The following is a 111,423-nucleotide window of genomic DNA, read 5'->3' as shown; positions in this document are numbered from 1 at the left end:
CTGGAGCCCAAGCAGGTCAAGAAAGACCGGGCACGCAACAATGCCACCGTTATCGGTGGACTCCTCTGCCTTCGGTTCGGGTACGCCGACGTCGTCCATCAGCCGGAGCGCATGGTGGCCCAGGTACTGGCCGTGCTGGAGCAGAGCCGGCGGGGAGCCTTCAATCCCTGCTGAGTGCCGCCGTCGTGGGGCACTTTGGCAGGCACAAACGGGGAACCAGGCCCGGAGCACGGCGTGTCCGTGTCAAAGTGCCCCAGCATCGCCGCGGGGAGTGGGCGCCAAAAGAGTTGAAAGCCCTAGTCCTCGTGCTCGTCGTCCTCGAAGGCCCACTCGAACATGTCGAACACGAACTCCGAGAACGTGCCCTCTTCGGACTTCCACTGGCCGCGGGCATTGTTCCGGCGGTAGACGATGGGATCCGGGACGCTGAGGTCGCCCACGCGGAAGCCCCAGGTGTACTCCTCGTCCTCATCCTCGAGGAACATGAGGAATCCCTCGTCGTCCACTTCGAGCTCGTCCGGGTCCCAGAAGTAGTGGTAGGCCTCCATGAGGTCCTCGCAGCCGCCCAGCGCCAGGTAGAACTCGCGCAGCACCAGCGGGATCTGGAACTGGTGCTCGGCCAGGGCCTTGTCCAGCTCCTCCTCGGACAGCCCGTCCGCTTCCTGCCATTCATCCTCGAGATACTTCGGAACAAGCGCGCGGAACTTCTCGAGGAACATGTCAGTCATGCTCATATCCTAGCTAATCGCCGCCCCGTGATTCGCCGCCGTCGGAGCCGTTGCGGTGCCACCCCCGGACAGCCAGCGGAACATACCAGTACCGGCGCCACGCCACCACCCGGAAGGCAAAAACCACAGCCGCCACAAGGACGGCGGTCCCCGTGTTGAACAAGCCCGAGACCCACAGCAGGGAGGTCAGGGCCGCCCCGCTGAACGCCGGCAGCGCGTACAGTTCCCGGGCGTTGAACAGCTGGGGCACCTCGTTCGCGGTGATGTCCCGCAGCAGCCCGCCGCCCACAGCGGTGGCCACGCCAAGCAGGACTGCCGCGTACGGGTTCATGCCGAAGGAGAGCGCCTTCAGCGTCCCCGTGATGCAGAACAGCGCCAGTCCACCGGCGTCGAACAGGACCAGCAGCGAGGTGAAGCGCTGGACGCTGGAGAAGAGGAAATACACCAGGACCGTGGCCAGCAGCGGCGGGACCAGGTAGGCGGGGTTGGTGAAGGCCGCCGGAACGGTGTTGAGGATGATGTCGCGGATGACGCCGCCGCCCAGGGCCACGAGTGAGGCCAGGAGGAGCGAGCCCAGGATGTCGAACCGCTTCCGCGCCGCCAGCAGGGACCCCGAGACCGCAAAGAAAAAGACACCCGCCAGGTCCAGCCAGACCAGGGCGATGTCAAAAGCGAATGTCATGGAGCGTCCCGGCAATTCAAAGAGGTTCGGACAGGGCGGCTCCAACGTTACGCTAGCCCCTATGAACAGCCCCATCATGATCGCCTGCGCCCATGGGACGTCCAACGCACAGGGAGCAGCCGAGGTCAACGCGCTGCGTGCCGCCATCGCCGAACTCCGCCCCGGCCTGGACGTTCGGGAAGCGTATGTGGACGTCCAGCAGCCCGACCTGGTGGATGTGGTGGCGGGACTGCCGGCGGGGGAGTCCGCCGTCGTGGTGCCCCTGCTGCTCAGCGTGGGCTACCACGTGAAGGTGGACATTGCGCGGGCCGTAAAGAGCCGGCCCGGAAGTGCGGCCGCCGCACCCCTGGGGCCGGATCCGCGCCTCGCCGCGCTGCTTGACCAGCGGCTGCGCGAGGCCGGCGTCACGGACAACGACGTGGTGGTCCTCGCCGCTGCCGGCTCGTCCAACCCGAACGCGGCCAAGAGCGTGGAAGAGCTGCTGGGGCAGTTGCGGCAGCTGCGGTCCAACCGCATGGTGGCCGCCTATGGTGCCTCCGCCAAGCCGTCCGTGCCCGACGCCGTCGCCATGCTTCGCGAGGAGCTGGCAGGAGGTGCCGGGGCGGGGGAGTCCGCGGGAGGAGTCGACGTCGGCGGGCGGGTGGTGATTGCCTCCTACCTCCTGGCACCCGGCTTCTTCCACGACCAGCTGGCCAAGGCCGGGGCCGACCTGGTGACCGAGCCGCTGCTGCCGTCCCCCGCGCTCGCCGAGATCGCCCTGGAACGGTACGACGCCGCCGTCGCGAAAGCCCTGGAAGCAGCCGCCGCGGCACCTGCCGGCGTGCCCGCGGAAGAGCCCGTTGACCGCCAGGAAACGGCGCCGGCCGATGCACAGCAGGATGGCTTCTTCAAGGCCGTCCGGCGTTTCGTGACGAAATATTTCCCTAGGTGACTTAGCGTTTCCGGGCCTTTGTGACGCCATTCCGGCGGGACCTACAGTCGATGCATGACTGATACAGCTCTAGCCGGAGCGTCCGCGGACTCCGCTGCCACCAAGCGCCCCGCCCGCCCTGCCCGTCCCGCTGCAAAGCCGCACGGGCAGTGGAAAGTTGACGGCAAAACGCCCCTGAACGCCAACGAAACCTGGAAACAGGAAGACGACGGCCTCAACGTGCGCGAGCGTATCGAGACCATCTACGCCAAGGAAGGCTTCGACGCCATCCCCGGCCAGGACCTGCACGGCCGCTTCCGCTGGTGGGGCCTCTACACCCAGCGCAAGCCCGGGATCGACGGCGGCAAGACCGCAACCCTTGAACCGCACGAGCTTGAAGACAAGTACTTCATGCTCCGTGTGAGGATCGACGGCGGCGCGCTCACCACCGAGCAGCTCCGCGTCATCGGCCAGATCTCCGTGGACTTCGCCCGCGATTCCGCCGACCTCACCGACCGCCAGAACATCCAGCTGCACTGGATCCGCGTGGAGGACATCCCCGAGATCTGGAACCGGCTGGAGGCTGTTGGCCTGTCCACCACCGAGGCCTGCGGCGACGTTCCCCGCGTCATCCTGGGTTCGCCCGTGGCCGGCATCGCCAAGGACGAGATCATCGACCCCACCCCGCTGATCGAGGAGCTGGGGGAGCGGTTCATCGGCAACCCGCTGCTGTCCAACCTGCCGCGCAAGTACAAGTCCGCCATCACGGGCCACCCCAGCCAGGACGTGGTCCACGAGATCAACGACTTCGCGCTGGTGGGCGTCCGCCACCCCGAGCTGGGCGTCGGCTACGACCTGTGGGCCGGCGGCGCGCTGTCCACCAACCCGATGCTCGGCAAGCGCCTGGGTGCCTTCGTGAAGCCCGAGCAGGCCGCCGACGTGTGGCTCGGCGTCACGAGCATCTTCCGTGACTACGGCTACCGGCGCATGCGCACCAAGGCCCGCTTGAAGTTCCTGATGGCCGACTGGGGTCCGGAGAAGTTCCGCCAGATCCTGGAGGACGAATACCTCGGCTACAAGCTGGCCGACGGCCCGGCCGCGCCCAAGCCCACAACCCCCGGCGACCACGTGGGCGTGCACGAGCAGAAGGACGGCAAGTTCTTCATTGGCGCCACCCCGGTGGCCGGCCGCCTGTCCGGCGCTGCGCTGGTCAAGCTCGCGGACACCCTTGAGGCCCGCGGTTCCTACCGGCTGCGCACCACCCCGCACCAGAAGCTCGTTGTCCTGGACGTCGAGAAGGACCACGTGGAGCCGCTGGTGGCCGAGCTGGACGCCCTGGGCCTGTCCGCCCGCCCGTCCGTGTTCCGCCGCGGCACCATCGCCTGCACCGGCATCGAGTACTGCAAGCTGGCCATCGTGGAGACCAAGCACACCGCCGCCACCGCGGTTGCCGAGCTGGAACGCCGCCTCGCGGACCTCGCCGAGTCCGGTGAACTGCCGCAGGCACTGTCCCTGCACATCAACGGCTGCCCCAACTCCTGCGCCCGCATCCAGACGGCGGACATCGGCCTCAAGGGCATGATGCTTCCCACGCCCGACGGCGATCCCTCCCCGGGCTTCCAGGTCCACCTGGGCGGCGGGCTGGCCAACAACAACCGCGAGGAAGCCGGCCTGGGCCGGACCGTCCGCGGCCTGAAGGTGTACGTCGACGACCTGCCGGACTACGTGGAGCGCGTTGTCCGCACGTTCGTGGCCCAGCGCTCCGAAGGACAGACCTTCGCAGAGTGGGCCCACGCAGCAGACGAGGAGGCACTGCAGTGAGCAAGCATGCACTTGGCGTGGACCCGGTGGCCGCGCCTGCCGAAGCGGAAGCGGCGGTGGTTGAGCTTGTCGAAACCAAGGCCGCCGAAACCCCGAAACTCCGTTCCAAGGAAGAGCTGAAGGCCCTCGCCGAAGCCGGCGCTGCCGAGCTCGGCTGGGACGCCCCCGCCCGCGACGTGATCGCCTGGGTGGAGCGGAACTTCGACCTGCCCGCCGTGGCCGTCGCCTGCTCCATGGCCGACGCCGTCCTGCCCGCCCTCGTCGCGGACCAGATGCCCGGCGTCGACGTCCTGTTCCTGGAAACCGGCTACCACTTCCCGGAAACCTACGCCACGCGCGACGAGGTGGCAGCGAACCTCCGCGTCAACGTGGTGGACGTCCTCCCGGAGAACACCGTGGAGCAGCAGGACCGCCTCCTGGGCAAGGACCTGTTCGCCCGCGACGCGGCCCAGTGCTGCGCTCTCCGCAAGGTGGCCCCGCTGCAGCGCACCCTGGCCAAGTACGAGCTCTGGTTCACCGGCGTCCGCCGCGACGAGGCCCCCACCCGCACCAACACCCCGCTGGTGACCTGGGATGAGAAGAACGGCCTGGTCAAGGTCAACCCGATGGCCGCCTGGACGTTCGACCAGCTGGTCCAGTACTCCGACGACAACCTCCTGCCCGTCAACCCGCTCCTGTCCCAGGGCTACCCGTCCATCGGATGCCAGCCCTGCACCCGCAAGGTGGCTCCCGGCGAGGACCCCCGCGCCGGCCGCTGGGCAGGAACCAACAAGACAGAATGCGGACTACACGTATGAGCACTTCTAATGACACTTTGGTTTCGACAGGCTCAACCGACGCTCCGGTGATTGAGCCTGTCGAAATCCCCACGCGCCTCTCCAGCCTGGACACCCTCGAATCCGAGGCCATCCACATCATCCGCGAGGTTGTTGCCGAGTTCGAGAAGCCCGCGCTGCTGTTCTCCGGCGGCAAGGACTCCGTGGTGATGCTGCACCTGGCCACCAAGGCATTCTGGCCCGGCAAGGTTCCGTTCCCCGTGCTGCACGTGGATACCGGGCACAACTTCCCCGAGGTCATCGATTTCCGCGACCGCACCGTGGAGCGCCTGGGCCTGAAGCTCGTGGTGGGTTCCGTGCAGGAGTTCATTGACCGCGGCGAACTGGCGGAGCGCGCCGACGGCACCCGCAACCCGCTGCAGACCGTTCCGCTGCTGGACGCGATCCAGCAGAACAAGTTCGACGCCGTCTTCGGCGGCGGCCGCCGTGACGAGGACAAGGCCCGCGCCAAGGAGCGCATCCTGAGCCTCCGTGATGAGTTCGGCCAGTGGGACCCGCGCAACCAGCGCCCCGAACTGTGGAACCTGTACAACGGCCGCCACACCGTAGGCCAGCACGTCCGTGCGTTCCCCATCAGCAACTGGACCGAGCTGGACATCTGGCGCTACATCGAGCGTGAGAACATCGAGCTTCCCGGCCTGTACTACGCCCACGAGCGCGAGGTCTTCGCCCGCGACGGCATGTGGCGCGCAGTGGGCGAGGTGTCCCAGCCGCTGCCGCACGAGGAAGTCATCACCAAGACCGTCCGCTACCGCACGGTGGGCGACATGTCCTGCACCGGAGCCGTCGAGTCCAACGCCTTCACTGTGGGCGACGTCGTGGTCGAAGTCGCCGCATCCACCCTGACCGAACGTGGCGCCACCCGCGCAGATGACCGCATCTCCGAGGCAGCCATGGAAGACCGCAAGAAGGACGGGTACTTCTAAATGAGCACCGACACCCTGGCTGCCGACCTCGAAACGGCCCTGCCCACCACGCTCTTCCGGTTCGCCACCGCGGGATCGGTCGACGACGGCAAGTCCACCCTGGTGGGCCGCCTCCTGCACGATTCCAAGGCCATCCTGGCTGACCAGCTCGACGCCGTTGCCCGCACCTCCGCGGACCGCGGCTTCGGCGGGGATAAGGGCGGCATCGATCTGGCGCTGCTGACCGACGGCCTGCGCGCCGAGCGCGAGCAGGGCATCACCATCGACGTGGCATACCGCTACTTCGCCACCGACCGCCGCAGCTTCATCCTGGCCGACTGCCCCGGGCACGTGCAGTACACCAAGAACACGGTGACCGGTGCGTCCACCGCGGATGCCGTCGTCGTACTTATTGACGCCCGGAAGGGCGTCCTGGAGCAGACCCGCCGGCACCTGTCCGTGCTGCAGCTGCTGCGCGTGGCACACGTGATCGTGGCCGTGAACAAGATCGACCTGGTGGACTTCAGCGAGTCCGTGTTCCGCGACATTGAAGCGGACGTGCAGCAGGTTGGCCGCGAACTCGGCCTCGGCTCCGACGGAATCAGCGACCTGCTGGTCATCCCCGTGTCCGCCCTCGACGGCGACAACGTGGTGGACCGGTCCGAGCGGACCCCCTGGTACACCGGTCCGGCGCTGCTGGAGGTCCTGGAGACCCTGCCCGCTGCGGACGAACTCGAAAGCCACCTGGAGAGTTTCCGCTTCCCGGTGCAGCTGGTCATCCGGCCGCAGGGCGCCCTGGCTCCCGACGCCGTTGCCGCCGGCCTGGACGTCGAGGCTTACCGCGACTACCGCGCTTACGCGGGCCAGATCACCGAGGGTTCAGTCAAGGTGGGGGACAAGGTTTCCGTGCTGACTCCCGGCCAGGACCCGCGCACCACCACCGTGGTGGGCATCGATTTCGCCGGCTCCTCGCTGGAGGAAGCCGCCGCCCCGCAGTCCGTCGCCATCCGCCTGGCGGAGGAGTTCGACGTCGCCCGCGGTGACACCATCGCTGCCGCAGGAACGGTCCGCGAAGCGTCCGCAGACCTCTACGCAGCGCTGTGCTGGCTGTCCCCGAAGCCGCTCCGCGAGGGTCAGAAGGTGCTGGTCAAGCACGGCACCCGCACGGTCCAGGCACTGGTCCGCAACGTCTCCGGAAAGCTGGATCTCGCGTCCTTCAAGCTGGAGCCGGCATCCACCCTGGAACTGAACGACATCGGCCACGCCCAGCTCCGGCTCGCCGCGCCGTTGCCGCTCGAGAACTACCTGCACCACCGCCGCACCGGTGCGTTCCTGGTGATCGACCCGCTGGACGGCAATACACTGGCCGCCGGCCTGGTCAAGGACCACCCGGGCGACCACGAGGACGAGCGCTACAGCATCTAATGACGCATAACCGGCCACTGCCCGCATAACCGGTGTTGCCCGGCAACTGTTATGCGGTGCCAGGCCGGTTATGCGGATTGCCCTTCGAGGATCGACTTGAGCCGTTCCAGGTCCTTCCGGGTCTCGCGGCGGATCATCGGCTCCATGACCAGCCCGGCCAGCTTGGAGAAGCCGGACGGCTTGCCGGTGTTGCCTAGGGTCATCCGGGTCCCGCCGCCGTGGTCCGTCCATGTGTAGGTGGTCTGCATCGGGAAGGGCCCCTGCGCGGTCCGCATCACCAGCTTCTCGCCGGGGACGTACTCCACGAACTCGTAGGTGTAGTTCAGCTCCCGCCCCAGGAACTTGGCGGTGAACGCCACCCTGGAGCCCGTGCTGATGGGGCCCGCGGTCAGCCGCTGCGACTTATGGATGTTCACGTACCAGCGCGGCGCGTTGTCCGGGTTGGCCGTGTATTCGGCAACTTCGGCGCGCGGCCGGTTGATGACAATCTCGGTCTGGACGTCCACCATGCTGCATCTCCTTCTAACGTGCGGGTTAGCCTAGGACTTACGTTAGTCCTGGGCCGTGCAGTGGGAGGCGGAGCATGGAAACCATCAGCCCGAAGCTTCTGAACTGGGCCTCCATCCTGGACAGCCAAACCCGCGAGCAGGCCGTGAAGACAGCCGGCCTGCCGTTCATCTACCCGCACCTGGCGCTGATGCCCGACGCGCACCTGGGCAAGGGTGCCACCGTTGGTTCGGTCATTCCCACGCTGCGCGCGATCATTCCGGCTGCGGTAGGGGTGGATATCGGCTGCGGCATGATTGCCGTCCGCACCCAGTACTCGGTCAAGGAACTTCCGAAGGACCTCAAACGCATCCGGGAGGACATCGAGGGCGTCATCCCGCTCTCCGCCGGGCACAACAACAAGAAGGTGCTTCCCACTGCGGAACCCCGGATTGCCGAGCTCAAGGGACTGGCTGCGAAGGCCGGCTTCAACCCGGCGCAGTACGTCGAGAAGTGGGAGCTGCAGCTGGGTTCCCTGGGCTCCGGGAACCACTTCATCGAAATCTGTGCCGATGAAAACCAGGACGTCTGGCTGTTCCTTCACTCTGGTTCCCGCGGCATCGGCAACAAGATCGCCCAGCACCACATCGGCGTGGCACAGCATGTCAGCCGGAAGAAGCAGGTCTACCTGCCGGACCCGGACCTCGCGTACCTTGACGAAGGGACACCCCAGTTCGACAGGTACATAGCCGAACTGCGCTGGGCCCAGCACTTCGCGCTCCTGAACCGGGAGGAAATGATGGACCGCGTGAGTGTGCAGTTCGGCCACTGGGTGGGCGGCCGGGTGCAGGAGCGCGAGCGGATCAACTGCCACCACAACTTCACCCGGCAGGAGACGCATTACGGCAAGCCGGTCTGGGTCTCCCGGAAGGGAGCCATCAAGGCCGAGCCCGGCGATCCCGGACTCATTCCCGGATCCATGGGTACGGCGTCGTACGTGGTCGAAGGCCTGGGCAACCCGGCGTCCCTGAACTCGTCCCCGCACGGGGCGGGCCGGGAGTACTCGCGCAACGCCGCCCGCAAGGCATTCACCCTGGCGGAACTCAAGCGGGCCATGCGCGGCATCGAATTCCGCGCGTCGGAGGCATTCATCGATGAAATTCCCGCCGCGTACAAGCCGATTGACCAAGTGATGCAGGACGCCGCGGACCTCGTGACGGTGCGGCACAAGCTGCGGCAGCTGGTCAACGTGAAGGGCAACTGAACCGCGCAATCCCGGTGCCACCGCGTCCGAATGTGACGCTAGATGAACGTGCGTGACCCCCCGTTTAGGCTTCATTGAACGCGAATATGTCACTCCCTATGGTGAAACAATGACTAGTTCCAAGCCCGGGATGACCCGCATCGTGGCAGGCGAAAGCGCGGTACCCAAGCGCAAGCGTGCCATCGAGGCCGCCCTGGCCATCGGACTGGTCCTGCTCATCGCCGTCGGAGCCGTGGTCGCGTCCACCGTTTCGCGCAACACCGAGGCGCAAGCCGTTGCCCCCACCCCCGCAGCCGAACTGAAGCTCGGGTACTTCGGCAACGTCACCCACGCCCCGGCGCTGGTGGGGATCAAAGAAGGCTTCCTCGCCGACTCGCTGGGCAGCACCACCCTGAACACCGAGACTTTCAACGCGGGCCCGGCGGCCATCGAGGCGCTGAACGCCGGTGCCATCGACGCCGCCTACATCGGCCCCAACCCCGCCATCAACTCGTTCGTCAAGAGCCAGGGCGAATCCGTCCGGGTCATCGCCGGGGCCGCGGCAGGCGGCGCCCAGCTGGTGGTCAAGCCGGAGATCACCTCGGCCACCGACCTCAAGGGCAGGACCATCGCGTCCCCGCAGCTTGGCGGCACCCAGGACGTGGCCCTCCGCGCCTGGCTCACCTCCCAAGGCTACAAGACCAACGTGGACGGCAGCGGCGACGTGGCCATCAACCCCACGGACAACGCCCAGACGCTCAAGCTGTTCCAGGACGGAAAGCTCGACGGCGCGTGGCTGCCCGAGCCGTGGGCGTCACGCCTGGTGCTCCAGGCCGGAGCCAAGGTGCTGGTGGACGAGAAGGACCTGTGGGACGGCACCGGGACCGGCAAACCGGGCGAGTTCCCCACCACCATCCTGATCGTGAACCAGAAGTTCGCGGCCGAGCACCCGGACACCGTGAAGGCCCTCCTCGCAGGCCACGCGAAGTCGGTGGCGTGGCTGAACGAAGCCCCCGCGGACCAGAAAGCAGCGGTTATCAACTCAGCGCTGGAGGAATCCGCCGGCGCCGCGCTGGCCGACGACGTCCTGGCCCGGTCCCTGGCCAACATCACCTTCACGCTTGACCCGCTGGCGGGTGCCTACCCCCGGCTCCTGCAGGACGGCGTGGACGCCGGCACCACCAGACAGGCAGAGATCAGCGGGCTTTTCGACCTCCAGGCACTCAATGAAGTCGCCGGCACCAGCAAGATTTCCGCGGCCGGCCTCGGCCAGGACTGACCAACCCACTACCTAAGGACGGCACCATGCCAGTCGTACTGGAACACCTGGGCAAGCGCTTCGGCGACGGCGCCCCGGTACTGGACGACGTCAACGCCAACATCGAAAAGGGCGAGTTCGTTGCCCTCCTCGGTGCCTCCGGCTGCGGCAAGTCCACCCTGCTGAACATCATCGCGGGACTGGAGGCGCCGTCGTCGGGAGCCCTGGAAGTACCCAGCGACGGTGCCGCCTTCATGTTCCAGGACGCAGCACTCTTTCCCTGGCTCACGGCCCGGGAGAACATCGAGCTGGCGCTGAAGCTGCGCGGCGTAGGCAAGGCCGAGCGGCGTGCCAAGGCCCAGGAACTCCTGGAGCTGGTGCACCTCGGCGCCGCGGGCGACAAGCGCCCGCACGAACTGTCCGGCGGCATGCGCCAGCGCGTGTCCCTGGCCCGCTCGCTCGCCCAGGACCGGCAGTTGCTGCTCATGGATGAGCCGTTCGCCGCCCTCGATGCGATCACCCGCGACCTCCTCCATGACGAACTGGAACGCATCTGGAAGGAAACCGGGCGGACCATCGTCTTCGTCACCCACAACGTCCGTGAAGCCGTGCGGCTGGGCCAGCGCGTACTGCTGCTGTCCTCCCGCCCCGGCCGCGTGGTCCAGGAATGGGCCGTCACCGAGGAACACCGAACCGACGCCGGGCTCGCCGGCCAGCTGACCGGGGTCATCACCGCCCGGCTGCGGGAGGAGATTCGCCGCCATGCCAAGTAACCCCACGCCTCTTGCTGAGTCAGAACCGGTGGTTGAGCCTGTCGAAACCCGCGAGCACGTGCATGCCGCTTTGACCCGGACTTCCACCGGGAATGAGGACCTGCGGGAGCTTGAGTCCGGGCTGGACTCGCTGCAGTCCGACGCCGAGCGCAAGCACCGGATCGACTGGAGCCGGATCCTGCTGCCCGTCGCTGCCCTGGTGGTCCTGGTGCTCATCTGGCAGTTCTATGTGTCCCTTGGGGTCAAGCGCCGCGACCTGGTCCCCGGGCCGCTGGACGTTATGGGGCAGATGGGCCTTCTGTGGAATGAAGGCAAGCTGCAGGAGGCCATGTGGACCTCGCTGCAGCGCGGCGTGGTGGGCTTCATCATCTCCGTCGCCATTGCCACACCAGTGGGCCTGCTGCTGGCCCAGGTCGCTCCGCTGCGCCGGGCTTTCGGTCCGCTGATCTCCGGCCTGCAGGTGCTGCCGTCCGTGGCCTGGGTGCCTGCGGCCATCATCTGGTTCGGCCTGACGGACGCCACCGTCTACTTCGTGGTGTTCATGGGCGCCATCCCGTCCATCATCAACGGTCTCATCTCCGGGGTGGACCAGATCCCGCCGCAGTACCGCCGCGTCGGCACCGTCCTGGGAGCGTCACGGCTGCAGATGGCACTGCAGGTCATCCTCCCGGCCGCCCTTCCCGGATACCTCGGCGGGCTGAAACAGGGCTGGGCCTTCTCGTGGCGATCACTCATGGCCGCTGAAATCATCGCCGTGGGCGGCACCATCGGCTTCGGCCTGGGCTCGCTGCTGGACCAGGGCCGCGTGCTGTCCGACATGTCAGTGGTGATGTCCGCGATCCTGCTGATCCTCGGCGTCGGAATCCTCATCGAACTGCTGGTGTTCGCCCCCATCGAGAAGCGGCTCCTGCGCAGCCGCGGCCTCCTCGCCGGCAGCACCCGCTAGTTCTTCCACGCTCCCGCGCGGGGTCAGGTCCTATCCCATTACCGGGGAGGGACCTGACCCCGCATTTTTTATAAGGGGGCAGCCGGGGGACCTTAGTCACTTCTTTATGCAGTGGCCGGGTACCAGCCTGTAGATGTGGGCAGGAACTCCAAGAGCGTGGACCAGGCGACAGCCGCCACTTCGGCCGGCCACGTCATCGCCGTCGTGATCAACGCTGCCCTGCTGTGGGCCATCCACATGTGGCCGGGCTGGCAGACCGTGCCGTTCCTGACTCCCGACACGTCCCGCGTCCTCAGTGCGGTGACCCTGGTGCTGGTCGCAACCATGCTGGCGCACCTGGTCTTCCTCCTGGTCCCGTCCCGCATGGTCAACGCCCTGGGCAACCTGGCCGTCCTGGCCCTCGGCGTGCCCGCGATGGTCCAGCTGTGGGAAGTCTTTCCCTTCGACTTCAGCGGCACCTGGTCCGGCTGGCCCGTCGTCGTACGGACCCTGCTGGTGCTGGGCATCGTGGGCCAGGTCATCGGCTTCATCGTCGGGCTGGTGGCCCTGTTCCGGGCCGTGGCCGGCTTTGGTGCCGAACGCCGCGCGGACTGACCGGTGTCAAGGGTCAAACAGGGGCACTTTGACACGGACACGCCCGGGATTGAGCTGCGGACAAGGGCGGGTGCGTGCCAATGTGCCCCACGGCCGTCGAGGGGAGGCCGACGGCGGCCGGCCGGGTTTGTGACGCAGCGTTACCTTGCGTGAACTGGTGTTGCTCGGCCTTTGTGGGCGATTGTGACGTGGCCCTACCGTTGATTCATGGCAATTCAGGATATCTACCCCACAGCGCTGCGGCTCCTCGGCCGTCCCGTGCTGGTGGTGGGCGGCGGCCCCGTTGCTGCCCGCCGCGCCAAGGGCCTGCTCGACGCCGGCGCCGTGGTCACGGTGGTGGCTCCCGTTGCCTCACCCGCGCTCCAGGACATGGCCGACGCCGGCCTGCTCACCTGGGCGGCGCGCCCGTATGACTCCAAAGACGTCGACGGCGCCTGGTTCGTCCAGACGGCGACCGGCGATTCCGCCGTGGACGCCTTGGTATCTGCCGACGCCGAGGCGCAGCGCATCTGGTGCGTCAACGCCTCCGACCATGAAGCTTCCGCCGCCTGGACGCCCGCCGTAGCCGAAGTGGATGACGTCAAGATCGCCGTGAACGCCGGGGGAGACCCGCGCCGGGCCATGGCCGTCCGCGACGCCGTGGCCACGGCCCTTGAAACCGGTGACCTTCCGCTGCGCCGCCGCCGTCCCGCCGCCACCGGCTCGGTAGCCCTCGTGGGCGGCGGCCCCGGCGACACCGGCCTCATCACCGTCCGCGGCCGCCGGCTCCTGGGCCAGGCCGATGTAGTGGTTGCCGACCGCCTCGGCCCCCGCGAATTCCTCAACGAACTGGCCCCCGACGTCCGCGTCATCGAGGTCGGCAAGACGCCCGGCCACCACCCTGTGCCGCAGGCCGAGATCAACCGGATCCTCGTGGACGAGGCCCTGCAGGGCCACCGCGTGGTCCGGCTCAAGGGCGGTGACCCGTACGTCCTGGGCCGCGGCGGCGAGGAAGCCGAGTACTGCCGGCAGCACGGCGTCGAGGTGGAGGTCGTTTCCGGCGTCACCTCCGCGATCTCGGTTCCGGCTGCCGCAGGCATCCCGGTCACGCACCGGGGCCTCGCCAAGGGCTTCAGCGTGGTCACCGGCCACGAGGAACTGTCAGAGGTTCCGGCCCGCGCAGACCACACCATCGTCCTGCTCATGGGCGTCGGCCAGCTCCGCGAATCGGCGTCCGCGCTGGGCGAAGCCGGCCTGCCCGCCGGCACCCCGGTTGGTATTGTGGAGAACGGATACCTGCCGGACCAGCGCGTGACGATTGGCACGCTTGGTTCCATCGCTGACCAGGCCGAGGCCGCCGGCGTCGCGAATCCCGCAGTGATTGTCATCGGTGACGTGGTGCGCGTGAGCCCGTTCGCGCCGTCGCACTTCAAAACCGCTGACTACAGCACCACCACCCCGAACAAGCCCCGAGTCCTCACCTCCTAGCCGAACAAAAGGAACACAGCCGTGTCATCAAGCACCTCCGTAGGTTCTGCCGAACGTCCGCTGCGCGTTGCCGTCGTGGGCTCCGGCCCCGCCGGCGTCTACGCCGCGGACATCCTCACCAAGAGCGAAGCCGTCAAGAGCGGCGAGCTGACCGTGAGCATCGACCTCTTTGACCGCTACCCGGCACCCTACGGCCTGATCCGCTACGGCGTTGCCCCGGACCACCCCCGCATCAAGGGCATCGTCAACGCCCTGCACAAGGTCCTGGACCGCGGCGACATCCGCTTCTTCGGCAACGTGGACTACGGCACGGACCTCACCATCGAGGACCTGCGCACCCACTACGACGCCGTCATCTTCGCCACCGGCGCCATCAAGGACGCGGACCTGAACATCCCCGGCATCGAGCTGGACGGCTCCTACGGCGGCGCCGACTTCGTCTCCTGGTACGACGGCCACCCGGACGTCCCGCGCGAATGGCCGCTGGACGCCAAGGAGATCGCCGTCATCGGCAACGGCAACGTGGCCCTGGACGTTGCACGAGTCCTGTCCAAGCACGCTGACGACCTGCTCAGCACCGAGATCCCGGACAACGTCTACGCCGGCCTGAAGTCCTCGCCCGTCACCGACGTGCACGTCTTCGGCCGCCGCGGCCCCGCCCAAGTCAAGTTCACCCCGCTGGAGCTGCGCGAGCTGTCCCACTCCAAGGACGTGGACATCATCCTGTACCCGGAGGACTTCGAGTTCGACGAGGAATCGGACCGCCAGATCCAGACCAACAACCAGACCAAGACCATGGTGGGCACGCTCACCAACTGGATCGCCGAGCAGCCCGAGGACCTCTCCGAGCTCAAGGCCTCCCGCCGCCTGCACCTGCACTTCCTGCACAGCCCGGTGGAGATCTACGACGACCCCGAGACGCCGGGCAAGGTTGCCGGCATCAAGTTCGAGCGCACCGAATTGGACGGCAGGGGCAACGCCCGCGGCACCGGCGAGTTCGTCGACTACCCGGTCCAGGCCGTGTACCGCGCCATCGGCTACTTCGGTTCCGCCCTGCCGGAGATCGAGTTCGACCACAAGAAGGGCGTCATCCCGAACGACGGCGGCCGCGTCCTGGACGCCTCCGGCAGCCACGTGCCCGGCGTCTACGCCACCGGCTGGATCAAGCGCGGCCCGGTGGGCCTTATCGGCCACACCAAGGGCGATGCCCTGGAGACCGTGACCTACCTGCTCGAGGACCGCGAGAACCTTCCGGTTGCCAGCGTTCCCGCCGAGGACGCCGTCGTGGACCTCCTGGACGCCCGCGGCGTGAAGTTCACCAGCTGGGAAGGCTGGCTGGCGCTCGACGCCCACGAGCTCGCCCTGGGCGCCGCTGCCACCGAGACCGGCGGCTCGCACGGCGTCGAGGTCAAGCGTGAGCGCATCAAGGTGGTGCCGCGCGAGGACATGGTGGACATCTCCCGCGACGGCGTTGCCGCCCAGGTCTGACACACCACTGAAGCGGGGTCATCCCGCGCCCGGCCCGGAAGGGTTCCGGGCGCGGGATGACCCCGTTTGTTTAAGCCCTTACCGCCCGGCGCCGCCGGCCGCCATCAGCTCAAGGCGGCGGAGGGTTTCGCGGTTCCGGACGCCGATCATGGCATCCCGCAGGAACTTGGGCATCAGCTTGCCGGGTCCCTTGATGGCGTCTTCGACGATAGTCACCTGGCACTGCGCACCCCGGTCCTCGAGGGTGATCACCACCTTGGCCTCACCCATCGGCCAGCCGCGGGCCACCAGTTCCAGCAGCCGGCTGGGCTCGGAGTTCACCACCTTGCTGCTGTCGTTGATCACGAACGGCCAGGCGCCCACTGAGTGGTGGAGCCGCGCGCCGGTCCGGGGCCACGCGTCATCCACGGCCCGGATCCTGGACGCTCCCACCACCCAGCCGGAATACAGCCAGCCGTCGGAGAGGACGCGCCACACGTCGGCTGCGGGGGAGTTAAACAGCTGGGACACGGTGGACATGGTCTTCCTTCCGTAGCGGAGCCGGGTTCGGGGGCGTCCGACGGCGGCCGGCGCCTTCCGCTGGGCGGCGCGGTAGGAATGCTCCCGCAGCCGTCTGGTCCAGGCGTAGGTCTGCGCCCCGGGCGGCACGTTTTCCAGCGGGTTGAAGCGCAGTCCGGTGTCGCCGGGCCGGGTCCCCGCATGGAGCCGGAGCTCGCCGCACTGGCGCCAGCGGCCCAGGGGCCGAGCCCAGAACAGGCCAAGCACCCATTCGCCCGAGGACAGCGACCCCGGCGGAAGGCTGATGGTCCGCAGACCGAGCAGCACCGGCCCTTTCCGTCCCCGGTACGGCATAAGCGTGGTCATGGTGGCGCCGTCAACATCCAGCCGGGGCTGCAGGAAGAACCGGCCTGGGACGCGCCAGCCGGTGGAGGCGAACAGGACATCAGCACTGGCGCTGTCCGGCAACCCGCCAGGCCCTCCACCAGCTGAATGCCTGGCCCGAACCGCCAGCCCCAGGATGTCCGGCAGTGCCTGGGGAAGGCCGACTGACCGGGAGAACCTCGCCTCCACGGTGTCCGTACCCGGCGAATCCAGCCAGTCCAGGCCGCTGGGTTCGATGGGATTCCCGGTCCGGGTCAGCTCCCCGGTGAGGCTCAGCCCCTTCGGGTGGATCGGGCGGTCCGGGCGGACCACCTTGAGCAGCCGGAACAGGCCGGCGAAGGACTGGCCGGCCACATCGGTGACGGCGCCGCCCGGGCCGCGGGCGCCGTCGTCGGCCGTCTGGTCCGTTGTCAGGTGCGTCATGCTTCCTTCCTACCCAAAACCGGGGAAACTACATGCGTCCAAAGCGGGAGCGGATCAGCGCGAAGATGCCGTAGGCGATGAAGCCGGCCCCGATGGCAACCAGGAGGGACGGTCCGAAAGGGTGGTCGCGGAGGGCCTTCAGGCCGCCGTCCAACCCGGTGGATTCCTCGGGACGGTGCTTGGCGGCGGCAATGACGAACAGGAGCCCGGTGAGGTTCAGGGCGATGCCTTTGGCGATGTGCCCCACCACGCCAAGGCTGTCGATCAGCCGGCCGCGGCGCGTCCCGTCAAAGTGGAAGAGCTCCTCCTTGAACCCGCGCCGCGCGCCCTTGAACACGAAGTAGATGCCGATCCCGATGATTGTCAGGCCCAGGGCAACCAGTACCCAAAGGCCCAGCGGATTTGCCATCAGGGAGGCGCTGAAGTCCCTGGCGCTGTCCCCGGAATCACCGCGCATGCCCACGGCGAAGCCGGCAAAGCTCAGCCCCACGCTGCCGTAGGCGATGGCCAGGAAGCCGGAGGAGATCAATTTGGCAAGCCGTTCCTTGCGCGGCTTGCCCCGCATCCGCAGCGTGGCCTCGCTGGCCTGCCACAGGGACAGGCCCGCGCAGGCGGCAACGCAGGCCCACATCACCGCCGGGCCCCAGGGGTTCGCGGCGAGCTGCTCGATGGCGCCGGTGGCGTCCGGCTCGCCCGGCTGCCCGAAGGCCACGGCGACGGCGATGGCCCCGACAATGACATGGAGCACCGCCATGACAGCGAACCCGGCGCGCGCCAGGACATCCAGGGCTTTGTGGTTGGAAGCCTCCTCGACGGCGTCCGCCGCCTGGCTCAGCGTGGATTCCCCGTCCGACATGGGTCAGCCGTTCATGGGCCCTTCGGCACGCAGCTTCTCCGCACCCGGTCCCTCCACGTGGATGGTGCAGCGGACCACCAGCCGGCCGGGGGCGTTGTCCAGCTCCACCAGCGAATCGTCGCCGCTCAACACAGTGAACACTTCCGAACCTGCCACGGCGCTGACGCCCTTGGCTTCCGCCGTCTCGCGGGCGTTGCGCAGCGCCTCGCGCTGGAGCCCGTCCACGTAGGTGCCGTCGTCTTCCCGCGCCGGGTCCCCGAAGGCCCAGCCGAACAATGTTCCTGTGATTCCCATGGCCACGATATTACGCGTTCCTCCGGCTGAAAGACGGGCTTTCGTAACATTAGTAAGTGTGCTTACCATAGGCGGACCATGACCTTGAGGGGACACGGAAATCGAAGTCCGCAACAGCGGCATCCCGAAGCCAGTTCTACGTTAGGAATGCACATCATGGCAGGAAATCTCATTGCCCGTTCGGTACACGATCTGACGGCAGCGGCGTGGTTCGGCGGTTCCCTGATGGGCGCCATCGGCCTGAACGGAGCAGCGGCGGAAGCCAGGGACCCCTCGGAGCGCACCCGGCTCTCCAGCGCCGGCTGGATGAAGTGGGCGCCCATCCAGACGGCGGCGTTCGCCTCGCACCTGGTGGCTGACCTTGCCATCGCCTGGGAGAACAAGGGCCGGATCGCCAAGCAGGAAGGCGTTGCACGGGACACCGTCATCAAGACTGCCGTGACCCTTGTGGGCGCGGCCGTGACCCTGTACTCGGGCATGCTGGGCAAGAAAGTTGAGAAGCTCGCGGACGAGGGGTCAGAGGGTGCAACGGAGCCCCGCCCGGGTGCCTCGGATGAACTGAAGGCGGCCCAGCAGCAGCTCAAGGCGCTCCAGTGGGTCATCCCCGCTTTCGCCGGCCTGGTGGTGGTCCTCGGCGCCAAGCACGGCGAGATGCAGCGTCCCAAGAACGTGTTCGCGGGTCTTCGCTCCTAGCCCGCTTTGGCCGCCCGGGCGGCGGCAAGGCGGCACGTACGACGGCGGTCCGGCACCTGGCGGTTTCAAGGGGTCGTTGCAACACCTGCTGGTTAGGTGGTTAGTAGTAAATCACGTAAACGCTCGGCTGGAGTTTTCCAGCCGAGCGTTTTGCGTGGGCGGCCGTTGAGTTCCTGGGCGACGTGTTCGAGGTCCTCGGGTCCGAAGACAGACAGATCGGTGCCTTTGGGGAAGTACTGGCGCAGCAGGCCGTTGGTGTTCTCGTTCGAGCCGCGTTGCCACGGGCTTGCGGGGTCGCAGAAGTAGACCTGCATGTCGGTGGCGAGAGTGAAGGATTTGTGGGCAGCCATTTCCGATCCCTGGTCCCAGGTCAGGGATCCCCGAAGGTGCGCCGGAAGGGTGGCCATGGTTTTGATGAGGCCGTCACGGACGGTTGAGGCAGAGTGGTCCTTTGGCAGGTGGACGAGCATTAGGTAACGGGTGGTGCGCTCGACCAGGGTCGCGATCGCGGACTGGTTGTGGGCGCCAGTGATGAGGTCCCCCTCCCAATGCCCCGGTATGGCGCGGTCCTCGATCTCGGGCGGACGTTCGGAAATCATGATCATGGGGTCGGTGAACCTGGGAGTGCGCTGATCAGCGGTGGCATGGGGTTTTCGCCGGGTCCGGCCGGTCCGCAGAGCTGCTTGCACCTCACGTTTAAGTCCGCCTCTGGCTTGGAGGTAGAGGGCCTGGTAAATCGTCTCTGGGCTCACGCGCATCTCCGGGTTGTCGGGGAACTCTTCGACCAGCGTGTGGCTGATCTGTTCCGGAGACCAGCGTAGGAGCAGCTTGTCCTTCACGTACTTACGCAGGTCCGACTCGCCCGCGAGTTTGGCTGTCTTGGGCCGGGCCCGCCGGGCAGTTGCCTTCCGATGTGCACCGTGGGGAAGGTAGCCCATCCGCGGATCGGTGTTTCGGGCCAACTCGCGGCTGACTGTTGAGGGCGATCTGCCGAGGGCGTGGGCGATCGCCCGCACCGAGGATCCGGCGGCCTGCAGGTCCCGGATAAGTTCCCGTTCCTTGACGTTGAGGTACCGCGGGTGGATAGGTTTCTCCAGCGCGGCCACCGGGACCTGGACCGTTTCTGTTGTGCCGGCGGCAGAGGTCATAGTGATCACACCACGTTTGTAGTCGACCACCCGGCCATCCGGATAAATGCGTCGTCCGCCGGACTTCCGGATTCCCTGGTCCCACTCCTCAGCGGTCCGTAAATGAATACCAACTGCCGCGGCAGCTTTCCGTCGGCTCACGCCGGCGTTGCGCAGCCGGGAGAACTCGTCCCTTCCAGGGTGTGGACCTGTCCCCGGCTTTCCCTGACCCTTCAGCCCGGCTTTCCGCACCCACGCGGCGCACGTATTGGGATTCAGCCCGAGTTCCTTTGCAGCCTCCGTGGTGCTCTTAAGACGGTCGAACACGGCGAAGAACTGCTCTTTCTGCCTAGCCGTGTACTTCCGGTGCACCGACTGCTTCCGTACTTTGCCCCGGGGCAAACCAGCCTTGCGGATCCATTGGTGACAGGTCATCACATTGAAACCGAGTTCCCTCGCGGCGGCACTGACATTTTGAACCCGATCGAGGGCCGCAAAGAACTGATCCTTCTGCTCCTGCGAATATCTCCGCCGCCCAGCGGGCTTCTCCCTTAAAGACGACACGGTCGTTGCAACTCCCAAAAATTCTGGGTGTTGCAACGACCGCTAGAACCCGCCCCTGGGTGCCGGACCGCCGTCGTGCGTCTGCCTGCGAGGGTTGCTAGATCGGTTTGGTGCCCGCCGCCGGCAGGTCGGGGTTCATGTCCTGCAGGTTCGGGTCCTCGGCCGTCCACACCTGGATGATGGCCCAGATGACGGCGGCCAGCGGGACGGACAGCACTGCACCGACGATGCCGGCGAGGATGGTTCCGGCGGTCAGTGCCATCAGGATGACCAGCGCGTGCAGCTGCAGCGCGTTGCCCATGACGATGGGCTGCAGCAGGTCGCCCTCCAGCTGGTTGACCGCGACCACCACTGCCACCACAATCAGCGCCACCACGGGCCCGTTCGCCACGAGGGCCACCAGGGCGGCCAGGATCCCGGCCACCGTTGCGCCCACCAGGGGAATGAACGCGGTGATGAACACGATGATGGCCAGCGGGAAGGCCAGCGGAACCTGCAGGATCAGCAGTGCGGCGCCGATGGCCACGGCGTCCACGAGGGCCACGATGGCGGTGCCCCGGACGTAGCCGCCCAGGACCTCGAGGGTGCGGCTGCCCACCCGGCGCAGCTTGGCTTCGCGCTGGCCGGTGAAGGGGCGGAGCAGGAAGTTCCAGATCTTGGCGCCGTCCTTGAGGAAGAAGAACAGGATAACCACCATCAGGAGGGTGCCGGCGATGAATTCCGTGACCACGGAAAGCCCGGTGATCGCTCCGGAGCGGACCTGGCTGCTGGTGGCAAACTCGATGAGCCCCTGCCGCGCCTGCTCCAGCTGCTCCTGGTCGATGGGGATGGGGCCGGTGCGGAGGAAGTTCTCCAGTTCGTCCAGCCCGGAGGAAGCCTGGGCTGCCAGTTCACCCCACTGGTTCCGTATTGAGAAGTAGATCACGGTGAAGACCCCGCCCAGCACCAGGAGGAGCCCGATGAAGGCGATGCCGGTGGCCAGCCCGCCCCGCATACCACGGCGCCGGAGCATGTTGACGAACGGGCCGATGGCCGCGGCCAGGATCAGTGCGATCAGCACCGGAATCACCAGGAGCTTGATCTGCATGAGTGCGTAGACGGACACCACTGCCACGGTCAGGATCAGCAGGATCTGGGCGGAGCGGATGCCCACCCGTCCCAGGCCGTCAGCCCAGAGGGCGCCCGCCGGCTTGGTTTCGCGCTGTTTCGCACCGCGCTGCAGGGCTGCTTTTCCAAGGGCCTGGCCCTGCCGCGGTGCACCTTCGGCTGCGGGCACGGGCTCCGTGCCCGGTTTCTGCTCCGGGGGCTCGTTGCCCAGCTCATGTTCGGTCAGGCGTGTTGATCGCGCCATGGGAACTCCTCATCATCGGCGGCGCCCGCCCGCGGGTGCAGGGCAGGGCTTACTACCTACGTCAGATAGTAAGCCTACTGACCGACTAGGCGCCGAGCCACTCTGCGCAGGAGTTCAGGTTTCTGTTGACGGTTGCGACGGCGGCCTCTTCGTCGTGCCGCTCGATGGCCTGCAGCAGGACTTCGTGGCCCTCCAGCGGCAGCCCCTCGAATCCGGGCCGGCCCTGCTGGGTCAGGAGGTCCTGGTGGAGCGCGGGTCCGAAACTGATGTAGAGCTCATGCAGCAGGGGATTGCCGGAGGCCTGCGCCACCCGTTCATGGAAGCCCCAGTCGGCCCGCGCCCAGGTGTCATAGTCTCCGGCGTGCCAGGCCTGGTCCCGGGTGGTGAGCAGCCCGCGCAGGGCCGTGACGTCTTCGGCGGTGGCGTTCCGGGCCGCGAGCCGCGCCGCCTGGGTGTCCAGCCCCAGCCGGACCTCCAGGATGTGCTGCTCGGTGTGGTCCTGGTACATCCGGCGCGCGGCACCGGAGATCTCGCTGGTGGCGCGGACGTAGGTGCCGTCGCCGCGGCGCACTTCCAGCATGCCGCTGTGGGCCAGGGCCTTGATGGCCTCGCGCAGCGTCCCGCGGGAAACCCCCAGCCCGGCGATCAGCTCGGTTTCGGACGGGATGCGCTGGTTCAGCGGCCACTCGCCGGAGTGCACCATGGACCGCAGTTTGGCGGTCACTTCATCGGCCAGCGGCGCGCGGGTGGAGGGGCTCAGTGCCATGGCGTCCTACTTTATCCTTTGCTTGCCGGTCATTGCCGGACCGGTGATGAGGTGCGCCACCACAACCTGGACCAGCGCCAGGGCCAGGAGCAGTGTGAGGGGCAAGGTCCAGCTGCCGGTGGCGCCGTGCAGCAGCCCCATGCCGAAGGGGCCCACGGTCGCCAGCAGGTAGCCGGTGGACTGGGCCAGGGTGGACAGGGCGGTGGTCTCGGCAGTGCTCGAGCCGCTGCGGCTGATCATCACCATCACAAGCGGGAAGATCCCCAGGCCGAAGCCGACCAGGATGGCTGAGACGAAGGCAAGCTGCACTGGCAGCGCGAGGAGGGCCACCAGGCCCAGGACCATGACGATGCTGACCAGGTAGAACGCCGGGCGCAGCATCCTGGGCCGGGATCCGATGGCGATCAGGACCATGCCCGCCGGCACCGAGACGAGCTGCATCAGCCCGAACATCAGGCCGCTGTCCGAGGCGCTGAGGCCCAGCGTGGTGAGCATGTACGGGTACCAGCTCATCAGGGCGTAGGCGAGCAGGGCCTGGAGGGTGAAGATTGCCGTCAGGAGCAGGCCCTTGCGGGTGCGCAGCAGCGGCCACGGTGCCACCCGTCCGCCGGTGGCGCGCCGGTTGTTGCGGTGGGCGTGCAGCGCCACCGGCAGGAAGCCCAGGAAAGCGGCGACGGCGGTGAACCCGATTGCTCCGACGGCGGCGGACGGTGAACCGAGGGACTGGGCCAGCGGGACCACCGCCACGGAGGTCACGGTTGCCCCGGTGGTCATGGTCACCGTGTACAGGCCGGTCATCAGTGAGGTCCGGGAAGCGAAGTGTTCCCGTATGAAGGACGGCATGGCCACGTTGCAGACCGCCAGCCCGGACATGCCGAGCACGCTGCCGGCCAGCAGCATCCCGGTGGCCGGAATGCCCCGCAACAGGAGTCCGCCGGCGAGCATGGCCAGGGCCAGGAGGATGGCCTTCTCCACCCCCAGCCGCCCGGTCAGCCAGGACGTCCCGGCGCCGGCCAGGGCAAAACAGAGCGTGGGGATGGAGGGGATGACGGCCGCCACCAGTGCCCCATATCCGAGTACTGCCTGCAGGTCGTGGAGCAGTGCCGACGCCCCGGTGATGCCCGCACGCAGGTTCAGTCCGATCAGCACCAGCGCGATGACACCGAAGACGACGGCGGAGCGGGGCCGGCCCTGTTCCGCTGGCGCCGGCGATGCCACGGCTGCCGCGGAAACCGCCGTGACCCCCGTGGAAGCAGCAGGCCGGGCAGGGGATTGCGGGGCGGGAGTGGGGCAGGGGGTGGAGGCAAGGGCGGAAGCGGGTGGAGTGGCGGACATATACCCAGCCTAAAGGTTAGACGTTTGATGTCTAGGGTTTTGTGGGCAAGCTCTCCCGGGCTTCCGCCGGCAGGCCATAGACTGCCTAAGCCGGGTGCGGAACCACCCGGACTACGCAATGCAGCGGACGTGGAAGGACGGCTGTGGAGGCTTCCCAGGGACTCGAGGTCGAGAAGAAATACGACGTCGGCAGCGACGCCACGGTGCCGCCGCTGGATGGCCTGCCGGGTGTCGCACGCGTGGGCGAGCCGCAGACGGCCAAGCTGGAAGCCGTGTATTTCGATACCGCAGACCATGCGCTCGCCGCCCGCCGCATCACCCTCCGCCGGCGGACCGGCGGCGGCGATGCGGGCTGGCACCTGAAGCTGCCGCCCGAAGAAGCGGCCGGGACCGGGGATGCCGAACCCCAGCAGCGCCGCGAGGTGCACGCCCCGTTGGGCCAGGCCGGCGTGGTGCCGGACGCCCTCCTTGCCCGTGTCCAGGCATACCTGCGCGGAGCGGAGGTGGTCCCGGTGGCCAGGCTGCGCACCAGGCGGACAACCCACGCCCTCTATGGCGGGGACGGTGTCCATCTTGCCGACCTTGCGGACGACCGGGTCACGGCGGAACGTCTGCCAGGCCCGGACGGCGGCGGGGGCGGGAACAAACAGCAGTGGCGGGAATGGGAGCTGGAACTCGTCAACGGCGACGCCAGCCTTTTCGCCCCCGCCGGGCAGCTGCTTGTGGGGGCCGGAGCCCGCCCGGCGGGCCACGCCTCGAAGCTGGCCAAGGCGCTTGGCGCGCCGGCGCTTGGCACACCGGACAGGGACCAGGACGCCGATGCCGCCCCCGACGAAGCCATCCCCGCCCTGCCGGCCGGCAAGAAGTCGCCGGCTGCCGCCGTCGTCACCGTTTATGCCGCCGCCCAGATCAAGGAACTCCTGGACCAGGACGCTGCCATCAGGCTCGAAGAGCCGGAGGCAGTCCATGACATGCGCTCGGCTACCCGCCGGCTCCGCTCCGTCCTGGCCGCCTACCGCAAGCTGTACAGGGCCGTGCCGGTGCGCCGGTTGCGGGATGAGCTCAAATGGCTGGGCCAGCTCCTCGGCGAGCCGCGGGACGCCGAGGTACTGCTGGCCCGGCTCCGCGGACACCTTGACGACCTGGGGCAGGGGCCGGGCCCGGACGCCGCCCGGGACCGGTTGGAGCGCCAGGCCGGCGCCACGTACGACGCCGGCTACCGGCGGCTCCAGGAAGCCATGCGCACCGAGCGCTACTTCCGGCTGCTGGACAGCCTGGAGGAGTTCCGCGACAACCCGCCCGTCCGCACGGAAACCGTGCCGCCGGGACGCCGCGTGGCGGCCAAGGCGGTGGACAAGGCGGCGAAAAGGCTCCGGCGCTCGCACCGCGCGGCCTCCCACGCCCGCCGCGGCATTGACCATGAAAACGCCCTCCACCGGGTGCGCAAGGATGCCAAGAAGCTCCGGCACGTGGCGGAGTCGGCCGCCCTCATCAAAGGGAAGCGGGCCAACAAGGTGGCGAAGGCGGCCCACCGGCAACAGAAGATCCTGGGCGATTACCACGACGCCGTGATGGCCCGCGACCTGCTGGCGGGCATGGCCTCGGACCGGGACCGGGCAGCCGTCAGCGAGGCGTACGCAGCCCTGCTGCAGCGGCAGGAGGAACTCATGTCCGCCGCCCAGGCCAAGTACCGGAAGGCCCGCAAGAAGTCCCGGGACCTGCTCCGCCGCGGGGTCATCTGAGGGTCGGGGCGGGGGCTACTTGCCCTGCCGCGCGGACAGCCGGGCCACCGCCAGCGCCAGCCACAGCTGCACCCGGTCCGGGGTCACCGCGGGGTCGTATCCGGTCAGCTCGGTGATCTGCGCCAGCCGGTACCGGACCGTGTTGCGGTGCAGCGTCAACTGCTCGGCCACGGCGGCCACCGAACCGTTGTTGTTCAGGTAGCTTTCCAGCGTGGTCATCAGCTCCGCGCCGTGGGCGGCGTCGAACGCCCGGAGCGGGTTCAGGGACTCATGCGCCATGTCCGCCAGCGGCACATCCTCGCTGGCCAGGAGCAGCGACGTCAGGCTCAGCCGTTCCGGCTCATTGACCGGCAGGCCGTGGCTTGCCGCGTCCCGCGCCTCGAAATAGCTCCAGCGCAGTCCGTTGGGTTTCGTGTAAGCCCCGCCGATGCCGATGGTGGCGTGGATGCCCGCCTCCGCCAGGTGGTCGCTGAGCTTCCGCGCCAAAGCGGGCGCCGCCCCGCCGTCGTCATTCACTACCAGCACCAAATCCTTGCCCACGACGGCGGCAACCGAGTTTTCGAGCTCGCGCGGCACTGCGGTGCTGCCCAGGGCTTTGTTGTGCGCGGCGGAGACAGCCAGCAGCACCACGTTCTTCCGGGTGCTGTTGATGCCCACGCCGGCAAGGCGGCGCTGGGCTTCGCTTGTCTCCAGGGCGCCGTGGATGACGTCCTCAAGCACCTGGCCGCAGAGGGCGCGCTGGGCCTGGCGCTGCTTGACCATGTTGTTCAGCTCCACGCTGATCAGGTTCTGGGCATAGCCGATGATGCCGGAGTCCTCGAACGGCTGCCGGACCCAGAGGGTGCATGCATCCCGCCGGCCGGTGGGGATCGGATAGGTGGACCAGGAATCCGCGGACGGGGCTGCGCTGCTGCTGTTGTACAGCTGCGCCGTGAACTGGGTCAGCGCGATGTCGGTGCGTAGCATGCTGCCGAGCTGCTTGAGGAGTTCGGCCAGCCCGCCGCCGGTCAGCAGGGCGCGGGCCAGGACCTGGTGGCCCGCGATGAGGCGCTCCAGCTTGGCGTAGTGGTCCGCGGACTGGGCATCGGCCACCAGTTTGGTGATGGCGATGAAGGGCGTCTCGTAGGGGACTTCCACCACGGGCAGGGCCCACCGGTTGGCCTCGGCCAGCAACGCAGGCGGCACCGCCTCATGCGACAGCCCGACGCCGAACCCGATCCCCACTGCGCCCGCCCGCTGCACCTGGCGGACAAAACGCCGCTGCTCAGGCGCGGACTTCAGCCGCAGGCCCGTGGTCAGGATCAGCTCGCCGCCGTTGAGGAACCGCTGCGGATCCTCCAGCTCCGTGACGGCCACCCAGTTGATGTCCTGATGCCAGGTGGTCTCGGCGACCCCCACCTTGGACAGCTTGAGGGAGTTCACGCCCAGCAGGGCAGCGAGGGAAATGGCCATGGATCAAGGATAAACGGGCGCTGGACAACCGCACTAAACACCGCGCGGAAGGGTGTGCAGGTGGCTATTCACTGCAATGGGGCGCTGGCATAGGCTCAAACCAGTTCCATCCATCCGCCTGCCGCTGATGGCCGCTCAGAGAAGAGGTTGCACACCGTGGTCCAAACCTTGCAGAACTTCATCAACGGGGAGTTCGTCACGCCCGCCGGCACCGGCCGGCTGGACATCATCAACCCCACCAACGGGGAAGTGGTGGCGCAATCACCCATCTCGGTGCAGGCCGACGTGGATGCCGCCATGGCCGCGGCACAGAACGCCTTCAAGACCTGGAAGCACGTCACCCCGGGCCAGCGCCAGCTCATGCTGCTCAAGCTCGCCGACGCCGTGGAGGCCAACAGCGATGAACTGGTTCAAGCCCAGCACCGCAACACCGGCCAGGTGCGCTCCCTGATCGCCTCCGAGGAAGTGGCGGCCGGCGCCGACCAGCTTCGCTTCTTCGCCGGGGCTGCCCGCATCCTTGAGGGCAAGTCCGCCGGCGAGTACTTCGAGGGCCACACCTCCTACGTCCGCCGCGAGCCCATCGGCGTGGTGGCGCAGGTGGCACCGTGGAACTACCCGTTCCTGATGGCCATCTGGAAGATCGGGCCCGCGCTCGCCGCCGGCAACACCGTTGTCCTCAAGCCGTCGGACACCACCCCGGAGTCCACCCTTGTCCTGGCCCGCCTCGCCAAGGACATCTTCCCCGCCGGCGTCCTGAACGTCATCCTGGGCACTGGTGAAACCGGCGCCATGATGGTGGAGCACAAGGTCCCCGGCCTGGTCTCCATCACCGGTTCCGTCCGGGCCGGCATCGCTGTGGCATCCGGTGCCGCAAAGGGCCTCAAGCGCGCCCACCTGGAACTGGGCGGCAAGGCTCCCGCAATCGTCTTCAAGGACGCCGACATCAAGAAGAGCGCCGCGGCAATCGCCGAGTTCGCCTTCTTCAATGCCGGCCAGGACTGCACCGCCATCACCCGCGTGCTGGTGGAGGACTCGGTGCACGACGACGTCGTGGCCGCCATGGTGGAGCACACCCGGACCCTGCACACCGGTTCGCAGAACGACGAGGACAACTACTTCGGCCCGCTGAACAACGTCAACCACTTCAACGCCGTGACGTCCGTGGTGGAAAACCTTCCGGCCAACTGCCGGATCGAAACCGGCGGCCACCGGGCGGGGGAGAAGGGCTACTTCTTCGAGCCCACCATCATCACCGGCGCGAAGCAGACCGACGACGTGGTCCAGAAGGAGACCTTCGGCCCCGTCATCACCGTGCAGAAGTTCAGCACCGAGGAAGAAGCCGTTGAACTGGCCAACGACGTGGAATACGCCCTGGCCTCCAGCGTCTGGACCAGCAACCACGGCACCGCCATGCGCCTCAGCCGCGACCTGGACTTCGGCGCCGTCTGGATCAACACGCACATCCTCCTCACCGCCGAAATGCCCCACGGCGGCTTCAAACAGTCCGGCTACGGCAAGGACCTCTCCATGTACGGCGTGGAGGACTACACCCGCATCAAGCACGTCATGAGTGCTCTCGACGCCTAGCCACATTCCCGTTGGTTGAGCTTGTCGCAGCCCCGGGGTTTCGACAAGCTCAACCACCAGTAAAGAAAGAACTCCAATGACCGCAACAGCATCAGAAATCACCTACCGGCTGGAGCAGAAGCGCCGCGTCCAGGCTGACTTCCCCGGACCCAAGTCCGCAGCCCTGACCGAACGCCGCAAGTCCGTCGTCGCAGCGGGCGTCGCCTCCAGCGTGCCCGTCTACGTGGCGGACGCGGACGGCGGCATCATCCACGACGTGGACGGCAACTCCTTCATTGACCTCGGCTCGGGCATCGCGGTCACCAGCGTGGGCGCGTCCGATCCCGCCGTCGTCGGTGCCGTCAAGGAAGCCGTGGAGCACTTCACCCACACCTGCTTCATGGTGACCCCCTACGAGGGCTACGTGGCCGTCGCCGAGCAGCTGAACCGGCTTACCCCGGGCGACCACGAAAAGCGCACCGTGCTCTTCAACTCCGGTGCCGAAGCCGTGGAGAACGCCATCAAGGTGGCACGCCTCGCCACCGGGCGCGACGCCGTCGTGGCCTTCGACCACGCCTACCACGGCCGCACCAACCTCACCATGGCGCTGACCGCCAAGGCCATGCCGTACAAGACCAACTTCGGCCCGTTCGCGCCCGAGGTCTACCGCATGCCCATGAGCTACCCGTACCGCGAGGAAAACCCCGCCATCACGGGGGCCGAGGCAGCCAAGCGCGCCATCACCATGATCGAGAAGCAGATCGGCGGGGACCAGGTTGCCGCGATCATTATCGAGCCCATCCAGGGTGAAGGCGGCTTCATCGTCCCGGCCGAAGGCTTCCTGCCGGCGCTGGCCGCCTGGGCCAAGGAAAAGGGCATCGTCTTCATCGCTGACGAGGTCCAGTCCGGATTCTGCCGCACCGGCGAATGGTTCGCCGTCAACCACGAGGGCATCGTCCCGGATATCATGACCATGGCCAAGGGCATCGCCGGCGGCATGCCGCTGTCAGCCATCACCGGCCGCGCCGACCTGCTCGACGCCGTCCACCCCGGCGGCCTGGGCGGCACCTATGGCGGCAATCCGGTGGCCTGTGCCGCAGCGCTGGCATCCATCGGTTCCATGGAGGAATACGACCTGGCCGGCCGCGCCCGCCACATCGAAGCCCTCGCCACCGGCCGCCTCCGCGAGCTGCAGGCTGAACTCGCCGACGCCGGAACAGCCGTGATCGGCGACGTCCGCGGCCGCGGCGCCATGCTGGCCATCGAACTGGTCCAGGCCGGCTCGAAGGAACCGAACCCGGAGCTGACCAAGGCTGTTGCCGCCGCCTGCCTGAAGGAAGGCGTCATCATCCTCACCTGCGGCACCTACGGCAACGTCATCCGGCTGCTCCCGCCGCTGGTCATCACCGACGAGCTCCTGAACGACGGCCTGGACGTCCTGGCCGCCGCCATCAAGGCGAACGCTTAACCGGAACGACTCCTCCGGCAACGCCGGGAAGGCGGGCCCAGTTCTTGCGAACCGGGCCCGCCTTCCTCGGTTTAACGGTGGGCCTACGCGGCGGTGCGGAGGGCTGCCTTGCGGGCCGCGGAATTCCTGCGGGCGTTGCGCAGCATGTCCACCGTCAGCACCAGGAGGGCAAGCCACACCACACCGAAACCGATCCAGCGTTCCACGGTCATGGCCTCGCGGAACACGAGCAGTGCCACCAAGAACTGCAGCACGGGGGCGAAATACTGCAGCAGGCCGATGGTGGTCATCGGCAGCCGGCGGGCGGAAGCGCCGAAGAAGAGCAGCGGAACGGCGGTGATCACGCCGGAGGCCAGCAGCAGCCAGAAATGGCCGGGGCCCTCGGTTGTGAGGGTGGCGGCCCCGGCCACGCCGAGGTAAACCATCGTGGCCGCCGCGAAAGGAGCCAGCACCATGGTTTCCACGCTGAGGCTGGTGACAGCGTCCACCCTGGAGCCCACACGGTTCTTCACGAAGCCGTAGAGGCCGAAGCTGGAGGCCAGCGTCAGCGCAATCCACGGCAGCTTGCCGTAGGAGTAGGTGAGCACGCCCACCGCCACGAAACCGATGCCGACGGCGGCCCATTGCAGCGGGCGCAGCCTCTCTTTGAGGACCAGCACGCCGAGGAGGACCGAGACGAGCGGGTTGATGAAGTACCCCAGCGAGGTTTCCACGGCCTGGTTGGTGGTCACCCCGTAGGTGTAGGTCAGCCAGTTCACGGCGATCAGGAGGGCCGCGACGGCGAGGCTGCCGAACACCGTACGGTTCCGGAAGGCCGCCACCAGGGCCGGCCACGCCCGCGTCACCGTGATCAGCAGGGCACAGAACAGCAGGGACCACACCACCCGGTTGGCAACGATTTCGACGGCGCCGGCCGGCTGGAGCACGAAGAAGTACAGGGGGAGCAGCCCCCACAGACCATAGGCGCCGATGCCGAAGAGGATTCCCGCCGTCGTGTCCTTATCCACTGCCTTTGGTGCTCCCGGGCGGTCGCGCCCTCCCGGGCCCGCCGAAGACGGCCGGGCCGGGGCTGTGGCGGCGGGGGCCGGAAGGCTTGCGGACGGGACTCCATCGGGGATTGGCACGACACCCATAACATCAGCCTCCAGCAAGGTATTCCAAGCGCCCGGACCGGAAAAGCCAAAATAGTCAGTAGGCTTGCTTTCATGACTTGTGCCGAACTGCCGGAGGCCGCCCCATGAGGCTCCGGCGCAGCAACGCCTCGGGCCGCGGGTACCGGCGGATCCCGGCAGGAAAAGGCTTCAGCTACCGGGACCTGCACGGGTCCACCGTTCCGCCGGGCCCGGTCCGGGAACGGCTGGAGAGTATCGGCATACCCCCGGCCTGGACCGACGTCTGGATTGCCCCGTTCGAGAACGGGCACATCCAGGCCACCGGGGTGGACGCCGTGGGCAGGCGCCAGTACATCTACCATCCGGAGTGGCGTGCGCGGAAAGACCGGCTGAAGTTTGACCGGTCCCTGCAGCTGGCGGAGTCCCTGCCGGCCGCACGCCGCCGGGTGACTATGGACCTGCGCAGTGAAGGATTCACTCCTGACCGCGTCCTCGCCGGGGCGTTCCGGATGCTGGACAGCGGCTCGTTGCGCGTGGGGTCCGAGCGGTACACGAACGAAAACGGCAGCCGCGGCCTGGCGACCCTTTTGTGCGCCCACGTCCAGGTGCGGAAGGACAAGATCCTGCTCCGGTTCCCCGCTAAGAGCGGCAAGGACTGGGAATCGGAAATCCGGGACCCCGACCTCGCCGTCCTGCTGCGGCTGCTCAAGCGCAGGGGACCCAATGCCCGGCTCCTGGCCTACAAGAACGGCCGGACCTGGCATCCGGTGACGAGCGCGGAGATCAACGCGTACGTGAAGGAGCGGACGGGATCGGACTTCACGGCCAAGGACTTCCGGACCCTGCGCGGTACGGTGGCGGCAGCCGTGAGCCTGGCCCGCACCGGCCCCCAACGAACCGTGGCCAAACGGAAGCGGGCCGTCAGCCGCGCCATGATGGACGCCGCCGAGGTGCTGGGGAACACGCCGTCGATTGCCCGGAAGAGCTATGTGGACCCGCGTGTGGTGGACCACTACAACGACGGCGAAACCATTGATCCCAAGCGGACGGACTCCGCGGAGGCGGAGCTACGGGCGCTGCTTTACCGCGAAGGCAACGTGGTCCCGCTGGCGAAGAGCGGCTGAGGCCTAGAATAGGGGACTGTGCGCTACTTCAACCGGCGCATCCCCATTGTGCAGTGACGGACCAGTTCAGAAGGGCTCCAGGTGTCCAACTCCAGCGAATCAGCTTCCACCCGTCCACTCCGCGTCGCCATTGTGGGCGCAGGGCCGGCAGGAGTCTACGCTGCGGACATCCTCACCAAGTCCAGCGGGGTCAAGGACGGCGACTTCGAGGTGAGCATCGACCTTTTCGAGGCCTACCCCGCACCCTACGGCCTGATCCGGTACGGCGTCGCCCCGGACCATCCCCGGATCAAAGGCATCGTCAACGCCCTGCACAAGGTCCTGGACCGCGGCGACATCCGCTTCCTGGGCAACGTCACGTACGGCCGGGACCTCACCCTGCACGATTTCAGGGCCTTCTATGACGCCGTAATCTTCTCCACCGGCGCGGTCAAGGACGCGGACCTGAACATCCCGGGGATTGAACTGCAGGGCTCCTTCGGCGGCGCGGACTTCGTCTCCTGGTACGACGGGCACCCGGACGTTCCCCGCGAATGGCCGCTGGACGCCCGGGAGATCGCCGTGATCGGCAACGGGAACGTGGCCCTGGACGTGGCCCGCATGCTGGTCAAGCATCCGGAGGAACTGCTCAGCACCGAAATCCCGGACAACGTCTACCGGGGGCTGAAGTCCTCTCCGGTCACCGACGTGCACGTGTTCGGCCGCCGCGGCCCCGCCCAGGTCAAGTTCACCCCGCTGGAACTGCGCGAGCTCAGCCACATGAACGACGTGGACATTGTGCTCTACCCGGAGGATTTCGAATTCGACGACGCCTCCGACGACGCCATCCGCAGCAACAACCAGATCAAGACCATGGTGAACACCCTCACCAACTGGCTGGTGGAAGAGCACGCCGAGTCCGAGAACCCGTCCTCCCGGCGTCTGCACCTGCACTTCCTGCACAGCCCGGTGGAGGTGCTCGACGACGGCACCGGCAAGGTGGGCGGCATCAAGTTCGAGCGGATGCAGCTTGACGGCACGGGCAATGCCAAGGGCACCGGCGAGTACATCGAATACCCGGTCCAGGCCGTCTACCGGGCCATCGGCTACCACGGTTCGGCCCTGGACGAGCTGGAGTACGACGCCAAACGCGGCGTCATCCCCAACGAAGGCGGCCGCGTCCTGGACGGGGACGGCAACCCGGTTCCGGGCATCTACGCCACCGGCTGGATCAAACGCGGGCCGGTGGGCCTTATCGGCCACACCAAGGGCGACGCCCTGGAGACCATCGGTTTCCTCCTGGAGGACCGGCTCAGTCTTCCGCCGGCCGAAAACCCGGACCCGCAGGCCATCATCGATCTGCTCGAAGAGCGCGGCATCGAGTACACCACGTGGGAGGGCTGGAACAAGCTTGATGCCCACGAGGCCGGACTGGGTGCCGCATGGACCGGGCCGGAGGGCCTCGACCATGTGGTCCGCGAACGGATCAAGGTGGTCCCGCGCGAGGAGATGATCCGCATCTCCCGCGCCTAACTCCTGACCCGGGGAGGGGCCGCGGGGTTAGAATTGCGACCACCCCTTGGCCGGCACCGTGACGCCGCGCCTGCAGGCAGTACAGGAGTTCGATGAAGAACCTGATTCAGCCCGGCCCGCTGCAGCTCAGCGCTTTGGCCGCCCATGAACAGCTCGACGGCGGCGCCCTCCAGGATCCGGCCGGCCTGCGCAGCCTGATCCGTGAGTCCTGGCAGCGGTCCGCTGGCTTCAAGGCTAACCCGGACAATCCTGCGGCCCCGCTGGCGATGGACCGCGAGGAGCTGGAGGACTACCGGAACCAGCACCCGCTGGCGGCCATCATGCCGGTGATCAACAAACTCCTCGTCCAGCCCAGCCATGACAGCGGCCTGCTGGTGGCGGTGGGTGACGAGGTGGGCCGGCTGCTCTGGGTGGAGGGCGACCCTGTCCTGCAGCGCCGCGCCGAGGGGATGATGTTCGTGGCCGGCGCCGACTGGTCTGAGGCCACTGTGGGCACCAGCGCACCGGGCACCGCGCTTGCGCTGGGCCGGGGGATCCAGATCGCCGGGGCCGAGCACTACCAGCGGGCGGTCCACCCGTGGAGCTGCACCGCCGTCCCGTTCCACGATCCGGATTCCGGCGCCGTGCTGGGCGTCGTGGACATCACCGGGACCGACACGGCCGTGGCACCGCATACCCTGTCCCTCGTGGAGGCCACGGTTGCCGCCGCCCAGGCGCAGTTGCGCGTCGAGCGGCTGCAGCTTGCCGCGGATCTTGCGAGCAGGCCGGCACGACGGCGCACCGCAGCTTCCGCGTCCCGCACACCGCGGACGGGAGGCAAGGAAGGCAGCCTGTACAGGAACAGCCTGCAGCTGCTGGGCCGCGACCAGGCGCTGCTCAGCCTCGAGGGCAGGACGGTGGTGCTGTCCGCCCGGCACAGTGAGATTCTTGCGTTGCTCAGCACCCACCCGGACGGGCTCTCTGCGGAGGAACTGAGCGTCCTGCTGTATCCGGGTGACGGCTCCACCATTACGCTCCGCGCCGAGATGGTCCGCCTGCGCAAGGTCCTGCAGCAGCTCCATCCGGATGCCGTCCCCGGTTCCCGGCCCTACCGCCTTCCCCTGGATCTGGTGCCGGACAGCGGCCAGGTGTTGAGCTGCCTCCAGCGCGGCGCCCACCGCATCGCGCTGGAGATCTACCGCGGCGCCGTCCTTCCGCGGTCGGAGGCGCCCGGCATCATCGAGCTCCGGAACCGGGTCTCGTCGCTGCTGCGGGAAGCGGTCCTTACCGACGGCAGCGCCGAGTCCCTCCTGAAGTACGCGGACCTTCCCGAGGCGAGGGACGACGTCGGCGTCCGCCGTGCCGCGCTCCGCCTCCTTCCCGCCCGCTCACCCAAGCGGGCCGCCGTCGTCGCGGACCTGGAGAGGCTGGAAGCCGAACTCCGCGCCTGAGCAGGGAAGAGCAGTGCCCCCGCCTTCCAGGCGGGGGCACTGCTCGTCTTATGCTGTTGAGCCTCAGCCGATAAGGGTGGTGATGAGTCGGATGGAGGAGGCGATGATGGCGATGAGGCCGATGGCTCCGAAGAGGTTCTGCCACCACTTGTTGCGAAGGTCTCCCATGACCGCGGTCTTGTTGGCCATGACGACGATCAGGACGCCGAGCAGGGGTGCGATGAGGACTGTCAGCGACTGGGCGATGACGATCAGTCCCACGGGAGAGGACTGGAACGACAACGTGATGATCAGTCCGAAAGCCAGGATGATGCCGGTGACGATGCGCGCGGCGGGCGATCCGGCTTTGGCGCCGCGGCCCATGGCGTCCGAAAGCATCGTTCCGCCGGCGGTTGCGTTGGCGATCATGGATGAGAAGGCTGCGCCGGAAAGGCCCAGGGCGAAGAGCATGGCTCCGACGGGACCGGCCAGCGGCGTGAAGATGGAGGCGAGGGCGTTGATGGTTCCGGCCTCGGCACCGGTTTTTCCGAGCACGGCGGCGGCCACCATGATGACCAGGGCGGTCATGATGCCGGGTGCAACGATGCCGGGGATGGTGTCCACGAGGGTGATGTCGCGGTAGTCGGCGCGGGTGCGTCGGTGTTCCTTGATGCCGTAGGAGGTGTAGAACGCGGCGTTGATGGAGAAGTTGGTGCCCACGAGCGCGACAATCAGGATTTCGCTGCCGGCGGGCAGTTGCGGAGCCATGCCTTCCATGGCCCGGTACCAGTCGGGCTGGGCGACGACGGTGCTGGCGATGAAGGCGATGCCCATGAGGACGACGATGGCGAGGAGTGCTTTTTCGACGATGCCGTAGACGTTTCGGAAGGCCAGGACGAAGCCGACGGCTGCGGTGCAGACGATAGTCCACAGGACTGGGGAGCCGCCGAAGATCAGTGACAGGCCAAGGCCGGACCCGACGGCGTTGCCGACGGAGAACATGAGGGTGATCCCGAAGACGCCGAAGCCGGCGAGGACGCCCACCCATTTGCCGAGGTGTTCCTTGATGGACGTGATCAGGGAGGTGGGGGTTGTGATGCCGAGCCGGACGCTCATGTCGGTGAAGAAGATCATCAGGACCGTTGAGACCGCGATGACCCAGACCAGGCTGTAGTCGAAGCGGCTGCCGGCCTGTACGGCGGTGGTGAGGTTACCCGGTCCGAACTGCCAGGCGCCCACTACGAAGGCAGGGCCCATGAGGGCCAGGTACTGCAGGAAGGTGCGGTGCGTTCTGGTTGTTTCGGGGGCCTGGTTTCCTTGCGGGGCTGCCATCTGTTCTTCCCTGGTTGCGGGATGGGTGATGGTCTTATTCTGCTGCTCGCGCATCGGCGAGTCCTCCTTATACAGCGACATTGCTGGGGGTCGTCCTTGACCGGGATGGAGAGTGGAAAGCTGGGGCACGGGTGGCGGGCCAATGGTCCGCCACCCGTGAGGACCCGTAAAGGGTGTGGTCAGGCGCTGACGGTGACCTTGCCAAGGTTTGCGGCGGCAAATGCTTCCGCAATTTCGATATCGGCGCCCTCAGGCAGGGGCAGGAGCGGGGTGCGCACTGTGGCGTGGTCCAGGATGCCGCGGTTCACGAGGCCCCACTTCAAGGCGACGGTGCCTTCCATGTGGGACCCGCGGTGGTAAACGTTCTTGGTCACCGGGAGCAGCCGCTCATGAATGGCGTGGGCACGCTTGTAGTCCTGTGCCTTGCCGGCCTCGATCAGTTCGACGAGGAGTTCGGGGGCGATGTTGCCGTAGCCGACGAGCAGACCGTCCACATCGAACATTGTCGGCAGCAGGTACTCGTCGTGGCAGGACAGGATTTGCAGTTCGGGGTGTGCGGCGCGCAGGGCGGGGATCTCGGTGTACCACCGGCGCATGTTCCGGACGCCGTTCTTTGTGGCAAAGACGCCCTCCTGGCCGGCGATCTCCAGTTGTGTGTCGAGGTTGTAGCTCGCCTTGGTGTTGTCGGGGTACTGGAACAGGATCAGCGGCAGGCCGGACTCTTCATAGATCTCTTTGTAGCGCGACTGGGGCGCTCCGTCCTGGTACCCGAAGCGCAGCCAGCCGTGCGAGGGGTAGACGAGACCGGCGGACGCGCCGGCTTCGACGGCCTTCTTCGCCTCGAGGGCCGCGGTCTTGTTGCCCTCCTTCGTGATGCCCGCGACGACCGGCACTCGGCCGTCAGTCGACGCCACGAACGCCCGGATAACGTCCAGCTGCTCCTCTTCGGTAAGGAACGTGCCTTCACCGGCGTGGCCCAGGACGACGAGGCTCTTCACGCCGTCAATCGATCCGAGCCACGAACCCAGGCGCTGAATCGCAGCAAAGTCGACAGCGCCATCTTCGGTGAACGGGGTGACAGGTGCGGGGCTGAGTCCGCGGAGATCGAGTGTCATTACAGCTACCTCTTGTCTTCGTTGATGGTCGGTAGTCCCACTAGGATGGGAACGTTTGCGGGAACGTTTTCAATATTGCATCGTGTCGCACGTCACTGTCAAGGGAACGTTTGCAAAAAGGAGGAATAGAGTGTTTCTTACGCCCCCGCTGAAGAGGAGAACTGCCATGGAACGGGCCGCCCCCGGTGCGATCGTCACGCTGAAGGATGTCGCCGCCGCCAGTGGTGTCAGCATCTCTACGGCCAGTCGGGCGTTGGATGAACGGTCGGCGTCCCGGTCCGCTGCAGCAGCACACGTCCGGAAGGTCGCCGAGGAACTCGGCTACCGGAGGAACTCATTTGCCTCCAGCCTCCGGCGCGGTGAAACGCGGACCCTGGGTGTGCTCGTTCCCCGTCTGAGCGACACAGTCATGGCGCTCATGTTCGAGGAACTGGAGCGCGCAGCCTCCTCCCGGGGCTATTTCGCGATGGTGGCCACCAGCGGCGACGACCCCGGCGACGAACGGCGGGCAGCCGAGACGCTGCTCGACCGCAACGTGGACGGACTGATTCTCGCCACCGCCCGGTTGGATGACGAGCTTCCACGCCTCCTTCGGGAGCGCAACGTTATCCATGCGCTGGTCCTCCGCACCGACGGCGTCAGCCCCTCCGCGCTCGGAGATGACGAGGTTGGCGGCTACCTCGCGGTCCGCCACCTCATCGACCTCGGGCACCGGGACATCGCCGTCGTCACGGGCCCGTCCTTTACCTCCACCGGCACCGCCCGCCTCGCAGGTGCACGGAAAGCCCTGGGTGAAGCAGGAATCACCCCTCGGGATGGATGGCTCATCGCTGCCGGTTACGGTATCGAGGACGGGTTTTCTGCAGGGGAATCCCTCCTGGGCCCGGATTCCCGGCCCTCGGCCGTGTTCGCCGCAAACGACAACATCGCCATGGGAATCATGGCCGCCGCCCATCGCAGGAATGTGCGGATCGGGGAGGATCTGGCTCTCGTGGGTTACAACGACACCCCGCTGGCTTCCCGGCTTCCCACCCCCCTGACATCCGTCCACGTCCACCTGGACCAGATTGCACGAACGGCTATCGACCTGATCATCGACCCCGGGCAGGAGCCCCGGGTCAGGAAGTCGATGCCCACACTCATTCCGCGGGAATCAAGCGGTCCGCCCAGGGCGCGCGCCTGACGGCTGCACTGCTTCACCGCCGGGTGAGCTGCATCACGCCCGTTGCAACCTGACTGCAACCTGCACACTCCTACGCTGGCACCAACGGCAAGCGCCCGAACCGGGCCGCCTTCTGACAGCAAAGGAGCTAGCACAATGACCGTTTACGCACAGCCCGGAACCGAGGGATCGAAGGTCACCTTCAAGGACCGCTACGAGAACTGGATTGGCGGCGAGTGGGTTGCCCCTGTCAAGGGCCAGTACTTCGAGAACATCACCCCGGTGACGGGAAAGGCCTTCTGTGAAGTGGCCCGCGGCACCTCCGAGGACATCGACCTCGCCCTCGATGCGGCCCACAAGGCGGCCCCGTCCTGGGGCAGGACCTCCGTCGCGGAGCGCGCCGCGATCCTGAACAAGATCGCGGACCGGATCGACGAGAACCTGGAGATGCTCGCCGTCGCCGAAACGTGGGACAACGGCAAACCCGTCCGCGAGACCCTCAACGCCGACCTTCCGCTCGCCGCCGACCACTTCCGCTACTTCGCGTCCGCCGTCCGCGCCCAGGAGGGCACTCTTTCCCAGCTCGACGACGACACCACCGCCTACCACTTCCACGAGCCGCTCGGCGTCGTGGGCCAGATCATTCCCTGGAACTTCCCCATCCTGATGGCCGTCTGGAAGCTGGCCCCGGCACTCGCGGCCGGCAACGCCGTCGTGCTCAAGCCCGCCGAGCAGACGCCGTCGTCCATCCTGGTGCTGATGGAACTCATCGGCGACCTGCTGCCTGCCGGCGTGGTGAACGTGGTCAACGGCTTCGGCGTCGAGGCCGGCAAGCCGCTGGCCTCCAGCCCCCGCATCCGCAAGATCGCCTTCACCGGTGAAACCACCACGGGCCGGCTGATCAGCCAGTACGCGAGCCAGAACCTGATCCCCGTCACGCTCGAACTCGGCGGCAAGAGCCCCAACATCTTCTTCAATGACGTCGCACAGGACAACGACGCCTTCTACGACAAGGCCCAGGAAGGCTTCGCACTGTTTGCCTTCAACCAGGGCGAGGTGTGCACCTGCCCGTCCCGTGCCCTGGTCCAGGAGGACATCTACGACTCCTTCATGGCCGACGCCGTGGCCCGGGTGGAGAAGATGGTGCAGGGCAACCCGCTGGACACGGACACGCAGGTGGGTGCCCAGGCCTCCAATGACCAGCTGGAGAAGATCCTCTCCTACATCGACATCGGAAAGCAGGAGGGCGCCAAAGTGCTCACCGGCGGCGGGCGTGCCGAACTGCCCGGTGACCTGGCCGGCGGCTACTACGTCCAGCCCACCGTGTTCGAGGGCCACAACCGGATGCGGATCTTCCAGGAGGAAATCTTCGGGCCCGTTGTCTCGGTGACGAAATTCAGCGACTACAACGACGCCATGGGCATCGCCAACGACACCCTCTACGGACTCGGCGCCGGCGTCTGGTCCCGCAACGGCAACATCGCCTACCGGGCGGGCCGCGAAATCCAGGCCGGCCGCGTCTGGGTCAACAACTACCACGCCTACCCGGCGGGAGCCGCGTTCGGCGGCTACAAGTCCTCGGGCATCGGACGCGAAAACCACGCCATGATGCTGGACCACTACCAGCAGACCAAGAACCTGCTGGTCAGCTACAACGAGAACAAGCTCGGCTTCTTCTAGACACCCCACTTCCGCTACAACGACGCAAGGATTTCGCCAATGACGACGACAATGCAAGCAGCAGTAGTAAACGAATTCGGCAAGGACCTCCGTGTCCAGGACATCGCTGTACCCACCCCCGGCCCGGGAGAAGCCCTGGTCAAGGTGCTCACCACCGGCGTCTGCCACACGGACCTCCACGCGGCCGAGGGGGACTGGCCGGTCAAGCCCGAGCCGCCCTTCGTTCCCGGCCACGAGGGCGTGGGCGAAGTCGTGGCCCTCGGCGAGGGAGTCACCGACCTCGCCGTGGGCGACCTGGTGGGCAACGCCTGGCTGTGGTCCGCCTGCGGCGACTGCCAGTACTGCCGCACCGGCTGGGAAACCCTGTGCGAGGCGCAGAAGAACGGCGGCTACAGCGTGGACGGCTCCTTCGGCGAATACATGCTGGTGGACTCGCGCTTTGCCGCCCGCATACCGGCAGATTCCGACCCCGTCGAGGTGGCGCCGGTACTCTGCGCCGGCGTCACGGTCTACAAGGGCCTGAAAATGACCGAAGCCAGGCCGGGCCAGTGGGTGACCATCTCGGGCATCGGCGGCCTGGGCCACATTGCGGTCCAGTACGCCGTGGCGATGGGACTGCGGGTGGCCGCCGTCGATATCGCCGACGACAAGCTGGCCCTCGCCAAGGCCCATGGTGCTGAACTGGCCATTAACGCCCTGCACGAGGATCCGGTTGAAGTGATCCAGCGCGAAACCGGAGGTTGCCATGGAGTCCTGGTCACTGCGGTGCACCCGTCGGCGTTCGGCCAGGCCATCGGCATGGCCCGCCGCGGCGGAACCATCGTGTTCAACGGCCTGCCGCCGGGAGACTTTCCGGCACCGATCTTCGAGATTGTGCTCAAGGGCCTCACCGTGCGCGGCTCCATAGTGGGCACGCGGCAGGACCTGGAGGAGGCCCTGGACTTCTACGCCCAGGGCAAGATCCATCCCACGGTTTCGGTCCGGGAGCTTTCCGAGGTCAACGCGGTGTTTGACGAGATGAAGCATGCCAAGATCGACGGCCGCGTGGTCCTGAGGTTCTGATGGCACCGGACCGGCTCCATGCCGCCGTGACGCTGCCCGGGGAGGACTTCTCCCGGGTGGCGCTCACGCCGGAGGCCGCGGATTTGCTCCGCTCGCTGTGGCTCCGGCACGGGCCGCTCATGTTCCACCAGTCCGGCGGATGCTGCGACGGATCCTCGCCCATGTGCTATCCCGCAGGCGACTTCCTGACCGGCGACTCCGACGTCCTGCTGGGCCTGTTCGACCTGTCCGCCGGGCTGGAGCCGCAACCGCTGGAGTTCTGGATGTCCCGGGAACAGTTCAACTACTGGAGCCACACCCACCTGACCGTGGACGTGGTCAGCGGCCGGGGGAGCGGCTTCTCGGTGGAGGCGCCCGAGGGCAAGCGCTTTCTGATCCGGTCCACGCTGATGGACTGGCCTGCCTGAACAGTTCGGTCCGCAAGCACTTGAAGCTCTTCATCCGAAGGGCCCCAAGTGCTTTCCCGGAATAAAGTTCGGTAAAACCGGCGTCTCACCATTCGGAACAATTGGGACCGTCCAGTGGATGGACACTATCGTGGATAAGTCTGTTTCCATCCGAAATCAGGATTGTGATCCCCTATGAACCTTCTCCGGACCAAATCCATCGAGCAGTCGATCGCCGACGCCGATGAGCCCGGACGCAAGCTCAAGCGCTCCCTCAGCACCTGGGACCTCATGATCATGGGCGTCGCCGTTGCTGTCGGCGCCGGTATCTTCTCGGTGGGCGCCAAGGCCGCAGCCAACTTCTCCGGCCCCGCCGTCACCGTGTCCTTCGCCGTCGCCGCCATCACCTGCGCGCTGGCGATCATGTGCTACGCCGAATTCGCCACCGCCATCCCCGTGGCGGGTTCCGCCTACGTCTTCACCTACGCCACCATGGGCGAACTCCTTGCCTGGATCATCGGCTGGAACCTGATCCTGGAGCTCTTCACCGCCGCTGCCGTGATCGCCAAATACTGGGGCATTTACCTCAGCAAGGTGTTCGCCCTCATGGGCGCCGACATCCCGCCGGCCGTCTCGCTGGGCGGTGTGGACCTGTACTGGGGCGCGTTCCTCATTGTCGCCGTCTTCACGGTGCTGCTGGTGCTGGGCACCAAGCTGTCCGCCCGGGTGGGAAACATCTTCACGCTCATTAAGATCGGCGTCGTCCTGTTCGTGATCGTGGTGGGCTTCACCTACGTGAAGTTCGAAAACTACGCCCCGTTCATCCCCGCGGCCGAGCCCACGGGCGGCACCGGTGCCGCGGACGTCCTGAAGCAGTCGTTCTTCGGCTTCCTCACAGGCGCGGCCCCGGCCCAGTACGGCACCCTGGGAATCTTCGCCGGCGCGGCCCTGGTGTTCTTTGCCTTCATCGGTTTTGACGTGGTGGCCACCTCGGCCGAGGAAGTAAAGAACCCGCAGAAGACCCTTCCGCGCGGAATCTTCGGCGGACTGGCCCTGGTGACCCTGCTCTACATCCTGGTGTCGCTGGCACTGACCGGCATGGTGTCCTATACCCAGCTGGCCGAGGCGGAGAACCCCACCCTTACCACCGCGTTCGAAGCCGTGGGCGACACCTCCGCCGCGAAGATCATCGCATTCGGTTCCCTGGTGGGCCTGACCACCGTGATCATGGTGCTGCTGATGGGCCTGTCCCGCGTGGTCCTGGCCATGAGCCGCGACGGACTCCTTCCCCGGGCCCTGTCCAAGACCAGCGAGAAGCGTGCGACGCCGGTCCGGCTCCAGGTCATCTGCGGCGCCGCGGTTGCCCTGGTGGCCGGGCTTACCAATGTGGACCTGCTCGAGGAAATGATCAACATCGGCACGCTTTCAGCCTTCGTTGTGGTCAGCCTGGGCATCCTGGTGCTGCGCAAGAAGCGGCCGGACCTGAAGCCCGCCTTCCGCGTCCCGTTCGGGAAGGTCCTGCCGGTCGTTTCCGCGGTGCTCTGCCTCTACCTGATGACCAACCTGGCTGTGGAGACCTGGATCTTCTTCGCCATCTGGCTGGCCATCGGCCTCGCGATCTACTTTGCCTACGGCCAGCGCCACTCGCGCCTCAACGAACGCTTCGGCACGGCCAGCAGCGCAGTCAACGGCGCCGCAGCTGCCGACAGTGATACGGGCCAGCGCGATTCCGATAGCGAAGACGAGTACTCGCGGGCCTGACAGCCCTGCTGATGCCCGCCCGGGCCTGACCCGGGCGGGCATTTCCATGCCCGGCACCGGAACGGCGCCGGCTCGTAGGATGGATTTATGGCACGCCCGACACGAACCGAACGAAAAGCCGAGCTGCTGGGCGCCATCCTCGACTACCTGATGGACAAGACCCTGGCGGAGCTGACCTTCCGCAGCCTCGCGGAAGGGCTGGGCATGAGTGCCTACGTGCTGGTCTACCACTTTGGAAACCGGGAGCAGCTGATCAATGACATCGTGGTGTCCATCGAGTCACGCCTGGACCGGATGCGGAACACCGATGTCCGCGACATTGACCGGGCAGCCTGGCGGGAATTCCTGCTCGAGTCCTGGCAGTGGACAATGGCCCAGCGGAACCGCCACCTGACCCGGCTCGAATTTGAGGCCACTGCCCAGGACATCGTGGCGGCAGAACCCCGCGGCACCTCGCAGGAACACTTCCGGATGCTTCACCACAAGACCCGCGACTGGCTGGTGGTGCAGGGCATCCCGGAGGAATACGCGGACACCGACGCCCGGCTCTTCACGTCAACTTTCTACGGGCTGCAGTTCGACTTTGTGGTCATGAATGAGCCTGAGGCGGCCACCAAGGCGTTCGAACTGATGCTCTCGGTCTTCTTCAACAACCTCGAAACCCGCCTGGCCGCAGCGCAGGAAGCCTGACCAGGCCTGCCCGGGCCCGTCCGGCATAATCCGGAACGCGACCGGCTGCTAGGGCGCGGCGTGGCGGCCCACCCAGTCAACCAGGGGGCGCAGCTGGTCCCACAGCCCGGAGATTTCGCCGACGGCGGCAGGGGTACCCAGCCAGGCAGGCTGGCCGAGGTCCACGCTCGCCGCGAGTGACTTGTGCTTGAGGAGTTCGGCCCGCGGATGGCTGCGGTCATAGCCCCGGGGCACCGTCTTGAGTCTCTCCCCTTCCACCGCAAAGCCCGCAGCGGCGACGCCGTCCACTATGTGCCGCAGCGACTCTCCGGTGCCCGAGGCGTCCACCGCGTTCCGGTACCTCGCCAGCTGGGCGGGAGAGTGGGAGTGGTAGCCGCCGCCCACCAGCAGGCCCTCCGCGCTGACCTGGAGGTAGTAGCCCACACCTTCCTGCACGGAGGCGAATGCGCCCTGGGCGGTTTTGTAAGGGGACTTGTCCAATGAAAACCGGATGTCCCGGTTGGGACGGAACAGGCGGCCCTGCCCGAAGCGGGGCTCGAGCTCAGCCAGGAGCGAGGCGAGCGGGTCCCGGACCAGCGACTGGTAGCTGTCCTTGTGCTCCTGCCACCACTCCCGGTTGTTGTTCTCCTGCAGTTCGGCGTAGAAGCCGAAAGCGGCGGCTGGTATGCCCTGGAAAGTTGTCATAGAGCGATCCTAGGGAGCGTCCAGGGTGGCGGCCAGAGACCCCTTCGGCTATGTGGACAGCGCAAAAAACCACCCCGTCGCGGACATCCGCGACGGGGTGGTTTCAATGCTCAGCGAGCGGGGAATCAGCCGATCTTGTTGGCTGCCTCAGCGTCGGAGAGGGGTGCTGCGCCGAGGTTGGCGCGCAGCTTGGCGCCGAGTTCGGCGTCAACGTTGGTCCAGTACTGGATGGCACGTTCCTTGATGTCGGAGCGCTTGACGCCGCCCACGGCACCGGTGATGGTCTCGAGGAAGCGGGCCTTTGCGGCTTCGTCGTAGACCTCGCGGTACAGGGTGCCGGCCTGGACGAAGTCGCTGTCCTCGGCGTGCAGGGAGTGCGCGGCGAGGGTCAGTTCGCCGTCGTTCTCCCAGCCGCCTGCCGGGTTCTGCGGCTCAACGGCGGCCGGGCCACCGAACGTGTTCGGGGCGTAGACCGGAACGGATGGGGCGTTGAACAGGTAGCGACCGGCGCCGTCCTGGCTGTAGTTGTTGACCTGGCTCTTGGGCTGGTTCACCGGGATCTGGGCGTGGTTGGTGCCCACGCGGTAGCGGTGTGCGTCCGCGTAGGAGAAGATGCGGGCCTGCAGCATCTTGTCCGGCGAAGCGGCGATGCCCGGCACGAAGTTCGACGGCGCGAAGGTGGCCTGCTCGATCTGCGCGAAGTAGTTCTCCGGGTTCCGGTTCAGCTCCATGGTGCCCACCTTGATCAGCGGGTAGTCGGCGTGCGGCCAGACCTTGGTCAGGTCGAACGGGTTGAAGCGGTAGGTCTTGGCGTCCTCGTAGGGCATGACCTGGACGTGCAGGTCCCAGGACGGCAGGTTGCCGGCTTCGATGTTCTCGTGCAGGTCGCGGATGTAGAAGTCGGCGTCGGAGCCGGCCAGTGCTTCGGCCTGCTCGGACGTCATGTTCTTCACGCCCTGGTTGGAGTGGAAGTGGTACTTGACCCAGAACCGCTCGCCTTCAGCGTTGATCCACTGGTAGGTGTGCGAGCCGTAGCCCTGCATTTCGCGCCATGAGGCGGGCAGGCCGCGGTCACCCATCAGCCAAGTGACCTGGTGGGCGGACTCGGGGGACAGGGTCCAGAAGTCCCACTGCATGTCGGCGTCGCGCAGGTGGGTGCCGGGCAGGCGCTTCTGGGAGTGGATGAAGTCCGGGAACTTGATGCCGTCGCGGATGAAGAACACCGGGGTGTTGTTGCCCACGAGGTCGTAGTTGCCCTCGGAGGTGTAGAACTTCACGGCGAAACCGCGGGGGTCGCGCCAGGTGTCCGGGGAGCCGTTCTCGCCGGCAACGGAGGAGAAGCGGATCAGCATCTCGGTCTCGACGCCCGGCTGCAGGAACGCGGCCTTGGTGTACTTCGAGACATCCTCGGTGGTCTTGAACGTGCCGAATGCACCGCCGCCCTTGGCGTGCACCACACGCTCCGGAACCCGCTCGCGGTTGAACTGGGCGAGCTTTTCCACCAGGTAGTGGTCAGTCAGGATGATGGCACCATCGGCACCAACTGACTTGGAGTGCGCGTCGGATGTGACGGGGGCACCAGACTGGGTTGTCGAAACGACAGTCATTATTCTCCTATTTCTCTGTTACTTGCGAGGGACGATTGGAAGGAAGTTGTTGGGACTGCTGGCAGTCCTGGCAGATGCCCTGGTACATGACGTCTGCGATCTGGATGGTCATCGGCTTGGCGTTCTCATCCCAGTGGGGCGTGAGGCACGGCGCGTGCCCGACGGCGCAATCCACGTCCTCCACGCGGCCGCAGCTGATGCAGATGGCGTGGTGGTGGTTGTCGCCCACACGGGTTTCATACAGTGCGGGGGAGTGCGGGGGTTCGAAACGCCGGAGCATGTGCAGGTCCGTGAGGTCCCCGAGCACCACGTATACCGACTGCGCGGTCAACTCGGGGAGTTCCGCACGGGCAGCGGCAAGGATGCTTTCGGCAGGGGAGTGGGGGTGGCGTTCGACGGCGGCCAGGACGGCAAGCCGCTGCTTGGTCACCCGGCGGCCGTGGGCGCGCAGGGCTCCAGCCCAGTCCTCGTGGCCGTCGTGGTGTTCCGTCATGGCTCCATTGAAGCACTTATTATGAATATCTCACAATAAGGGTTGGCTAACCTCGGAGAAGAAGACTGGAACTATAGGGACGGCCGTCCAGTTCTTAAGCTGTAACAGCCAAAAAATCGAAGGGGAATGGACGTGCATCGGCATCACAACGGGCTCAAGACGGCGGCGCTGTTCGGAGTGCTCTGGGCCGTGCTGCTCGGGCTGGGCGCCCTGATCGGTACAAGCATGCGCAGTTCGGCGCCCATCTGGATCATGGCACTCGTCGGTGTCGGCACTACGGCTTACGGCTACTGGAACAGCGACAAGATTGCCATCCGGTCCATGCAGGCATACCCCGTCAGTGAGGCGCAGGCCCCGCAGCTGTACCAGATCGTCCGTGAGCTCTCCGCGCGGGCCAACCAGCCCATGCCACGCATCTACATTTCACCCACCGTGAACCCGAACGCCTTCGCCACCGGCCGCAACCCCCAGAACGCGGCGGTCTGCTGCACAGAGGGGATCCTGCAGCTCCTGGACGCACGCGAGCTCCGCGGCGTCCTGGGCCACGAACTTATGCACGTCTACAACCGGGACATCCTCACCTCATCGGTGGCGGCTGCCGTCGCCGGGGTCATCACCTCGGTGGGCCAGATGTTGCTGTTCTTCGGCGGCGGCGACCGTCGCAACGCCAACCCGCTGGCCATGATCGCCATGGCACTGCTGGCACCGTTCGCGGCGTCGCTCATCCAGATGGCCATCTCACGGACCAGGGAGTACGACGCCGACGAGGACGGCTCGCAGCTGACCGGCGATCCGCTGGCGCTCGCCTCGGCCCTGGCCAAGATCGAGCGCGGGGTCAGCATCGCACCGCTGCCGCAGGACCAGCGGCTGGTCAACGCATCCCACCTGATGATTGCCAACCCGTTCCGGGGCGGCGCAATCACCAAGATGTTCGCGACGCACCCGCCCATGCGCGACCGGATTGCCCGGCTGGAGCGGATGGCCGGCGGCCCGCTGCGGTAGCCCGGCGCCGCCGTCGGGCTGTGACGCGGTGATTCCTCCTCGACACGCAAAGAGGCCGGCGCACCCCGTCTTCCAGGTGCGCCGGCCTCTTTCCGTAGCGGCAAATGCTTTGCGCGTCGAAGAACGACGCCGAACGGCCGTCAGCTGCGGAAGTTCACGAACTGCAGGTCGGCTTCGTCGAAGTCCTTCAGCAGTGCCATGGTGGCCTGCAGGTCGTCACGGGACTTGGACGAGACGCGGAGTTCGTCGCCCTGGATCTGGGACTTGACCGACTTGGGGCCTTCGTCGCGGATCAGCTTGTTGATCTTCTTCGCCAGGTCCTGGGCGATGCCTTCCTTGATGGAGGCTTCCAGGCGGTATTCCTTGCCGGAGGCGTAGGGTTCGCCGCTGTCCAGGGACTTCAGCGAGATGCCGCGCTTGATCAGCTTGGACTGGAAAACATCCAACACAGCCTTGACGCGTTCTTCCGAGTTCGCCTTCATGAGGATCTTTTCGCCGCTGAAGTCGATTTCGGCACCAACACCTTTGAAGTCGTAGCGCTGGGCGATTTCCTTCTGGGACTGGTTGAGGGCGTTGGCGACCTCCTGCTTGTCCACCTTGCTTACGACGTCGAACGTTGACTCGCCTGCCATGACTCTCCTTCTAAGGGTGGGAGCCCTGCGCACAAACAGGGCTTGGGATCACTGCATTCAAGCCTAATACGGATGCGCCGCCAGGCGGGCGGCAGGATTCACAGTTCCCTCTCAGCGGACGTCAGGAGGGAACCAAGGAGTGCCGGAAAGGGTTGTACCTGTTGGACAGCAGTTCGAAAGGGAAACACCAATGCACCGCAAAGCCGCCACGTACGTCACCAGAACAACCACAGCCGCGGCCGGGGCGGTGGCGACGGCGGCAACATCGGTAGCGGCGGCTGCGGTGGCCGCGTCGGTCATCTTCAGCCCGGTGGCCGATGCGTCCTCCCGGCTGGAAGGGGTCCACGCGGACCTGCAGCGTGCGGTCCAGCTGAACCAGATCACCGAGGAGCAGGCCTTGAAGTTCGAGGCGAAGCTCGCCGGGAGGATCCTGGGCGAGGCGTGATTGCCCCCAAATCCCCGTGAAACAGGGGTTTAAGGACCTTGCGGGAGCCCGATTCGATTCTTGGGCGGAAGTTCTGTAAAGTTGTCTTGCCCGCGGTTACTGGAAGCGGAACGGCCCGGAAACGGACGTTCTGAAGACTGCAGCCCGGGTCTTCTTTTGAGAAGTTCGGCAGATTACCCGAGCGGCCAAAGGGGGCTGACTGTAAATCAGCTGGCAACGCCTACGGGGGTTCGAATCCCTCATCTGCCACAACGGACCCGTCCGGATCTTGTACGAGATCCGGACGGGTCTTTTTTATGCTCCGCTTCCCGGAAGTCAGGACGCCGGTGCGGCCTCCACTTCCATATCCATGCCGAACGCCTGAACTGTCACCCGAACGAACTCGGCCGGCAGCTGGGCGTCGGACGATGCCAGAACAACGTTGGCCTGCCCGGCGGTAGCCACGGTGGCGTTCACGTGGGCGCTGTGCAGGTCGGTAGCCTCGCGCTTAAGCTTGCCGGCCACAGCCTCGTCTACGGCACTGCCGTCACCCATCTGCCAGCCGAAATCGTAGCTGTACGTTGGTCCCCAGCTGTGGATGACATCCGCCACGCTGGAGAACGTGAACCGGCGTCCCCCTGCATCGAAGACGCTGACCGAGTAGAGATTGACGGGGACAGTTCCTTTGCGGTTGTCCACCTCCGCCACAAGATATGACACGGGGGCAGCTCCGGCCTTCACCCGGTATGCCTCGATTGCCGCGACTGCGGGGTCACTTGCAGGAGTTGGGAGCAAGAGGTTGATTTCGGCACCCGATCCTGTCATGACCCGGTAGGGACGTGACACCCGGGTCCCTTGGGCTGATGGCGCTGTCGGGGTGGCTATGGTTCCGCCAGCCAGTACCGAGGGAGAGGGATCATCCTGCGCAGGTACGGGTGCGGTGCAGGAAGAAAGCGCCAGGATGAGGACCGGCAGCAGGCAAGTAGGCTTCATCGTTTCCCCAATGAAAATGGTAGCCACACTCTATGCCACAGCCTGCTGCCAAGCCACGGGTTCAGGGGGCCCGGCCGTTATGGATTTTGGCGGCCTGAACGATAGGTCCGGGAGGCTGTTCTAGGGGCTCCTGCCGTAAGAAATTAGGGGGGTTACGTAGCCGCGATTAGGTCTTGCTTTCCATTTTCCAGCGGCTGACACTGGACGAACTTGAGGATTATTGTGCTATTCCGGGGAGCAATCAAGATGTACCATTCGTCCTTTCTCATGAGCGGCCTCGGTGATGGCCCCAGGACCTTTCACACCGGTACAAAGCCGGATAGCGGACGCAAAATACGGCTTCGTTCAGGCGGATCGAGGGCGCTGAGGCTTCACGGTTTGCTGACGGCCCTGCTACTCGCCCTTGCTGCCCTTGTGGTGCCGCTTCCGGCAACGGCGGCGACCGGGGATGTTGGAGTAGAAGGTCCCTCCCACTCGGGGACGGGAACGCCGACGGGGACGAAGCGATCGACAAGCAATCTATGGTTCCACGACGGGATTTGGTGGGGGAACCTGTGGGACACCGCCAGCCAAGACTTCGAGATCTTCAAGTTCAACCCTTCGACAAGCCAATGGACGAGTACGGGCGTGACGACGGATACGCGGGCAAGCACGCACCATGACGTTCTGTGGGACGGGACCACCCTCTTCGTGGCGAGCTATCGGTTCGTGAACGACGGTGCGGCTGCCCAGCCGAACTACCCGACAACGCTGCACCGTTTCAGCTACAACTCGAGCACGAAGACGTATGCAAGCCTGGGCTCCTCGCAAATTAACAACTATCGTGTCGAAGCCCTGACCATCGACAAGGAGCCATCTGGTCGACTCTGGGCCACGTGGCAGCAAGGCAACCGGATCTACCTGAACGTCACTGGCACGGATGGTAAGACGTGGGGAACGCCTTTCCCGCATCCTGCGTCGCTAAGCAACGTATCCATCGATGACACGTCCTCCTTGATTGCTTTCGGCGGTAACAAGATTGGTGTCATGTGGAGCCGCCAGGTCGGTGACTCCACCGACGGTATGTACTGGAGCTACCACGTCGATGGAGCGGCGAACACGGCTTGGTCCGCCCCGGTGGCGGCTGTTAATGGCGCACGCAGCGGTGATGACCATATGAACCTTAAGTGGCTGGATTCTTCGTCCGATAGAGTGTTCGCCGCCATCAAGACGTCGTTCACCGCATCCGCCGATCCACTGATCCAACTCTTGGCCCTGGATCCTGCAACATCAGCCTGGACGGCGCACACGATCGCGACAGCGGGGGAATGCCCCAACCGGGTGATTGTCCTGATTGACGAGGCTGCCGGGAAAATTCGTACATTCGCCACCTATCCAAAGCCTAGTGGAACCACTAACGCTGGCGTCTGCACCAGTTCCGGCGGCGCAATATATGAGAAGTCCACATCGCTGAGCAGTATCAGTTTCACCAGCGCCAAGACGGCCAGAATTGTGGACGCCGACCAGTATGTCCATAACGTCACGTCCACTAAACAAAACCTCAATAACAAGACGGGCACAGCCAACAGCGGCCTGCTCCTGCTCGCCGATGTGAGCTCCACGAGCCGGTACTGGCACTACTACGACCCGACGGGCGGCGGAGGGACTTCCGATTCAACGGCTCCCACCGTGACGAGCACCTCTCCGGCTGATAAATCGACCAATATCGCAGCGACAACGGATGTGACAGGGACTTTCTCAGAGCCTATGAATGGCTCGACCGTATCGTCCTCCACGTTCACGTTGACGCCGGCGCCAGCGGGTACCAACGGTGTGTCCTACAACAGCGCGAACAACACGGCGATCTTCAATCCAGGGACGGACCTGGCGCCTGGTACGACCTACACGGCGACCATCAAGGGCGGCACCAGCGGTGTGAAGGACCTTGCCGGAAACGCGCTTGCCGCGGACAAGACGTGGACCTTCACCACGGCTCCGGCAGGTGGCAGCACATCCCAGACTGTCACCCTTACTGCCACGGCTGACACCTATGTCTCAAGTGCGACGCCCACCACGAACTACGCCACGAGCACGATGCTGGGCTCCGACAACAGCCCCGCGGAGGTTGCATACTTCAAGTTCGACCTGACAGGTCGTGCTGGAAAGACGCTTGAGAGTGCCACGTTGCAGCTGCGCAGCGCCGGCAGCGGGTCAACGGGCACCCAGAACATCAAGCTCATCGCCGACGACAGCTGGACTGAGACGGGGGTTACGTACAACACCCGTCCGACTCTCGGCTCCGGCATCGGCACCTTGGGTGCGACAACAACGAACACGAACTACAGCATTACGCTCTCGGCCAGCGCTCTGGCCGGCGAGCTGGGCCAGCAACTCTCGCTCGGCATGGATGCCAACAGCAGTGACGGCTTGGATCTCAACTCCAAGGAAGCCGGCGCCACGGCCGCACCGAAGCTCCTTCTCACCTACAGGTAGCTGAGAAGGTGTCCGCACACGCAGGAGCCGCCTCTCGCTGAACGAAGCGCCTCCGGAACCCCCCGGTTCCGGAGGCTTTTTCGTGCCCGGAGATGGCCCCCGGATGATGGCCTATTCCCCTTGAAACGATAAGGGGAATAGCCCGTCCGCGTGGACAACCGGGCAGGTCGGTACAGCCAAAATCCGCCATCGACACCTGCACCGGCCCGGCGTAGGCTGGCGATATCGGCGCTGGTGCCCCGATGCCTTGCGTCGATAAATCCATCGATGAAGGAGGATTCAATGAGTGCTGTACGTGAATTCATGACCACGGATGCACGATGTATTACCGAAAACCAGACCCTGGTGGACGCAGCCCGGATGATGATGGACCTTGACTGCGGCTCGCTGCCAATCTGCGGTGATGACGGCAGGTTGAAGGGCATGATCACCGACCGCGACATTGTGCTCAAGTGCGTCGCTGCCGGGCGCAACCCGGGTGACATGATGGCCCGCGAACTGGAGACCGGAACGCCCTACTGGGTTGATGCCGACGCCAACGTGGATGAAGCCATCGACATGATGGAACGGCACCAGGTCCGGCGCCTGCCGGTGATCTCCGACCACAGGATGGTCGGCATCATCAGCCAGGGCGACATCGCCCGCAATTACTCCGAACAGCGGGTTGGCGAACTGGTGGAGCACATTTCAGAGCGGCATCACGTGTAGCGCCAAACGCCGCAAGCAACCTGCCCTTGTCCGCGGATCCAGCCCTTGAAGGTTCGGACCCGCGGACAAGCTTATGAAAAGGTCAGTTCAGCGCGATCAGGAGCATCTGGCTGGTGCCCGGGATGCAGGTCTGCAGGATGGCCCGGGGGAATCCGCCGAAGACGTTCAGCACGTCATTGGTGGTGCCCGGGTTGGGGACCTGGCCCCTGGCTGTCACCGTGTAGGTGCCGTAGCCGGGGATGCTCACGGTCTCGCCTACCCCGATCCCGGAGAAGCGGGCCCAGCCGCCGCAGAAGTCGTGCTCGGTGATGAATAGAGAGTATGCATCCCCGGGGGTGTAGTGGATGGGGCCGATGCAGGCGTCCACCATTGACTGGCCACCGGCCCCGGCCACATAGATGGTCCTGACTGCGGGTGCTGCGGGCACCAGGGCGGGAGCGGGTGCCGCAGCCGGAGCGGGTGCAGGAGCCGGTGCCGCGGCAGGTACGGCCGCGGGTGGCGCGGCCGCCGGGGCTTCCACCGGCGGGCCGGTGAGGACGAGCGTCTGGCCCGGGACGATGATGCTGTAGGCGCCCAGCCCGTTTGCGGCCAGCATGGCATTGGTGTCCACGCCATGCCTGGCTGCGATGCTGCCCACCGTGTCGCCGGCAACCACTGTGTAGAGGTTCTCGTCGGCCGGGGCGGGCGCAGGTTCGGGCGCAGGTTCCGGGGCGGGCGGCGGTGCCGGTTCGGCAGGTGCAGGTTCCGCGGGTGCTGGTTCGGAAGCCGGGGCTGGCTCTGCCGGGACGGCAGCAGCCTGCTCCTGGCCGGCGGTGTCCCCTGCGGGGGCGGCAGCCTCGGCAGGTGACGCCGCGCCGGCAACCTGGCCGGCCGCCGTCGTACTTTGGGTCACGGAGGCGGGCGGCGCCGCGAGGGCTCCGACGCCGACGGCCGCAACTACGGCGGCTGTGGCCATGCCCGCCCACAACCTGTTGCTGATGGCCGGGCGGACGGCAGTGAGGTCGGTTCGGGGTTCGTCAGTGGCGAAGCTTCTGCTTTCGGCTTCGGGGGTGGTGAGGTATGGCTCGTTCATGGGTGGCCCATCCGGGGTCGGTCCCGGCCAGGCACGCAGGAAAAGCGGCAGGCGGGACGGATCGAGGTGCAGCGCTCCGACGGCCCCGGTGTGTCACCGGGCCGCAGGCGGCGCAGGATGGAGGTGTCCGCATACCCAGAAAATACGGAGGCTCCGCGAGGAGGCAGACACCCCGGGAAGCCAACCCGGGGGGACCCGCCAGCGCGTGTTCGGTCCTAGGAATCCCGAGTCTAGGAAGTGCGTACAGGGCCGGGCACCAGTAGGAAATACCCGAATTTTCGGCGCTGATACTTGGCGGTGCCGGAGCTGCTACTCGCAGCAGCGGGTGCCCGCTACTTGCTCCCGAAGCGCCTAGAGCGCGCGGTGCTCCTTGAGTTCCGCAATCTCCCGCCGCAGCGCGGCAATTTCCGCCACCAGCTCCGCCACTTCAACCCGAACCGGCTCCTCCACGGCCTCGGCTACCGTCTCGGCGGTATCCTCCACCCGCTGGACCAGCCACGAGGCGATGGACGCGGTCACCACGCCAAGGACGGCGATGCCGCTCATCATGAGGGCGGCTGCCACCAGCCGGCCGATGGGGGTTACCGGATACATGTCCCCATAGCCCACCGTGGTGATGGTGGTGATTCCCCACCACAACGCATCGCCAAAGGTGACGATCTTGGCGTCCGGAGCGGTCTGCTCCACATCCAGGACCGCGAGTGCACCAACGAAAACCAGCAGGGCGGCAGAGCCGGCTACGTACGTGACCACCCGGCCCCTCAGTGTTTCGCCGATGGTCCGGTGCAGGACGGACAACAGCGTCACCAGCCGCAGCAGGCGCAACGGCCGGAAGATCGGCAGCGCTACGATCAGGAGCTCATGCAGGTTGCGGATAAACCAGTTCCACCGGTCCTTCGCGAGCCACAGGTTGGCCGCATAGTCCACGGCGAAGATGCCCCAGGTGCCCCACATGACTGCCTCCAGCCACATCGCCCCGCCGCCTTCGACCCGCCCGATGACCTGCCAGGCGTAGGCCGCCAGGAACAGGAGCGCGGTTGCCATCAGCGGCCACTCCGCCAGGTCCCGGTAGCGTTGTTGGGTCATGGACGAAATCCTAGCGGGCCGGTGCGGCCCGGTCCCGGCACCCTATGTTACTCACGGGTAGCATAGGGTAATGCACCTGCTCCTGAGAACCCTCCTCCTGCTGTTCACCTCCGCCCGCCGGCAGCCGCTCACCGTGTGGGACAGCGCCTCGCTGCAGCTGCGGGTGCTGCCGACGGACATCGATATCGCCATGCACGTCAACAACGGCATGTACCTGTCGCTGATGGACCTGGGCCGGTTCGACCTGATGGTCCGCAGCGGGGTGTGGAGGCATATGCGCCGCCGCGGCTGGGGCCCCGTGGTGGCCGCCGAGACCATCAGCTTCCGGAAGTCGCTGCAGCTGTGGCAGCAGTACACCATCGAGACACGCATCATCGGGCTGGACGCCAAGGCCATCTACTTTGAGCAGCGCATGGTGGCCGACGGCGAGATTTACGCGCGTGCCTACATCGCCACCCGCCTGGTCACCAAGGCCGGGCCGGTGGGACTGGAGGAGATCCTGCGCGAATTCGGCGAACCCCCGGCTGACCTGGTCCTGCCGGACTGGATCCACGACTGGCGTACAGCCAGCGCGCTGCCCGGCAGCCGCACGCCGGCCCCGCATCTTTGGAGCAGGGGCTGATTGCCACAATTGTGAAGCGCGCCCGTACGGCCTACGCGCCGACGTCGCGTTGTTCAAGCGCGACGGCGGCCAGCGCCACCAGCGCCGCCGAGAGGCCCCACAGCCAGCCGGCCGCAGCCCAGTCCGCGCCGTTCACCACGGGGGAGTTGCCGTACGCCCAGTGGTACGGGCTCAGGTTCAGCAGCCACTCCACGTCCGGGCTTTGCCGTCCGACGGCGTTGAACACGTAGCCCAGGACGCCCACGGCAGCGCCCGCGGCGAGGCCGTATGTCTTCCGTCCCGTGACGGCACCGACGCAAAGGGCGGCCGTGCCGCTGAGCAGGGCGAGGCCCGCGAAGAGGACGGCTGCGCCGAACAGGTTGGCCGGTTCGATCCCCAGCTGGGACGGTTCGTTCAGCACCAGCACCAGGACGAAGACCAGCCCGGCCAGCAGCACCACCCGCAGGAACAATGCCAGTGCCCGTTCCAGGACCACCTGGACCCGCCGGACGCCGTGGGCAAGGGTCAGCTCCAGCTGCCCCGACTCCTCGTCCCCGCCAACGGCCGCGGCACCCCACGCCACCGACGCGATGGTCATCAGCAGGAACCCCAGCAGCCCGAACAGGGTGGCCTGGGCGTAACCCGGCCCGGTGGCGATCTGGTCGTAGTTCAGGGCTTTGGTCATCTCGGCCGGCAGGGCGTTGACCATGTCCTGCATCTGGGCGCTGCCGCCGATGGACGGGTACAGCGGAAGGTACAGGAACGCCGCGGCGGCCAGCCCGGCTGCCCAGCCAAGGGTGGAGCGCCAGGTGTCGAAGAATGCCCGCCGGAACAGGGGCAAGGTGGCATTCATCGGGCATCCTCCCGCGGCACGGCGTACATCTTAAGCACTGCCTCCTCCAGGTCCGGCTCGTCGAGGACCAGGTCGGTCAGCTCCAGCGAGCCCAGCATCCTGATCAGCGGCTGGATGGCGCCCTCCAGCACAGCCGAGAGCGTGACGGCACCGTCCGCCTCCAGCACCTGCACCTGCCCGACGCCGGGTACCCCGGACAGCAGCGCAACGGCGTCGTGCGCTGCAATGCCGTGGGTGGTGAGGCGGACGCGGCGGACAGCCCCTTCACGCAGCCCTTCGACCGATTCGACCGTGATGATCCGTCCGTCGCGGAGGATTGCCACGGTGTCTGCAGTCTGCTGGACCTCGCTGAGGACGTGCGAGCTGAGGAAGATGGTCTGCCCGCGGTGTTTCGCCTCGCGGACCATTGTGTGGAACTCCTGCTGGACCAGGGGGTCCAGTCCGCCGGTGGGCTCATCCAGGACCAGGAGTTCAGGCTCATGCATGAAGGCCTGCACCAGCCCCAGTTTCTGCTTGTTGCCCTTGGACAGCTTCTGGGTGTGTCGGTCCAGGTCCAGGCCCAGCCGGTCGGCCAGCTCATTGATCCGGCCACGGGGAACCGGGCCGCTGATGGCCTGGTAGTGGGCCAGCAGTTTGCGCCCGGTCACCCGGCCCTCCAGGAACAGTTCACCCGGAAGATACCCTATCCGGCGGCGCAGCTCCGGCCCGCCCGCGCGGGGATCGGTGCCCAGCACCCGGACCTCGCCCGCCGCGGGCCGGATGATGTCCAGCAGGCAGCGCATGGTGGTGGTCTTGCCGGCCCCATTGGGACCGATCACGCCGAAGACGGTACCGGCCTCCACCTCGAAATCAACGCCGTGCAGCACTTCCCTCCGGCCGAATCTCTTCACGAGTGACCTGGCAGAAACAGCGGTGGCCATGAGCCCTCCTGGGTGCCGCGCAGTGGCTGATGACCCCCAGACTAGGTGCCCGCGCGCCGCATGTATATGACGGCCTGCGGGTTATTCCCGATGACGCGGGGAGCGAACAAGGATCTCCGGGCCGCGACTTTGGCGGCCATCCCGCGTAGCGTGGACACATGGCTACCCTTGACATCACAGGTGAACAGTTCGCGTCAACCATTGAGGGCAACGATATTGTCCTGGTCGATTTCTGGGCTGAATGGTGCGGGCCCTGCAAGCAGTTCGGCCCCACGTACTCGGCTGTTTCCGAGAAGCACCCGGATGTCCTCTTCACGAAGGTGGACACGGAGGCCGAGCAGCAGCTGGCTGCCGAGGCCGGCATTACGTCCATCCCCACCCTGATGGCCTTCCGCGAAAAGGTGCTGGTGTTCTCGCAGCCCGGCGCCCTGAACGCCCAGCAGCTCGAACAGGTGGTGGACGCGGTGAAGGCCCTGGACATGGAGGAAGTCCATGCCCACGTGGCACGCCAGCGGGAAGAGGCTTCAGCCGCCGCCAGCAAGCCGGCGGGCCCCCACGACGGCTCCCAGATCCCGGACCTCTAAGTCTTTTTAACAGCGAAGCGGGACCCCTCCGGAGGGGTCCCGCTTCGCTGTTTAAGGCTGCGCTAGATGCGCTCCACCTTGACGGGTTCGGCGAGCAGTGCGCTCAACGATTCGTTCAGGTCCTGCACGGCGATGCCCTTGGAGTGCTTCTCCAGGTCCTCCTCAGAGGCCCACTGTTCGGTCAGGACCAGCTTCTCCTCGGTGGCTTCCGTCAGTTCGTAGCGGATGCAGCCCGGCTCGTTCACCACCTCGTCGATGGCGATTTCCAGCGCGAGCTTGACGCGGAAGAATTCGCCTTCATTGGGGATGAACGTTGCCTGCAAGTCGATCGGTGCACTCATGGATTTCACAATACCGGCCCGCGCCCCAGCTCCCGTTCTGTTGCGCGGGCGGGGATGCTTCATTTGCACCGAACCTGTTGGTAGCGTGCCAGCATGCGTGCTTATACAGCCGGGGACACTGACGTTCCGCTGCTCGAGGAGACCATCGGCGCCAACTTCGAGCGGGTGGTGGCGAGATTTCCCTACCACGACGCCCTGATCGAGGCGGGCCCGGTTCCCGGCGCGGACGCCCGGCGGTGGAGCTACACGAAGCTCAACGACGACGTCGACCGGCTGGCCCGGGGTCTCCTCGCCCTGGGCATAGGCAAGGGCGAGCGGGTGGGGATCTGGAGCCCCAACTGCGCGGAGTGGACGCTGCTGCAGTATGCCACCGCCAAGGCGGGTGCCATCCTGGTCAACGTCAATCCGGCGTACCGCAGCCACGAACTGGAATTCGTGGTGAAGCAGAACGGAATGCGGATGCTGGTGACGGCACCGTCGGACCGGAACAGCGACTACGTGGGCATGGCGCGCCAGGCGCTCGCCGGATGTCCGGACCTGCGTGAACTGGTCTTCCTTCCGGCGCCCGGCGGTGAGGGGCCCGACGGCGGCGTGGCCCCGCTGGGTGCGGCGGAACTGACGTACGCCGAGCTGCTGAAGGGGGCGGACGCCGTCGCGCATTCCGCCCTGACGGCCCGGATGGCGGAACTGGACCCGCACGATCCCATCAACCTGCAGTACACGTCCGGCACCACCGGCTTCCCCAAGGGCGCCACCCTGACGCACCACAACATCCTGAACAACGGCTATGCCATCGGGGAACTGCTGGGTTACACCGAGCACGACCGGGTGGTGATTCCGGTGCCGTTCTACCACTGCTTCGGCATGGTCATCGGGAACCTGAACGCCCTCAGCCACGGCGCCGCCACCATCATCCCGGGCCGCGGATTCTCGCCGGCGGCAGCCCTGGAGGCCGTGCAGGATTTCGGCGGGACTTCGCTGTACGGCGTCCCCACCATGTTCATCGCCGAGCTGGCCCTGCCGGACTTCGCCACCTATGACCTGTCCACGCTGCGCACCGGCGTCATGGCCGGTTCGCCGTGCCCGGTGGAGGTCATGAAACGGGTCATCTCGGACATGCACATGAAGGATGTGGCCATCTGCTACGGCATGACCGAAACCTCGCCGGTGTCCACCATGACCCGGCAGGGCGACACGCTGCAGCACCGGACGGAGACGGTGGGTAGGACCGTGCCGCGGCTGGAAAGCCGGGTGATCGATCCTGCCTCGGGCGATGTGCTGGAGCGGGGTGAAATCGGGGAGCTGTGCACGCGCGGCTATGCGGTGATGGCGGGGTACTGGAACCAGCCGGAGAAGACAGCGGAGGTCATCGACGCGGACGGCTGGATGCACACCGGGGACCTGGCGCTGATGGACGACGACGGGTATGTGGTCATCGAGGGGCGGATCAAGGACATGGTGATCCGCGGGGGCGAGAACATCTACCCCCGCGAGATCGAGGAGTTCCTCTACACCCACCCCGCGATCCAGGATGTCCAGGTGATCGGGGTGCCGGACGAAAAGTACGGCGAGGAACTCATGGCCTGCATCATTCTCAAACCCGGCGAGGAACCGCTCGACGCGGATGCCGTCGCCGGATTCTGCCGCGGGAACCTGGCCCACTACAAGATCCCGCGCTACGTGGAGGTGCGGGACAGCTTTCCCATGACGGTTTCCGGGAAGATCCGGAAGGTCCAGATGCGGAAGGAGGCCGTGGAGCGGCTGGGCCTCTAACCCCAACGCGGGGCCACTCCAGGCCCAATGATGGGGTTTATCGGGCCCGAAGTGACCCGCATTGGTCATTCAGGCTGGTTGCCGGCGGCGCCGTTGATGGTGAACGGCGTGGACACCCCCTCGTACATCAGGTGTGCCACCAGGCCGTCCACAGCATGCGGCAGGGTGTGGCAGTGGTCGCTCCAGATTCCCGGGTTGTCCGCCGCGAAGGAGACCACATATGACTCCCCGGGGTGGACGTCCAGGGAATCGACCCACCACGGGCTTCCCGACGCCGGGACGCCGTCACGTGAAAGCACCAAGACATGGTGCCCGTGCAGGTGCATCGGATGCACCTCCCCGGTGTCGTTGCGGATATTCATCCGCACCACGTCCCCCTCCCGCACGTGGAACATCGGCACGTCCGGGAGCAGCTGCCCGTTGATGGTCCAGAAATTGCCGGGCCGGCCGTCGATGAGGCCCAGCCGGCGTCCGATCACATAGTCGAACGTCCGGTCGGGGGCCGCGGCCTCAAAGCCGGAAGATGCCGGCGAGCCATAGGCCAGCAGATCCAGGGCCTGGTCCGGCTGCCGTGCCTGCGGGGGATCCGCTGTGCCCGCGGTGCCCTGGCCGCCCACCACGATGCTGCGCGCACCGCCGACATGCAGGCGGACTGCCCCCTGGGCCGGTGCCCCGATCACGACATCCACCCGCCCGCCTGCGGGGAGCAAAACCTTCCGGTCCTCCACCGGGGATGGACCACCCACATCGTGCCCGTCGGTTGCCACCACTGTGAAAGGAGCGGCGGACCACACCGCCGCGGTGCCCTGGTCAGTGTTGATGACGCGGACCCGCACCGGTGCCCCCGGCTCCGCCGGCACGTGCCCGTCCTCCGCCCGGCCGTTCAGCGTGTGCTGGCCGCCGTACACGTGCAGCAGCGCCACAAAATCCCCGCCCGCACGTTCCGGCGCCGGGTCGACGACGACCGCACCCAGCAGCCCGCGCTCCACCTGCTCGTGCGATACCTGGTGGGAGTGGTACCAGTACGTGCCGGCGTCGGCTGCCACGAACCGGTACACATGCCGCGCGCCGGGCGGAACGGCGTCCTGGGTGATGCCGGCCACGCCGTCCGCCGCGTTCGGCACATCGATGCCGTGCCAGTGCAGAGTTGCCCCGGCCGTGACGGACTCGTTGATGAACACCGCCTCCACCAGGTCGCCCTGCCGTGCCCGGATGGTGGGACCGGGGGAGCTGCCGTTCACGGTATAGCCGTCCACCGCCCGCCCGCCGGGAATGTCGATGACCTGCCGCCGCGCCACCAGTTCCACCCGGACATCGGGGATGCGCAGCGGATCGGCGGTCAGCACCGCCACGCTGACGGTGTCCGCGGCACCGGCGCCGGCCCTGTGGACATGGGCCGCCTGGCCGCCGATGTCCATCACCGAGTACTCACCCAGCAACGACGAGCTCCAGGCCAGAGCCCCCAGGCCAAGTGCGGCCGCCAGGGCTGCGCACGCGGCGATCCGGCGGACGAGATCAGGTCGTGACGGCATTGGAAGACGACGGTGCTTCCGTGCGCAGCGCAGGGCTCCGGCTGACGCGCCGGGCCGCGTACACCGCGGCCAGGAAAACCGCCAGGGCATTTGCGCCGTGGACGAGGCCAAGGTAAGGCATGTCGGTGATCGAGTATCCGAGGGTGGTCTGCAGGGCTACGACGCCCAGCACGATTGCGGCCCACAGCCGGGCTCCCCGCACCTTCACGAAGAACGCCACCAGAAGCAGCACGACGGCGGCAAACGGTATGACCATTCCGCCCACAATGCCGTGGATGGGGAAGCCGAGGTCACCGGTGAAGGTTGCCTCGCCGCTTTCGACGAGCGCCTTGTCGATGACGCCGCCCTCCTGGATGTAGTGCGCCATGCCCCCGAGGCCGAACGCAATCGAAGCTGCCTGCACGGCCACGCACCCTGCGATGATCCAGGCGACAGCTGAGTAGAACCTGCGCATGGTGTCCTCCTCCGGATAACCGGGAGCCCATCCGGGGCGCCCGTCCTGCACCAGACGTTAGGCTCCCCGCGCCGCCGCCGGAACGCGGCCTGCCCACACTGTCCATGGAGGCCAGCCACGGGGGAGAAGGCGGAGGCCACCCCCCTCCCGGGAACAGCTGCGGAGGCGGATCATAGGACTGTGATCCGCAGATGGGGGTTGCTTGCCACGCTGGCTCCGATCGGGGCGGCGGCGCTCGTCTATGTCGTGGTCATCCGCGGATTCGTTGATTCGGCAGCTGACCATGCCCTGGCGTGGCCGCTGCTCGGGGTTCTCCCCACCTTTGTCTTCGGCGTGTGGTTGCTGACGGCGTCGTCGGCCCGGTCCGCCGTCTTCATTGCCCTGGCCGCAACAGCCATGGCGGTCGGGTCGGCCTATGAGACCTTCATCCAGCGGAACACGGAGCTGATAAACCAGCCATGGTTTCCGTTTTTCAACATGATTGGCCTGACGGCAGACGGGGTTGCCACAGCCGGTTTCCTGATCATGTTCGCAACCTATCCGACCGGCACACCCGAGCGGCGCTGGCAGCGTGCCGCCGTCGCGCTCCTCTGGTTTCCGGCGCTGGTGGGGCCCCTGACCGTTCTGACCACGCCGTACGTCGTGACGCCGGCCTTCGCCGGCCTCGGCGCCTGGCGGATCCCCAACCCATATTCCGTACCGTGGCTCGAGTGGGCGGCGCCTGCCGTGGAATTGCTGGTGTACCAGCCGTGGCCAAGCGTGGTGCTTGGGCTTGGCGTGCTTTACTCCCGGGCTCTTTTCGGTGAGCCGTGGGTCCGTGAGCACATGCGCGTGGTGACCTGGGTGGTCACACTGTCACTGGTGGCCTTTGTCCTGTGGACCATCGGACCGCCGGCCTGGGCGAACGTGGTTGCGGTAGCTGTGCTCGGCACGCTTATCGCCATTCCGCTCACCGCCATCCATGGCATCCTCCGCTACGGTGCGTTCGACATCGCCCCCGGGGACCGGGGCCGGCTCGCGGCGCGCTCATCCACCCTCCTCATCGCCGTCCTCTACGGAATCGCCGCCGCCACGCCGTCAGTGCTGCTCGCCGGCAGCCTGTCCCCGGTCGGGGCGGTTCTCCTTACCACCCTGCTGGCCCTCTTCCTGCTGCCGGTCCGGGGCTGGCTGCAGGGATGGATCCAGCGGACCGTGTTTGGCGACCGGGACCGCCAGCTGGCGCTGCTGAGCGAACTCGGTTCCCGGCTGGAACAGTCAATGGAGCCGCAGGATCTGCCCAACCGGCTGGCAGCGGCAGTGCGGGACGGACTGGACGCCGGCTGGGTCCGGATCTTCCTCGCCGGACCCGGTGGTGCGCCCGGACAATCCCCGGCGGGCTCCGCGGGCGAGGCGGCCGGCAGCGCGGTCGATTCGTGCGACCTGGTGCGGGCCGACGTAACCCTAGGCCGGATCGAGGTGGGACCCAGGCGGCGCAGTGAATACAGTGACGCTGAACGCGCGCTGCTGCGCACTGTTGCCGGACAGGCGGCGGCGTCCGTGGCCAACCTGCGCCTGAGCGCCCAGCTCGCTGACCAACTCACCGACCTGACCGCGTCCCGCGAGCGGCTCGTCGCCGCCCAGGACGACGAGCGCAGGCGGCTGGAACGGGACCTGCATGACGGGATCCAGCAGAACGTCGTCGCACAGATAGCCGGCCTACGCCTGGCCCGCAACCGGCTGGAGCGCGGCCAGCTGAGAGCAGACGAACTGGCCACGCTGCAGGAGCAGGCCCGGGAGACCCTCACCGACCTTCGGGAACTCGCGCACGGCATCCATCCGCCGGTGCTGAGCGACAATGGCCTGGTGGCAGCCATCGAATCCAGCGTGGCACGGTTTCCGATCCCGCTGACTGTGGAAGCTGAGGACGGCCTCCGCACGGCGCGTTTTCCTGAGGACGTGGAAACCACGGCGTACTACGTAGTGCGCGAAGCCCTGGCCAATACCGCCAAGCACGCGCATGCCACGGCCGCCACTGTGGGGCTCGACAGGCGGGACGGGCACTTGCGGATTGCTATCAGGGATGATGGCTGCGGCATCGGCGGCGCCGCGCCGACCACCCGCGGCGGCCTGGCGAACATCAGGGACAGGGTGGCAGCGCTGCGGGGCAGCATGGACGTCTCGGGGAACGGAACGGCGGGCACCACTGTCCTGGTGGAGCTGCCTGTGGAGCGGAAGGAGAATTCCCATGGATGATTCCGCCAGGCTGCGGGTGGTCATCGCGGAGGACAACTACCTGGTCCGCGAGGGGATCCGCCGGCTCCTTGAGGACTCCGGCGAGGTAGACGTTGTTGCCTGCACGGCGGATGCTCCGGAACTGCTTGATGCCGTCCGGCGGTTTTCCCCCGATGCCGTCCTCACAGATATCCGCATGCCTCCGGGGCACCACATGGAGGGCATCGAGGCGGCCCGCGCCATCCGGGCAGCGCACCCGGACACCGGAGTGGTGGTCCTTTCGCAGCATGCCGACGAGAGCTACGCGCTGGCGCTTTTCTCGGCAGGTTCGTCGGGCCTGGGCTACCTGCTGAAGGACCGCATCGGGGATCTGGAGGACCTGGTGCATGCACTGCGCGAAGTGCGGACGGGCGGTTCGGTGATCGACCCGCACATCGTGGATACGCTGGTGCGCCGCCGCAGCGCCGGCGCACGAAACCCGCTTGCCGAGCTGTCAGCGCGGGAACTTGACGTGCTGCGGGAGATGGCGCGGGGGCGGACCAACGCGGGTATCGAGCAGTCGCTCTACCTGTCCTCGTCCACGGTGGAAAAGCATGTCAACGCGATCTTCACCAAGCTCCGGCTTCCCGCAACCGGCGTGCACCGGCGGGTAGCCGCGGTGCTGGCGTTCCTGCAGAGCGACAGCCGGCCGGCGGCGGGCGGGGAAAAGCAGGCCGGCACCGGCCGGGAAGCGATCCAGCCCTAGCTGTAGTTCCCACGGACGTTGTGAACAGCGTGGCGTGATGTAAAGGGCGAGGGCCTCCGGTATCGATTTGGGTTACCACACTCATCTCGATGCCAGGAGGCCCTCGTGTCCTACGTTACCCATGCCAACGCCGACCTCACACCCAAAGCCAGGGGAAAGCTCGCCTGTTTGGTCATCGAGCAGGGATGGACGCTCCGCCGGGCAGCTGACCGGTTCCAGTGCTCGCCAGCGACGGCCAAGAAATGGGTGGACCGGTACCGGGCCCGGGGTGAGGACGGAATGGTTGACGTATCGTCCCGACCACGGCGCAGTCCCCGCCGGACTCCCGCACGCACGGAGCGGCGGATTCTGGCGCTGCGTTTCAATCGGCGATGGGGTCCCCATCGGATCGCGGCCCACCTTCACCTGGCCCGCTCAACCGTCGGCAAGGTCCTGGTCAGGTACCGGATGCCGCGGCTAGCCTGCCTTGACCAGGGAACCGGCCTGCCCGTCCGAAAGCTCGCACCGCAGCGCTATGAACACGACAAACCCGGGGACCTCGTCCACGTCGACATCAAGAAGCTCGGCCGCATACCGACCGGAGGCGGGCACCGCACCCTTGGACGGGCCAGAGGTAAGCGCAACCGCCACGCCGGCGTCGGGTACGCCTACCTGCACCATGCGGTTGATGATCACTCACGACTTGCCTATTCAGAGATCCTCGACAACGAGAAAAAGGAAACCGCTGCCGCGTTCTGGCTCCGCTCCGCAGCGTTCTTCGCGGCCCACGGCATCACCATCAAAGCCGTCCTCACCGACAACGGAGCCTGCTACCGCTCCAAAGCCTTCGCAGCCGCCCTGGGCCCACAGGTCAAGCACCGGCGAACCCGCCCTTACCGGCCGCAGACCAACGGCAAGGTAGAACGCTTCAACCGGACCCTTGCCACCGAATGGGCCTACGCCAGACCCTACATATCAGAAGCCGAACGCGCCGCTTCCTACCCCGACTGGCTACACGCTTACAATCACCACAGAACCCATACCGGCATCGGAGGCAAAACCCCCATCAGCCGCGTTCACAACCTCCATGGGAATTACACCTAGCGGATGTCGCGGCTGATGGTCCTGATCCCCACGGCGAGGCCGACGGCGGCTGTCACCCCCGCTGCCACGAGTCCCCACAGCGTATGCCCGCCGATGGTTCCCGCGAACAGTTCCCGTTCGGCGTTCACCAGGTAGGTCAGCGGGTTGAAAAGGCTGGCGGTCTTCATCCAGGCGGGACCGGCTTCGATGGGTAGCATGATGCCGGAGAGGATCATCAGCGGGAAGAGCAGGGTCTGCTGCACCCCCCAGAAGATCCATTCCTTGTTCTGCGACACCAGCGCCAGCGAGTAGGAGAGTGCGCCCAGGCCGATGCCGAAAATCCCCAGGATCACCAGGCCCAGCAACACGTGCAGCGGGTGGAACACGAACCCGAACGGGATGCAGACCAGGGCGATGAGCAGACCCTGGAGCACCAGCGGTGCCCACTCCTTCAGCGCCCGGCCGATCATCAGCGACGAGCGGGACAGGGGGGTGGCGAGGATCCGCTCGTAGGAGCCGGTCATCAGCTCGTACTGCAGGTTGGAACCGGTCATCGACGTGCCGAACAGGGCGATCATCACCACCACGCCGGGCAGGAACCACTGCAGCGTGGATTGGCCGCCAAACGCCGGCGCTCCCACGGAAGCACTGAGCAGCGGGCCGAACAGGCCGAGGAAAACCAGCGGCTGGATCAGGGAGAAGATCAGGGAAAACGGGTCGCGCAGCGGCAGCAGCATCTCCCGCCAGAAGACGTACCTGGTATCCCGCAGAACCCGTCCCAGGCCCGGCGTTCTCATAACCTCGCCGGTGCCAACGGTGCCCCGGATTGATTGGGTGCTCACTGGTTGGCTCCTTCCCGGAGGTTGCGGCCGGTCAGTTCAAGGAAAACGTCGTCCAGCGTGGGCGGCTTCAGCTCGATGGACTGGGCGGGAGCCCCGGCGTCGTCCATGTCCTTCAGGAGGGACGGCGCGATCCGCGCACCTTCCGGCAGGCGCAGCCGGAACGTCACCACGCCGTCGAGCCGGTTTTCCTGCACTTCGCCGCCCGCCGCCGCCCGGCCCAGGAGCCCCCGCACGCCCGGGGCGGATTCGGCCGCCACTTCGACGGCCAGCAGGTCACCGGCGAGGTTGGCCTTCAGGCGCGCCGCCGTGTCATCGGCGATGATCCGGCCGTGGTCGATGACAATCACCCGTTCCGACATCGAGTCCGCCTCGTCCATGTAGTGCGTGGTGAGGACGATCGTGGTGCCGTGTTCCTGGCGCAACCGCATGATGTGGTCCCAGAGGTTGGCCCGGTTCTGCGGATCCATCCCCGTGGACGGTTCGTCCAGGAACAGCAGCCTGGGGGAATGCATGAGGCCAAGCGCCACGTCCATCCGGCGCCGCTGGCCTCCGGAGAGCTTGATGACCGTGCGTTTCGCCAGGTCTGCGAGGTCCAGGGAGCGCAGCAGTTCCTGTGCGCGGGCGGCGGCGTCACTGGTGTTCATGCCGTAAAAGCGGCCCTGCATCACCAGTTCGTCGATCACGCGGAAGCTGTGCCCGCCGCCGTTGCCCTGGCCGATGTAGCCGATCCGTGCCCGCACGCCGGCGGGATCGGCGGCTACGTCCACGCCGGCGACGGTGGCGGAGCCGGAAGTGGGCCGGAGCAGGGTGGTGAGCATCCGCAGCGTGGTGGACTTGCCTGCGCCGTTCGGACCCAGGAACGCCACCAGCTCGCCGGGCGCAACATCGATGTCCACGCCCTTGACGGCTTCGACGGTTTCCTTTTTGACCTGGAAGGTCTTGGTGAGTTTTTCCGTATGGATCATCGCCGGCTCCAAGGGATGCATGCGGGGCTCTGGTACGGGTCCCTTGCGCCACGCTATACCCGCCGGACGTGCCAGTCCACGCCCTTTGCCCCCGCTCCAGTTTCAGTGCCGGCGGTGGTCCTGGATGGTCATGCGCGGGCCGAAGGTGGGTTTGCGGAAACCGCTGCTTTGGATCATGCGCACCACCCGCTGCCGGTGCCCGGTCCACGGTTCCAGCAGCCGGAGCATCCCGGCGTCGTCGGTGCGCCGGCCGGTCAGCGCCGCACCCACGTACGCCGCCAGGTGGTAGTCGCCCACTGCGATGGAATCGGGGCACCCGTGGGTCCGCTGCACCACCTCGGCCGCGGTCCAGATTCCGATGCCCGGGATGGTCTGCAGCTTCGCCCCGGCTTCGGCGGCCGGCAGGGCTGCCAGCCGTTCCAGCGCGACGGCGGACCGCAGCGCGCGCATGACAGTCGCCGAGCGTTGTGGACCCACGCCCGCCCTGTGCCACTCCCAGCTGGGAACCTGCAGCCATTGGGAAGCGGTGGGCCCTACCACCAGGCCCGCCGGCGTGGAGGAGCCGGCTGCCGGCGCCGGCGTTCCAAACCGGTGCACCAGGTACCGGTACGCCCGCCGCGCCTCGATCACCGTCACCTTCTGCTCCAGGATGATGGGCACCAGCTGGTCCACCATCCGGCCACTGGCGGGAAGTCGCAGCCCCAGGCTCCGGCGCCGTGCTTCACGGACCATGCGCGGCAGGGTGGCGGCGAAGCCGGCCTCGTCAAAGCCCCGCCAGTCGTCGTCGGCCCCCAGGAGCCGGGGCGCCGCCTTCACGGCAGCGGCGGCACCGGGACCCCAGGCCTGGACATCCACGAAGGGGTCCACACCGGTGCTCCTGCCGGGTCCGCGCGCCGTGCCCTCCACGGAGGTGAGCCGCAGCGTGACGGGGCCCTCCGGCGTCGTGAAGGCATTCCAGACGGCACCGCCCTGGACGCTGAAGGACGGATCGCTGTTGCCGCGCAGGAGCGGCCCGAGCGTCCTGGGCATGCTGTACGGGCCGCCCGGATACCACCGGAGTGAGGCGTCCGCGGCGGCTGCCAGCCGGGGAGGTGCCTCTGCAATGGTCATGTCCTCATCGTCCCACGCCCCTGCGACATCCGCCCGCGTCCAGCCCTTCGGGGAGGCACCACAGGGGCAGGAAAATGGCCCTTAACCAGTACTGGCACCAGGACTAGACTCCAGCGTGTGGTGCGGAAGACACCGCGCCCGGAAGCTCGAAAGACCAGGAGGAAACAATGGGTGGAGTAGTGCATTTCGAAATCCCCGCGGACGACCAGGAACGGGCCAAGAAGTTCTACCAGGAGGCCCTTGGCTGGCGGATCGACCCCGTCCCGGGCATGGACTACAACATGGTGCTCACAACGCCGATGGACGAATCAACCGGTGCACCCCTGGAACCCGGTGCCATCAACGGCGGCATGTTCGCCAGGGATCCTGACCTGAAGACGCCAGTGATCACCGTGGACGTGGCGGACATCAACGCCACCCTGAAGACCGTGGAGTCGCTGGGCGGTGCCGTGGTCAAGCCCCGGGAAACCATCCCCGGCATGGGCTCCTTCGCGTACTTCAAGGACACCGAGGGCAACGTGATGGGGTTGTGGGAGAACCTGCCGGCGGAGGACACGGGCCAGGCCGGGCAGGGCGTCGGCCGCGATACTGCCGCCAACGACCTGGGCGCCTAGGCGTTCCCGGACGGGCAGGGCGGGACCGCCATGAGCGTGCTGGTGCAGGTGCTGGCTGTCATTACGGGCATCCTCCTGATCAGTGTTGGGCTGCTCGAAGCCTTCCGCTACAAGGATCAGCGGCTGTATCCGATCTTCCTGATCAAGCCGGAGGACACAGCCGCCGTGCGGATGTGGACGTTCAACGTTGGCTTTTACAACATCGTCTGGGGACTGCTGGGCATCGCCGGGGTGGTGCTGGCCAACACGGGTGAAGTCACCGTGGGCCGGACCATCGTGGCGTCGATGTGCATCGCCCACACCATCCTGGGCATGGTGCTCATCATCAGCGAGCCCAGGCTTTGGATGAGCGGCATCGGGCAGTCGTTCTTCCCCGTGGTGATCCTCCTGCTGATGTTCGCCAGCTAAGCGGTAGCTTTGTACCTATGAAGTACGCCCAGTCCATCCTGGACCTCATCGGCAACACCCCGCTCATCAAGCTCAACCACGTCACCGAGGGCATCAAGGCCGCCGTCCTGGTGAAGCTGGAATACCTGAACCCGGGCGGATCCATCAAGGACCGCATCGCCGCCCAGATGATCGAGGACGCCGAACGCGAGGGCAAGCTGCAGCCCGGCGGGACCATCGTGGAGCCCACCTCCGGCAACACCGGCGTGGGTCTGGCGCTGGTGGCGCAGCAAAAGGGCTACAAGTGCGTTTTCGTGGTGCCGGACAAGGTGGGCGAGGACAAGCGGGCTGTGCTCCAGGCCTACGGCGCCGAAGTGGTGGTCACACCCACCGCGGTCCCGCCGGACAGCCCGCAGAGCTACTACGGCGTTTCGGACCGGATCACCCGGGAAACGCCCGGTGCCTTCAAGCCGGACCAGTTCTCCAACCCGGCCGCCCCGGGCAGCCACTACAAAACCACGGGGCCGGAGATCTGGCGGGACACGGACGGCAAGGTCACCCACTGCGTCATCGGCGCCGGCACCGGCGGCACCATCACCGGCACGGGCAGATACCTCAAGGAGGTCTCGGCCAACCGGCCGGAGTCCGACGGCGGCGTGGTCCGGATCATCGGCGCCGACCCGGAGGGCTCGGTCTACTCGGGCGGCACCGGACGCCCGTACTTCGTCGAAGGCGTTGGCGAGGACATGTGGCCGGCGAACTACGACAAGTCCGTCCCGGACCAGGTGATCGCCGTCAGCGACGCCGATTCCTTCGCCATGACCCGGCGCCTGGCCCGCGAGGAAGGCCTCCTGGTAGGCGGATCCTCGGGCATGGCCGTGGTGGCCGCGCTGCAGGCGGCGCGCGACCTGCCCGAGTCCGCCGTCGTCGTCGTCATCCTGCCCGACTCCGGCCGCGGCTACCTTGCCAAGATCTTCAACGACCAGTGGATGCGCTCCTACGGCTTCCTGTCCGGCGGCGAGGAGACCTCGGTGGGAGAGGTCATCAAGTCCAAGAACGGCGAACTGCCGGACCTGGTGCACATCCACCCGAACGAGTCCGTCCGCGACGTCATCAACATCATGAACGAGTTCGGCGTCAGCCACATCCCGGTCCTGTCACAGGAGCCGCCGGTGGTCATGGGCGAGGTCCTGGGCGCCGTGGACGAGCGCACTTTGACCGCCAAGCTCTTCCGCGGCGAAGCCAGGCTGACGGACAAGATCTCCGAGCACATGGGCCCCAAGCTGCCCGTGATCGGCTCACTGGAAACCATCAGCGCCGCCCGCGAGCTGCTGTCGGATGTGGATACCGTCATGGTCACGTTCGTCGGCGCCCCGATCGGCATCCTGACCCGCCACGACCTCCTCGCCTACCTCAGCAACTAAAGGAGCACCATGTCAGCCTCTGCAAACCAAGGTTTCAACACCCGCGCCGTCCACGCCGGGCAGGATTTCGAACCCCGCACCGGTGCCGTGGTGCCGCCCGTGCACTTCGCTACCACGTATGCGCAGGACGGCATCGGCGGCCTCCGCGACGGCTACGAGTACGGCCGCGGCGGCAATCCCACCCGCGACTCCCTGCAGGAGCAGCTGGCCGCACTGGAGCTCGGCACCCACGCCTACAGCTTCGGGTCCGGCCTCGCCGCGGAGGACGCCCTGATCCGTGCGCTGACCCGCCCGGGGGACCACATCGTCCTCGGCAACGACGCCTACGGCGGGACCTACCGGCTCATCAGCCGCGTGCTCGGTGAGTGGGGGATCGGCAACACCCCCGTGGATATGGCCAACCTGGACACCGTCCGGCAGGCCGTCGCCGCGAACAAGACCCGCCTGCTGTGGGTGGAGACTCCCTCCAACCCGCTGATGAAGATCACGGACATCGCCGCGCTCGCCGGGATAGCGCACGACGCCGGCGCCCTCCTCGTCGTCGACAACACCTTCGCGTCCCCCTACCTGCAGACCCCGCTCGCCCTGGGCGCCGACATCGTGATCCACTCCACCACCAAGTACATCGGCGGGCACTCGGACGTGGTGGGTGGCGCCGTCGTCGTCAAGGATGCGGAGCTGGCCGAAAAGATCGGCTTCATCCAGTTCGCCGTCGGAGCGGTGTCCGGGCCCATGGACGCCTTCCTCACCACGCGCGGCCTGAAGACCCTGGGCGTGCGGATGGACCGGCACAGCATCAACGGCCAGGCCGTCGCCGAGTGGCTGCAGGAACGCCCCGAGGTGGAGGCCGTTCTGTACCCGGGCCTGCCCACACACCCCGGCCACGAGCTGGCCAAACGGCAGATGCGCAGCTTCGGCGGCATGGTGTCCGTCCAGTTCAAGGGCGGTGAGGCCGCGGCCCGGAAGGTGGCCGAATCCACCAAGGTGTTCATCCTGGCGGAGTCGCTGGGCGGCATCGAGTCGCTGATGAACTACCCGTCGGAGATGACCCATGCCTCGGTCAAGGGCACCGAACTGGCCGTTCCGGTGAACCTGCTCCGGCTCTCCTGCGGCATCGAGGACGTGGAGGACCTGATCGCGGACCTGGAGCAGGCGTTCGCCTCCATCCCCTAGCGGTTTGCAACGAGGCAAGTAGCTGGCTTTCTTGAAGAAAGCCAGCTACGCTCCTTCCATGGCACTCCGATCCGACTGGTCCGGCCACAACTGCAGCATTGCGCGCGGCGTGGACATTCTGGGCGACCCCTGGACCATCCTCGTCCTCCGCGAACTCTTCTTCGGCAACGGCCGCTTTGACGCCATCCGTGCGCGCCTGAAGGTGGCGGACTCGGTGCTCACCAAGCGCCTGGCCGGCCTGGTGGAGGCCGGGCTGCTGGAGAAAAGGGCCTACGACGACGGCGGCCGCACCCGCCAGGAGTACGTCCTCACCGCCATGGGCGAGGACGTCCTGCCGGTCCTGAACGCGGTGACGCTGTGGTCGGAGAAACACCTTGCGGCCCCGTCCGAGCAGGCCCACCTCCACGTCATCCACTCCGGCTGCGGCCAGCCCACCACGTCCGCCGATACCTGCACCGGCTGCGGGGAGCGGCTGACTGCCGCAAACACCAGCTGGCACAGCGAGGCCAGGTCCGGGCACCCCATCAAACTCGCCACCGCAATGCCCGGTGCTGGAGCCGCCGCGTGAGCACACGATCCGATGAAGCCGCAGTTCCTGGTGAACGCGAAGCGGCGGCTGTTCCGCGGCCCGCGCCCCGGCGCCGGCTGCACCCCGCCTGGATCGTTGCCGCCGTAGCATTCCTGGCCCTGGTGGGGGCGGCAGGATTCCGGGCTGCCCCGGGCGTGCTGATGGTGCCGCTGCAACAGGAATTCGGCTGGTCCACTACGGTGTTGTCGGCGGCCGTCAGCATCAACCTGGTCCTGTTTGGCCTGACCGCACCGTTCGCCGCCGCCCTGATGGAACGCTTCGGCATCCGGAAGGTCACTGCCCTGGCACTGGTCCTGATCGGCATGGGCAGCGCCCTGACCGTCCTGGTCAACCAGTCCTGGCAGATCCTGCTGACCTGGGGCCTGCTCATCGGGCTGGGCACGGGATCCATGGCCTTGGTGTTCGCCGCCACCATCGCCAACACCTGGTTCGTCAAGAGCCGGGGCCTGGTCATCGGCATCCTGACCGCCGGCAGCGCTGCCGGACAGCTGGTCTTCCTGCCGTTCATCGCCGTGCTCGCGCAGGATCCCGGCTGGCGGCAGGCCTCGCTCCTGATCGCGGCCGGCGCCCTGGCGGTGGTCCCGCTCGTGCTGAAGTTCCTCAAGAACTCCCCGGCCGACGCCGGGGTCCTGCCGTACGGTGCGGAAGCCGGCAGCGCCGCCCAGGCCCCTGCAGCCACGGGCCCGCGGACGAATGCCGCCGTCCGGGCACTCCAGGTGCTCCGCCGGGCGAGCCGGGTCAGGACGTTCTGGGCGCTCGTGGCCGGATTCGCTATCTGCGGTGCCACCACCAACGGGCTCATCGGCACCCACTTCATTCCCTCCGCCCATGACCACGGCATGCCGGAAACCACCGCCGCGGGCCTGCTCGCCGTCGTCGGCATCTTCGACATCGTGGGGACCATCGCCTCCGGCTGGCTCACGGACCGCTTCAACCCGCGCATCCTGCTGGCCGTCTACTACCAGTTCCGGGGCATCGGCCTGCTGGTGCTGCCCCTTCTCCTGAGCGCCGAGGTGCAGCCGAGCATGATCGTGTTCGTGGTGATCTACGGCCTGGACTGGGTGGCCACCGTTCCGCCCACCGCCGCCATCTGCCGGGAAACCTTCGGCGCGGACGGCAGCGTGGTGTTCGGCTGGGTCTTTGCGGCGCACCAGCTGGGCGCTGCCGCTGCAGCCCTCGCCGCCGGCGCCGTGCGCGACGCCACCGGCCATTACACCTACGCCTGGCTGGGGGCTGCCGCAATGTGCACTGTTGCCGCGGTCATCAGCGCAACCATCCGCCGGAACAGCGGGGCGCGGGACGCGGCGCCGTCCGCCGCCTAGCAGGGCCGCGTACTAGGCTGGCTGCATGCAGACCCCACAACAAAGCGCCGCCCGCAGCACTGCCCTGGTCACGGGTGCCGGCCGGCTGGCCTCAATTGGTGCCGGCATCGCCCGCCAGCTCGCCGCCGACGGCTGGGACCTGGTCCTGTCCTACTGGCAGGACTACGACGAGCGGATGCCGTGGGGGAGTGAGCCCGAGGACGTCGTCCGCCTGACCGCCGAACTCGAGGCCATCGGCGCGCGCGTCCACGTCCTGTCCGCCGACCTGCAGGATCCGGGCGTGCCGGACCGGCTCGTGGCCGAGGCCGTGCAGCTGGCGGGGCCCTTGCAGGGGCTCGTGCTCAGCCACGCGGAGTCCGTCGACTCCGGAATCCTGGACACCAGCCTGGAATCCTTCGAACGGCACTTCGCCGTTAACACGCGGGCCAGCTGGCAGCTGATTGCCGCGTTCGCCCGGCAGGCCACGGACGACGGCGGCGCGATCGTTGCGCTGACCAGCGACCACACAGCGTTCAACCTGCCCTACGGTGCCTCGAAGGGGGCGCTGGACCGGATCGTCATTGCCGCCGCCCGCGAGCTGGGCCCCCGGAACATCTCCGCGAACGTCCTCAACCCCGGGCCTGTGGACACAGGCTGGATGGATGATGCCATCCGGGAAGAGGTTCTCCAGCGCCAGCCCACCGGCCGGCTCGGGACCCCGGCGGACGTCGCGGGGACCGTGGCGTTCCTGCTCTCGCCCGCAGGCCGCTGGGTGTCCGGCCAGCTCATCAAGGCCGACGGCGGCTTCTCGGCCTAGCTGCCCAACTGGGTAGCAGTTCTTGCCGTTTTGGGCCCCCAAAACGGCATCTACTGCCAGCCAGTTGGGGGAGGAGTTAGCGGAAGGCGCCGAGACCGGTGATGTGCTGGCCAAGGATCAGGGTGTGGACTTCGTCGGTGCCCTCGTAGGTGCGGACGGACTCCAGGTTCGCGGCATGCCGCAGCGGCGGGTAGTCCAGGGTGATCCCGTTGCCGCCCAGCACGGAGCGGGCCTCGCGGGCGATGGCCAGTGCTTCCCGGACGTTGTTCAGTTTCCCCAGCGAAACCTGCTCGGGCTTCAGCATCCCCGCATCCTTGAGCCGGCCCAGGTGCAGGGCCAGCATGGTGCCCTTCTGGATCTCCACCAGCATGTTCACCAGCTTCTCCTGCGTGAGCTGGTATCCGGCCAGCGGCTTCCCGAACTGCAGCCGCTCCTGCGAGTACGCCAGGGCCGCCTGGTACGAATCCCGGGCAGCCCCCATCGCGCCCCAGGCGATGCCGTACCGCGCCTCATTCAGGCAGGTGAGCGGAGCGCGCAGGCCGCGCGCAGCCGGCAGCAGGGCCTCCGGACCCAGCCTGACGCCGTCGAACACCACATCGCACTGGATGGAGGCCCGCATGGACAATTTCTGCGTAATGGGGGTGGCCGTCACGCCCGGGGTGCCGGCAGGCACCAGGAAACCGTGGACGCCGTCGTCGGTCATGGCCCACACCACCATGACGTCCGCCACCGAGGCCAGCCCGATCCAGCGCTTCGTGCCGTCCAGCACCCAGCCCGCCTGGTCGCCGGTGCCGTCACGGCGGGCGGAGGTGGTCATGGACGAAGGATCCGAACCCGCCGCCGGTTCGGTCAGGGCGAAGCACCCGATCACCTCGCCTGCCGCCATCCGGGGCAGCCATTCCTGTTTCTGTTCCTCGGAACCCCATTTATGGATGGCCGTCATGGCCAGCGACCCCTGCACCGACACGAACGTCCGGATCCCGGAATCGCCGGCCTCCAGCTCCATCGCCGCCAGGCCATACTCGACGGCGGACCGGCCGGGGCAGCCATAGCCCTCCAGGTGCATCCCCAGGACGCCCAGCTCGCCGAGTTCGGGGGCAAGCTCCAGCGGGAACACGGCCGCGTCGTACCAGGCGGCGATCCCAGGCCTGATCCGCTGGTCCGTGAAGTCCCGGATCCGCTGGCGAAGGGCAAGCTCGTCCGGGGAAAGGAGCCCGTCGAGGGCCAGCACATCGGAGGGATCGGGGCCCGGCACCTCTGCAGCGTCGCTCATCGCAGGGCCTACGCCTGGTTCCGTGCGGCGGCCACGGCTGACGGATTGCCGGTGAAGTAGCCGCGGGTCGAGGGCAGGAAACGGCACACGACGGCCAGGACCACGCCCAGGGCGAGCAGCACCACGCCGCTGATGAAAGCGCCGCCGACGCCGAAGATCTCCGTATCGCCGTAGGCCGGGTCCCACATCTGCACCGCTGAGATGAAGAACGCGGCGGTCAGGAGCAGTGCCCCGGTCAGGGGCAGGATCCCGCGGAACCACAGGTTGCGGGCGGATGTCCGCAGCGTGCCCCGGAAGTACCAGAAGCAGGCGAATCCGGTAAGGGCGTAGTAAAAGGCGATGAACAGGCTGATGGCGCTGATGGAGTCCGAGAGGAGGTTCTCGCTGAGGAAGCTCATCGCCACGTAGTAGGCGATCGCTGCCGCGCCCATCACCTGCGTGGAGAACCCGGGGGTCTGGTTCCGCGGGTGCACCTCGCCGAACTTCGCCGGCAGGGCCCCGTGGACACCCATGGACAGCGTTCCCCGGGCGGTGGGCAGGATGGTGGTCTGCGTGGAGGACAGCACCGAGGCAAGGACCGCGACGACGATCAGCCAGCCCCATGGCCCCAGCACCACGTCCTTCATGGCCACGAACACGTCGTCCTGGTTGGCCTCGTTCCCCAGGCCGATGCCCTCGCTGCCCACGGTGGCGTACATCATCACGAGCAGCGCGACGGAGACATAGATCGCCACCAGGACGAACGCGGAGATGACGGCGCCGCGGCCCGGTGTGGTCCTCGGGTTTTCGGTTTCCTCGTTCACCGCCAGGCAGGTGTCCCAGCCCCAGTAGATGAACAGCGCCAGGAGCACGCCGTGGACCACGGCCCCGGGATCGGCGAAGGCGCCCACCGGGTTGAACCACTCGAAATCAAACGCCTGGCCCTCCGGCGGACCCCCGACAATCCGGACAATGATCGCCAGCGCGAAGATGCCCAGCGCAATGTACTGCACATAGGTCAGGACCCGCTGGACGTGTTCGCCCAGCCGGATGCCGCGGTAGTTGACCAGGGTCATCACGGCGATGAACAGCACCCCGGTAGCGGTGACCAACACCTTGTTCTCCGCCAGCGAGCCGTCACCGGCCAGCAGCCACAGGTACTGGCCGGCCACCTGCGCCAGGTTGGCCAGGACCACGATGCCGGCGAGCGCCACGCCCCAGCCGCCCAGCCAGCCCGCCCAGGGTCCGAAGGCGCGGCGGGACCAGGTGAACGTGGTGCCGCAGTCCGGGATGGCACTGTTGAGCTCGCGGAAGGCGTAGGCGATGAACAGGACCGGGATGAAACCCAACAACAGGATCAGGGGAGTGTAGTTCCCGTTCACTGCCACGATCAGCCCGAGTGTTGCCGCCAGCGAATATACCGGCGCCGTCGAGGCCAGGCCGAGCATCACGGAGTCGCCAAGGTCGAGGATCCCGGCGCGGAGGCCCTTGGCCGGGACCGGGGTGCCGGGCGCGCCCGCCGGGCCTCCCGCCGTCGTCATGTCTGTGCTCATGCTGTCACCGGATTCATAGTGCGATACCTGCTTTGCTGGAGGAGGCCACGGCCGAAAGCGGCGCCGGCGCGTCGATGGTGTTGGGCACGAAGCGGCAGAAGTAGTCCGTGACGGGGCCGTCCGATTCGCGGATGCCGCAGCCCACGGACTCGCCGTCCACCACCCACAGGCCGAGGACCGGGTGGTTGCCGTCGAAGTTGGGCAGCTGGTTGTACTGCTGGTAGCACCAGCCCTCACGGCCGTACCCGCCGGGCTGTTCCAGGCTGACGCCGTCGGCATGGATCCGGATGTTGTCTCCTTCACGCCCGTGCAGCGGCTTGGCCACCCATTCCTTCAGCGGCCCCGGCCCGTCCAGGTAGGCCGGGAGCAGGTTGGGATGCTCCGGGTACAGGTGCCAGAGCGCGGCGAGCAGGGCCTTGTTGGAGAGCAGCATCTTCCAGGCCGGCTCCACCCAGCGCGGATTGTGGGCGCGTTCCAGCAGGCGGGGACCGAACGGCTCCTTCATCATCAGCTCCCAGGGGTAGAGCTTGAAGATGGTGCTGATCATGAAGTTGTCCAGGTCCACGAAGCGGTTGAGGTTGGGGTCCCAGCCGATATCGGACATGTTGATGCCGATGGTGGTCCACCCGGCCTGGCCGGCCACGTCCCGCATGTAGGCGGCGGTCATCCAGTCCTCGCCGGACTCCTCCACCTCAGAGTGGGCCACGTGCAGGGTGCTCATACCGGTGCGGTACTGGAACTTCTTCCACTGCCGGATCAGCGCCTCGTGGATGCCGTTCCACTGGTCCTTCCCCGGGAAGACGTCCTGCAGCCAGAACCACTGGGCCACGGCTGCCTCGATCAGCCCGGTGGGGGTGTCGGCGTTGTATTCGAGCATCTTGGCCGGGCCGCCCTGCCCGTCATAGATGAAGTCGAACCGGCCGTAGACGTCCACGTCGCCCGCCTGCAGGGATTCGGCGGCGAGTTCCAGCGCCTGCGGTCCGATCCCGATGGTGCCCATGGCCCCGGTGGCAAGGAACTTGGCCGCCTCCAGGCACATGCGGTGCATTTCCTCTGCGGTCTCCTCGAGGGTTTCCACTTCGTCCATGCTGAACTCGTAGTAGGCGGACTCGTTCCAGTATTCGATCGTCCGGCCGTCATCCATGGTGGTGGTGGAAAAGACCAGGCCCTGTTCCTCGATCTTCTGCTTCCAGCCGGGACGGGGTTCACTCAACAGCCGCTTCACTTAGCCCCCCGAAACCTTGCCGCCGCCACCGCTCGTTCCGCTCTTGGCGCTGGTACCGAAGCCGCCGCGGCTGACGGTGCCGCCCTGGGTGCTGTACCCGGTGGAGGCCTTCGCGCCGCTGGGCACCGTCCGGGTGTAGTTGGGGGCGGTGGACCGGTTCTGCCCCAAGGGCGGCACATAGGCTCCGCGGGAAAAGAAGTACCAGGCGTAGACCCCGCCGGCCCGCCCGGCAGAGCTGTCGCAGTTGCGGTCCTCCACGCGCTCGCCGGTTTCGTCGTTGAAGCACACCTGGGCGTATTCGGGGTCGTCCTGGTTGCTGGCCACCACGGCGGTGATGGTGCCGGCCAGCAGCGCTGTCACGCCCAGTCCGACGACGACGGTGCGCCGCTGTGAGCGCTTCTTCCGGGCGGCTGCCTCGTCCAGCTGCCTTTCCCGGTCGCGGGCAAACGGATCCACCGGCGTGACGGGTTCATTGAGCAGCTCGGGGCGGAGCTCAGGCTTGGGCACCTGCCAGGGCGGCGGCTTCGGGCTGTCCCCGCCTGGCTCGGCGCCGCCGCTGGGCCGGCGCTCCGGATCCGGCCTGTTCGGGTCCTGCTTGTCTGGGTCCACGGCGTCCCCCTCAGTTATCCACGTGAATTGGGCACAGCGCTGCACCCCCAATATGCAATCCTCGAATCAGCGTAGTCCCTGCCGGCCCGGGCGGCGAGCATGCCGCAGGGGAGAACTGCCCATCCCTTCCGCGCGCGGAACGTGACCCTACACTGGAGCCATGGAAACCGCGTCCCTGCTGGCTGTCTGCCGTGTTCACCAATTGCTTCCGGATGCCTCGAGCGTGGGAGTGACCGCCATTGACAAGCGCCCGGTGGAGGGTCCGGTCAAGGTGCACCGGCTGGGCCTGCAGGGCGACATCCAGGCGAACCGGGTCCACCATGGCGGCCCGGACCAGGCCGTCTACGCGTACTCGCAGGCTGACGCCGACTACTGGGCCGCTCAGCTGCAGCAGGACCTGCCGCCCGGCTCGTTCGGCGAAAACCTCCGCGTGGCCGGGATCGATGCCACGGCCGCCGTGATCGGGGAGCGCTGGAAGATCGGGCTCGACGTCGAACTCGAAGTCACGTCGCCGCGGACACCGTGTGCCACGTTCCAGCGGCGGCTGGGGGAGCGCCAGTGGGTTAAGCGCTTCACGGAAGAGGGCCGGGTGGGGGCGTACCTGAGGGTCATCAAGACGGGCAGCATCCAGGCCGGAGACCACATCCACCGGACCTACGTTCCAACGCACGGCATCACGGTGGGCCAGTGGTTCAGCGAGCCCAGTGTTGAGCTGATGGAGGCGCTCAAGGATGCGGATGCCGATGGCGAGATCCGGTTGCAGCAGCCCGAATTCAACAACAAGTTCGAGGCCCTGCAGCGCCAGCTGCGCGGCTGACTGACGGGAAATTACGACGGCGGAGGTGCCGCATGTGCCCAAGCTCACCGCCGCCGTCGGGCACCTGATTTCGGGGACACCGCCCCGGTGCCGTACACTTGAAACATCCCCCACTCCGGAAATCCCTTATTCCTGCCCAATTTTTGAGGCAGGACTGGCAAGTGTTGGGGCCCGCAACTGTGATGCGGGCAGTTTCATAGGGAGAGCCGGCTGAAGAAAACGCTGTACAGACTGCTGGGATAGCAGCCAAGAGATGCAGCGCGAAGTCCTGCCATGGGATTGCGAAAGCGCCGGACTTCTGTGACCGGCCGGTCAATGTTTGCCCGGCATCCACGGCACATGTACTGCGGCTCCGCTCACCCTGGGTAGTGCCGCCTGGCCCCCTATGGATGAGGAATCTTTCCCTATGCCCGAAAACCAGAACGACACCATTGAAACTGCCGCCGCCGTGATCGACGCGGAGGCAGCTGCCGCCGCCGAAGCCCCGGCCGCAAGCCCTGAAGCCGAGTCCGAGGACAACAGCGTCAAGTTCGCCGACCTCGGCATCGACGGCCGCGTCCTCGCCGCGCTGCAGGATGTCGGCTACGAAAAGCCGTCCCCCATCCAGGCAGCCACCATCCCGCTGCTGCTCGAAGGCCGCGACGTCGTCGGCCTGGCGCAGACTGGTACCGGCAAGACTGCAGCATTCGCAGTGCCGGCACTGTCCCGCCTGGCCGAACTCCACGACCTGAACGGCCCGTCCCGCAAGACGCAGGCCCTGGTCCTCGCCCCGACCCGTGAGCTGGCGCTCCAGGTTGCAGAGGCCTTCACCTCCTACGCCAAGCACATCGACGATTTCACCGTCCTCCCGGTCTACGGCGGCTCCGCCTACGGACCCCAGCTCGCCGGCCTGCGCCGCGGTGCCCAGGTCGTCGTCGGAACCCCCGGCCGTGTGATCGACCACATCTCCAAGGGCTCGCTGGACCTCTCCGAACTCCAGTACCTGGTGCTGGACGAGGCTGACGAGATGCTGCGCATGGGCTTCGCCGAGGACGTGGAGCAGATCTTCCAGCAGACCCCGTCGGACCGCCAGGTGGCCCTGTTCTCGGCAACCATGCCCAGCCAGATCCGCCGCATGTCCAAGCAGTACCTGAACGACCCCGCCGAGATCTCGGTCAAGACCAAGACCTCCACGGGCACCAACATCCGCCAGCGCTACCTGCAGGTCATGGGCCCGCACAAGCTGGACGCGATGACCCGCATCCTCGAGGTTGAAGAGTTCGACGGCGTCATCGCCTTCGTGCGCACCAAGATGGCCACCGAGGACCTGGCGGACAAGCTGAAGTCCCGCGGCTTCCAGGCTGCCGCCATCAACGGTGACATCCCGCAGCAGCAGCGCGAGCGCACTGTTGACGCGCTGAAGGAAGGCCGCATCGACATCCTGGTGGCCACCGACGTCGCCGCCCGTGGCCTGGACGTGGAGCGCATCAGCCACGTCATCAACTACGACATCCCGCACGACACCGAGTCCTACGTGCACCGCATCGGCCGCACGGGCCGTGCAGGCCGCAACGGCGACGCGATCCTCTTCATGACGCCGCGGGAGAAGTACCTGCTGCGCGCCATCGAGAAGGCCACCCGCCAGCCGGTGGAGCAGATGCACCTGCCCACCGCCGAGACCGTGAACTCGCTGCGCCTGGGCAAGTTCGCCGAGCGCATCACCGAGACCCTGGAGTCCGAGGACGTTGCGGTGTTCCGCGACCTCATCGCTTCCTACGAGGAAGAGCACAAGGTCCCGGCGGCCGAGATCGCTGCTGCACTGGCAGTCATGGCCCAGGGCGGCCAGCCGCTGCTGGTCAAGGAGCTGCCTGCAGCCCCTGAGTTCCAGAAGCGCGAGCGCTCCAAGGACGGTTTCGGCTCCCGTGGGCCGACCCGCGCCCTGACCGAGGGCAACGCCACCTACCGGATCGCGGTGGGGCGCCGCCAGCGCGTCATGCCCGGCTCCATCGTGGGCGCCATCGCCAACGAGGGCGGCATCTCCTCCTCGCAGATCGGCGGCATCGACATCCGTTCGGACCACTCCCTGGTGGAGCTGCCCGCGGACCTGAGCGCCGAGCAGCTGCGTGCCCTGTCCCGCACCCGGATCGGCGGCGAGCTGATCCACCTGGAGCTGGACAACGGCCGCCGGCCCTCCGGTGACCGCCCCAGCTACCAGGGCAACCGTGGCGGCAACTTCAAGGGCAACGGCGGGTTCAAAAAGGAGTTCCGGAAGAACGACGGCGAGCGCAGCTCCGCCGACCGCGGCGGCCGCTCCTACAGCGAGCGCTCGGAGCGCAGCTTCAGCGACCGCGGACAGGCCAGCGACTCCCGCTTCGGCGGCCACGGCGACGGCTCCCGCAAGCCCCGCCACGGCACCGACGGCGGACACCGCGACTTCAACCGCAAGGGCAAGTGGTAAACCCTTCGGGTAGACACGCATCCCTCCGATGGGCCGGCTTTCGAGCCGGCCCATCGGCATTTAACCCCCCGATTTTTTGTCCACATATGGCGACTTCCGGGCCGTCCAGGCCGCCATATCTGGACAAAAACTTCTACTGGTGTGGGGCTTGCCACATTTCCACGCCGCTGCGGTGGCGGAGCGGGTCTGAAGCTCCCGGTTTTGCGTCGTGCGGGTGCCCGCGGATCCCAGTATTGGCGCGGGAACCGGAGGTAAAGGGGCGGCGAATTGCAAGTGTTTCACGGCTTCCTGAGCCCTCCTCGCGCCGATTTGTTGGGAGCAAAATCTTCCGGTAGAGTATTTACTCGTTGCCCCCCTAGCTCAGTGGTAGAGCGCGTTCTTGGTAAGAACGAGGTCACCGGATCGATTCCGGTGGGGGGCTCTGAATGAGGGCCTGTGTCAAGGCGGTTTTGACCGGCTTGACACAGGTTTTTCTCATTCGTGGCGGTGTAGCTCAGTTGGTTAGAGCGCACGACTCATAATCGTGAGGTCGGGAGATCGAGCCTCCCCACCGCTACAGGACAAGCCCCCGGAATCCATGGGATTCCGGGGGCTTTCCCGTTCCCCGGGCCGCCCCGCCGCCCCCGACGCGCAAAATCGCTGTCGACGCGGATCTGCATCCCCGCGGCGCATAAACCGATGGCGCCACGGCACTTGGGGGTCGACAGGGAATGTCTGCGTCGTGACAACTTCCCCGTTTCGCCGTAAGTTGTGCAGCAGGCGGCGGACGGGGGAATGTGGTGGACTTCTTCAATGAGGTGATGGCGCCCTTCCAGTGGCTCGTCTCCGTCATCATGCTGGCGTTCCATGGCGGCCTGACCGCCATCGGAATGCCGGCCGGGAGCGGCTGGACGTGGACGCTGTCCATCATCGGTCTGGTACTGGTCATCCGCGCGGCCCTGATCCCGGTGTTCCTGGCGCAGGTCCGGGCCCAGCGCCGCATGCGGCTCCTGCAGCCGGACCTGAAGGAACTCCAGGAGAAGTACAAGGGTAAAACGGACCAGCTGTCCCGGCAGGCGATGGCCCAGGAACAGATGGCCCTCTACAAGAAGCACGGCACCAACCCCTTCTCTGCATGCCTTCCGCTGCTGATCCAGGCGCCGTTCTTCCTCGCCCTGTTCCAGGTCCTCTCCGGCATTTCCGGCGCTGCGGCACGGGGCGAGGGCATCGGAACCCTCACCTCCGCCCAGGCGGCCCAGTTTGACGCCTCCAGCATCTTCGGCGCACCGTTGTCAGCGTCCCTGCTGCACGGCGGCGGCGGCAACCAGGCCGCCGTGGCCATCCTCGCCGTCGTCATGATCCTGGCCATGACGGCCTGCCAGTTCGTCACGCAGAAGCTCGTCATGGCGCGCAGCCTCGTCGGCGAGGACCCGGAGAACCCACTCCTCCGCCAGCAAAAAATCCTCCTCTACATCCTGCCGGTCATCTTTGGCGCCGGCGGGATCATCTTCCCCATTGGTGTCCTCATCTACTGGACCGTCTCCAACCTGTGGACCCTGGTGCAGCAGTACCTGGTGACCCGCAAAGCGTGACCGGGCCGCCCGAGTCCTGTCTTCTGCCGGGTATCGCGGGCAGAATGACCCCATGGCCAAGCTGATCTATTCCGGCATCACCTCCCTGGACGGCTACGTCGCTGACCGGAACGGCAGGTTTGACTGGAGCGCACCCGACGAGGAGGTCCACGCCTTCGTGAACGACCTCGAGCGCGACGTCGGAACATACCTCCTCGGCCGCAGGATCTACGAGGTCATGTCCGTCTGGGAAACCATGGGCACCGCCGGCGACCCGCCGGTGATCCAGGATTACGCCCGTATCTGGCAGGGGGCAGACAAGGTTGTCTACTCCACCTCCCTGGCCGGGGTGTCCGCGGCCCGGACCCGGGTGGAACGGGCGTTCAGCCCCGACGCCGTCCGTATCCTGAAAGCAAACACGGACCGGAACATTGGCATCGGCGGCCCCACCCTGGCGGCCCAGGCACTGGAAGCCGGGCTGGTGGACGAGTGCCAGCTCTTCCTCAACCCCATTGCCGTGGGCGGCGGCCTCGGTTTCTTTCCGGACGGCCTGGAGACAAGGCTCGAGCTCCTGGATGAGCGGCGGTTCGGCAACGGCGTGGTCTATTTGCGCTACCGCTGCCTGGCCTGAGGGGCAGAATGGGTCCATGACCCGAATCGCAATCATCGGCGGCCACGGCAAAGTGGCCCTCCGCCTGTCAGCCCTCCTCACGGACGAGGGGCACAGCGTCACCTCGTTCATCCGCAACCCGGACCACGCCGCGGACGTGGCGGAGACGGGGGCTACGCCGTCGGTCCTGGACGTGGAAAATGCGACGACGGCGGAACTCGCCGGGGCGCTGCAGGGCCATGACGCTGTGGTCTGGTCCGCCGGTGCCGGCGGCGGCAACCCGGTGCGCACCTATGCGGTGGACCGGGACGCCGCCATCCGTTCCATGGATGCCGCGGCCCAGGCCGGTGTGGACCGGTACGTCATGGTGTCCTACCTGGGGGCCGGCAAGGACCATGGAGTGCCCGAAAGCAACAGCTTCTTCGCCTACGCGGAAGCCAAGGCGGCAGCTGACGACTACCTCCGGGGCACGGGGCTGGCGTGGACCATCCTTGGACCGGGCTCGCTGACGGACAAGCCGGGCACCGGCCGTATCGACGTGGATCCGCCCCGGGACGGGAATGGGGCGACGTCCCGTGACAACACGGCCAGCGTGGCCGCAGCCGTGATTGAAATGCCGGAAACGGCCGGCCGCACCATCGAGTTCCGCGACGGCTCGCTTCCGGTTGCCGCCGCCCTGGGTTCTTCCTAACCGGCGGCCGTGAGCTCCAAATCCAGGGAATTCTGCTCCACGTAGTCGAGGGCCCGCCGCACGGCGCCGGCCGTGACGATGGAGTCGCCCAGGGGTGACACGGCCACCCGCGGGGGAGTGGCGGTGAACTGGGCCAGGCGTTCGGTGATGGCCCCGAGCAGCATGTCCGCCGAATTGGCCACGGCGCCGCCGATCACCACCAACTCCGGGTTCAACAGCGTGGCCACGGCACCCACCACGCGGGCCATCCGGACGGCGACGCGGTCGAGGATCTGCCGCGCAACGGCGTCGCCGGCAGCGGCTGCGGCGAATACGTGCTCCGCCTCTACGCCGTCCGCGGCGTACTTCCGCAGTGTTGTCCCCGCTGTGCCCGCAAGCGCCTCCGCGGCCCAGTTCCGGGCGAGGAAGGCGATGCCGTAGGTGTCGCCCACGCCTTCCACCCACTCCAGGAAGGCAAGTTCGCCGGCGCCCCCGTCGCGCCCGTGCAGCAGCCGCCCGTTGTCGATGAGGCCCGCACCCAGGCGCTCGCTGGCCAGGATCACCACCACGTCATCCACTCCGGCTGCCGCTCCCTGCCAGCGGTCGCCAAGTGCGGCCAGGTTGGCGTCGTTTTCCAGCAGCACGGTCCAGCCCCGCATCTCCAGCAGCGCTGTCTTCAGGCCGACGTCGAACAGTTCCCAGAAGTGCTGCCTCACCAGGACGTCCCCGTGGCGGTCCACCGGCGCGGCGATGCCGGCGCAGACGGCAAGGACTGCATCCGGGGAGGCGCCGCTGCCCGCCAGTGCCAGCAGGGCGGTCCGGTCGACGACGGCGACGCGTTCTTCGGCGGGGATGTCCGCCCGGGCAAATGCCTGCGTTGACCTGCCCAGCGTCCTGCCCCGTAGATCCGCGACCACCACCGTGGCCTTGGAGACCCCCACATCCATGCCCAGCACATAGCCCGCGCGCTCGTTGAGCTCGAAGCGTCGGGCGGGGCGGCCCTTCTGGTATCCGCCGAAGGCCCGCTGGTTCTCCAGCTCGCGGATCCAGCCCCGTGCCATCAGATCCTCGCAGACGGAGATGGCGGTGGCCCGCGTCAGTCCGGTGGCCTCCATGACCTCCGTCACGGTCACTGCCTGGGACGCGCGCAGGAATTCGAGGACTGCTCCGGCGCTGACCCGACGGAGCAGCTGGGGCGTGGCCGGCGGGGATTCCGTCACTGGTGTTGACCTCTCTCTGCGCTGCCCTCCATAATACTTGAGGCACTAAATTTAGAATCAATATAAAGATGCCCCCTGAAGGGGTGCCTTCTGGCCCTTGGCACCCGAATTGGTGGTTTACATCCTGGCGCGACGGTGGGTACTGTCCGAAGTAATGCGCGGGGCCGCCAAGTAGACCCACATGACCTTGACCAGCAACAAACCCAACGCACAGAAAAGGAAGATCCCTTTGTCCACCACCGCCACGCTGGCAACCCTCTCCGATTCCGACCGCCTCGCTGATCCCAACTGGTGGCGCCAGGCAGCGGTTTACCAGATCTATCCGCGCAGCTTCGCCGATTCCAACGGCGACGGCATCGGTGACCTGAAGGGCATCACCGCCAAGGTCCCCTACCTGAAGGCGCTGGGCATCGACGCCGTGTGGCTGAGCCCCTTCTACCCGTCGGCACTCGCCGACGGCGGCTACGACGTGGATGACTACCGCGACGTCGACCCCAAGCTGGGCACGCTGGCGGACTTTGACGAGATGGCCAAGGCCCTGCACGGCGCCGGGATCAAGCTGATTGCGGACATCGTCCCCAACCACTCCTCCGACCGGCACGAATGGTTCAAGGAGGCCCTGGCATCGCCCAAGGGTTCACCCGCCCGGGACCGGTACATCTTCCGTGACGGCAAGGGCCCCAACGGCGAGTTCCCGCCGTCGGACTGGGACTCTGTGTTCGGCGGCCCTGCATGGGAGCGCATCACCGAGCCGGACGGCACCCCCGGCCAGTGGTACATGCACATCTTCGCCAAGGAACAGCCGGACCTGAACTGGTCCAACCGGGAAATCCGCGAGGACTTCCTCAAGACCCTGCGCTTCTGGTCCGACCGCGGCGTGGACGGCTTCCGCGTGGACGTGGCGCACGCGCTCACCAAGGACCTCACCGAGCCGCTGCTGTCCAAGCTGGAACTGAGCGCGGCCAACACTGGCGTGGACGGGTTCGACGACGGCACGCACCCCTTCTGGGACCGCGACGAAGTGCATGAGATCTACGCCGAATGGCGCGAGGTGTTCAACGAATACAACCCGCCGCGCACCGCCGTCGCCGAAGCTTGGGTGCACGCCACCCGCCGCGCCCGGTACGCCAGCCCGCAGGGCCTGGGCCAGGCCTTCAACTTCGACCTGCTGCAGGCCGATTTCGATGCCGCCGAGTACAAGGAGATCATCACCCGCAACCTGGCAGAGGCAGCCGCCACCGGAGCCTCCTCCACCTGGGTGTTCTCCAACCACGACGTGGTCCGGCACGCCACCCGCTACGGCCTGCCCCAGGTGTCCAAGGACAAAGCCGGCACTAAGGGCCAGGACGGCAAGGACTGGCTGCTCGCCGGCGGTCCCAAGGAACAGCTGGATGTGGAGCTCGGTCAGCGCCGCGCCCGCGCAGCCACACTGCTGATGCTCGCAGTTCCCGGGTCCGCCTACCTGTACCAGGGTGAGGAACTGGGGCTCCAGGAAGTGGCAGAGATCCCCGAATCCGAACGCCAGGACCCGTCCTTCTTCCGCAACAAGGGCGTGGAGATCGGCCGTGACGGCTGCCGCGTGCCCCTGCCGTGGAAGGTGGAGGGAACGTCCTTCGGCTTCGGCGAGGGCGGCTCGCACCTGCCGCAGCCGGACTGGTTCAGCAAGTACGCCGTGGAAGCCCAGGACGGGACCGAAGGCTCCACCCTGGAGCTGTACCGTGCAGCCTTGAAGCTGCGCCACGAGCTGCAGACGGACGAGGAACTCGAGTGGGTGGAGTCCGGCAACCCTGAGATCCTGCACTTCCGCCGCCCCAACGGGTGGCAGTCGGTGACCAACTTCGGCGGCACCGCCGTCGAGCTGCCCGCGGGGAAGGTGCTGCTCACCAGCGCGCCGCTGGAAGACGGCAAGCTGCCCGCCAACACCACCGCATGGCTGCGCTGATGCCCGCACCCGGCGGAAGCCAGGAATCCTGATGCAGGAGCTCATCTACGGCTGCATGGGACTCGGCGGCAGCTGGTCCGACGAACCGCATGGCAGCGCCCATGTGGACGAGGCCGCTGCCGCCGTCCAGGCTGCCCTGGACGCCGGCATCACCCTGTTCGACCACGCGGACATCTACCGCCGCGGCAAGTCCGAGGCCGTCTTCGGCGAGGTCCTGGCCGCCACGCCGGGCCTGCGTGAGCGCATCCGGCTGCAGACCAAATGCGGCATCCGGCTCAGTGAACCCGGGCTGCCCGGGCACTACGACCTGAGCCGGGATGCCATCCTGGAACGGGTCAACGGAAGCCTGGAACGGCTGCGCACCGACTACGTGGACATCCTCCTGCTGCACCGGCCGGACCCGCTGGCGGACCCCGCAGAGGTGGCGTCCGCCGTCGGGCAGCTGATGGCGGAAGGAAAGGTCCGGCAGCTGGGCGTGTCCAACATGTCCGGGGCGCAGATCGAGGTGCTGCAGGACCGGCTGGAAACCCCCGTGGTGGCCAACCAGCTGGAAATGAGCCTGCTGAAGCGCGCGTGGCTGGAAAGCCAGGTGCTGGTGAACCATCCGGAGCACCTGGACTACAGCTTCCCGCACGGCACCGTGGAGTACTGCACCCGCCACTCCATCACCCTGCAGGCCTACGGTTCCCTGGCCCGGGGCGTCTACACCGGCGCGGAATTGGAAAGCCCCACCTCCGCGGATGCTTCCACCGCGGAGCTCGTGGCGCAGCTGGCGGGGGAGTACGGGACATCCGGGGAGGCCGTCCTGCTCGGATGGCTCATGAAGCACCCGGCCGGTATCGCGCCGGTGATCGGCACGGTGAATCCCGGCCGGATCCGCGCCTGCGCCGACGCCGCGAAGATTGCCGCCGCCATGTCCCGCGCCGACTGGTACAGGCTCTGGGTGACAGCGCGCGGCAGCAACATCCCCTGACCACCAACTGCGCACAGCACGTGCCGTTCCGGCCGCCGGAACGGCACATGCTGCTGCGTCTTTTCCACCCGCCGCGGGTCACATCCCGTTTAGTTCGTATTGATCCTCACAAGCTGGCCATTTTCGTCGCCGCGCCGCTTGCAGGGCGGATACTGTAGAAAGCATGACGTCTACCATCGCCACCGAGACCGTAAGGCCGGAACGCAATATCCCCGCAGAGATCGCCCGCTCCTGGCTGCTGGTCAATGCCATGAAGACCGAGCTTTTTGACCAGTCGGCCGTGTCCCGCGCCGATTCGATCATCCTGGATATTGAAGATGCAGTGGACCCCTCGCAAAAGGACCAGGCGCGCGGCAACGTCATTGACTGGCTGACTGCCGGCGGCAAGGCATGGGTCCGCATCAATGACGCCACCAGCCCCTTCTGGGCCGACGACCTCGCCGGCCTGCGCGGCACCCCCGGCCTGCTCGGCGTGATGCTCGCCAAGACCGAATCCGCGGACCAGGTCACCGAGAGCTTCCACCGCATGGACGGCAAGACGCCCGTGATTCCGCTGGTGGAGTCCGCCGTCGGCATCGAGGAAGCCAACCACATCGCCAAAGCCCAGGGCGCCTTCCGCCTGGCCTTCGGCTCCGGCGACTTCCGCCGCGACACCGGCATGGCCGCCACGCAGGAGGCCATGGCCTACCCCCGCGCCAAACTGGTGGTCGCCAGCCGCGTCGGCAACCTGCCCGGCCCCATCGACGGCCCCACCGTCGGCACCAACCACCCCATCCTGCGCGAGCAGACCGGCATCACCGTGATGATGGGCATGACCGGCAAGCTGTGCCTGGCCATCGACCAGACCCCCGTCATCAACGAGGTCATCAGCCCCACGCCCTCCGACGTCGCCTGGGCCACCGACTTCATGTCCGACTTCGAAGCCAACGGCCGCGTCATCCGCGACGGCTCCGACCTGCCCCGCCTGGGCCGCGCCGAAAAGATCATGAAGCTTGCCGTGGCCTTCGGGGTGCAGCCGGCGCTGTAATGCCAGCACTTGCCACCTCCATGGACCCCGTGACCGATGCACCGCATCTGGTCCACGGGGTCTTTTGGGATGGGCCGCCGGCCACCGCGGCAGAGGACGACGGCGGCGCGCCGGTCCTGCGCCTCCAGGCAGTGTCCGGGGACTTCCGGGAGTTCGGCCTCCACCCGGGTGCCAGGCTCGGCTTTCGCGTCGCGGACCCGGCAAAATCCTGCCTGGGGCACCTTCTCGTCCACTCATCCACCAAGCGCGACCACATCCTGTGCGCAGCCGGCGCCCGGGCGGTGCGGGGCAAGCAGTGCGAACGCTGCTTCATGCTGGACGAATCCCGGCTCATGCACGACTTCCACCGCGGCGGCCGGGTAACTCCCGGGTTGCGTGACTACCTGATGCAGGAACACTGGCTCTATGTGGCTACCTTCGCCGGCGGCGCCACCAAGGTGGGGACAGCGTCCGGTCCACGGAAATGGAACCGGCTCGCGGAGCAGGGCGCAGTGGCCGCCAGGTACGTGGCACGGGCAGGGGACGGCCGGGTGGTGCGCATTCTCGAGGACCTGGTGACCTCGGAAGCCGGGCTGACGCAGCAGGTCCGTTCTGCAGCCAAGGCCGACGCCCTGCTGCAGCCGCTGCCGGCCACGGACATAGACGCCATCAATGCCAGCGCCGCCGGTGAAGCCCGTGCACTGCTGGCGCGCGCTGCCGTCGATGGCTTCGAGACGGTGGAGGAGCAGTGGGTTCGGCCGGCCCGGGCCCACGCTCTCTACGGGACTGACGCTATCCGCCATGCCTACCCGCATCCGCTGGACACCGGCCGGCACGGCTTCGACATCGCCGCCCTGACCGGGCCGAACGCACTGGCACGGCTGGACGGCTCCGATGCGGAGTTCGTGGTCAACCTGTCCCAACTGACTGCCCGGACCATTGTCCTGGGGGACTATGCCTCGCCGGTGCCGGCAATCCAGGAGTCCCTGTTCTGAAGGCCCGGTAAACTGGCTGGGTGCTGAACGAATTCTGGGCCACCGCGCCAACCCGCTACAAAGTCCTGGTCTTCGGCGCGATGGGGCTCATCGCCGTCGGCATCATCCTGAACCTGGTGGGCAACACCAGCGGCAACCAGGGGCTGGCCATGGCCTCCCTCCCGCTGATCGGGCTGGGCCTGGTCCTGCACGTCGCCGGAATGGTGGTCCGCGGCCAGGCCATCCGCAAGCGGTTGCGCCGGTAACCCTGCCGCCCTGGCCGGAGCCGCTTTTCTGCCCTCCAGCAGGCGGGCGATAGGCTGGAGGCCATGACTATCAATCCGGACCTGCAGGGCCGCAGCTACCCTGCCGCAGAGGTGTACGACGTCGGCCGCGAGAATATCCGCGAGTTCGCCCGCGCCGTGAAGGCCACCCATCCTGCGCACTTCGACGTCGACGCAGCCAAGGCCCTGGGCCACAATGACCTGGTGGCCCCGCCCACCTTCGCGATCATCATCGCCCAGCGCGCCGACGCCCAGCTCATCGAGGATCCGGAAGCCGGCATCGACTTCTCCCGCGTGGTCCACGCCGACCAGCGCTTCACCCACCACCGCCCCATCTTCGCCGGCGACCGGCTGGTGGCCGAGCTCCACGTTGACGGCGTGCGTGCGATGGGCGGCGGCGCCATGATCACCACCCGCTCCGAGATCTTCGCCCTCGGGTCCGGCGATTCACGGGAGCCCGTCACCACCACCACGTCATCCATCCTGGTCCGCGGAGAGGGACAGTAGTCATGAGCCCCAGCATCCACGAACTCAGCGCCGGCCAGGAAATCGGCAGCCGCACCGTCGAGGTCACCCGCACCGACCTGGTCAAGTACGCCGGCGCCTCCGGCGACTTCAATCCCATCCACTGGAACGAGGCTTTCGCCACCGGGGTGGAACTGCCCGGCGTCATCGCCCACGGCATGTTCACCATGGGCTCGGCCGTCCAGCTGGTGACCGACTGGGCTGGCGACCCGGCCGCCGTCGTCGACTTCCAGACCCGCTTCACCAAGCCGGTCCTGGTCACGGACACCACCGGCACGGACCAGCCCGGCGCCACCATCGAGGTGAGCGGCACCATTGGAAAGCTCGACGCCGAGGCCGGCACCGCACGCGTCGACCTCACTGTTGTCTCGGCCGGCCAAAAAGTCCTGATGAAGGCCCAGGCCGTCGTCAAGCTTTCCTGAGCGGGCACGTTGACACCCAGCGCAGGCACGGGGGCATCCGTCACCGCCGGTGAAGTCACCCGCTGGCGCAACGCCGTGGTGGTGGCCTACGCCGCCAGCGGGCTGGCCTTCGCCTCCTGGGTGTCCCGGCTCCCTGCCATCAGGGATGCGCTGGACCTCACCCCGGGCAACGTGGGGGTACTCCTGCTCTGCATGACCCTTGGTTCCTTCGCCTCCGTTTCCGCCTCCGGGCTGATCGTGCTCCGGCTGGGATCGAAGCGGACTATCCGGACCGGCAGCATCATGGTGGGCGCAGGCCTGCTGCTGACCGGTTTCGGCACCTCGGTCCTGTCCAGTCCTGTCGCCACCGCGCTCGGCCTGGCCGTCATCGGCCTTGGCACCGGCAGCTGGAACACCGCCTCCAACGTTGAGGGCGCGGCGGTTGAACGGGCTGTTGGGCGGCACATCATGCCGCGGCTTCATGGCGCGTTTAGTCTGGGGACCGTGGCCGGCGCGGGGCTGGGTGCGGCAGCGGCCGCCGTGTCCCTGCCGGTGGCGTGGCACCTGGCCGCGGCCGGCGCGGTGGTGGCCGTCTCCGTGGCGACGGCGGCGTCCTGGTTCCGGGCGGACACCACCCCGGTTGCCGGGGAGCGCACCTACACGCCGGACAACTTCGAGGACCCCAGCACAGGTCCCATTCCCGTCATCCCCGCGGGGACGCCGTCCGCCTCCGAGCCCCTGGACAACAAGCGCAAGATCGCGCAGGCCTGGCGGGACCGGCGCACCCTCCTCCTGGGGGTGCTGGTGCTGGGGCTCGCCCTGGCCGAAGGCGCGGCGGGGGACTGGGTGGCGCTGGCGCTGGCGGACGGCCACGGCCAGACGGACGCTGCAGGTGCTGCCGGCTACGGGCTTTTTGTCACCTTCATGACCATTGGCCGGTTCGCCGGAACCCTTGTCCTGGACCGGTTCGGCCGGGTGCCGGTGATGCGCTGGTGCGCGGCGATGGCGGTTGCCGGACTGGGGCTGTTTGTCTTCGCACCGGCGCCGTGGCTGGCATTCGCCGGCCTGGCGGTCTGGGGCCTGGGCGCATCCCTGGGGTTCCCGGTAGGTATGTCCGCCGCAGCCGACGACCCCGCCAAGGCCGCCGCCAGGGTCTCCGTGGTGTCCACCATCGGATACGGGGCCTTCCTCTGCGGGCCGCCCCTGCTGGGGCTGCTGGCCGAGCATGTGGGCATCCTGCACTCGCTGCTCGCCGTCATGGTGATGCTGGCGGTGAGCTTCCTGCTCTCGCCGGTGGCCAGGAAGCTTGCCTGACTTTCCCTAGTATTGTGGACGGGTGACTTCCACGCTGCTTTCCTCCCTGACCACCTCAGCCGTCGGCGGCCCTGCGGGCACCTTCATCGAGGCGCGGACCGAGGCCGATATCATCGACGCCATCCGCACAGCGGACGCGGCCGGCGAGCAGGTACTGATCATCAGCGGCGGGTCCAACCTCCTGATCTCCGACGACGGGTTCCCCGGCACGGTGGTCAGGATCGCCTCCGAGGGATTCACCGTGAATGCCGAGGATTCCTGCGGCGGCGTGGCCGTTGTGGTGCAGGCCGGCCACAACTGGGACCAGCTGGTGGAGCACGCCGTCCGGCACACCTGGTCCGGCATCGAAGCACTCTCCGGCATCCCCGGGTCCACAGGGGCCACTCCCGTCCAGAACGTGGGTGCCTATGGTGCCGACGTCTCCCAGACCATCGCCGCGGTCCGGACGTGGGACCGCGAACGGAATGCCGTCAGGACCTTCACCAACTCCGAGCTGCAGTTCGGCTACCGGGACTCCATCCTCAAGCGGACAACCGTCAACGGTTCGCCCCGCTACATCGTGCTCACCGTCGAATTCCAGCTTCCGATCGGCCGGATGAGCGCACCCATCCGCTACGCCGAACTGGCCCGCGCACTGGGAGTCGAGCCCGGCAAGCGCGCCTACGCCACGGATGTGCGCCGCGAAGTGCTCCGGCTGCGGGCATCCAAAGGCATGGTGTGGGACGCCGCCGACCGGGACACCTATTCCACGGGCTCCTTCTTCACCAATCCCATTGTTCCCGCGGAGGTGGCAGAGGCGTTGCCGGAGTCCGCGCCGCGGTACCCGGCGGGTGCCGACGGGCTGGTGAAACTGTCTGCAGCATGGCTCATCGACCAGGCAGGTTTCGGGAAAGGCTTCGGCCTGGAGCAGGACAGTGTGTCAGGCGGCCGGGCGTCGCTGTCCACCAAGCACACATTGGCCATCACCAACCGCGGCGCAGCCCGGGCGGCAGACGTGGTGGCCGTGGCCCGCGAGGTGCGGGCCGGCGTCGAACGCCGCTTCGGCATTGAACTGCACCCGGAGCCGCTGCTCATCGGGCTGGAGCTGTAGCCCGCCCAGCGTCCGGCGCGCCCTGCCGGAGCACTTCCGCGGCGCCCATGAGGGCTGATGCCCAGCCGGTGAGGGTCAGGTAGATGCCCATGAACAGCCAGACCAGCAGGCCCGGTGCCTGCGGATTTGCCGCCCCTGCCGCGATGCAGGTGGCCAGTCCGGCGCCCGCCACCCCGAGTGACAGGATCCAGAGGAGCCGGGCTGCCCTGGGGTGCTGCCTCCAGTCCCGGCAGATGCGGACGCCGTCGCGGCTGACAGCGATTGCGGGGAACAGGACGGCGTAGCCGCCGCCCAGGCTCAGGGCGAGGGAGGGGAGGAGCAACAGGGGGTTTGACCGGCCCGCGCTGAGGAACGCGGAGAGGGAAATGAGTCCCAGCGCCGTTCCTGCCATAACGCCCAGCGTCCCGCCGATCATCCATCTCCTGGTTTTACGCGCAGGCAACCGCCACAAACTCCCCAAAGTCATGGTCCTACCCTAGCCGCCGTGTTGCGGGTTCCGCCGCGACCGTAGGATGAGGGCATGGCTGCACTGGTGCGAAACCGTGGTGACCGCAGGGTGCTGGGTCGGCTGCGGCTGGTGTCCCAGGGGCTGCTTGACGTGGGGGAGCGGGCGGATTCACCGGCGGACGTGGTGCGCCGGATGACAGCCATGCAGGCGCAGGATTTGCAGGCGGCGCTGTGGGCGGTGGGCGTCCGGCTTCCCGGTTCCGGCGTCAGCAGCGTGCGGGCAGCCATCGACGCGGGAACCATAGTGCGGTCCTGGCCGATGCGGGGAACGCTCCACTTGGTGGCGCCGGAGGACCTGGGGTGGATGCTGGAGCTCACCGCGGACCGGCTGACCAAGGGCATCGCCGCCCGGCACCGGGAACTGGGCATCACGCGGGCCGACGTCGAAAAGTGCCGGGATCTCGCCCTTGACCATCTTTCATCCGCCGGGCCGGCCAGCCGCGCTGACCTGTTCGGCGTTTTCGATGCCGCAGGGCAGCCCACGCAGGGGCAGCGAGGGGTCCACATCCTCGGGACGCTGTGCCGGCACGGCTGGCTGGTGCAGGGGCCGCTGGCCGGGAACCAGCAGCTGTTGGTGGCGTTTGATCAGTGGATCCCCGAGTCCCGCTGCCTGGACCGTCAGGAGGCGGTTGCCGAGTGGCTGCTCCGCTACTTCCGCAGCCATGGCCCCGCCACCGTCCGCGACTTTGCCTGGTGGACCCAGATACCCCTGACCGAGGTCCGGTCCGCCCTGGCGGAGATCCGGCGGGAGCTGGTGGAGCTCGAGGTTGACGGTACAGGCCACTGGATGTCGCCTGAGACGGCGGGGCTGCTGGACGGCAGGGGCCTGGACGGCAGGGTCCCTGGCGGCCGGTCCGTCCTGCTGCTGCCCGGCTTCGACGAGTTCCTGCTGGGCTACACGGACCGGAGCCTTGTCCTTCCGCCCGAGCATGCCAACCTGGTTGTTCCCGGCGGCAACGGGGTCTTCAAAAAGACAGTTGTTGCGGCGGGCGAGGTGATCGGCACCTGGGCTGTTGCGGGCAAAGGCCAGCGCGCCGCCGTCGTACCCGAACTCTTTGACGGTGCCCGGCGCCTCGGTCCGGCGGCTCAGGCAGCCTTCGACAAGGCCTCCCGGCGGTATTTGGAGTTCCTCGCCACCTGACCTGCCCCGAAACCCAAAGGCGGCCCTTGCCCGCATAACCGGTGTGGGGCAGCAACGGTTATGCAGGCCAGGGCCGGTCAAGCCGCTGCAGTGTCCACATAGAGGAGGAGCCGGCTGCCAGCCAGCCCGCGGATTCGGCATGCTGGCACGATGAAGTCCAGCAAAATCCGTGACCTGGTGGAGCAACGTTGGCCGCAATACCCCGTGGCTTCTGCTGGGCAATTAGGCGGCGCCGGCCTGGAAAGCCGTGTGGTTGGGGCAGCTGTACAGCAGGGGATACTTCTCCGGCTTCGCCGCGGTGCATATGTCCGGCGAACCTACTGGAATACTCTAAAACCCTGGGATCAAGACCGGCTCCTTGTCATCGCGCACTATGAATCCACCGGCGGTTCAGCCCGCTACACGCATGTAAGCGCAGCCATGCTGCACGGCTGCGATGTATGGGATGCCGGACCCTTGGTGCACGTCACAACGCAGTATTCCAATTCGCGGACCAGTGCGGGCAAGGACGTCCGGACCCATCGGCTTCCGCTCCCCGACAATGACCTGGCGTCCTTGTGGACTCCGGACGGCCGCGAGATCCAAACCACCACAATCGAGAGAACGGTTCTGGACTGCGCACGGATCCTGCCCGTCGACAAGGCTGCCGTCATCGGCGACCATGCACTCCGCAAAGGCGCGTCCATGGACACCATGTGGCAGTTGTTGGCTGAAAGCCCTGTGAAGCGTGGGAGCCGGCGGGCATCGGACCTGCTCAACGTTCTGGACGGGCGTTCGGAGTCAGCAGGGGAGACGCGGACCAGGCTGCTGCTCTCCTTATTCGGCGTGAACACTTTTACACCGCAGGTCGAAATCCAGACTGCCGAAGGCCTGTTCCGCGCTGACTTCGCCGATACTGCGGCCCGGGTGATCATCGAGTTCGACGGCACTGCCAAGTACGTGGACTACAAACCCACGGAGGCAGTGCTGATCGCGGAGCGCCTGCGGGAAACTTCCCTGATGGAAACCGGATGGCGAGTCTTCAGGGTCCGCTGGAAGCATCTGGACCGTCCGACCGAGCTCCACCGGCGGCTGATGGCGTTCCTCGGACGGCATCCCGGAACGCAAAAGCGGCCCTGGCCCGCATAACCGGTGCTGGGCAGCAACGGTTATGCGCGTCAGGGCCGCCTATGAAGCAGCTGTAGGGTCTACAGGTTGCCCGTGGCGATGTTAAGCATGCGGCGCAGCGGCTCGGCGGCGCCCCAGAGGAGCTGGTCGCCCACGGTGAAGGCGCTGATGTACTGCGGTCCCATCTCCATCTTGCGGATGCGGCCCACCGGGATGTCCAGGGTGCCGGAAGCTGCCACGGGGGTGAGCTCGGCCATGGAGGCTTCCTTGGTGTTCGGGACCACCTTGGCCCACTCGTTGTCCTCGGCCAGGAGCTTCTCGATCTCGGCGACGGACAGGTCCTCGCGGAGCTTGAGGGTCAGGGCCTGCGAGTGGGAGCGCATGGCGCCGATCCGGACGCACAGGCCGTCCATGATGACGCGATTTTCCTCGGAGGTGCCCAGGATCTTGTTGGTTTCGACCCCGGCCTTCCACTCTTCCTTGGACTGCCCGTTGCCCAGGTCGGCGTCGATCCAAGGGATCAGGGAGCCGGCCAGCGGCACCCCGAACTGGGTGGCGTCGATGTCGGTGCGCTGGTGGGCCAGGACCTTGCGGTCAATGTCCAGGATGGCCGACGCCGGGTCGTCCAGTTCCGTGCTGACCTCGGCGTTGAGCGTGCCGAACTGGCTGAGGAGCTCGCGCATGTGCCGGGCGCCGCCGCCGGAGGCTGCCTGGTAGGTCATGGAGGTGCCCCACTCGACCAGCCCGTTCTTGAACAGGCCACCGAGGCCCATCAGCATGCAGGAGACGGTGCAGTTGCCGCCGATGAAGTCCTTGGTACCGTTGACCAGGCCCTTGTCGATGACGTCGCGGTTGATGGGGTCCAGCACGATGATGGAATCGTCGTTCATCCGCAGGGTGGAGGCGGCGTCGATCCAGAGGCCGTCCCAGCCGCGGCTGCGCAGTTCGCCGTGGACCTGCTTGGTGTAGTCCCCGCCCTGCGCGGTGACAATAATGGGCAGCTTCGCCAGGGTGTCGAGATCAAACGCGTTCTCGAGCTTGCCGGCGCCCTCAGCGAACGACGGGGCGGCACCTCCCGCGTTGGAGGTGGAGAAGAACACCGGGTTGATGTTGGCGAAGTCGCCCTCGTCCTGCATGCGCTGCATGAGGACGGAACCGACCATGCCGCGCCATCCGACCAGGCCGACGGAAGGGGTAGCTGCTGTAGTCATTCGTCCAGTTTAGACTTCGGAGCCGGCGGGGCGCAGTCGGTTACGTCACGTCGGCGCGCGGCTAACAAGGCAGGCCCCTTTAGTAGGAGGGGTGCCCCTTACCGGTCAAACTGCCTGGCTGTCGGTTCCGGGATGCCCCGTTCCGCCCTCAGCCGTTTGGCCTTGGCGGCGACGCCCGCCATCCGTGCTGCGTAGAGGACGCCGGAGGCCCCGGCGACAGTGAGTATCAGGGCTCCCCACATCGGATCCTGGCCCCTGCTGGTGGGCCCGGCCACCAACATGATCGAGAAAACCGCCAAGGCAGCAAAGAACACAGCCATCGTGAGGAACCCTCCGGCGGAGCGCACCTGCGGGTGCGAACTGGCGGTGACCACACCGAGTTCGTCCTTCTGATAGCTGTGGAGCGCGCCCTCGACTGTGCGGAGCAGGACGCGCTTTTCCCCGCGTGCCAGGGCCTGCTCGTGAAACGTACGGACCTGGTCGTCGGGTGTGGGTGCGCTGCCGGGAGTATTGCCCGGATTGCCGTTCTGCATGCTAGTCCTGTCGGATCGATCGGATGTGGTCCAACACCTGGCCCTCGCTGAGGCCCGAGATTTCCCGGATCGGTTCGGAAGGGGCATCAAGATGGCCGTAGCCCACCGTCCAGCCCTCCCCGCTGCGTTTGACCAGCAGTTGCTTGCCGTCGGAACCGTCGAGCAGGCGGACGGTGGCTCCGCCGTCGGGGTTGTCTTCAAGATGCTTGCGCACGATAAAGAAGTTGGCTTCTGCCGGCGTGGTATCCGGCCGCTGCGCCATCGCGAACCAGCTGAGGTAGGCCCGGGGCTGCAGCAGGATCCGGTATTCGGGTGACTCGACGGACAGGACGTTGTCCACGGAGCCGGCCGTAAGGAGGTTGATCTGCACCAGCTTCCCGGTCTCCGTCAGGGCATGGGTAACGGCTGCCACCGGACCCTCCACGGAAAGCTCCTTGTCCGCACCTACAGTGGCTGCACCGCGGGCCACCAGGGAGGATGCTCCCGCCGAGAGCAGGGAGGCGTCGTCGAGTTCGCCTTCCAGCCGGAGCGCCCTGGCGGAGGCTTCGGCGGCCGGTCCGCGCCGCAGGTTCAGGAGCACCAGGAGCTCGGCGAAGCCAAAACCGATCGCGTCCGGAAACCCTTGGCCGGCGCTCGAGGACCTGGCTGTGGTTGTTTCAGTCACTGGTTGTTCTCCTCAGTTCTCAGAAGCCAAAAAAGTCGCCGACGGCGTCCACGCCATCACTGATAGCGCCGCCAACGGCCTCGGCCCCATCGGCGATCTTATCCCCGACGTAGTTCACGGAATCATGGATGACGGGGACGTTGTCGTAGAGGGCAAGGGCCCCGCTGGCCACCATGCACGCAGTGCCGGCCGGCGGCGGAAGGAACGAGCCGGCGCCCAACAGGGCCTTGGTGGTGGAGTAGGCGGCGGAGCCGTAATCGCCCTCCTGGAAGTTGTTGAAGGCGTCCAGGCTGTCCAGGCCAACGCCCACAACGCCCAAACCCTTGCTGAAGCCGTCGAGGTACTTGAAGGCGTTGGATCCCTCGGCGAGGTTGAGGACCTCGTGGAACTTGCCCTCGAACAGGCTGTTGGACATGTTGAAGAACTTGCTGAACTCGTTGGAGTTCTGGAAGGCCCGCCAGGCTGCCGGATCCAGGAAATCAGAGATGCGGGACTTGTGCAGCATGGCGGCGATGTCGAACAGGCCCGCCCGAAGATTCGGGAAGGCCTTGGTGAGGCCGTAGATGTCCCAGCCGTCACGGAACGGAGAATCCGGGTCTGCCAGCCAGTCCGGCCCCCAGGGGTTGTCGCTGTCCCGTCCGGGGACGTTTCCGCCCGGTGTCCCGGTGCCGGGCCCGGAATTGCCGGCACCCCCCGTGGCAGACGCCTTCTCCTGCTCGTCCGCGTGCGTGAGGAGCAGCTTCGACTCCTGCTGGAGCCGCGCCGCCGTCTTCTGCAGCAGCGCACGGTGGTTGCCGTTCCAGTCGGACCGGAAGCGGGACGCGTCCTGGCCTTTCCACGCGGGGCTGTTGTTGATATGGCCGCTCAGCTGCTGCGACTGCTGCTGCAGCATGTCGGCCGTCTTGCTGAACTGCCGCGCCAAGGTGCGCAGCTGCTCGACGTCGGCGCCCCACAAAGTTCCTGCCACCCGGTATCCCCCCAATAGTGTCCAAACCAGCAGTCCGTCAGGCTGCAGGCTTCAGCTTAGGCGAGCCCCCGCCAAGTCGCGATGGGGTGAGCTCCCCATGCAGCTGCCCACAGCGACTAGCTCCGCCTGGACTCCTCGGCCACGGCTGCCTTCCGGGCCCGCAGCGCAAAGAAGGCGCCGAACGCGAAGACCTGCGTAACAACCACCAGCACGATAGCCCCGGCGATCTTGTTGCTGCCCAGGATCATGGTCAGCCCCACGATGGCGGACAGCAGCGCAAGCAGCGGCAGCAGCATGTACCCCAGGACAAAGAGGGTTTCCGGTTTCTTCAGCATGTTCCTAGCCCTCGGTCCTTGACCATTTGGTGAATCGGTAGCGTGTGCCGTTGGCACCGGTCAGCCAGCCGTCCGGAGGAACGGACGCGGTGGCCTCCCAACTGGTGCCGAGTTCGGGGGCAAACGTGTCGCCGTCGGCCTTCACATCGATGGTGGTGATCACCGCAACATTGGCCAGGTCCGTGGATTGGCGGAAGATCTCGCCGCCGCCCAGGATCCAGACGGTGTCGCCGCCGTCGACGAACTGCGACTCCAGCAGCGCGTCATCCAGCGAAGGAACCACAATGGCGCCCTTCGCCTCAGGCGTGTCTGCCCAGTCCTTCTGCCGGGTGATGACGATGTTGGTCCGCCCGGGCAGGGGACGGTACTTGTCCGGGAAGGACAGCCAGGTCTTGCGCCCCATGATGACCGGGTGCCCGGTGGTCAGGCGGGTGAAATGCTTGAGGTCCTCGGGCAGGTGCCAGGGCATGTCCCCGTCCTTGCCGATGACGCCGTCGGGGGTCTGCGCCCAGACCAGTCCGACGCCGGTGATCGAGGCGGCCAGCTCCTCCGTAAAGGACTGCGGATCGGTGAAGTTCTCGGTGCTCATACGGCGATCGGTGCCTTAATCGTCGGGTGGTGCTTGTAACCCACCACTTCGAAATCCTCCAGCGTGTAGTCGAAGATCGACGCCGGCTTCCGGTTGATCTTCAGCTGCGGGTACTCGTACGGCTCCCGCTCCAGCTGCTTGAGGACCTGGTCCATGTGGTTCTCGTAAATATGCACGTCGCCGCCGGTCCAGATGAACTCGCCGGGCTCAAGCCCCACCTGCTGGGCAAGCATGCACGTCAGCAGGGCGTAGGAGGCGATGTTGAACGGCACGCCCAGGAACATGTCCGCCGAGCGCTGGTACAACTGGCAGGACAACCTGCCGTTGGCTACGTAGAACTGGAAGAACGCGTGGCACGGCGGCAGGGCCATGTCGCTCAGCTCGGAGACATTCCACGCCGAGACGATGTGCCGGCGCGAGTCCGGGTTGGACTTCAGGCCCTCCACGAGCTCGGCGATCTGGTCGATGTGGCCGCCGTCCGGGGTGGGCCAGCTGCGCCACTGGACACCGTAGACCGGCCCCAGGTCGCCATCTGCGTCTGCCCATTCGTCCCAGATGGTGACGCCCTGGTCCTGCATCCACTTCACGTTGGTTTCACCGCGCAGGAACCACAGCAGCTCCACGGCGACGGACTTGAAGTGCACCCGCTTGGTGGTGATCAGCGGGAAGCTCTTCGACAGGTCGAAACGCAGCTGCCGCCCGAAAACGCTGGTGGTTCCGGTTCCGGTCCGGTCGGATTTGTGCGTGCCGGAAGCCAGGACATCGCGCAGGAGGTCTTCATAAGGCGTTGGGATGCTCACGCACCAAGTCTATCGGGGTTGCTTGTCCGCTTCCTGAATCCCGGCCGGGTCAGTCGTCGAACGGCTTGAACTGCTCGACGGCGACCACCCGGTTCTTTGCCCCGGGCGCCACATGGCAGACCACCAGTTCGCCGGGGGAGAGATATGGCTCCTCCGAGGGCAGCAGGCTGCCCAGCCGGCCGGGCATGTGCTTCGCCAGCTGCGCGAAGACCGTCGGCAGCGCGGGGCGGTGGGTGCAGACCACCACCGGCCGCTGCTTATCGAAGAGGGCCTCGACGACGGCCGCGGTCTTCTTCGGGCTGCGGTGGTGGCGGTGTTCCGTGAGGGCTTCCGCCATCCGAACCTTTGCGCCTGCCACTTTCGCATAGGGTGCAACAGTCGCCACGCACCTGAGCCAGGGACTGGTAACCACGCGCGGGGGCTGCCATACCTGCAGCAGCCGTCCCACCGCCTGTGCCTGCCGGGTGCCGGTGGCGGCCAGCGGGCGTTCACCCTCGGCTTTGGTCCAGGACGAGCGCGGCTTCGCTTTGGCATGCCTGAGGACCACGAGCGGCCAGGTGTTCAGCTCGCCTTCCTCGTGGGCTTTGCGCAGGTACTCCAGCGGTACGACGTCGGTGGGGTTGGACAGCAGCTTGGCCGCCTTCTCCGGGGCGCACCACATGACGCTGTCCACCTCCTTGCCGTCCGGGACCAGCCGGGTCCCGTTGGCCTTGACCGCCCAGTAGAAAACCACCTTGAGGCCGGAAGCGACGCGGTAGTGGATGGCGGGCAGCGGCCGGCCCAGGGGCGCGTCCAGCCCGATCTCCTCCCGCACCTCACGGAGGGCGCATTCAGGGATGGTCTCGCCGTCGTCGATCTTCCCTTTGGGCCATGACCAGTCGTCATAGCGGGGCCGGTGGATCAGCAGGACTTCAAGCCTGTCATTTGTGACCCGCCACGGAAGGGCGCCGGCAGCCGTTACTGCAACTGGTTCCCCCGGATGGTCTGTCTGGTCAGCTACGAGTGCATCGCTCGACAAAACAGCTGCCCTTACCGCCGGCTCAGGCTGCGCTGGCGGGGCCGAGAGGCGAGCAGCCAGGACTGCACGTCCTCAAGCGGCTTTCCGTCCTCGGCCAGGTGGTGCCGGGTCCAGTCGCCCTCGTTGTCCAGGTGCCAGCTGGCGGTTTCGGGTGCCATGTACCGCTTGAGCAGGTCCAGGACGTAGTTGATGTCGTCGGCGCTTGCCAGCTGGACCAGGGCCTCCACGCGGCGGTCCAGGTTCCGGTGCATCATGTCCGCGGAGCCGATGTACACCACGGGGTCGCCGCCGTTGGCGAACGCGAACACCCGGGAGTGCTCAAGGAACCTGCCCAGGATGGACCGGACGGTGATGTTTTCGCTCAGGCCCGGAACCCCAGGCCGGAGCGAGCAGATGCCGCGGACCACCACGTCCACCTTCACACCGGCCTGGGAAGCCCGGTACAGGGAATCGATGATGGCCTCGTCCACCATGGAGTTCACCTTGATCTGGACCCGGCCGGGTACCCCGGCGCGGGCATTGCGGATCTCGGTTTCGATCCGGTCGATGAGCCCTGACCGCACCGAACGCGGCGCAACGAGCAGGCGCTTGAAGGTGGACTTCGGGGCGTAGCCGGAGAGCTGGTTAAACAGCTTGGACAGGTCCTCGCCCACCTGCTCGTTGGCGGTCAGAAGGCCCAGGTCCTCGTAGTACCGTGCGGTCCGCGGGTGGTAGTTGCCGGTGCCGATGTGGCAGTACCGGCGCAGCCCGTCCACTTCCTGCCGGACCACCAGGGACAGCTTGCAGTGCGTCTTCAGGCCCACGATGCCGTAGACCACGTGCACGCCGGCCTGCTCGAGCTTGCGGGCCCATGAGATGTTGGCCTGCTCGTCGAAGCGGGCCTTGATTTCCACCAGTGCCAGGACCTGCTTGCCGGCCTCGGCAGCGTCGATCAGGGCGTCCACGATGGGGGAGTCGCCCGAGGTGCGGTAGAGGGTCTGCTTGATGGCCTGGACCTTGGGGTCCGCAGCCGCCTGCTCCAGGAACGCCTGGACGGAGGTGGAGAACGAGTCGTACGGGTGGTGCAGCAGGATGTCCCGGCGGCGCATGGCCGCGAAGACGTTCGCCGCTTTTGAGGTCTCGGACTCGTTCAGGTACCGGGACGTGTGCGGAACGTGCTTGGGGTAGTGGAGATCAGCACGGTCAATGCCGGCGATGACGGACAGGCCGCGGAGGTCCAGCGGAGCCGGGACCGAGTACACCTCGGATTCCTCCACCCCCAGTTCGCGGATCAGCAGAGCGCGGATGTTGGGGTTGATGTCGTTGGTGACTTCCAGCCGCACGGGAGGGCCGAAGCGGCGGCGCAGCAGTTCCTTCTCCAGCGCCTGCAGGAGGTTTTCGGCGTCGTCCTCCTCCACCTCCACGTCCTCGTTGCGGGTGACCCGGAAGGTGTGGTGTTCCAGGACCTCCATGCCGGGGAAGAGCTTGTCCAGGTGGACGGCGATGACTTCTTCCAGGGCGATGAACCGGGCCACCCGGCCGGCGACTGCGCCGGCACGGGGACCGTCGATGGAGATCAGGCGCGGCAGCTGGTCCGGCACCTTGACGCGGGCGAACAGCTCCTTGTCGCTGACCGGGTTCCGCACCACCACGGCCAGGTTCAGGGAAAGCCCGGAAATGTACGGGAACGGGTGGGCCGGATCAACCGCCAGGGGGGTGAGGATGGGGAAGACCTTCTCGGCGAACATCACGCTCAGCTGCTGCTTGGCGGCGTCGTCCAGTTCGTCCCAGTGCATCAGGTGGATGTGCTCATAGGCCAGGGCCGGGCGGATCTGGTCCGCGTACACCTGCGCGTGCCGCTGCTGCAGCCGGTGCGCTTCCTCGCTGATCCGTTCCAGGACCTCTACCGGGCTCAGCCCGGCAGGGGACGGGACGGCCAGGCCGGTGGCGATGCGGCGCTTCAGGCCGGCCACCCGGACCATGAAGAACTCATCCAGGTTCGACGCGAAAATCGAGAGGAAGCTGACGCGTTCCAGCAGGTGCAGCGAGGGATCCTCGGCAAGTTCCAGGACCCTGGAGTTGAAGGCCAGCCAGCTCAGTTCACGGTCCAGGAAGCGGTCCGGGCGGATGTCGCCTTCGGGCTGCAGGTTCGGCGCAAATTCCGGAATGTCGATGCGGTCCTGGGTGGCGCGGGAAGCCGGTACTTCGGAGGAACCGAAGCGGGCGCGTACAGGAACCGCAACATCCTGGGACGTGGCTGTTCCGGAAGGTTCCGGGTTCATGGCATCTCCTTTACCTGGCGCTTGGTGCTGGTGCTTCCGGCCCGCGCGGTCTTGTTTCAACCTTACAAGCATTCATTGCCGCGAAACCCTAGATTTCCGGGTACTCCGGCGGACATGTCAGTCGACTGGACTAACCGGCCGCCACCGGCCCGTACATCACGTCCATGTCCCAGCGGGTGAACCCCAGCCGGCGGTACAGGGAAACGGCGGGGGCGTTCTCCGCATCGGTGTACAGCATCACGGCATGCAGGCCCTGTTCCTGCAGGTGCCGGATCCCCGCGACGGTGAGTGCCTTGCCGAGCCCCATGCCCTGCGCTTCCGGCGCCACGCCCACCACATAGACCTCGCCGATGGCAGGGTGTGGTCCGTGCTGCGGGTGCACTTTCGTCCAGTGGAAGCCCAGCAACCGCCCGCCGGCGTCCTCGGCCAGGAGGAAACCTGCGGGGTCGAACCAGTCCTCGGCCATGCGTGCCTCAAGGTCCGCCCGTGTGAGGTTGCCCTGCTCGGGATGGTCAGCGAAGGCCGCCCTGTTGACCGCCAGCCACGCCTCCTCATCCTGCCCCGGAACGAAAGCGCGGAGCGTGACCCCGTCCGGGAGGTCGGCGTCGGGCAGGTCGGCGCCCGCCGTCGTCATCCGCATCTTCCACAGTTCCCGCACCGGCGCGTACCCGTACCGGGCCGCAAGATCCGCGGCGGCCTCGTGGTTGCCGTGGGACCAGGCCTTCAACCCGTCCAGCCCGCGGGTTTCCACCAGGGCACCCACCAGGCGGTCGGCCACGCCCTGGTTGCGGTAGGAGGGGTGGACGGCGAGCTCCAGGATGCCGCTGCCGTCCGGTTCCTCGACCACGACGGCGAACCCCGCCAGGTCCTGCCCCGTGGCGGGATCCGAGTCCTCGTCAGGGGCGTACAGCGCCAGGGTCAGCAGCGAGTGCGCGGCGGAATCGCCGGCGCGCAGGGTCACCAGGGTCTGCTCCGAGATGGAGGGATTACCGTCGGACTCTTCGGCCGCGGCAAGCAGGTCGCGGCAGTCTTTCAGGAGCTGCTGGTCAACGCCGCCTCGGACAACATGGACGGGCCACTTCTCTGGGTGCGCAGGAGTCATGAAGCAAGGCTATACGGGTTGGCGCCCGGCCACTCAGGCCTCGGTGAGCTCGTCTTCCTGCTGCCGCACCAGTGTGAGGCGGTACCCCACATTGCGGACGGTGCTGATCAGGTTCTCGTGGTCGGCGCCCAGCTTGGCGCGCAGCCGCCGGACATGGACGTCCACGGTGCGGGTGCCGCCGTAGTAGTCATAGCCCCACACCTCGGTGAGGAGCTGCTGGCGGGTAAATACCCTGCCGGGGTGCTGGGCGAGGTATTTCAGGAGCTCGAACTCCTTGAAGGTCAGGTTCAGCGGTGCGCCGTTCACGCGGGCCGTGTAGCTGGCTTCGTCGATGACCACGCCGGCGGCGCGGATTTCGCTGGGCGCGTCTTCCTGCTCAGGAACGGCCCGGGCCACCGACAGCCTGATCCGCGCTTCCACCTCGGCCGGCCCGGCAGAGTCGAGGACGATATCGTCTACAGCCCAGGCCGAGGAAACGGCGGCCATGCCGCCTTCGGTGAGGATCAGCACCAGCGGGGCGCTGAGGCCGGTGGCCTTAAGTAGCTGGGTGAGCGAGCGGGCGCCCACCAGGTCCTTCCGCGCATCCAGCAGGACGATGTCGCAGGGGTCTGTTTCGAGCAGGGCGGTGGGCTCGGCGGGAAGGATGTGGACCCGGTGGTTCAGCAATTCAAGGGCAGGCAGGATGTCGACCGAAGAGCCGGTGCTGTTCGTCAGTAACAGGATGTGCGACATTGTTCCTCCAAGGGCCGTCCGCGCATCATTGGGCGACTGAACCGGATTTCCACCGGCCGGTACTGGCTCCCGTGAGGGTTTCCGGCCGGCGTCAAAGGCTGCCGGCCAGCCACCCTGGCAGGGAGCTTAGCTGAACCTTGAGTATACCCGGCACCCCCTGCTGAGCCAGAGATCCACGCGCTGCAACAGGACGTTTTGCGACATAACCCGTTCACATAAGGCAGGATTGAGCCAGGGCGGCACGCCCTGCCAGGAAGGGGCTTTGTCCCCGGTCGACGCCAGGATGGGATTGCAGCGCAGTGAGTGCAGACGCTAAGCAGAGGCAGGGTCCCGCATGACGGCGGATCTGCAGGCACCCGTTCGTTCCCTCGGCTCCTGGACCATCGGCCTGGTGGGAATCGCGGGCCTCGCGGCGATCATCGCCGGCGTCTACACCACCCGGGAAGCCCTGGTGGTCGTGGCCGTCCTGATCGCCGCCGCGGTGGGCATCGGCTGGCCCCACTTCCTGCGGATACCGGCAAAGAAAACTCTCGCCGCGGTCATCGCCCTGCCGGGCGCGGCTGCCGCGATCGCCGCCGCCACGGTACCCGGCCCCGGTTTCCTCGACTGGACCCCGGCGTTTATCGCCGTGGGAATGATGGCGGTCTTCGTGGTGCAGCTCATCAGGGGAACCGGGCAGGCGCAGCGGCTTGAATCAACGCTCGGCTGCTGTGTGGGTGTCCTGCTGTCCTGCCTCGGCTCGGGATGGGTTGCCGGGGCCAGGTTCAACGGCGTGCGCGAGATGCTCCTGGTGGCGGCCATCAGTGCCGCAGTGGCGTTGCTCACAGGACTCATCCGCTGGCCCGACAGTGTGGTCGCGCCGCTCGGCATGGTGCTGGCCGGGCTCGCCGGGCCGCTCGCCGGACTGGTCTTCTCCGACATAGCGGTCCTTCCTGCCGCCATTTTCGGCGTCGTGGTGGGTGCCGTGCTGGCCAGTTTCCGCCGGATGGCCACCCTTCGCGGCGCGCCCCTGAACGTTCCCGCGGCCCTCAGCATGGGGCTGGCGCCCGTCTCCGCGGTGGGTTCACTCGCCTACTTCATAGACAAACTACTCATCTACTAACGCGTTAGGATGGCATCATGTCCGTACTTGCTTTTGAAATCTTCTTCCTTGTCCTGCTCGGCATCGCCAGCATTTCCATGGCCTGGTTCGCCGGTTTTGTGGTCTACCGCCTCTTCAAGGGCCAGAAGTAGACCACACTTTTTCGGAGCTAGCTGTATCTCGAGGTAATTGCCGTGCCCATTGAGATTCCTACAGATCTGACCCCTGAACTCGTTCCACTTTCCTGGCTCATTGGTGAGTGGGAAGGCCGCGGCCGGCTTGGCAGCGGGGACGAGGACTCGGAGCATTTCCTGCAGCACGTTTCCTTCACCCACAACGGCCTGCCGTACCTCCAGTACCGTGCGGAAAGCTGGCTGACCGACGACGACGGAACGCGCCTGCGGCCGCTCACGGTCGAGACCGGCTTCTGGGCGCTGGAGCGCAAACAGCTGGATGCCGACGGCGGCCCGGGCCTGATCCCGGCGGACATCGTGCCCGCCCTGAAGAGCGCCGATGAGGTGGAGGCCCTGCGCAACAGCGAGGGCGGCTTCGACATCTCGGTGTCCATCTCCCATCCCGGCGGCATTTCAGAGCTGTATTACGGGCAGATCAAGGGCCCCCAGATCCAGCTGACCACCGACATGGTGATGCGGGGCAGCCATTCCAAGGACTACAGCGCCGCCACCCGCATCTTCGGCCTGGTGGACGGCAACCTGCTGTGGCGCTGGGACGTCGCAACCGGGGGAGAAGGCGGGAAGGGCCTGGAAGCCCACGCCTCGGCTTTCCTGAAACGGGTTTCATAACCAAAGGAGCGGTGCCGTGGGAACAGTTGAAAGCCCGAAGGACTACAGCGACCTGAAGGCCGTCTTCTTCAACGGCACGCTCAAGAAATCCCCGCAAACGTCCAACACTGACGGTCTGATCACCATCAGCCGGTGGATCATGGAAAAGCAGGGTGTCACCACCCGGGTGATCCGCACGGTGGACCACGATATTGCCAGCGGCGTCTACCCGGACATGAGGCAG

Annotated in this window: 108 protein-coding genes and 3 tRNA genes (2 of these 111 only partly in view); 65 read left to right on the top strand and 46 right to left on the bottom strand. The window is 66.9% G+C overall.

The window, feature by feature from the left end; genetic code table 11:
* Nucleotides 1-174, top strand: the 3' end of a protein-coding gene (locus ACJJV6_RS02675) for a type IV toxin-antitoxin system AbiEi family antitoxin domain-containing protein (protein WP_407709881.1). 666 nt of this gene lie to the left of the window's left edge; only the last 174 of its 840 coding nucleotides appear in the window; its start codon lies off the left edge, out of view; its stop codon occupies nt 172-174.
* A gap of 122 nt (nt 175-296) precedes the next feature.
* Here the strand turns inward: ACJJV6_RS02675 and ACJJV6_RS02670 are convergent, their stop codons facing one another.
* Together ACJJV6_RS02670 and ACJJV6_RS02665 are read right to left on the bottom strand one after the other, a co-directional pair.
* Nucleotides 297-728 carry an SMI1/KNR4 family protein gene (locus ACJJV6_RS02670; RefSeq protein ID WP_009358867.1) on the bottom strand — a complete coding sequence of 144 codons (432 nt, stop codon included), beginning with the start codon at nt 726-728 and terminating at the stop codon, nt 297-299.
* Nucleotides 729-741: 13 nt separating this feature from the next.
* Entirely contained in the window at nt 742-1,410 is a 669-nt protein-coding gene (locus ACJJV6_RS02665) for a trimeric intracellular cation channel family protein (RefSeq protein ID WP_009358868.1), read from the bottom strand.
* A gap of 61 nt (nt 1,411-1,471) precedes the next feature.
* Here ACJJV6_RS02665 and ACJJV6_RS02660 point away from each other — a divergent pair, with 61 nt between their 5' ends.
* The 5 genes from ACJJV6_RS02660 to ACJJV6_RS02640 are packed head-to-tail and all read left to right on the top strand — an operon-like array spanning nt 1,472 to nt 7,307.
* Nucleotides 1,472-2,341 carry a sirohydrochlorin chelatase gene (locus ACJJV6_RS02660; RefSeq protein WP_009358869.1) on the top strand — a complete coding sequence of 290 codons (870 nt, stop codon included), beginning with the start codon at nt 1,472-1,474 and terminating at the stop codon, nt 2,339-2,341.
* A 54-nt stretch (nt 2,342-2,395) separates the two neighbouring features.
* Nucleotides 2,396-4,141 (top strand): nitrite/sulfite reductase, encoded by a 1,746-nt coding sequence (locus ACJJV6_RS02655; RefSeq protein ID WP_009358870.1) that lies wholly within the window; start codon nt 2,396-2,398, stop codon nt 4,139-4,141.
* A 56-nt stretch (nt 4,142-4,197) separates the two neighbouring features.
* Nucleotides 4,198-4,938, top strand: a complete 741-nt coding sequence (locus ACJJV6_RS02650; RefSeq protein ID WP_052014160.1) for a phosphoadenylyl-sulfate reductase — start codon at nt 4,198-4,200, stop codon at nt 4,936-4,938.
* On the top strand, nt 4,935-5,903 hold the full coding sequence (cysD, locus tag ACJJV6_RS02645; protein ID WP_035753410.1) for a sulfate adenylyltransferase subunit CysD: 969 nt from the start codon (nt 4,935-4,937) through the stop codon (nt 5,901-5,903). The genes ACJJV6_RS02650 and cysD overlap by 4 nt, the downstream gene beginning before the upstream one ends.
* Nucleotides 5,904-7,307 carry a sulfate adenylyltransferase subunit 1 gene (locus tag ACJJV6_RS02640; RefSeq protein ID WP_009358873.1) on the top strand — a complete coding sequence of 468 codons (1,404 nt, stop codon included), beginning with the start codon at nt 5,904-5,906 and terminating at the stop codon, nt 7,305-7,307.
* Between the two features lie 68 nt (nt 7,308-7,375).
* Here the strand turns inward: ACJJV6_RS02640 and ACJJV6_RS02635 are convergent, their stop codons facing one another.
* Nucleotides 7,376-7,816, bottom strand: coding sequence for an SRPBCC family protein (locus ACJJV6_RS02635; protein ID WP_407709880.1), 441 nt, complete (start codon nt 7,814-7,816; stop codon nt 7,376-7,378).
* 74 nt (nt 7,817-7,890) lie between these two features.
* Between ACJJV6_RS02635 and ACJJV6_RS02630 the strand changes: the two genes are divergently transcribed.
* The 7 genes from ACJJV6_RS02630 to ACJJV6_RS02600 all read left to right on the top strand — a co-directional run bounded on the left by ACJJV6_RS02630 (nt 7,891) and on the right by ACJJV6_RS02600 (nt 15,562).
* Entirely contained in the window at nt 7,891-9,057 is a 1,167-nt protein-coding gene (locus ACJJV6_RS02630) for an RtcB family protein (RefSeq protein WP_407709879.1), read from the top strand.
* Nucleotides 9,058-9,187: 130 nt separating this feature from the next.
* Complete coding sequence (locus tag ACJJV6_RS02625; RefSeq protein WP_407710457.1) at nt 9,188-10,315, top strand: ABC transporter substrate-binding protein; 1,128 nt, start codon at nt 9,188-9,190, stop codon at nt 10,313-10,315.
* A 26-nt stretch (nt 10,316-10,341) separates the two neighbouring features.
* The gene (locus ACJJV6_RS02620) at nt 10,342-11,067 is read left to right on the top strand and encodes an ABC transporter ATP-binding protein (protein WP_009358877.1); all 726 of its coding nucleotides are present in this window, start codon (nt 10,342-10,344) and stop codon (nt 11,065-11,067) included.
* On the top strand, nt 11,057-12,013 hold the full coding sequence (locus ACJJV6_RS02615) for an ABC transporter permease (protein WP_035753414.1): 957 nt from the start codon (nt 11,057-11,059) through the stop codon (nt 12,011-12,013). The genes ACJJV6_RS02620 and ACJJV6_RS02615 overlap by 11 nt, the downstream gene beginning before the upstream one ends.
* Nucleotides 12,014-12,148: 135 nt before the next feature.
* Nucleotides 12,149-12,607: a hypothetical protein gene (locus tag ACJJV6_RS02610; protein WP_407709878.1), complete on the top strand. Its 459-nt coding sequence runs from the start codon at nt 12,149-12,151 to the stop codon at nt 12,605-12,607.
* Between the two features lie 207 nt (nt 12,608-12,814).
* Entirely contained in the window at nt 12,815-14,074 is a 1,260-nt protein-coding gene (gene cobA, locus ACJJV6_RS02605) for a uroporphyrinogen-III C-methyltransferase (RefSeq protein WP_407709877.1), read from the top strand.
* 21 nt (nt 14,075-14,095) lie between these two features.
* The gene (locus tag ACJJV6_RS02600) at nt 14,096-15,562 is read left to right on the top strand and encodes an FAD-dependent oxidoreductase (protein WP_407709876.1); all 1,467 of its coding nucleotides are present in this window, start codon (nt 14,096-14,098) and stop codon (nt 15,560-15,562) included.
* Between the two features lie 78 nt (nt 15,563-15,640).
* On the opposite strand, the gene ACJJV6_RS02595 is transcribed toward ACJJV6_RS02600, so the two are convergent.
* The 3 genes from ACJJV6_RS02595 to ACJJV6_RS02585 are packed head-to-tail and all read right to left on the bottom strand — an operon-like array spanning nt 15,641 to nt 18,017.
* Nucleotides 15,641-16,867 (bottom strand): SRPBCC family protein, encoded by a 1,227-nt coding sequence (locus tag ACJJV6_RS02595; RefSeq protein WP_407709875.1) that lies wholly within the window; start codon nt 16,865-16,867, stop codon nt 15,641-15,643.
* Between the two features lie 28 nt (nt 16,868-16,895).
* The gene (locus ACJJV6_RS02590; RefSeq protein ID WP_407709874.1) at nt 16,896-17,723 is read right to left on the bottom strand and encodes a DUF1206 domain-containing protein; all 828 of its coding nucleotides are present in this window, start codon (nt 17,721-17,723) and stop codon (nt 16,896-16,898) included.
* A gap of 3 nt (nt 17,724-17,726) precedes the next feature.
* A complete protein-coding gene (locus ACJJV6_RS02585; RefSeq protein WP_009357191.1) occupies nt 17,727-18,017 on the bottom strand; it encodes a hypothetical protein in 291 nt (96 codons plus the stop codon).
* Between the two features lie 156 nt (nt 18,018-18,173).
* Between ACJJV6_RS02585 and ACJJV6_RS02580 the strand changes: the two genes are divergently transcribed.
* Nucleotides 18,174-18,710: a hypothetical protein gene (locus ACJJV6_RS02580; protein ID WP_009357190.1), complete on the top strand. Its 537-nt coding sequence runs from the start codon at nt 18,174-18,176 to the stop codon at nt 18,708-18,710.
* Between the two features lie 92 nt (nt 18,711-18,802).
* On the opposite strand, the gene ACJJV6_RS02575 is transcribed toward ACJJV6_RS02580, so the two are convergent.
* The 4 genes from ACJJV6_RS02575 to ACJJV6_RS02560 all read right to left on the bottom strand — a co-directional run bounded on the left by ACJJV6_RS02575 (nt 18,803) and on the right by ACJJV6_RS02560 (nt 23,853).
* Entirely contained in the window at nt 18,803-19,858 is a 1,056-nt protein-coding gene (locus ACJJV6_RS02575) for an IS30 family transposase (protein ID WP_152419652.1), read from the bottom strand.
* 640 nt (nt 19,859-20,498) lie between these two features.
* Complete coding sequence (locus tag ACJJV6_RS02570; RefSeq protein ID WP_407709873.1) at nt 20,499-21,752, bottom strand: AI-2E family transporter; 1,254 nt, start codon at nt 21,750-21,752, stop codon at nt 20,499-20,501.
* 85 nt (nt 21,753-21,837) lie between these two features.
* A complete protein-coding gene (locus ACJJV6_RS02565) occupies nt 21,838-22,518 on the bottom strand; it encodes a FadR/GntR family transcriptional regulator (RefSeq protein ID WP_407709872.1) in 681 nt (226 codons plus the stop codon).
* 6 nt (nt 22,519-22,524) lie between these two features.
* A complete protein-coding gene (locus tag ACJJV6_RS02560; protein ID WP_407709871.1) occupies nt 22,525-23,853 on the bottom strand; it encodes a CynX/NimT family MFS transporter in 1,329 nt (442 codons plus the stop codon).
* 143 nt (nt 23,854-23,996) lie between these two features.
* Between ACJJV6_RS02560 and ACJJV6_RS02555 the strand changes: the two genes are divergently transcribed.
* On the top strand, nt 23,997-25,595 hold the full coding sequence (locus ACJJV6_RS02555; RefSeq protein ID WP_354175110.1) for a CYTH and CHAD domain-containing protein: 1,599 nt from the start codon (nt 23,997-23,999) through the stop codon (nt 25,593-25,595).
* Between the two features lie 15 nt (nt 25,596-25,610).
* Here ACJJV6_RS02555 and ACJJV6_RS02550 read toward each other — a convergent pair whose 3' ends face one another.
* A complete protein-coding gene (locus ACJJV6_RS02550) occupies nt 25,611-27,047 on the bottom strand; it encodes a PucR family transcriptional regulator (protein ID WP_009357185.1) in 1,437 nt (478 codons plus the stop codon).
* 156 nt (nt 27,048-27,203) lie between these two features.
* Between ACJJV6_RS02550 and ACJJV6_RS02545 the strand changes: the two genes are divergently transcribed.
* Nucleotides 27,204-28,634, top strand: coding sequence for an aminobutyraldehyde dehydrogenase (locus ACJJV6_RS02545; protein WP_407709870.1), 1,431 nt, complete (start codon nt 27,204-27,206; stop codon nt 28,632-28,634).
* 76 nt (nt 28,635-28,710) lie between these two features.
* A complete protein-coding gene (gene gabT, locus ACJJV6_RS02540; protein WP_009357183.1) occupies nt 28,711-30,081 on the top strand; it encodes a 4-aminobutyrate--2-oxoglutarate transaminase in 1,371 nt (456 codons plus the stop codon).
* A gap of 83 nt (nt 30,082-30,164) precedes the next feature.
* On the opposite strand, the gene rarD is transcribed toward gabT, so the two are convergent.
* A complete protein-coding gene (gene rarD, locus ACJJV6_RS02535; RefSeq protein ID WP_035752187.1) occupies nt 30,165-31,214 on the bottom strand; it encodes an EamA family transporter RarD in 1,050 nt (349 codons plus the stop codon).
* Between the two features lie 104 nt (nt 31,215-31,318).
* Between rarD and ACJJV6_RS02530 the strand changes: the two genes are divergently transcribed.
* The 3 genes from ACJJV6_RS02530 to ACJJV6_RS02520 all read left to right on the top strand — a co-directional run bounded on the left by ACJJV6_RS02530 (nt 31,319) and on the right by ACJJV6_RS02520 (nt 35,259).
* Complete coding sequence (locus tag ACJJV6_RS02530; protein WP_133345645.1) at nt 31,319-32,317, top strand: DNA topoisomerase IB; 999 nt, start codon at nt 31,319-31,321, stop codon at nt 32,315-32,317.
* 81 nt (nt 32,318-32,398) lie between these two features.
* Complete coding sequence (locus ACJJV6_RS02525) at nt 32,399-33,829, top strand: FAD-dependent oxidoreductase (protein ID WP_009357181.1); 1,431 nt, start codon at nt 32,399-32,401, stop codon at nt 33,827-33,829.
* Nucleotides 33,830-33,921: 92 nt separating this feature from the next.
* Complete coding sequence (locus ACJJV6_RS02520; RefSeq protein ID WP_009357180.1) at nt 33,922-35,259, top strand: GAF domain-containing protein; 1,338 nt, start codon at nt 33,922-33,924, stop codon at nt 35,257-35,259.
* Between the two features lie 63 nt (nt 35,260-35,322).
* Here the strand turns inward: ACJJV6_RS02520 and ACJJV6_RS02515 are convergent, their stop codons facing one another.
* A complete protein-coding gene (locus ACJJV6_RS02515; protein WP_407709869.1) occupies nt 35,323-36,651 on the bottom strand; it encodes an Nramp family divalent metal transporter in 1,329 nt (442 codons plus the stop codon).
* Nucleotides 36,652-36,749: 98 nt separating this feature from the next.
* Entirely contained in the window at nt 36,750-37,685 is a 936-nt protein-coding gene (locus ACJJV6_RS02510) for a dihydrodipicolinate synthase family protein (protein ID WP_009357179.1), read from the bottom strand.
* Nucleotides 37,686-37,851: 166 nt separating this feature from the next.
* On the opposite strand from ACJJV6_RS02510, the gene ACJJV6_RS02505 reads away from it, so the two are divergent.
* The 6 genes from ACJJV6_RS02505 to ACJJV6_RS02480 all read left to right on the top strand — a co-directional run bounded on the left by ACJJV6_RS02505 (nt 37,852) and on the right by ACJJV6_RS02480 (nt 44,426).
* Complete coding sequence (locus ACJJV6_RS02505; RefSeq protein ID WP_407709868.1) at nt 37,852-38,868, top strand: LacI family DNA-binding transcriptional regulator; 1,017 nt, start codon at nt 37,852-37,854, stop codon at nt 38,866-38,868.
* Nucleotides 38,869-39,003: 135 nt separating this feature from the next.
* Entirely contained in the window at nt 39,004-40,527 is a 1,524-nt protein-coding gene (locus tag ACJJV6_RS02500) for an aldehyde dehydrogenase family protein (RefSeq protein ID WP_407709867.1), read from the top strand.
* A gap of 39 nt (nt 40,528-40,566) precedes the next feature.
* Nucleotides 40,567-41,589: an alcohol dehydrogenase AdhP gene (gene adhP, locus ACJJV6_RS02495; RefSeq protein ID WP_407709866.1), complete on the top strand. Its 1,023-nt coding sequence runs from the start codon at nt 40,567-40,569 to the stop codon at nt 41,587-41,589.
* Nucleotides 41,589-41,996 carry a DUF779 domain-containing protein gene (locus ACJJV6_RS02490; protein ID WP_407709865.1) on the top strand — a complete coding sequence of 136 codons (408 nt, stop codon included), beginning with the start codon at nt 41,589-41,591 and terminating at the stop codon, nt 41,994-41,996. The genes adhP and ACJJV6_RS02490 overlap by 1 nt, the downstream gene beginning before the upstream one ends.
* 174 nt (nt 41,997-42,170) lie before the next feature.
* The gene (locus ACJJV6_RS02485; RefSeq protein WP_407709864.1) at nt 42,171-43,736 is read left to right on the top strand and encodes an amino acid permease; all 1,566 of its coding nucleotides are present in this window, start codon (nt 42,171-42,173) and stop codon (nt 43,734-43,736) included.
* Between the two features lie 87 nt (nt 43,737-43,823).
* Nucleotides 43,824-44,426, top strand: coding sequence for a TetR/AcrR family transcriptional regulator (locus tag ACJJV6_RS02480; RefSeq protein ID WP_407709863.1), 603 nt, complete (start codon nt 43,824-43,826; stop codon nt 44,424-44,426).
* Between the two features lie 48 nt (nt 44,427-44,474).
* Here the strand turns inward: ACJJV6_RS02480 and ACJJV6_RS02475 are convergent, their stop codons facing one another.
* The 3 genes from ACJJV6_RS02475 to ACJJV6_RS02465 form a co-directional block, all read right to left on the bottom strand.
* On the bottom strand, nt 44,475-45,110 hold the full coding sequence (locus ACJJV6_RS02475) for a DUF2461 domain-containing protein (protein WP_407709862.1): 636 nt from the start codon (nt 45,108-45,110) through the stop codon (nt 44,475-44,477).
* 125 nt (nt 45,111-45,235) lie between these two features.
* Nucleotides 45,236-46,717 (bottom strand): catalase, encoded by a 1,482-nt coding sequence (locus ACJJV6_RS02470; RefSeq protein WP_407709861.1) that lies wholly within the window; start codon nt 46,715-46,717, stop codon nt 45,236-45,238.
* A gap of 7 nt (nt 46,718-46,724) precedes the next feature.
* Nucleotides 46,725-47,210 carry a Fur family transcriptional regulator gene (locus ACJJV6_RS02465; RefSeq protein WP_009357172.1) on the bottom strand — a complete coding sequence of 162 codons (486 nt, stop codon included), beginning with the start codon at nt 47,208-47,210 and terminating at the stop codon, nt 46,725-46,727.
* Between the two features lie 132 nt (nt 47,211-47,342).
* Between ACJJV6_RS02465 and htpX the strand changes: the two genes are divergently transcribed.
* The gene (gene htpX, locus ACJJV6_RS02460; RefSeq protein WP_407709860.1) at nt 47,343-48,212 is read left to right on the top strand and encodes a zinc metalloprotease HtpX; all 870 of its coding nucleotides are present in this window, start codon (nt 47,343-47,345) and stop codon (nt 48,210-48,212) included.
* Between the two features lie 140 nt (nt 48,213-48,352).
* On the opposite strand, the gene ACJJV6_RS02455 is transcribed toward htpX, so the two are convergent.
* Nucleotides 48,353-48,844: a YajQ family cyclic di-GMP-binding protein gene (locus ACJJV6_RS02455; protein WP_009357171.1), complete on the bottom strand. Its 492-nt coding sequence runs from the start codon at nt 48,842-48,844 to the stop codon at nt 48,353-48,355.
* 190 nt (nt 48,845-49,034) lie between these two features.
* Here ACJJV6_RS02455 and ACJJV6_RS02450 point away from each other — a divergent pair, with 190 nt between their 5' ends.
* A complete protein-coding gene (locus ACJJV6_RS02450; protein ID WP_009357170.1) occupies nt 49,035-49,289 on the top strand; it encodes a hypothetical protein in 255 nt (84 codons plus the stop codon).
* Between the two features lie 167 nt (nt 49,290-49,456).
* A tRNA-Tyr gene (locus tag ACJJV6_RS02445) sits at nt 49,457-49,538 on the top strand.
* 66 nt (nt 49,539-49,604) lie between these two features.
* On the opposite strand, the gene ACJJV6_RS02440 is transcribed toward ACJJV6_RS02445, so the two are convergent.
* Nucleotides 49,605-49,988 (bottom strand): hypothetical protein, encoded by a 384-nt coding sequence (locus ACJJV6_RS02440; RefSeq protein WP_407709859.1) that lies wholly within the window; start codon nt 49,986-49,988, stop codon nt 49,605-49,607.
* Between the two features lie 651 nt (nt 49,989-50,639).
* On the opposite strand from ACJJV6_RS02440, the gene ACJJV6_RS02435 reads away from it, so the two are divergent.
* Both ACJJV6_RS02435 and ACJJV6_RS02430 read left to right on the top strand, forming a co-directional pair.
* Nucleotides 50,640-52,733, top strand: a complete 2,094-nt coding sequence (locus ACJJV6_RS02435) for an Ig-like domain-containing protein (RefSeq protein WP_407709858.1) — start codon at nt 50,640-50,642, stop codon at nt 52,731-52,733.
* A gap of 282 nt (nt 52,734-53,015) precedes the next feature.
* The gene (locus tag ACJJV6_RS02430; RefSeq protein WP_407709857.1) at nt 53,016-53,441 is read left to right on the top strand and encodes a CBS domain-containing protein; all 426 of its coding nucleotides are present in this window, start codon (nt 53,016-53,018) and stop codon (nt 53,439-53,441) included.
* 82 nt (nt 53,442-53,523) lie between these two features.
* Here ACJJV6_RS02430 and ACJJV6_RS02425 read toward each other — a convergent pair whose 3' ends face one another.
* Both ACJJV6_RS02425 and ACJJV6_RS02420 read right to left on the bottom strand, forming a co-directional pair.
* Nucleotides 53,524-54,513, bottom strand: coding sequence for a LysM peptidoglycan-binding domain-containing protein (locus tag ACJJV6_RS02425; RefSeq protein WP_407709856.1), 990 nt, complete (start codon nt 54,511-54,513; stop codon nt 53,524-53,526).
* Between the two features lie 351 nt (nt 54,514-54,864).
* Complete coding sequence (locus ACJJV6_RS02420) at nt 54,865-55,599, bottom strand: potassium channel family protein (RefSeq protein WP_407709855.1); 735 nt, start codon at nt 55,597-55,599, stop codon at nt 54,865-54,867.
* A gap of 70 nt (nt 55,600-55,669) precedes the next feature.
* On the opposite strand from ACJJV6_RS02420, the gene ACJJV6_RS02415 reads away from it, so the two are divergent.
* Nucleotides 55,670-56,221 (top strand): acyl-CoA thioesterase, encoded by a 552-nt coding sequence (locus ACJJV6_RS02415; protein WP_407709854.1) that lies wholly within the window; start codon nt 55,670-55,672, stop codon nt 56,219-56,221.
* A 31-nt stretch (nt 56,222-56,252) separates the two neighbouring features.
* On the opposite strand, the gene ACJJV6_RS02410 is transcribed toward ACJJV6_RS02415, so the two are convergent.
* Nucleotides 56,253-57,053 carry an ABC transporter permease subunit gene (locus tag ACJJV6_RS02410; RefSeq protein ID WP_407709853.1) on the bottom strand — a complete coding sequence of 267 codons (801 nt, stop codon included), beginning with the start codon at nt 57,051-57,053 and terminating at the stop codon, nt 56,253-56,255.
* A complete protein-coding gene (locus tag ACJJV6_RS02405; RefSeq protein ID WP_407709852.1) occupies nt 57,050-57,973 on the bottom strand; it encodes an ABC transporter ATP-binding protein in 924 nt (307 codons plus the stop codon). Before ACJJV6_RS02405 ends, ACJJV6_RS02410 begins: the two co-directional genes overlap by 4 nt.
* 158 nt (nt 57,974-58,131) lie before the next feature.
* On the opposite strand from ACJJV6_RS02405, the gene ACJJV6_RS02400 reads away from it, so the two are divergent.
* On the top strand, nt 58,132-58,557 hold the full coding sequence (locus ACJJV6_RS02400) for a thioredoxin family protein (RefSeq protein ID WP_407709851.1): 426 nt from the start codon (nt 58,132-58,134) through the stop codon (nt 58,555-58,557).
* 62 nt (nt 58,558-58,619) lie between these two features.
* Here the strand turns inward: ACJJV6_RS02400 and ACJJV6_RS02395 are convergent, their stop codons facing one another.
* Complete coding sequence (locus ACJJV6_RS02395; RefSeq protein ID WP_009357160.1) at nt 58,620-58,898, bottom strand: putative quinol monooxygenase; 279 nt, start codon at nt 58,896-58,898, stop codon at nt 58,620-58,622.
* A gap of 93 nt (nt 58,899-58,991) precedes the next feature.
* Between ACJJV6_RS02395 and ACJJV6_RS02390 the strand changes: the two genes are divergently transcribed.
* Nucleotides 58,992-60,671: an AMP-binding protein gene (locus ACJJV6_RS02390; protein WP_407709850.1), complete on the top strand. Its 1,680-nt coding sequence runs from the start codon at nt 58,992-58,994 to the stop codon at nt 60,669-60,671.
* Nucleotides 60,672-60,736: 65 nt separating this feature from the next.
* Here ACJJV6_RS02390 and ACJJV6_RS02385 read toward each other — a convergent pair whose 3' ends face one another.
* Nucleotides 60,737-62,203, bottom strand: coding sequence for a multicopper oxidase family protein (locus tag ACJJV6_RS02385; RefSeq protein WP_407709849.1), 1,467 nt, complete (start codon nt 62,201-62,203; stop codon nt 60,737-60,739).
* Entirely contained in the window at nt 62,187-62,657 is a 471-nt protein-coding gene (locus ACJJV6_RS02380; RefSeq protein ID WP_407709848.1) for a hypothetical protein, read from the bottom strand. The genes ACJJV6_RS02385 and ACJJV6_RS02380 overlap by 17 nt, the downstream gene beginning before the upstream one ends.
* Before the next feature lie 180 nt (nt 62,658-62,837).
* On the opposite strand from ACJJV6_RS02380, the gene ACJJV6_RS02375 reads away from it, so the two are divergent.
* From ACJJV6_RS02375 to ACJJV6_RS02365, 3 genes are all read left to right on the top strand, one after another.
* Complete coding sequence (locus ACJJV6_RS02375) at nt 62,838-64,889, top strand: sensor histidine kinase (RefSeq protein WP_407709847.1); 2,052 nt, start codon at nt 62,838-62,840, stop codon at nt 64,887-64,889.
* Nucleotides 64,882-65,613, top strand: coding sequence for a response regulator (locus ACJJV6_RS02370; RefSeq protein WP_407709846.1), 732 nt, complete (start codon nt 64,882-64,884; stop codon nt 65,611-65,613). The genes ACJJV6_RS02375 and ACJJV6_RS02370 overlap by 8 nt, the downstream gene beginning before the upstream one ends.
* Nucleotides 65,614-65,718: 105 nt before the next feature.
* Complete coding sequence (locus tag ACJJV6_RS02365) at nt 65,719-66,696, top strand: IS481 family transposase (RefSeq protein WP_407708942.1); 978 nt, start codon at nt 65,719-65,721, stop codon at nt 66,694-66,696.
* Here the strand turns inward: ACJJV6_RS02365 and ACJJV6_RS02360 are convergent.
* The 3 genes from ACJJV6_RS02360 to ACJJV6_RS02350 form a co-directional block, all read right to left on the bottom strand.
* Entirely contained in the window at nt 66,693-67,472 is a 780-nt protein-coding gene (locus tag ACJJV6_RS02360; RefSeq protein WP_407710456.1) for an ABC transporter permease, read from the bottom strand. The two genes, ACJJV6_RS02365 and ACJJV6_RS02360, sit on opposite strands and share 4 nt — an antisense overlap.
* Before the next feature lie 41 nt (nt 67,473-67,513).
* Complete coding sequence (locus ACJJV6_RS02355) at nt 67,514-68,482, bottom strand: ATP-binding cassette domain-containing protein (RefSeq protein ID WP_407709845.1); 969 nt, start codon at nt 68,480-68,482, stop codon at nt 67,514-67,516.
* Between the two features lie 102 nt (nt 68,483-68,584).
* Nucleotides 68,585-69,592 carry a DNA-3-methyladenine glycosylase family protein gene (locus ACJJV6_RS02350; protein ID WP_407709844.1) on the bottom strand — a complete coding sequence of 336 codons (1,008 nt, stop codon included), beginning with the start codon at nt 69,590-69,592 and terminating at the stop codon, nt 68,585-68,587.
* A 167-nt stretch (nt 69,593-69,759) separates the two neighbouring features.
* Here ACJJV6_RS02350 and ACJJV6_RS02345 point away from each other — a divergent pair, with 167 nt between their 5' ends.
* The 7 genes from ACJJV6_RS02345 to ACJJV6_RS02315 are packed head-to-tail and all read left to right on the top strand — an operon-like array spanning nt 69,760 to nt 75,897.
* Nucleotides 69,760-70,206: a VOC family protein gene (locus tag ACJJV6_RS02345; protein WP_407709843.1), complete on the top strand. Its 447-nt coding sequence runs from the start codon at nt 69,760-69,762 to the stop codon at nt 70,204-70,206.
* A gap of 30 nt (nt 70,207-70,236) precedes the next feature.
* Nucleotides 70,237-70,614, top strand: coding sequence for a DUF1304 family protein (locus ACJJV6_RS02340; protein WP_407709842.1), 378 nt, complete (start codon nt 70,237-70,239; stop codon nt 70,612-70,614).
* Between the two features lie 17 nt (nt 70,615-70,631).
* On the top strand, nt 70,632-72,017 hold the full coding sequence (locus ACJJV6_RS02335; protein ID WP_407709841.1) for a cystathionine beta-synthase: 1,386 nt from the start codon (nt 70,632-70,634) through the stop codon (nt 72,015-72,017).
* Nucleotides 72,018-72,026: 9 nt separating this feature from the next.
* Nucleotides 72,027-73,190, top strand: coding sequence for a cystathionine gamma-synthase (locus ACJJV6_RS02330; protein ID WP_407709840.1), 1,164 nt, complete (start codon nt 72,027-72,029; stop codon nt 73,188-73,190).
* Nucleotides 73,191-73,248: 58 nt separating this feature from the next.
* Nucleotides 73,249-73,758: a winged helix-turn-helix transcriptional regulator gene (locus ACJJV6_RS02325; RefSeq protein WP_407709839.1), complete on the top strand. Its 510-nt coding sequence runs from the start codon at nt 73,249-73,251 to the stop codon at nt 73,756-73,758.
* Complete coding sequence (locus ACJJV6_RS02320) at nt 73,755-75,101, top strand: MFS transporter (RefSeq protein ID WP_407709838.1); 1,347 nt, start codon at nt 73,755-73,757, stop codon at nt 75,099-75,101. The genes ACJJV6_RS02325 and ACJJV6_RS02320 overlap by 4 nt, the downstream gene beginning before the upstream one ends.
* A gap of 25 nt (nt 75,102-75,126) precedes the next feature.
* Entirely contained in the window at nt 75,127-75,897 is a 771-nt protein-coding gene (locus ACJJV6_RS02315; RefSeq protein ID WP_407709837.1) for an SDR family oxidoreductase, read from the top strand.
* A gap of 76 nt (nt 75,898-75,973) precedes the next feature.
* Here the strand turns inward: ACJJV6_RS02315 and ACJJV6_RS02310 are convergent, their stop codons facing one another.
* The 4 genes from ACJJV6_RS02310 to ACJJV6_RS02295 are packed head-to-tail and all read right to left on the bottom strand — an operon-like array spanning nt 75,974 to nt 80,536.
* On the bottom strand, nt 75,974-77,170 hold the full coding sequence (locus ACJJV6_RS02310) for an acyl-CoA dehydrogenase family protein (protein ID WP_407709836.1): 1,197 nt from the start codon (nt 77,168-77,170) through the stop codon (nt 75,974-75,976).
* 8 nt (nt 77,171-77,178) lie between these two features.
* Entirely contained in the window at nt 77,179-78,702 is a 1,524-nt protein-coding gene (locus ACJJV6_RS02305; protein ID WP_407709835.1) for an APC family permease, read from the bottom strand.
* Nucleotides 78,703-78,715: 13 nt separating this feature from the next.
* Nucleotides 78,716-79,927: a glutathionylspermidine synthase family protein gene (locus ACJJV6_RS02300; protein WP_407709834.1), complete on the bottom strand. Its 1,212-nt coding sequence runs from the start codon at nt 79,925-79,927 to the stop codon at nt 78,716-78,718.
* Nucleotides 79,928-80,536, bottom strand: coding sequence for a Tat pathway signal protein (locus ACJJV6_RS02295; protein ID WP_407709833.1), 609 nt, complete (start codon nt 80,534-80,536; stop codon nt 79,928-79,930).
* Between the two features lie 160 nt (nt 80,537-80,696).
* Here ACJJV6_RS02295 and ACJJV6_RS02290 point away from each other — a divergent pair, with 160 nt between their 5' ends.
* The 7 genes from ACJJV6_RS02290 (at nt 80,697) to ACJJV6_RS02260 (ending at nt 86,641) form a co-directional block, all read left to right on the top strand.
* Nucleotides 80,697-81,353 (top strand): MOSC domain-containing protein, encoded by a 657-nt coding sequence (locus ACJJV6_RS02290; protein WP_009357146.1) that lies wholly within the window; start codon nt 80,697-80,699, stop codon nt 81,351-81,353.
* Between the two features lie 406 nt (nt 81,354-81,759).
* On the top strand, nt 81,760-83,790 hold the full coding sequence (locus tag ACJJV6_RS02285; protein WP_354175137.1) for a DEAD/DEAH box helicase: 2,031 nt from the start codon (nt 81,760-81,762) through the stop codon (nt 83,788-83,790).
* 349 nt (nt 83,791-84,139) lie between these two features.
* Nucleotides 84,140-84,211 (top strand) — tRNA-Thr (locus tag ACJJV6_RS02280).
* A 61-nt stretch (nt 84,212-84,272) separates the two neighbouring features.
* Nucleotides 84,273-84,346 (top strand) — tRNA-Met (locus tag ACJJV6_RS02275).
* Nucleotides 84,347-84,569: 223 nt separating this feature from the next.
* Entirely contained in the window at nt 84,570-85,361 is a 792-nt protein-coding gene (gene yidC / locus ACJJV6_RS02270; RefSeq protein ID WP_035752198.1) for a membrane protein insertase YidC, read from the top strand.
* Between the two features lie 52 nt (nt 85,362-85,413).
* Nucleotides 85,414-85,971, top strand: coding sequence for a dihydrofolate reductase family protein (locus tag ACJJV6_RS02265; protein WP_407709832.1), 558 nt, complete (start codon nt 85,414-85,416; stop codon nt 85,969-85,971).
* A 16-nt stretch (nt 85,972-85,987) separates the two neighbouring features.
* Nucleotides 85,988-86,641 carry an SDR family oxidoreductase gene (locus ACJJV6_RS02260; protein ID WP_035752195.1) on the top strand — a complete coding sequence of 218 codons (654 nt, stop codon included), beginning with the start codon at nt 85,988-85,990 and terminating at the stop codon, nt 86,639-86,641.
* Here ACJJV6_RS02260 and ACJJV6_RS02255 read toward each other — a convergent pair.
* Nucleotides 86,638-87,840, bottom strand: a complete 1,203-nt coding sequence (locus ACJJV6_RS02255; protein WP_009357141.1) for an ROK family transcriptional regulator — start codon at nt 87,838-87,840, stop codon at nt 86,638-86,640. The two genes, ACJJV6_RS02260 and ACJJV6_RS02255, sit on opposite strands and share 4 nt — an antisense overlap.
* A 229-nt stretch (nt 87,841-88,069) precedes the next feature.
* Here ACJJV6_RS02255 and ACJJV6_RS02250 point away from each other — a divergent pair, with 229 nt between their 5' ends.
* The 9 genes from ACJJV6_RS02250 to ACJJV6_RS02210 all read left to right on the top strand — a co-directional run bounded on the left by ACJJV6_RS02250 (nt 88,070) and on the right by ACJJV6_RS02210 (nt 96,349).
* Nucleotides 88,070-89,782: a glycoside hydrolase family 13 protein gene (locus ACJJV6_RS02250; RefSeq protein ID WP_407710455.1), complete on the top strand. Its 1,713-nt coding sequence runs from the start codon at nt 88,070-88,072 to the stop codon at nt 89,780-89,782.
* Between the two features lie 31 nt (nt 89,783-89,813).
* Nucleotides 89,814-90,755 carry an aldo/keto reductase family oxidoreductase gene (locus ACJJV6_RS02245; protein ID WP_407709831.1) on the top strand — a complete coding sequence of 314 codons (942 nt, stop codon included), beginning with the start codon at nt 89,814-89,816 and terminating at the stop codon, nt 90,753-90,755.
* A 163-nt stretch (nt 90,756-90,918) separates the two neighbouring features.
* On the top strand, nt 90,919-91,782 hold the full coding sequence (locus ACJJV6_RS02240) for an HpcH/HpaI aldolase/citrate lyase family protein (protein ID WP_407709830.1): 864 nt from the start codon (nt 90,919-90,921) through the stop codon (nt 91,780-91,782).
* Nucleotides 91,782-92,756 (top strand): DUF2797 domain-containing protein, encoded by a 975-nt coding sequence (locus ACJJV6_RS02235; RefSeq protein ID WP_407709829.1) that lies wholly within the window; start codon nt 91,782-91,784, stop codon nt 92,754-92,756. The genes ACJJV6_RS02240 and ACJJV6_RS02235 overlap by 1 nt, the downstream gene beginning before the upstream one ends.
* 20 nt (nt 92,757-92,776) lie before the next feature.
* On the top strand, nt 92,777-93,001 hold the full coding sequence (locus ACJJV6_RS02230; RefSeq protein WP_009357136.1) for a DUF3188 domain-containing protein: 225 nt from the start codon (nt 92,777-92,779) through the stop codon (nt 92,999-93,001).
* 63 nt (nt 93,002-93,064) lie between these two features.
* Nucleotides 93,065-93,526 carry a MaoC family dehydratase N-terminal domain-containing protein gene (locus ACJJV6_RS02225; RefSeq protein ID WP_407709828.1) on the top strand — a complete coding sequence of 154 codons (462 nt, stop codon included), beginning with the start codon at nt 93,065-93,067 and terminating at the stop codon, nt 93,524-93,526.
* A gap of 2 nt (nt 93,527-93,528) precedes the next feature.
* Nucleotides 93,529-93,966 carry a MaoC family dehydratase gene (locus ACJJV6_RS02220; protein WP_009357134.1) on the top strand — a complete coding sequence of 146 codons (438 nt, stop codon included), beginning with the start codon at nt 93,529-93,531 and terminating at the stop codon, nt 93,964-93,966.
* Between the two features lie 9 nt (nt 93,967-93,975).
* On the top strand, nt 93,976-95,259 hold the full coding sequence (locus ACJJV6_RS02215) for an MFS transporter (protein ID WP_407709827.1): 1,284 nt from the start codon (nt 93,976-93,978) through the stop codon (nt 95,257-95,259).
* 22 nt (nt 95,260-95,281) lie between these two features.
* A complete protein-coding gene (locus ACJJV6_RS02210) occupies nt 95,282-96,349 on the top strand; it encodes a UDP-N-acetylmuramate dehydrogenase (RefSeq protein ID WP_407709826.1) in 1,068 nt (355 codons plus the stop codon).
* Here ACJJV6_RS02210 and ACJJV6_RS02205 read toward each other — a convergent pair.
* Nucleotides 96,330-96,764 carry a hypothetical protein gene (locus tag ACJJV6_RS02205; RefSeq protein ID WP_407709825.1) on the bottom strand — a complete coding sequence of 145 codons (435 nt, stop codon included), beginning with the start codon at nt 96,762-96,764 and terminating at the stop codon, nt 96,330-96,332. The genes ACJJV6_RS02210 and ACJJV6_RS02205 overlap by 20 nt on opposite strands.
* Nucleotides 96,765-96,869: 105 nt before the next feature.
* Here ACJJV6_RS02205 and ACJJV6_RS02200 point away from each other — a divergent pair, with 105 nt between their 5' ends.
* A complete protein-coding gene (locus ACJJV6_RS02200) occupies nt 96,870-97,997 on the top strand; it encodes a winged helix DNA-binding domain-containing protein (protein ID WP_407709824.1) in 1,128 nt (375 codons plus the stop codon).
* Between the two features lie 459 nt (nt 97,998-98,456).
* Nucleotides 98,457-99,125, top strand: coding sequence for a hypothetical protein (locus tag ACJJV6_RS02195; RefSeq protein WP_152419534.1), 669 nt, complete (start codon nt 98,457-98,459; stop codon nt 99,123-99,125).
* A gap of 59 nt (nt 99,126-99,184) precedes the next feature.
* Here ACJJV6_RS02195 and asd read toward each other — a convergent pair whose 3' ends face one another.
* The 11 genes from asd to ACJJV6_RS02140 all read right to left on the bottom strand — a co-directional run bounded on the left by asd (nt 99,185) and on the right by ACJJV6_RS02140 (nt 109,316).
* A complete protein-coding gene (gene asd / locus ACJJV6_RS02190) occupies nt 99,185-100,315 on the bottom strand; it encodes an aspartate-semialdehyde dehydrogenase (protein ID WP_035752173.1) in 1,131 nt (376 codons plus the stop codon).
* 98 nt (nt 100,316-100,413) lie between these two features.
* Complete coding sequence (locus ACJJV6_RS02185; RefSeq protein WP_009357127.1) at nt 100,414-100,848, bottom strand: hypothetical protein; 435 nt, start codon at nt 100,846-100,848, stop codon at nt 100,414-100,416.
* Nucleotide 100,849: 1 nt separating this feature from the next.
* Complete coding sequence (locus ACJJV6_RS02180; RefSeq protein ID WP_354175149.1) at nt 100,850-101,512, bottom strand: hypothetical protein; 663 nt, start codon at nt 101,510-101,512, stop codon at nt 100,850-100,852.
* A gap of 19 nt (nt 101,513-101,531) precedes the next feature.
* Nucleotides 101,532-102,479: a hypothetical protein gene (locus ACJJV6_RS02175; protein WP_152419532.1), complete on the bottom strand. Its 948-nt coding sequence runs from the start codon at nt 102,477-102,479 to the stop codon at nt 101,532-101,534.
* 116 nt (nt 102,480-102,595) lie between these two features.
* Nucleotides 102,596-102,814 (bottom strand): NF038396 family protein, encoded by a 219-nt coding sequence (locus tag ACJJV6_RS02170; RefSeq protein WP_009357123.1) that lies wholly within the window; start codon nt 102,812-102,814, stop codon nt 102,596-102,598.
* Between the two features lie 4 nt (nt 102,815-102,818).
* Nucleotides 102,819-103,403 (bottom strand): dihydrofolate reductase, encoded by a 585-nt coding sequence (locus ACJJV6_RS02165; RefSeq protein WP_009357122.1) that lies wholly within the window; start codon nt 103,401-103,403, stop codon nt 102,819-102,821.
* Nucleotides 103,400-104,203, bottom strand: coding sequence for a thymidylate synthase (locus ACJJV6_RS02160; RefSeq protein ID WP_009357121.1), 804 nt, complete (start codon nt 104,201-104,203; stop codon nt 103,400-103,402). The genes ACJJV6_RS02165 and ACJJV6_RS02160 overlap by 4 nt, the downstream gene beginning before the upstream one ends.
* A 49-nt stretch (nt 104,204-104,252) precedes the next feature.
* A complete protein-coding gene (locus tag ACJJV6_RS02155; RefSeq protein WP_133345749.1) occupies nt 104,253-105,221 on the bottom strand; it encodes an NUDIX hydrolase in 969 nt (322 codons plus the stop codon).
* Between the two features lie 11 nt (nt 105,222-105,232).
* The gene (locus ACJJV6_RS02150) at nt 105,233-107,482 is read right to left on the bottom strand and encodes an RNA degradosome polyphosphate kinase (protein WP_009357119.1); all 2,250 of its coding nucleotides are present in this window, start codon (nt 107,480-107,482) and stop codon (nt 105,233-105,235) included.
* 130 nt (nt 107,483-107,612) lie between these two features.
* Entirely contained in the window at nt 107,613-108,584 is a 972-nt protein-coding gene (gene mshD, locus ACJJV6_RS02145) for a mycothiol synthase (RefSeq protein WP_407709823.1), read from the bottom strand.
* A 33-nt stretch (nt 108,585-108,617) separates the two neighbouring features.
* Complete coding sequence (locus ACJJV6_RS02140) at nt 108,618-109,316, bottom strand: response regulator transcription factor (RefSeq protein WP_133345752.1); 699 nt, start codon at nt 109,314-109,316, stop codon at nt 108,618-108,620.
* 334 nt (nt 109,317-109,650) lie between these two features.
* On the opposite strand from ACJJV6_RS02140, the gene ACJJV6_RS02135 reads away from it, so the two are divergent.
* The 3 genes from ACJJV6_RS02135 to ACJJV6_RS02125 all read left to right on the top strand — a co-directional run.
* Complete coding sequence (locus tag ACJJV6_RS02135) at nt 109,651-110,418, top strand: permease (protein ID WP_407709822.1); 768 nt, start codon at nt 109,651-109,653, stop codon at nt 110,416-110,418.
* A 173-nt stretch (nt 110,419-110,591) separates the two neighbouring features.
* On the top strand, nt 110,592-111,200 hold the full coding sequence (locus tag ACJJV6_RS02130; RefSeq protein WP_009357116.1) for an FABP family protein: 609 nt from the start codon (nt 110,592-110,594) through the stop codon (nt 111,198-111,200).
* Nucleotides 111,201-111,216: 16 nt separating this feature from the next.
* Nucleotides 111,217-111,423, top strand: partial view of a flavodoxin family protein gene (locus ACJJV6_RS02125; protein ID WP_407709821.1) — the 5' portion only. 516 nt of this gene lie beyond the right edge of the window; the window shows 207 of its 723 coding nt (coding positions 1-207); it begins with the start codon at nt 111,217-111,219; the stop codon falls past the right edge of the window.

Origin of the sequence: Arthrobacter nitrophenolicus, assembly GCF_045833485.1 — a bacterium.
Lineage (GTDB): Bacteria > Actinomycetota > Actinomycetes > Actinomycetales > Micrococcaceae > Arthrobacter > Arthrobacter nitrophenolicus.
Note: the sequence above shows the minus strand (reverse complement) of the source record. Positions and strands in the feature narration are given on the sequence as shown.

What these genes read in the sequence shown, in the direction of transcription:
- ACJJV6_RS02670 (WP_009358867.1), bottom strand. Translation starts at nt 728, where the DNA reads ATGACTGACATGTTCCTCGAGAAGTTCCGCGCGCTTGTTCCGAAGTAT.
- ACJJV6_RS02665 (WP_009358868.1), bottom strand. Translation starts at nt 1,410, where the DNA reads ATGACATTCGCTTTTGACATCGCCCTGGTCTGGCTGGACCTGGCGGGT.
- ACJJV6_RS02660 (WP_009358869.1), top strand. Translation starts at nt 1,472, where the DNA reads ATGAACAGCCCCATCATGATCGCCTGCGCCCATGGGACGTCCAACGCA.
- ACJJV6_RS02655 (WP_009358870.1), top strand. Translation starts at nt 2,396, where the DNA reads ATGACTGATACAGCTCTAGCCGGAGCGTCCGCGGACTCCGCTGCCACC.
- cysD (WP_035753410.1), top strand. Translation starts at nt 4,935, where the DNA reads ATGAGCACTTCTAATGACACTTTGGTTTCGACAGGCTCAACCGACGCT.
- ACJJV6_RS02640 (WP_009358873.1), top strand. Translation starts at nt 5,904, where the DNA reads ATGAGCACCGACACCCTGGCTGCCGACCTCGAAACGGCCCTGCCCACC.
- ACJJV6_RS02635 (WP_407709880.1), bottom strand. Translation starts at nt 7,816, where the DNA reads ATGGTGGACGTCCAGACCGAGATTGTCATCAACCGGCCGCGCGCCGAA.
- ACJJV6_RS02630 (WP_407709879.1), top strand. Translation starts at nt 7,891, where the DNA reads ATGGAAACCATCAGCCCGAAGCTTCTGAACTGGGCCTCCATCCTGGAC.
- ACJJV6_RS02625 (WP_407710457.1), top strand. Translation starts at nt 9,188, where the DNA reads ATGACCCGCATCGTGGCAGGCGAAAGCGCGGTACCCAAGCGCAAGCGT.
- ACJJV6_RS02620 (WP_009358877.1), top strand. Translation starts at nt 10,342, where the DNA reads ATGCCAGTCGTACTGGAACACCTGGGCAAGCGCTTCGGCGACGGCGCC.
- ACJJV6_RS02615 (WP_035753414.1), top strand. Translation starts at nt 11,057, where the DNA reads ATGCCAAGTAACCCCACGCCTCTTGCTGAGTCAGAACCGGTGGTTGAG.
- cobA (WP_407709877.1), top strand. Translation starts at nt 12,815, where the DNA reads ATGGCAATTCAGGATATCTACCCCACAGCGCTGCGGCTCCTCGGCCGT.
- ACJJV6_RS02595 (WP_407709875.1), bottom strand. Translation starts at nt 16,867, where the DNA reads ATGACGCACCTGACAACGGACCAGACGGCCGACGACGGCGCCCGCGGC.
- ACJJV6_RS02590 (WP_407709874.1), bottom strand. Translation starts at nt 17,723, where the DNA reads ATGTCGGACGGGGAATCCACGCTGAGCCAGGCGGCGGACGCCGTCGAG.
- ACJJV6_RS02585 (WP_009357191.1), bottom strand. Translation starts at nt 18,017, where the DNA reads ATGGGAATCACAGGAACATTGTTCGGCTGGGCCTTCGGGGACCCGGCG.
- ACJJV6_RS02580 (WP_009357190.1), top strand. Translation starts at nt 18,174, where the DNA reads ATGGCAGGAAATCTCATTGCCCGTTCGGTACACGATCTGACGGCAGCG.
- ACJJV6_RS02575 (WP_152419652.1), bottom strand. Translation starts at nt 19,858, where the DNA reads ATGACCTCTGCCGCCGGCACAACAGAAACGGTCCAGGTCCCGGTGGCC.
- ACJJV6_RS02570 (WP_407709873.1), bottom strand. Translation starts at nt 21,752, where the DNA reads ATGGCGCGATCAACACGCCTGACCGAACATGAGCTGGGCAACGAGCCC.
- ACJJV6_RS02565 (WP_407709872.1), bottom strand. Translation starts at nt 22,518, where the DNA reads ATGGCACTGAGCCCCTCCACCCGCGCGCCGCTGGCCGATGAAGTGACC.
- ACJJV6_RS02560 (WP_407709871.1), bottom strand. Translation starts at nt 23,853, where the DNA reads ATGTCCGCCACTCCACCCGCTTCCGCCCTTGCCTCCACCCCCTGCCCC.
- ACJJV6_RS02550 (WP_009357185.1), bottom strand. Translation starts at nt 27,047, where the DNA reads ATGGCCATTTCCCTCGCTGCCCTGCTGGGCGTGAACTCCCTCAAGCTG.
- gabT (WP_009357183.1), top strand. Translation starts at nt 28,711, where the DNA reads ATGACCGCAACAGCATCAGAAATCACCTACCGGCTGGAGCAGAAGCGC.
- rarD (WP_035752187.1), bottom strand. Translation starts at nt 31,214, where the DNA reads ATGGGTGTCGTGCCAATCCCCGATGGAGTCCCGTCCGCAAGCCTTCCG.
- ACJJV6_RS02530 (WP_133345645.1), top strand. Translation starts at nt 31,319, where the DNA reads ATGAGGCTCCGGCGCAGCAACGCCTCGGGCCGCGGGTACCGGCGGATC.
- ACJJV6_RS02520 (WP_009357180.1), top strand. Translation starts at nt 33,922, where the DNA reads ATGAAGAACCTGATTCAGCCCGGCCCGCTGCAGCTCAGCGCTTTGGCC.
- ACJJV6_RS02515 (WP_407709869.1), bottom strand. Translation starts at nt 36,651, where the DNA reads ATGTCGCTGTATAAGGAGGACTCGCCGATGCGCGAGCAGCAGAATAAG.
- ACJJV6_RS02510 (WP_009357179.1), bottom strand. Translation starts at nt 37,685, where the DNA reads ATGACACTCGATCTCCGCGGACTCAGCCCCGCACCTGTCACCCCGTTC.
- ACJJV6_RS02505 (WP_407709868.1), top strand. Translation starts at nt 37,852, where the DNA reads ATGGAACGGGCCGCCCCCGGTGCGATCGTCACGCTGAAGGATGTCGCC.
- ACJJV6_RS02500 (WP_407709867.1), top strand. Translation starts at nt 39,004, where the DNA reads ATGACCGTTTACGCACAGCCCGGAACCGAGGGATCGAAGGTCACCTTC.
- adhP (WP_407709866.1), top strand. Translation starts at nt 40,567, where the DNA reads ATGACGACGACAATGCAAGCAGCAGTAGTAAACGAATTCGGCAAGGAC.
- ACJJV6_RS02490 (WP_407709865.1), top strand. Translation starts at nt 41,589, where the DNA reads ATGGCACCGGACCGGCTCCATGCCGCCGTGACGCTGCCCGGGGAGGAC.
- ACJJV6_RS02485 (WP_407709864.1), top strand. Translation starts at nt 42,171, where the DNA reads ATGAACCTTCTCCGGACCAAATCCATCGAGCAGTCGATCGCCGACGCC.
- ACJJV6_RS02480 (WP_407709863.1), top strand. Translation starts at nt 43,824, where the DNA reads ATGGCACGCCCGACACGAACCGAACGAAAAGCCGAGCTGCTGGGCGCC.
- ACJJV6_RS02475 (WP_407709862.1), bottom strand. Translation starts at nt 45,110, where the DNA reads ATGACAACTTTCCAGGGCATACCAGCCGCCGCTTTCGGCTTCTACGCC.
- ACJJV6_RS02470 (WP_407709861.1), bottom strand. Translation starts at nt 46,717, where the DNA reads ATGACTGTCGTTTCGACAACCCAGTCTGGTGCCCCCGTCACATCCGAC.
- ACJJV6_RS02465 (WP_009357172.1), bottom strand. Translation starts at nt 47,210, where the DNA reads ATGACGGAACACCACGACGGCCACGAGGACTGGGCTGGAGCCCTGCGC.
- ACJJV6_RS02455 (WP_009357171.1), bottom strand. Translation starts at nt 48,844, where the DNA reads ATGGCAGGCGAGTCAACGTTCGACGTCGTAAGCAAGGTGGACAAGCAG.
- ACJJV6_RS02450 (WP_009357170.1), top strand. Translation starts at nt 49,035, where the DNA reads ATGCACCGCAAAGCCGCCACGTACGTCACCAGAACAACCACAGCCGCG.
- ACJJV6_RS02430 (WP_407709857.1), top strand. Translation starts at nt 53,016, where the DNA reads ATGAGTGCTGTACGTGAATTCATGACCACGGATGCACGATGTATTACC.
- ACJJV6_RS02425 (WP_407709856.1), bottom strand. Translation starts at nt 54,513, where the DNA reads ATGAACGAGCCATACCTCACCACCCCCGAAGCCGAAAGCAGAAGCTTC.
- ACJJV6_RS02420 (WP_407709855.1), bottom strand. Translation starts at nt 55,599, where the DNA reads ATGACCCAACAACGCTACCGGGACCTGGCGGAGTGGCCGCTGATGGCA.
- ACJJV6_RS02415 (WP_407709854.1), top strand. Translation starts at nt 55,670, where the DNA reads ATGCACCTGCTCCTGAGAACCCTCCTCCTGCTGTTCACCTCCGCCCGC.
- ACJJV6_RS02410 (WP_407709853.1), bottom strand. Translation starts at nt 57,053, where the DNA reads ATGAATGCCACCTTGCCCCTGTTCCGGCGGGCATTCTTCGACACCTGG.
- ACJJV6_RS02405 (WP_407709852.1), bottom strand. Translation starts at nt 57,973, where the DNA reads ATGGCCACCGCTGTTTCTGCCAGGTCACTCGTGAAGAGATTCGGCCGG.
- ACJJV6_RS02400 (WP_407709851.1), top strand. Translation starts at nt 58,132, where the DNA reads ATGGCTACCCTTGACATCACAGGTGAACAGTTCGCGTCAACCATTGAG.
- ACJJV6_RS02395 (WP_009357160.1), bottom strand. Translation starts at nt 58,898, where the DNA reads ATGAGTGCACCGATCGACTTGCAGGCAACGTTCATCCCCAATGAAGGC.
- ACJJV6_RS02390 (WP_407709850.1), top strand. Translation starts at nt 58,992, where the DNA reads ATGCGTGCTTATACAGCCGGGGACACTGACGTTCCGCTGCTCGAGGAG.
- ACJJV6_RS02385 (WP_407709849.1), bottom strand. Translation starts at nt 62,203, where the DNA reads ATGCCGTCACGACCTGATCTCGTCCGCCGGATCGCCGCGTGCGCAGCC.
- ACJJV6_RS02380 (WP_407709848.1), bottom strand. Translation starts at nt 62,657, where the DNA reads ATGCGCAGGTTCTACTCAGCTGTCGCCTGGATCATCGCAGGGTGCGTG.
- ACJJV6_RS02370 (WP_407709846.1), top strand. Translation starts at nt 64,882, where the DNA reads ATGGATGATTCCGCCAGGCTGCGGGTGGTCATCGCGGAGGACAACTAC.
- ACJJV6_RS02360 (WP_407710456.1), bottom strand. Translation starts at nt 67,472, where the DNA reads ATGAGAACGCCGGGCCTGGGACGGGTTCTGCGGGATACCAGGTACGTC.
- ACJJV6_RS02355 (WP_407709845.1), bottom strand. Translation starts at nt 68,482, where the DNA reads ATGATCCATACGGAAAAACTCACCAAGACCTTCCAGGTCAAAAAGGAA.
- ACJJV6_RS02350 (WP_407709844.1), bottom strand. Translation starts at nt 69,592, where the DNA reads ATGACCATTGCAGAGGCACCTCCCCGGCTGGCAGCCGCCGCGGACGCC.
- ACJJV6_RS02345 (WP_407709843.1), top strand. Translation starts at nt 69,760, where the DNA reads ATGGGTGGAGTAGTGCATTTCGAAATCCCCGCGGACGACCAGGAACGG.
- ACJJV6_RS02340 (WP_407709842.1), top strand. Translation starts at nt 70,237, where the DNA reads ATGAGCGTGCTGGTGCAGGTGCTGGCTGTCATTACGGGCATCCTCCTG.
- ACJJV6_RS02335 (WP_407709841.1), top strand. Translation starts at nt 70,632, where the DNA reads ATGAAGTACGCCCAGTCCATCCTGGACCTCATCGGCAACACCCCGCTC.
- ACJJV6_RS02330 (WP_407709840.1), top strand. Translation starts at nt 72,027, where the DNA reads ATGTCAGCCTCTGCAAACCAAGGTTTCAACACCCGCGCCGTCCACGCC.
- ACJJV6_RS02325 (WP_407709839.1), top strand. Translation starts at nt 73,249, where the DNA reads ATGGCACTCCGATCCGACTGGTCCGGCCACAACTGCAGCATTGCGCGC.
- ACJJV6_RS02315 (WP_407709837.1), top strand. Translation starts at nt 75,127, where the DNA reads ATGCAGACCCCACAACAAAGCGCCGCCCGCAGCACTGCCCTGGTCACG.
- ACJJV6_RS02310 (WP_407709836.1), bottom strand. Translation starts at nt 77,170, where the DNA reads ATGAGCGACGCTGCAGAGGTGCCGGGCCCCGATCCCTCCGATGTGCTG.
- ACJJV6_RS02305 (WP_407709835.1), bottom strand. Translation starts at nt 78,702, where the DNA reads ATGAGCACAGACATGACGACGGCGGGAGGCCCGGCGGGCGCGCCCGGC.
- ACJJV6_RS02290 (WP_009357146.1), top strand. Translation starts at nt 80,697, where the DNA reads ATGGAAACCGCGTCCCTGCTGGCTGTCTGCCGTGTTCACCAATTGCTT.
- ACJJV6_RS02285 (WP_354175137.1), top strand. Translation starts at nt 81,760, where the DNA reads ATGCCCGAAAACCAGAACGACACCATTGAAACTGCCGCCGCCGTGATC.
- ACJJV6_RS02265 (WP_407709832.1), top strand. Translation starts at nt 85,414, where the DNA reads ATGGCCAAGCTGATCTATTCCGGCATCACCTCCCTGGACGGCTACGTC.
- ACJJV6_RS02260 (WP_035752195.1), top strand. Translation starts at nt 85,988, where the DNA reads ATGACCCGAATCGCAATCATCGGCGGCCACGGCAAAGTGGCCCTCCGC.
- ACJJV6_RS02245 (WP_407709831.1), top strand. Translation starts at nt 89,814, where the DNA reads ATGCAGGAGCTCATCTACGGCTGCATGGGACTCGGCGGCAGCTGGTCC.
- ACJJV6_RS02240 (WP_407709830.1), top strand. Translation starts at nt 90,919, where the DNA reads ATGACGTCTACCATCGCCACCGAGACCGTAAGGCCGGAACGCAATATC.
- ACJJV6_RS02235 (WP_407709829.1), top strand. Translation starts at nt 91,782, where the DNA reads ATGCCAGCACTTGCCACCTCCATGGACCCCGTGACCGATGCACCGCAT.
- ACJJV6_RS02225 (WP_407709828.1), top strand. Translation starts at nt 93,065, where the DNA reads ATGACTATCAATCCGGACCTGCAGGGCCGCAGCTACCCTGCCGCAGAG.
- ACJJV6_RS02220 (WP_009357134.1), top strand. Translation starts at nt 93,529, where the DNA reads ATGAGCCCCAGCATCCACGAACTCAGCGCCGGCCAGGAAATCGGCAGC.
- ACJJV6_RS02205 (WP_407709825.1), bottom strand. Translation starts at nt 96,764, where the DNA reads ATGATCGGCGGGACGCTGGGCGTTATGGCAGGAACGGCGCTGGGACTC.
- ACJJV6_RS02200 (WP_407709824.1), top strand. Translation starts at nt 96,870, where the DNA reads ATGGCTGCACTGGTGCGAAACCGTGGTGACCGCAGGGTGCTGGGTCGG.
- asd (WP_035752173.1), bottom strand. Translation starts at nt 100,315, where the DNA reads ATGACTACAGCAGCTACCCCTTCCGTCGGCCTGGTCGGATGGCGCGGC.
- ACJJV6_RS02185 (WP_009357127.1), bottom strand. Translation starts at nt 100,848, where the DNA reads ATGCAGAACGGCAATCCGGGCAATACTCCCGGCAGCGCACCCACACCC.
- ACJJV6_RS02170 (WP_009357123.1), bottom strand. Translation starts at nt 102,814, where the DNA reads ATGCTGAAGAAACCGGAAACCCTCTTTGTCCTGGGGTACATGCTGCTG.
- ACJJV6_RS02165 (WP_009357122.1), bottom strand. Translation starts at nt 103,403, where the DNA reads ATGAGCACCGAGAACTTCACCGATCCGCAGTCCTTTACGGAGGAGCTG.
- ACJJV6_RS02150 (WP_009357119.1), bottom strand. Translation starts at nt 107,482, where the DNA reads ATGAACCCGGAACCTTCCGGAACAGCCACGTCCCAGGATGTTGCGGTT.
- mshD (WP_407709823.1), bottom strand. Translation starts at nt 108,584, where the DNA reads ATGACTCCTGCGCACCCAGAGAAGTGGCCCGTCCATGTTGTCCGAGGC.
- ACJJV6_RS02140 (WP_133345752.1), bottom strand. Translation starts at nt 109,316, where the DNA reads ATGTCGCACATCCTGTTACTGACGAACAGCACCGGCTCTTCGGTCGAC.
- ACJJV6_RS02135 (WP_407709822.1), top strand. Translation starts at nt 109,651, where the DNA reads ATGACGGCGGATCTGCAGGCACCCGTTCGTTCCCTCGGCTCCTGGACC.